Here is a 115,343-nt window from a genome sequence, read left to right as displayed (position 1 = left end):
CGAAAAAATAGCAAATCATAAGGGTATTTCTAATTATTGTGTAAGTGCAAATAAAAACTTATGTATACAGAATATAACTTCTATGCCTGGCTTTTTCGCAAACCTTATAGAAGAAGAAACAAAGGGCGGCTACAATCCAACCGAACAACAAAAATATTACGATAATGCAATGCACAATGCATTTCATTTTATTGGATGCAACGATAGTAGTTTAACTGAGTATTTTCGCACGAATGGGTTTGAGTTAATTGAAGGGCGGCATATTAATAATAAAGACAGGAAAAAAATAATAATTTCTGAATCCATAGCACAAGAGAATAATTTAAAAATAGGGGATACCGTATTGGCACAACTTAATGCTGCATTAATTCGGCCTGTGGAAAAACCTGATGAGATATTGAAAGAGTATAATTTAGATATAGTGGGCATATATCGCATAAATGCTAAACAAGGAATATCTTATTATACAATTGAAACCGACATAGCTGATAATTTTATATTTGTTGATTTAGAGACCTGTATGGATGCAAAGAATACTACGCCGGAGGATGTTGTCAGTTATAAGGAAGCAGTATTTTTTGTCGACGATCCGACAAGACTTGACACACTTATAGAGGATATAAAAGCTAATAAGGATATCAACTGGTATTACTATAAACTGACGGCAGATGATACGCTCTATAAAGCGGCCAACCAGTCGTTAAAGCTTATGGAGAAAATAACCTTTGTATTGCTTCTGTTTATTATCGTCATTTGTGTTATACTTCTGACTTTAATATGCACATCCAATATACGAGGGCGGCTTCGGGAGATCGGGATCTATCTCTCGGTTGGGATAAAGAAGGGAACCATCGTAAAGCAATTTATCCTGGAGGGTGTAATTCTGGGCATCATAGCGGTGACCTTGTCAGTTGGATGTTCGAAACTATTGATCAAGCCGATCAGCAATGCAGTGGTGAAAGCATATACTCCGGAGGAGGAAGAGCCGGAAGTGAAGTCAAAAGAAGAGCTGGAAAAGATGCTTCTGGAACAGAAATCCCTGGACATCAAGTCGGAGATAATACTGCCGTCCCAAATGCCGGACAAACTGGAGTGTACGATAAGTCTTAAAAGTATACTATATGTAAGTGTGATCGTTTTAGCGGCAATTATCGTATCAACATCGTTGGCTGTATGGCGTGAGGTCAGCTTTAACCCGAAAAATATACTAAACAATTCATGAGGTAGTAGAAAAACTATATTGATTATTACTATAGCAGTTTGAAAGACTTGTTGGCTCAACCGTAATAATGGGTCAATAGGTCTTACTTTCTATGAGCACATATTAGGTATATTGCTATTACATAGAGGAGCTGTCTGTTAGTTATGCTTGGGCTTCTAAAAATAGAAGTGATTACTAGTCTGATTCTAAAAGTGGTATATATAATAAGAAATATTGCCTGTAACAGGACAAATAATTAGAAATTTCTATAACTTTTTTTGAAAAATCAGAGATGTCTCAAGAATTGGGGAATAAAGTCTAATTAAAGAGAAAAATAATTAGTAGGAGGGAAGCTTATGGACTACATATTTAAGTGCTTTAAGACCCCAGGGGCCTGTTATGTGTATGATCGGCATACGAATTCCGTTTTCTCCGTGCAGGAGCAAGAGTACACGGAATTCTGTGAGATAGAAAAGGGAAAAGTTAACCCTGAGAAAAGCGAGATATTTTTAAAATATCACCGTCAGGGACTGCTTCAAAAGAATGTAGTAGAAAAAATCGAGCACCCGGCTACTGATTTTCTTGACTATCTTTCTAATAACAGAATGGAACAACTGATCCTACAGGTAACGCAGCAGTGTAATCTCCGATGTGCCTACTGTGTATACTCCGGTTTGTATGATAACCGAACCCATTCCAACAAAGAAATGACATTTGAAACCGCTAAGAAGGCAATTGATTTTTTCCTCGCTCGTACAAGAGAAATGAATCACGTTAATATCTCATTTTATGGCGGAGAACCATTGCTGGAGTTTGACCTGATTAAAAAATGTGTAGCGTATGTTAATTCCATTGTAGAAGGGAAGGAAGTTCGATTCGGGACCACCACCAATGGTACCTTATTGAAAGACGAGGTCGTTGACTTTTTGTACAATAACGATTTTCATTTTTCCATTAGTCTGGACGGTTCAAAGAAAGAACACGATGCAAGCAGAAAATTCCCTTCAGGAGCAGGCTCATTTGATCTGGTTATGAAGAATGTAAAAAGAATTAAGGAGAGATATCCGGAATATGCGGCAAACAACATTTCCTTTATGACCACAATCAACCCAAATATGAATCTGGATTGCGTAATGGAATTCTTTTCTACTGACGAGGTGATGTCCGACAGTCATATCATATTTAATACTATGGCGGATAACGGACTAAAGGGTGAATTGAAATTTGAAGAAGGCTTCCGTTTAAGACGTAAATATGAATACCTAAAACTATTGCTGATGTATGTGGGCAAATTAAATGAAGAGGCAATCAGTCCGATGGTTATTACATCAAAAGAACAGAGTGCCAGGACATTACGGGAATTGAGGAAGCACAGACCCTTACTCTCAACGATGCATCACAATGGACCATGTCTTCCAGGCATTAAGAGACTGTTTGTCACTGCTGATGGAAAATGCTATCCCTGCGAACGGGTAAGTGAAAACCACGACTATTTCTGCATAGGGTCAATTGATGAGGGATTGCAAATATCAAAGATGGAGAAGCTCATTAATAATGGAAAGGTGATTGCAGAAAAATGTAAAAACTGCTGGAATCTCAGACAATGCCTGTTATGTTCTTCTTTGCTTGAAATTGATGATGAGATAAATGAGATAGATAAGAATTCCTATAAAGAGCAATGCAGAAAGCAGAAACATATTACGATGAGTTCACTATATGAATTATGCGCTCTGAAAGAATTTGGCTGTGACTTGACAGAGGGAGGGGTGTAATATGAAAAACTTATGTGTGTTTCCGCTGAGCAGCGATACAGAAACTTTACTTCGGTATCGGGATGCACTGGATGGTTATGATATTACCTCTGTTGTATCCTTCAACGAAGATAAACAACTATTTGATTCTGTTCGGGAACAGACAGGTCTGGTATGTACATCAGACTGGAAGGAAGGCATAGAACCTGCTGACACATTACTGTTAATGGACAATGTCAACGGCTATAAAACGGCAAAATACTTGGAAGGTATGGAGCTGGCCGAAAAAACAAACCGAAGGATTTTAAGCAGCCGAACTTTAAAAGAAGAATTGAAAATACATTCGAATTCGTTTACAAGCTTGCACGGTATCCGTGAGCTTAGGATGGAAACCAGTTTACCAAAGCACAGGCAAAAGCGGGAGATCCCAGTCCCGATCATTGCTGTAATGGGACAGGGAGAAAATTGCAGTAAGTTTGAGCTGCAGGTAATCGTCAGAAAGCAATTTATGAAGAATGGTTATAAGGTGACCTCGGTTTGTTCCAATGAGTTAGGTGCTTTATTTGGGATGTATAGTCTGCCATTGTTTCTATTTGGCAACATTTTGTCCTTTGAAGAAAAAGTAATCTGCTTTAATCACTACATATATAATCTTTATGAGAAGGAACGGCCGGATGTAATTGTCTTGGGGGTGCCGGGAGGAATCATGCCGCTTGGCGAGGATCAGTACAGCCATTTTTCTGAGCTTCCACTTATTATAACAAGCGCGGTTACTATTGATACAGGTGTCCTTACTTACTTTGCGGCGCAATATAAACATAATGATTTTCTGGGATATTTGGGCAGATACTGCCTGTTGAAATATAATACGCCCGTCGAGATATTCTGCCCTGCAAGGGTAAAGCTGGACTATGATGCAGAGAAACAACAGTTTGTCTTCCTACACCTGGATGAAAAGACAATAAAACAGACATTTTTAAAATACAACGATCCAAGCGTAATGGACCTAACAGATAAAAATAGTGTAACAGAGCACGTCGATCAATTGATTCAGGTATTGCAGAACAATCTGGCCGCTTTATAAAAGGCTTTTCTATAACGCGGATTTATCCTGAAAGAAATGGAGGTATAAATGCAGTCACTGGATGAACAAACGGTAAAAAAGGAAATTATACAAACGGTAGAACGTATATCTGGAGTAACACCATTGGATATAAATGAAAATTTACTGAGTGACAGAATGAAGATATCATTTCCTGATTTTCTCTATATTTTTGATAAATTGGATAGAGAATTCAATATTCCTGTCCATAACATTTTAATCCAGGACGATTATTCGCTACTTACAGTAGAAGGATTATGGAAAGAGATCGAACAAGGGGCTTCTGCCCCAAATTAAAAGGCTAATAATGTTTAGGCTGTGTGTCACCATTGGAGTTGTACAAAGGAGTGTTAATATGACAAAATTAAACAAAAGATTTACAATGTTAACAAACAGCGTTAATCAGTATGCTTGTAACTGCTATACTGAGTGCCCGTGTGCTTCTGATGATTCACAATATGACAGTCAGGGTACCTATCAAGGTCGTTTATCTGGTTCTATGTCAGCAGCAGGAATTTCTGAAGAAGAGTAAGCTTAAATTTACTTCTAAATTAGTTAAGTAAATTCGACACACAGTCTAAACATTATCTTTATGAGGTTAAGTAAATGAGTACAATAAAGCGAATTAGATTATATCTTATCAGAAAGAAGTGGAAAAATATACGTTTAATCATTTGTATATTCTTCCTGGCATACATCTTATTTCTATGTTTTGCCATTCAAAAGAGTTCACGAAATACTCTAGATGACCTTAGACAACGTTTGGGTGGTAAGATTCTAATGGAATTAAATATTGATATCAATGGCCTAACTATTGATCAAAGGTATGAAATTCGAAGCCAATTCAACCGCGAGTTAATCGAAAGTATAGCCGATACAGAGGGGATCGTGAATTATAATGCAGAAGGTCACACTGCCATCTATACCCCTGAACTAGTTCTTGTTCCGGGAAATGCTTTTAATATTTTAAGTACTTCTAGTGATAAAGTAAAAATGGGAATGGGAGAAAGTATTGTTTTAAACTTAGAAATATCACAAAGTAAACCTAATGTTTTTGGAGAAATGGATACAGGAATGGTTGAATATTTTGTAAATGGAGCATTTTCCTTAATAAAGGGGCGTCATATACAAAAAGACGATCACGGAAAAATACTGATTTCTGAAACAATGGCAAAAAATAATAATCTAAATATTGGAGATTATGTCTACTTTGAGGTTAATGAGTTTATAACTAGAGAAAATGGTAAATTAGACAATATACTCGAGTCTGACAAGATGGAAATTATCGGAATTTTTAAAGTAAATGCCGAACAGGCCATCAATTTTTATACGCCGGAATATGATATCGCAAAAAATTATATTTATATGGATATGGAAAGTTATGAGCCCTTGGCATATGCTAAAACAAATGGAAGTGGTAATGGTATTCTTAAAGCAACATTCGCTGTAAATAATTCGGAAAAAATAGATGAAATAATAAAAGATATAAAAAATCGGGAAGATATCGATATCCGGAACTATAAGTTTGGGGTAGATGATTCTGTTTACCAATCATCTGCAAACCCTTTATTGATGATAAATAAAATATTGGGATTAATAGTAGGTGTAATTATAATAAGTAGTCTAATATTTTTAATCATAATACTTAAATTTTGGTTATCAAACCGAAGTAGGGAAATTGGTGTTTATATGTCTATGGGCGTAGAGAAAAAAGGAATTGCATCAGAATTCTTAGCAGAGGCAGGTATTATGATTTTAATTGCTTGTTGCCTTGCCTGTATTGCAACCGTTGCTACAAGTAAACCAATCAGCAACTGGATTATTCAGACGGCAACTCCAAAACAGAAGCTACCGGAAGAAAAATCTCAGAAAGAACTGGAAGCAGAAACGTTGGAAGGAAAATTTGATTTTGCAGGTGAAATTATTGTACCAACACAGCTTCCAGAAGAGTTTAACAGTATGCCTACAGCAAGAGATTTTGTTCTGATTTTAGGTATTTTCATGGTAGTAACTGTAGGGGCATTAGGTACGACTTTTTATCTGTTTTTTAATACGACACCAAAAGATATTTTAAATAAAATGAGTTAATTAAGTATATAGCCACTGATGTAAAAAGGTTACATTCAAAATTTGAAAGTTACTTACTGTAGACGGATTATGGAATGAGATATAACGGAGGGCTTATCCTCAAACTAAAAGGTTAATAAGGTTTAGGCTGTGTGTCACCATTGGAGTTATACAAAGGAGTGTTAATATGACAAAATTAAACAAAAGATTTGCAATGTTAACAAACAGCGTTAATCAGTATGCTTGTAATTGCTATACTGAGTGTCCGTGTGCTTCTTACAACACACAAGGTACTAGTCAGGGAGGATATCAGAGCCAATTAATGGGCGCAATGTCGGCAGCAGGAATGTCCGAAGAAGAGTAGACTTTACCAATTCTAATATTGTAGCTAAGTAAATAGACGCACAGCTTAAACATTATATATGAGGGTATGAAATGCACATATTAAAACGTACTTGCCTTTTTTTGGTTAATAAGAAGTGGAAAAATATACTATTGATTATATGTATCTTTTTCTTGGCATTTGTTTTGTTTCTCTGTTTTTCTATTAAAAGAAGTACAGACCGAACGCTGTCAGACCTTAGGCAGACACTTGGTGGGAATATTTTGATGGAAATGAATGTTGATATGGAAGGGCTATCTACAAATCAAATATTTGAAATAAATAGTCGTTTCAACCATCAGTTAATTAATAAAGTTGCGAAAACAGAGGGTATTATTAATTACAATGCTGAAGGTTATGCGGCCGTCTATGCACCGGAATTAATTTTGACCCCGGGGGGTTCATATAATATGTTAAATATGTACAGTGATAAGCAGAAAGAAAAAATGGATCAAAGATTATTGCTTGTCATGGATATTATGCAAAAAAGACCTTATATTTATGGGGAAATTAATACAGAGATGGTGGAGTATTTTGTAAATGGAGCGTTTAGCTTAACAGAAGGTAGACATATACAAGAAGGAGACCAAGGGAAAATTTTGATATCCGATTCGCTTGCTCGAAATAATAATCTTAAAATTGGGGATTACGTTGATTTAGAAATTAATGAGTTTATAGTAACAAATTATGGTGATTTGGATAATGTCTATGAACATTATAGTTTAGAAATAGTAGGTATTTTTCAAGTTAATGCAGATCAGGAAATAAATTTTTATACGCCGGAATATGATATAGCTGAAAATTACATATATACAGATCAAGAAACTTTTAGTTCTATGTCTTATTTAATGTCAGAAGGCCGTGCGATAGGTATTGATAAGGCTATATTTGCAGTGGAGAACCCGGAAGATATTAATAATATTATTTCTAAAATAAGAGCAAGAAGAGATATTGATGTTCGAAACTATAAATTTGGAGTGGATGATTCAGTTTATCAATCGTCTGCAAAGCCTTTGAAGATGATTAGTAATATATTAAATGCCATAACGGTGGTTATTATAATAAGCTGTCTCTTATTTTTGATTATCATAATGAAAATGTGGTTATCCAGCCGAAGTAGAGAAATTGGTATTTTAATGTCTATGGGGGTAGAAAAGAAAGGAATTGCAGCTGAGTTTCTGACTGAAGCAGGTATTATGATTCTGATTGCCTGTTGTATTGCCTGTTTAATGGCTGTAGTTACAAGTAAACCAATCAGCAACTGGATAATACAGACTGCTACGCCTGAACAGGAAGTTTCAGAAGAAAAATCACAAACAGAATTAGAAGCAGAAATGATGGAAGGTAACTTTGATCACGCGGGCGAGATAATAATACCGACACAACTCCCGGAAGAATTTAACAGTATGCCAACAGCAAGCGATTTTATTATGATTTTAGGTATATTTCTGGTAATTACTGTTGGAGCATTAGGAACCACATTTTATTTATTCTTTAACATGACCCCAAAAGATATACTAAACAAAATGAGTTAACAAGAATATTGATATACGCTTACTTAAACATGTTACATTTAAAATACAATATTAATTAAACCATATAGCAAGATACGTTTGTGCCTAGTATATTTAATGAACAGTTATTTATGCTGGGCACAAATGTATATACGGCTATTTTAAATCTGACCTTCGTTAAAAGAAGTAAATTAATATAACTAAAATACCCACAAGGAGGACCCCATATGAACCTATTTCACCGAGCCCTGTTCTATATAACCCGAAAGAAGAACAAGAGTATTCTCCTGTTCTTCATCCTCCTGTTCATGTCCGTCTTTGTCCTCACCGGCCTCGGCATCCAGAATGCCTCCCGGGATACCGCCGCAGCCCTGCGGGAGCGCCTCGGCGGCTACTTCCGCCTCCGGGCCAACAACGGTACGCCCTGGATCGACGATGCCCTCATAGAGCGGATCATGACCATCGAGGGAATCAAGGACTATAACGCAATGAACGTGTTCTACCTGCATACGGAGCTGACTCTCACACCGGGCCGGTTCGCAGGGGAAATTGATCCTCAGTTCGACAACCAGAAGAATGAACCCCGTTTCCTTGGAAATACCAGCTCGGAGCGGTATGAGTATTTCCTTACCAATGCCTGTGAACTGGTGGAGGGGGAGCATCTGACAGGGGAAGATAGAGGAAAAGTACTGATCTCGGAGCGGCTGGCAGAGGATAACCAGCTGTCCATCGGTTCCTCCTTTACCGCCGATATCACAGAGGACTTACAGGTATCGGAAGGGATGGAGAAGAACATCGGGAAGGAATATACCCTGGAAGTAGCGGGTATCTACCGGATCAACAGCAAGAAGGATTCCAGCGCCTTTACCCCGGAGTGTGACATCGTGGAAAACTACATCTTCATTGACTCGGAGACCGGTAAGGAGATCGTCAATGACTTAAGAGGGAGAGGGACAGACCGGTACCAGTACGGGGCGGACTTCTTTGTGAAGGACCCGAAGGAGCTGGATACGATCATCAAACAGGCGGAAGAACTGGATGAGGAGAGGGAGAATCATTTCATCACCGTCAATGATGTGGTCTATCAGACTTCAGCTGCCCCCCTGGAGAAGCTGGGGGCCATTATGACCGTATTGATCATGGTGGTACTGGTAGTATGCGTAATCCTGCTGTCCCTGATTCTGACCATGTGGATCAAGGAGAGGATTCATGAGATCGGGATCTATCTGTCCATCGGAATCAAGAAGGGTGGGGTAGTAGGACAGTTCCTGACGGAGTGTATCGGGGTATTTCTGATTGCCTTTGTGCTGGCGGCGATCCTGTCGGCGGGGATAGGGAGCCGTCTGGGAAGCTATATCACCCAGTCAGCAGTAGGGACGGAGCAGGAAGAGGAAGAAGAGAATGGCGATAAGAAGCAGGATGAGGATGCGATCATCGGTGACTATGTGAAGAACACCATTGAGTTAAAGATCGCAATCGGATGGAGAGAGCTGGCAGGAGTGGCAGCGGCGGGAGTTGCGACCATCATCCTGTCGGTTGGAATCGCGTCGGTAACGGTATTCCGGTTAAAGCCGAAGAGTATCTTAAGTTCGATGAGTTAAAGGAGGAGAAGACAGATGAGCGTGATGGAGACGAAAGACGTAAAGTATTACTATACAGAGAGAAACCCGGTATTAAAGGGAGTAAACATAAAGCTGGAGAGAGGGAAGATGTATGTCATCCTGGGGCCGTCAGGATGCGGGAAGTCCACGCTGCTGGCGCTTCTTGGAGGGCTGGATGTGCCGAAGGACGGGAAAGTGCTGTTTGAAGGAAAAGACATCAATGAGATCGGCCTGGCGATGCACCGGAGAAAGAATGTAGCGTTTGTATTCCAGACGTACAACCTGATCGACTACATGACACCGGCGGAGAATGTGGAGCTGACATCGAAGAAGGACCCGCTGCCGATCTTAGAGCAGGTGGGGCTGACGAAGGAAGAGGCGAAGAGGAATGTGCTGAAGCTGTCGGGAGGGCAGCAGCAGAGGGTGGCGATCGCGAGAGCCTTGGGATCGGAGGCGCCGGTGATCCTTGCGGATGAGCCGACGGGAAACCTGGATGAGGATACGGCCCAGGAGATCACGAGGCTGTTAAAAGAGGAGGCACACAAGTTAAACAAGAGTGTGCTGATCGTGAGCCATTCGATGGAGGTGGCGAGGCAGGCAGATGTGGTGCTGAGGCTGAGTCATGGACTGTTGGAAGAAGTGAAGCTGGATGAAGAAAACAATGAGGAAACAGAACAGGACACAGTACCTGAGGCATAACAAATGAGGGCGGTTCATTTGCCTTATAAATGACTGCCCTTATGTAAACTACAATGTGGAATGGTGATTAGCATGAAACATGAAGATAAACAGCTTCTTAAAAGAACCTTAAAACAGCTGGCTCCCCATAAAAAGAAGATTGTGCTGGTGGTATCCTGCTTCCTTCTCCTGACGGTCCTGACCTTTTTCCGGCCTATGGTGATCAAGAGCATAACCGATGACGGTATGATTAACCAGAATATGACCCTGATTCTCCTGCTGTCAGGTATACTCTTTCTGCTATCCCTTGTAGAGCAGTCGGTGGAGCTGGGACAGACAAAGCTGTTCTTAACCTTGCAGAATGATGTTCAGTTTAGTCTGTATAAGGAATCCTTTCAGAAACTGCTGCATTTGAAAATGAGCTACTATACAGACAAAAATAACACGGGTATTATTAACAGCCTGTCTACGGATATCAACAAGGTAGGACTCATTGCGGACCGGGGAATTATGTTCCTGTTCAACTATATTTTCCGGATCATCAGCGGCCTGCTGGGCCTGTTCATTATCAGCTGGAAGCTGGCTCTGCTGGTTCTGCTTGCGGTGCCTATAAAGTACATATTTGTCCGTCTCCTTTCTGATAAAAAGAGAGACCTGATGGTGCGGGCGCTGAAAAATGCAAGAGACTTCTCTTCCTGGTTTGGAGAAAATATAAACGGAATCCGGGAAATTAAGCTGTGGAATCTTTACAATCAAAAATTCGGACAGTTCCAGGACAAGCATAAAAAGGTGATTGCGGATAACAAAAATTCAGGGATGCTGGATGCCTGGAATTCCACCTACGAGCTGCTGTTGTCAGCATTTATGACAAGCCTTCTCTATATTGTGGGCGGCCTGCTGATCTGCAGAGGCGAACTGTCGGTGGGTGATGTCATTGCCTTCTTATCTTACAGCAGTTATGTCCTGAGCCCGATCTCTGCCATCATGAATATGAAAATGATTCTGGCGGCTGTATTTCCATCTGCAAAACGGCTCTTTGGCTTCCTGGACCAGGAAGAATCGGAGAGCGGAGGGGAGGAACCGTGTGGAAATTCCTTTAAGGGGATCTGTTTTGACCATGTCAGGTTCTCCTATGGCGACAAAGAATTGTTGCAGGATATCAATATGCTGATTCCATGCGGAGCGAAGGCGGCCATTATCGGGCAGAACGGAAGCGGGAAGACAACGCTGATCAATCTGCTTCTGCGTTTGATCCAGCCGGATGAAGGCCGGATTATAATGGATGGGAAAGATATTTCAGAATATGATCTGAACAGTTACCGGGAGCTGTTCAGCGTGGTGAGTCAGGACCCATTTCTGTTCCAGGACACAGTGCGTAATAATATTGACCTGCGACAAAGGGATAAAAAAGATGAGATCGAAACAGTGTGCGCCCAGAGCGGAGTAGAAGGATTTCTGGACAAACTTCCGAATGGGCTGGACAGCAAGCTGGGAAGGAACGGGACGAACCTGTCCGGCGGAGAGAAACAAAAGCTGGCTGTGGCGCGGGCGCTGATCAAGGATGCCCCGGTGGTCATACTGGACGAGGCGACCTCGAACTTTGACGTGGATTCGGATGCTTTTCTCCATGATGTTATCATGGAATTTAAGGACAAGACCATTATTATGATTACCCATAAATACGAAAACCTGAAAGGCTTTGACCTGATTTACCGGATTGAGAACGGATATCTGATACCAGTGGAAAGAGGGCAGGAATATGGTAACTGTCGCGATTATTGATGATGCATTGAATGAAATGTATCTGACCCATACCAATATAATACAGAGATATTCACTCCTGAGCGGACATCCGGAGAAGACAGAGCATTTTGAGGGGAAAGGCTACACACACTCAACTATGTGCGCCAGAGTTCTGGAGGAATACGGGACCGGCTATCAGGTGATCAATATTCAGATCATGGAAAATCATGGGACGCCGTGCTCCGTACAAAATCTGGCCGCGGCGTTACAGCTCTGCAGTGAGCTGCCGGTGGATATTGTACATATGAGTGTGGGGACGCCGGTTCTGTCGGAGTCCCGCATACTGGATGAACCGGTCGGCAACCTGGCAAGACGGAATGTTCTAATGACCGCGGCACTTGACAACAGAGGGCTGGTAACCCTTCCTGCTGCATATCCTCAGGTGATCGGTGTGCGATGTGACCGGAACGGAGTACTTGTACCGGGCAGTTATGTCTGCCATACGAATGACCCCTGGGGGATTCAGGTCACGGCAAACTATGAATTCGACACGGAGCAATTTCCGGCACTGGCGCCGAGCAATAGCCTGGCAGTCCCTATGATAGCGGCAAAGCTATGCAAGTACCGTAACCAGGGAATAAAAAAGCTGGGCAGAATATTGAAGGCGCTGGAAAAAGAAAGTGCCGGCGCGGTCCCGGAGGGACTGATATCAGACGATGAAGATAAAGAACCGGAACTGCCTGTGGTAGCGGTTGTACATAAAGAAGCGAAAGATCAGGAACGGGAAGACCCGAAACCAATATGGTATGGATCAGAACTCATGGATGCGTTCCACAGGATCAAAGGCTATGAAGCGGCAGGACTTCAGTTAAAGCCCTACTCCCACGATATACGGATTCTGACCAATAAGAACACGGAAGGGAACGGAATCCGAAAAAGTATCTTATTTATCGAGCGACATACAACAGCCGATGTAGTATTCCTGTTTCTTGAGGGAAATGAGCTGCAAAAAGTACTGGGCCAGGTCGTACCGGATATGGTAATTCACATGGAATATGGGGAGGCGGCAATAGAAAAAAACGGGCAGGATGATTTCAGAATCCGCATGGACAAAAAAGAGGGGACTTGCCAGCTCTGCGCGGAAATAGAAAAGAGATTAACCTAAGAGAACCGGGCAACCGGTTCTTTTTGTTGCTTAGGAAAGTATTTCAAACGTTCCTAAGCAATAAAATAGCCACCCTGGCGATACGTCCACCTTATTCTTAAAAGGGATTTGGAGCAATATCTAATGGATTTCGCCGTGATATTCATACATAAGTAAGCCTCTGCCATATTTTCGACTTATTTCGACATTACACTATAAAATAAATAGAATATTTGATATAATAAAACAAAGAAATCTGATTAAATAAAGGGAAAAATGATATAAATAGAAATCATGTGGAGGATAGCATATGAAGTAAAAAGAATTAGAACCGTGTACCGTGATTGGGGCAATCTATATGGGAACATGGAGAAGGGCCCGGTTATTTCTAACCAGAAAAAAAGGAAAGACCATTCTGATGGTGTGTATCTTTTTTTTGCTGGCAGCAATGATGATGCTAAGTTTTTCAATCAAGAGAAGTGCGGAAAGTACACTGAAAGAACTGAGAGAGACCCTGGGAGGAAGCATCTCTCTTCAATTAAATGTGGTCTCTACAGCATTTTCAAAAGAAGAATTCAAGGAAGTCTGTGGCCGTTTTAATAAGGAACTGGTGAAAAATATAGCGGCAACAGAGGGGATTGAACGATATAATACGGAGCTGGAATTGTTCTTATATACCCCAGACCTGACATTAATACGGGGAGGGGCATACAACAATGAAAAAATGTGTGAAGAACGACAACTTGATATAGAGGAAAAATATATAATCATGGGTGAAGTTCTGGAAAAATGGCCGTCTGTTATTGGAGAAACACATACAGAGGATGTGGAACATTTTAGAAACGGGGCTTTTACTCTCGCTGAGGGCAGACATCTGCAGGAGGGCGACCAGGGAAAGGCCATGATTTCAGATGAGTTGGCAAAGCTGAATGGACTTTCCGTAGGAGATGAAATATACATAGAAATAAATTCATACATAGTCAGAGAGGGAGGCACCCTGGATGATGTATGGGGTGGGTACGATATGGAGATTGTAGGAATTTTTCACAGAGAAGCGCCTCAGGCCATTAATTTTTATACTCCCGAAAGCGGCATTGCGAATAACTTCATATATGTGGATATAACCACTGCGGAAGAAATGTGCCGGATATTTCTGGAAAGTGAGTATGCACACTATTCCAAGGCTACTTTTTTTGTAGAGGACCCTACTCATATCGATGAGATTTTAAGTGAAATTAGAAGCAGATACGGCAGTAAGCTGGGTTACTTTAAACTACAAATTGATGACTCCGTCTACCATTCGTCGGCAGATCCTTTAAAATTCATCAGCGGTATCTTTACCTTTTTCATGCTGCTGATCCTTGTGACAGGCGTTGTAACGTTGTGTATAGTCGTGAAAATGTGGGTGCAAAACCGTAGTCATGAAAGCGGCATATTACTATCTGTGGGAATCGAGAAAAAAGAAATTGTCGGTCAGTATTTGATCGAAGCACTATTTGCAGTTATGGTGGGATGTATTCTTGCGGTGGGGGCTGCCGGACTGCTGAGCGCTCCGATCAGCAACCGGGTTCTGGAAATGGCACGGCCTGAAGTTGTCATGCCGGAAGAGAAGTCTCAGCAGGAATTAGAGGCGGAAATAATGGAAGGCACATTTGATCAGGCGGGGGAAATTATTATACCGGCAAAATTGCCAGAAAAGTTTGACAGCCGTGTTACGGGGAAGGATTTTCTGCTGATTACTGTACTTATTGTATTTACTGCCGGGGCAGCAGTATGCCTGACATTCTATCTTTACTTTGGAACGAATACGAAAGATCTGTTACGGAAATTGAGCTAGAAGATTTACAGCACAGATATACCAAAATATCTATAACAGACAGGTAAGGAGATGTGGAATGAATACGCTGAAGAGAACAGGATTATTCCTGACTAGGAAAAGGGTGAAAAATATACTTTTAATTTTATGTATATTCTTCTTGGCGTTTATTCTATTTCTGTGTTTTTCTATTAAAAGAAGCGCAAATGAGACGCTTACGGATCTAAGGCAAACGCTTGGTGGAAATATTTTGATGGAACTGAATGTGGATACAAATGGATTATCCATTGACCAGAAGTTCGAGATAAATAGCCGTTTTAATCGCGATCTCATTAAACAAATAGCTGATACGGAAGGAATTATAAATTATAATGCAGAAGGTTGTACAGGGATTTATACACCAAAATTAGTTTTGGCTCCAGGCAGTAACTATAATATGTTAGCTGATTCTAATAGTAAAACAGAAAAAGAATTAATTAAAAGCTTAGAGGTTTCACTAAGGAAGCCCAAAGTTTATGGAGAAATAGATACACATATGGTAGAACATTTCTTAAACGGTACGTTTACTTTGACAGAAGGTCGACATATACAAAAGGAAGATGTTAGAAAGGTTCTTATTTCGGAAACACTGGCGAAAAATAATAATCTCAAAATCGGAGATTTTATATATTTCGAAGTCAATGAGTATATTACAAGAGAAAATGGGAAATTGGATAATATACTCGCGTCTGACAACATGGAAATAGTTGGAGTATTTAGAGTTAATGCGAAACAGGTCGTAAATTATTATACCACAGAGCTGGAGATCGCAAAAATTATATTTATATGGATATGAAAAGTTACCAACCATTGGCATAGGCTAAAGTAAATGGTGCGGGAAATGGAATTATTAAAGCTACTTTTTCACTGGAGGATGCTGAAGACATTGAAATTATTATAAATAATATAAAAGCAAGAAAAGATATAGATGTCCGCAATTATAAATTTGATGTGGACGATTCGGTTTATCAGTCTTCAGCAAAGCCTTTGAAGATGATTAGTAATATATTAAATGTCATAACGGCGGTTATTATAATAAGCTGTCTCTTATTTTTAATAATCATAATGAAAATGTGGTTATCCAGCCGAAGTAAGGAAATTGGTATTTTAATGTCTATGGGAGTCGATAAAAAAGGAATCGCTACTGAATTTCTAGCAGAAGTTGGACTCATGATTCTAATTGCCAGTTGTATGGCCTGCCTAACAGCGGCAATTTCAAGTAAGCCAATCAGCAACTGGATTATTCAGACTGCAACTCCAAAATAGGAGCTTCAAGAAGAAAAATTACAAAAAGAGTTGGAAGCAGAAATGTTGGAAGGTAAATTTGATATAGCAGGGGAAATAATAGTACCAACACAGTTGCCGGAAGAATTTAACAGCATGCCGACAGTACAAGATTTTATCCTGATTTTAGGTATACTTCTGATCATTGCAGCAGGGGCCTTAGGCACTATCTTCTACCTGTTCTTTCATATGACACCAAAAGATATTCTAAATAAAATGAGTTAGTCTTTTAAGGGGGGATTATCTATGAACCTATTTAAGCGAGCCCTGTTCTACATAACCCGAAAGAAGAACAAGAGTATTCTCCTGTTCTTCATCCTCCTGTTCATGTCCGTCTTTGTCCTCACCGGCCTCGGCATCCAGAATGCCTCCCGGGATACCGCCGCAGCCCTGCGGGAGCGCCTCGGCGGATACTTCCGCCTCCGGGCCAACAACGGCACCCCCTGGATCGACGACGCCCTTATAGAGAGGATCATGACTATCGAGGGAATCAAGGATTATAACGCCATGAACGTGTTCTACCTGCATACGGAGCTGACCCTCACACCGGGCCGGTTCGCAGGGGAAATTGATCCTCAGTTCGACAACCAGAAGAATGAACCCCGTTTCCTGGGGAATACCAGCTCGGAGCGGTATGAGTATTTCCTGACCAATGCCTGTGAGCTGGTGGAGGGAGAGCATCTGACGGGGGAAGACCGGGGAAAGGTACTGATCTCAGAACGGCTGGCAGAGGATAACCAGCTGTCCATCGGTTCCACCTTCACCGCCGATATCACAGAGGACTTACAGGTATCGGAAGGGATGGAGAAGAACATTGGGAAGGAATATACCCTGGAAGTAGCAGGTATTTACCGGATCAACAGCAAAAAGGATTCCAGCGCCTTCACCCCGGAGTGTGACATCGTGGAAAACTACATCTTCATTGACTCGGAGACCGGGAAGGAGATCGTCAACGACTTAAGAGGGAGAGGGACAGACCGGTACCAGTACGGGGCGGATTTCTTTGTGAAGGACCCGAAGGAGCTGGATACGATCATTAAACAGGCGGAAGAACTGGATGAGGAGAAGGAGAACCATTTCATCACCGTCAATGACGTGGTCTATCAGACTTCAGCGGCCCCCCTGGAGAAGCTGGGGGCAATCATGACCGTATTGATCATGGTGGTACTTGTGGTATGTGTAATCCTGCTGTCCCTGATTCTGACCATGTGGATCAAGGAGAGGATTCATGAGATCGGGATCTATCTGTCCATCGGAATCAAGAAGGGCGGGGTAGTAGGACAGTTCCTGACGGAGTGTATCGGGGTATTCCTGATTGCCTTTGTGCTGGCGGCAATCCTGTCGGCAGGGATCGGGAGCCGTCTGGGAAGCTATATCACCCAGTCAGCGGTAGGGACGGAGCAGGAAGAGGAAGAGGAGAACGGCGATAAGAAGCAGGATGAGGATGCGATCATCGGTGACTATGTGAAGAACACCATTGAGTTAAAGATCGCAATCGGATGGAGAGAGCTGGCAGGAGTGGCAGCGGCGGGAGTTGCGACCATCATCCTGTCGGTAGGAATCGCGTCGGTAACGGTATTCCGGTTAAAGCCGAAGAGTATCTTAAGTTCGATGAGTTAAAGGAGGAGAAGACAGATGAGCGTGATGGAGACGAAAGACGTAAAGTATTACTATACAGAGAGAAACCCGGTATTAAAGGGAGTAAACATAAAGCTGGAGAGAGGGAAGATGTATGTCATCCTGGGGCCGTCAGGATGCGGGAAATCCACGCTGCTGGCACTTCTTGGAGGGCTGGATGTGCCGAAGGACGGGAAAGTGCTGTTTGAAGGAAAAGACATCAACGAGATCGGCCTGGCGATGCACCGGAGAAAGAATGTGGCGTTTGTATTCCAGACGTACAACCTGATCGACTACATGACACCGGCGGAGAATGTGGAGCTGACATCGAAGAAGGACCCGCTGCCGATCCTGGAACAGGTGGGGCTGACGAAGGAAGAGGCGAAGAGGAATGTACTGAAGCTGTCGGGAGGACAGCAGCAGAGGGTGGCGATCGCGAGAGCCTTGGGATCGGAGGCGCCGGTGATCCTGGCGGACGAACCGACGGGAAACCTGGATGAGGATACGGCCCAGGAGATCACGAGGCTGTTAAAGGAGGAAGCCCATAAGCTAAACAAGAGTGTGCTGATCGTGAGCCATTCGATGGAGGTGGCGAGGCAGGCAGATGTGGTGTTGAGGCTGAGTCATGGGCTGCTGGAAGAAGTGAAGCTGGATGAAGAAGCAGAGACGGTGAAAGAAACGGAGTAAATTATTTCAGAGGCCTAAATACCTTGAATGTATGCATACCTTAAAAGTTATTGAAGATTACTTGTGTTAATTATATTTATGTTGGGGCCAGAAGGGCATGCAAATAAAAGGGGTGTGATAAATGAATATACTAAAACGCGCCAGTTTATTCTTGATCAGGAAAAGGCGGAAGAACCTGCTTTTATTTCTATGTATCTTCCTTTTGGCCCTCGCTCTCTTCCTGTGTTTTGCAATTCATAGGAGTGCAAAAGAAACACTAAGTGAGTTGCGCTTAAGCCTTGGCGGCAATATTTCAATGAAATTGAATGTCGATGTAAGTGGATTATCCGTAAATGAGAAATATGCAATACGAAGTCGTTTTAATCGTGATTTGATAAGACAAGTGGCTGAAACTGACGGTATAAAGAATTATAATGGAGAAGGATATAATATATTATATGCACCAAATCTAGAGTTTACACTAGGGAATGGTTATAATGCTTTGAATTCTATAAGTAGTAAGGTAAGAAAAGAGATGGGAAGGGAGGCCGTTCTTACTCTCGAAATAATGCAACACAGGCCAAAGATTTTTGGTGTAATAGATAGTTCTATGGTCGATTATTTTATGAATGGAGCGTTTTCATTAATAGAAGGCCGACACATTCAGAAAAATGATAGAGGTAAAGTTTTGATAACGGAATCTGTAGCACAAAAGAATAACTTAAAAATAGGCGATTCTGTTTATATAGAGACAAATGAGTTTATTGTAACAAATCAAGGAAGTCTCGATAATATTTATGAAAGTTATAACTTAGAGATTGTTGGAATTTTTCGTATAAATGCTATGCAAGCTATTAATTTCTATACGTTCGAATTTGAAATTGCTGAAAATTATATGTTTACCGATCTGGAAACCAATAAATCTATGTCCGTTATTATGTCTAGTGGAAGTGATGCCGGTGTTGATAAAGCAACCTTTGCTGTTGAAAACCCCGAGGAAGCAAACGATATAATAGATAAAATTAAAGCACGAAAAGATATTGATGTACGAAATTACAAATTTGAAATAGATGATTCCGTTTATCAATCTTCTGCACAACCACTTAAGATGATTAGTAAAGTAATAAGTATTGCGATAACGATTATTCTAATAGACTGCCTTCTATTATTAATAATAATTTTGAAAATGTGGCTGACAAGCCGAAATATGGAGATCGGTATTCTAATGTCTATTGGGGCGGAAAAGAGAAAAATAGCACTCGAATTTTTTATTGAAACAATGGTGATAATAGCAATCGCTTGTTGTGCTGCCTTTTTGGCAGCATCGATAATAAGTAAGCCAATTAGTAATTGGGTAATAAAAGCGGTTACTCCAGAACAAGTGCTTCCTGCAGAAAAGTCACAAAAGGAACTGGAAGCAGATATGCTGGAGGGCAACTTTGATATAGCCGGAGAAATAATAATACCAGTGCAGCTGCCGGACGAATTTAACAGCAGGCCAACTGCAATTGACTTGGTCATTATTCTAAGTATTTTTCTATTAATTACAACAGGGGCCCTAGGTACAACGTTCTATCTGTATTTTGGCATGACCCCTAAGAATATCCTGAACAAAATGAGTGGCTAATAACTGAAGATATCAGTCTCATTCTTCTTATGCTTTTGTGGATTGCCCTGAGCAGTAAAAAGAAGTATCTTACAATAATTACGGCTTTTCTTTTGGGTGCAGTCATGATCAATTATTTAATTCTTTATACACCTGTGACCTATAAAATAAAGAACGAGGAAATGTTTGAAGAGTATAAGGATCGAATAGAAATAACCTTTCGGACAGGAACTTTGGAAATAGAACTGAACGACAAACAGATTGAAGAATTTATTGATCTGATGGATCAGATTGAACTTCGGCATAAATTAAGCCAATCTATAGTACGATACGAAGAAGATAAAAGAATAGACGTAAGAATATTTGGAAGCCAAGCTCTGGTCTATCATTTTTATGATGTGTACCTATGGTATTCAGGCGAAGAACCATCATTTTATAGAGAGGGAGAAGGAAAGTATATCATTAAAAACCCCGAAATCCTGTTAGATTGGTTAAAGGATAACTTTAGCTACTTGTTTAAAAATGAGTAATCCGGAAAGACCTTCCATTCATATATACCGCAAGGGGTGATCCTATGATGAGTTTTCTGCTGACCTGGGGTTGGCCGTTTATCCTATATTTTTCATTTATTGCAATTGGCATTCTATTCTTCTTTGTAATAACACGATGGTTTATGCGCCGCTTAAATGGAAGAATACTGAGACGTTCCATATTATTACTTTTTCTATTGCTGATCCCAATAATAATTAATTTAGTAGGTTTTAGGGTTTCGCATCCGAAAATCAGATTGGAGTATCAGCAGGCTATAGATTGTGTTAATTATTCTACAGACCGTTGGGAAGATTTGGATCAACAGGATATGGAGGATGTTGTGGAACTGTTTCACACACTGCGAATAAGCCTTGTGATGAATCCCAGGCCACAAATTATGGGAGGCAGCCGAACGCTTGTCTTTTTAATACATAGCGGAAATTGGGGACATATGCGAATCATGTTGTATCTTGACCGGGATAACGATTTATTTGTTAGCTTTATGGACAGGAGATATTACAAGATTAAAAATCAAGATGAGATTATTGAATGGGGCGAGCGATGGCTGGCTGACAGATAAGGAATGGGCCATTGCCACATTATTTATATTGACAATGACCCTTACGGTACTTTGATATCTCGAAGTCACGGTATTATTTCCCATGCTAACTGTGCTGCGTCTACAAAATCCTCGGAGTCTGAGCTGAAATAAATGGTGCTATAACGCTCCCAGGTTAATCCCTTTTCATTTGTCAGAATATATTGGCGGTTCTTTACGGGTGAGTTAGGAAAGCTGCCCTCAAAAACATTCAGGTACCGGTAGACAGACTTTTCAGAGGTTTCCCGGCAGAAATAAAAGTAATAGGAACCGTCAAAAATGAGGTCAAACGTGTATTGGCTGGATTCAGGATTGCCGGGATATGGACCATATATAGTAATTAAGCGTAGCTTGCCGGGGATGCCTTTAGCGGAAGATTCCATAAATTCATCCAGTTTTTTTCTGTTATAGAGTTTACTTTCATCCTTAATCACACAGCCGTCGCTTTCTGCCTGTTCTTTTGTATAGCCATCCGGCAGGGATGCAAAACCCAGGTAATCTCCGGAAGGACCGATATATTCTTCCCCATCATAGATTAGGCTGTTTAAATCAGGCAGGGGTAGCATTGACTCTTTCTTCTGACTCTCCTCCATGAAAGCGGTGAACCAGGAGGTTACCCTTTCGGGATTATCAATAGAAATAGAGTATTCTGATGTAGAGGTATATTTAATCAGCTGTCCGGCTGATGTTTCACGCAGCTTAACAGCAATTCGGTATTCCCCTACCACGGGGACTGCATATTGACTGAGGTCGATGATCGAATAAATGATTTCTCCGGGATTTAAATCCTGCGGATAGGGAAGAAACATGGCCGGTTCCAGATCACCTGACCGGCGGGGAACACGCTGCCATACACCATCATGTAAAATTTCCAGGTTTATGCTATATTCAAAGGAAACCGTTTTCTCGCCGGCATTCTCCAACTGAACAGGCAAAAATATCGTTTCAGCAGAAAGCGCGGTATCTGAGATAGAAATTTGAAGCCTGCCTTTCTTTTCCGGATAAGAATCGTAGGAGATGGTTTCCAGAGGTTCTTCTTCATCCAATGAGTGAACGGTAAGATATGGACCCCAGAGATGCTGTTCATCGTGATAGGATATGCGGGAATCAGAACAAATCGTATCCTTTATCCAGTTTTCAGCTTCCAGAGTGTAAGGGGATATAAACACATATTGACTATCGTACTCGGGCATATAGGGACCAAAGCCCTTTAGGGCGACCACATCGCATACCGGTGAATCAGGCCGGACAAGCAATATTGTATTTTCACAGGTTATGAAAACCTGTTCCGGGTGTTCTGATGAGTACGCATGCAAGCTATCCCAAAATTGGGCTAAGGGCTCGCCTTCAAATTCTTCAGAACAGGACAGAGCAATGTGCTGTATTTCTTCCTCTGGCAGTACAACAAGATCAACAGAAGAATCGGAGAAAATATGTTTACGAAACCAGGAAGCAGTACCGTCATTTCCGCCATATATCCAAATTTGCTGCCGTCCGGACCCCTCGTCATACACAATATCAGTAAAGCGGAATGACGGATCGGCCACACAGTAATAAAATGGTTTAGATACAAAGGGATTTCGCTGGTTGTACCGGCTGGAAAGAGATAAATTTAACGGATGTTCCAGACGGTAGCTGTCCAGGGCCTCTGTTAGCTGTGCCTGCAGATGTTCTGTTTTCTGTGACGTCCGGGACATAGAGAAAATCAGGACATAACCCAGAAGCAATACAGAAAGAAAAGCCAGACAGGCGAAACATAAAACTGCTTTTTTATTCTTCATATATTCCTCCACTGCTTTCTGAAACAAAAGGAGCTGATGAACCGGAACTGTGAAATTTATTTCATCTATTAATCTAATTGTAATAGGATCTGCCGAGAAAAGAAAGAACAAATGAGAAAGGAAGGTAAAGCGATGGAATTAAGGAACTGGATTTGTCTTTTGCTGATCGTGGCGATCAACATAGCCGTATTTATTGCCTTACATTTGAAGGGGCAAAAGGGAAAGGAACTGATCGGAAAGATTATCCCGGTCTTACTGGTGGCTGTTGCTATTCTTCTGTTCCAATACCGGTCATTTTCACTGGATTTGTACAGGGAAACTATCACCTATCTGTTTGCGGACCTGTTCCTGATTGCCAATTATCTCTTCTTGTTCTATCAAACACAGAAAGTCCGGGCGGAGACCGGATGGAAAAAGGGGCTGGGATTTTTCCTGTATGTTGGGGTATTTGTTGTAATCGTTTTCCGGGGAAATAGGACCATACAAGCCCTGTATGACAAGATTTTGTATATCATCATATTCGTTGTGATTGCTTCCCGGATGATTAAAAAATTTCTTTCCGGTGAGTAACGATATATTAGTGCGAAAATGTAAAAATCTCTGTCACAAAATGTGTGGAGCTCCATGTAAGAAAGCACAATATTTTGGGGAATCGGGAGAGAAATGCAGAATTTGAATCTACAACTGTAGAAAAAACGCGCGTTGGACGCCGCCGAAAATTTGGTGCAAGGTGGAAAAAACTGGGTTTTTGTCGAACAATTACCGTTGACAGAATCAAAATACTGTGATAGGATATACCCATATTCTAAGTGTATCGACCATGCTCACATTTCTTTGTAAGTTATTGTCCCTGATAGCTTATAGAGAAATGTGAGCATTTTCTTTCGCCCTATCTCGTAATAGACTCATTGCCTTAGGCATGTTATCTAATACGGCGGACAGTTTAGCTGTATGCATGCGAAACAAAAACTGAGATTCAGTTCGGGAAGTATACCGGAATATGACTTAGCTGCAGGCTTATGGAGCGTGCAGACTACATTATTTTAAGGAGGTACCAACATGAATAACGGTACAGTAAAGTGGTTTAACTCAGAAAAAGGCTATGGTTTTATTACAAATGATAACGGTGGAGAAGATGTATTCGTACATTTCTCAGCTATCATGAGCGATGGTTTCAAGACTCTTGCAGAAGGCCAGAAGGTTACTTTTGACATCGAGCAGGACCCGAAGAACAGCAGCAAATTAAGAGCAGTTAACGTTTGCGCTTGCTAATTAAAGAATAAACCAGGAACCGCCGGATCATCAGATCCGGCGGTTTTTTATTACATAGGAAAGTTATTCAAACTTCCCTATGTAATAAAAAACCATCCTATGCGCATTCGCGTAAAAGGAGAAAGTCAGCGAGGCTGACTACGCTCGGCGCGCAAAGCGTGCAAGCCCCTCATGAGTGAGGGGAAGGAGTAACTGAAGTGGGCTGCCCACTTTTTTGTTGCTCTTATTGCACGTGCTTCTTTGACTATGCTATACTTATCTTATCTTCCGCATGTCCGCCGATGAGCCGGATGGCAGAACGATTTTACGGCAAAATGAGAGGAAATCCCCGGATGGAGCGGGGAATCATGAATACTAGGCTATATCACATAATGTGGTATAAAACTGACGGAAAGGAATGGTACAAGATATGAAGCTTACACAGGAAGCGCTGAATCAGAAAGAATGGTGGGAGGAGCACGGCTACTCGCTGCCGAAGTTTGACCGGCAGGCAATGATCAGCCGGACGGTGAAGGACCCGGAATGGGTACATTTTGGAACCGGCAATATTTTCAAGGCTTTTATTGCGAATATGTGGCAGGGCGTGTTAAACGAGGGGAAAGCGGATAAGGGCATTATCGCCGCGGAAGGATTTGACTATGAGATCGTGGAGAAGGTAAGTATTCCTCACGACAATCTGGCGCTGGCGGTAACGCTGAAGGCAGACGGCAGCATTGATAAAACGGTGGTTGGCAGTATAGCCGAGTCTATTGAGATGGATACGGACCAGGAAGCAGCGTGGGAGAGATTAAAGGAGATTTTCAGAAACCCAAGCCTTAAGATGGCCAGCTTTACGATTACGGAGAAGGGCTATAACCTGACCGACGTGAAGGGAAATTACCTTCCGGTGGTGGAGGCGGATTTCTATAATGGGCCGGGAGCACCGTCCAGCTACATCGGCAAGGTGACGGCGCTGTGCTACGAGCGTTATAAAGCGGGCAGATATCCGATCGCCATGGTGAGTATGGACAACTGTTCCCACAATGGGACAAAGCTCTTTGAGGCGGTAAGCGCATATGCGGCCAACTGGGTGAACAATGGGTTTGCGGAGAAGGAATTTGCAGAGTATATTGTCAATCCCAGAACCGTAGGTTTTCCATGGAGCATGATTGATAAAATCACACCCCGTCCGGATGACAGCGTGAAAGAAATGTTAAATAAGGACGGCTTTGAAGACACTGAGGCCATCATTACATCCAAGAAGACCTTTGTGGCGCCTTTTGTAAATGCGGAGGAACCGCAGTATCTGGTTATTGAGGACATTTTCCCTAACGGCAGACCTGCCATGGAAGCGGGCGGCGTTATTTTCACGGACAGAGAAACCGTTGATAAAGTAGAAAAGATGAAGGTCTGCACCTGCTTGAATCCTCTTCATACATCCCTTGCAGTATTTGGCTGCCTGCTGGGTCATACCCTGATCTCAGCGGAGATGAAGGATGCGCAGTTAAAGAAGATGGTGGAGATCATCGGCTACAAAGAGGGACTTCCGGTTGTGGTAGATCCCGGAATCATCAGCCCGAAGGCATTTATCGACGAGGTTATAAACACAAGATTCCCGAATCCATTTATGCCGGATACCCCCCAGCGTATTGCCACCGATACATCACAGAAGCTGGCGATCCGTTTCGGAGAGACGATCAAAGCCTATGCGGCAAGCCCTGATTTAAATGTGAATGACTTAAAGCTGATCCCTCTGGTTCTGGCCGGATGGTGCCGTTACCTGATGGGTATTAATGATGAGGGAAATACCTTCGAGATCAGTCCGGACCCGCTTCTGGACAGCGTTTGCCCCTATGTGGCAGATATCCGTCTGGGAGATGCCGGACCGTTCCACGGCAAGCTACAGCCGATTCTTTCCAATGAGAAGATTTTCGGTCTGAATCTGTACGACGCAGGGATTGGAGAAAAGGTAGAGAATTATTTTGCAGAGCTGGTTGCAGGACCGGGCGCGGTCCGCGGGACTCTGAAAAAATATACGGCCTGATATGGCCTGATAAGGAGGCGCAGGAATGGGGAAGCGTAATTTTGTAGCGGGGACGGATTTCGGAAGTGATTCGGTCCGCGTTGTGATCGTCGATGCGCAGAATGGGGAGACAATCAGCGAGGGCGTATGCAACTATCCCCGCTGGGCGAAGAAGCTCTACTGCGAACCGGAAAAGAGCCAGTTCCGCCAGCATCCGCTGGACTATATAGAAGCATTTACCAAAGCATTTCAGGAAGCATTGTCAAATGCGGGGGAAGAAGGACGGGAGAACTTAAGGGCCATTGGTTTTGACGCTACCGGCTCCACTCCCTGCCCGGTAGACGAGCATGGAACCCCGCTGGCTCTGCTGGATGAATTTAAGGACAACCCCAACGCGATGTTCCATCTCTGGAAGGATCACACGGCCACGGCGGAGGCGGAGGAAATCAACCGGGTTCTGTCAGGTGGGCCGGTAGACTATACCAAATTCCAGGGCGTGTATCAGTCAGAGTGGTTCTGGGCCAAGGTGCTCCACACCACCAGGCTGGACACCGCCGTGAGGGAGAAAGCCTATACCTGGGTCGAGCACTGTGACTGGATGCCGGCGCTGCTGTGCGGCGGAACCGATCCGGATACCATGTATCACTGTACCTGTGCCGCTGGGCATAAGGTGCTCTGGCACAGTGAATTCGGCGGCATGCCGGCCAGGGATGTACTGGTTTCCATGGACCCTTATCTGGGAAATGTCTATGACCGCTACACGGAGGAAGGGCCGAAGACGGCTGACACCCTGGTGGGAACCATCAGCAAGGAGTGGGCGAAGCGTCTGGGAGTAAATGATGACGTGCTGATCGGCGGAAGCTCCCTGGATGCCCATGCAGGCGGCGTAGGCGCCGGAGTAGGACTGCACACCCTGGTTAAAGTGGTAGGTACCTCTGCGGTTGACATGACCGTAGAGAATGCGGATAAATTTCAGGGGAAAAACCTGAAAACCGTGCTGGGACTGGCGGAGAATTCCATCATTCCGGGCTACATTGGCGTGGAAGCGGGGCAGGCTGCTTTCGGTGACGTCTATGCCTGGCTGCGGGAAACACTGCTCTGGCCGGTAAAATATGTGCTGAAGGATGAAGAACTAGAACAGAAATTAAGAGATAGCCTGTTATATGAAATGGAGAAAGCCATCCGGGACGATGACTTGAATGAAGATCTGGTTGCCATCGACTGGCTGAACGGCAGGCGCTATCCGGTGTTAAATGAGCGGACGAAGGGTGCGGTTGCGGGCATAACCATGGGAACCTCCGTGCCGGATCTGTACCGCAGCCTGATTCTTTCTACCCTGTTCGGGGCGAAGAGGATGTTCGACGGCTATGTGGACGGCGGGGTTGAGGTAGAACGGATTATTCTGGTTGGCGGTATCGCCAAGAAATCCTCCTATATCATGCAGCTCATGGCCGATCTGTTAGACCGCCCCATTATGGTGGCGAAAGAAACCCAGATGTGCGCCAAGGGCGCGGCGATCTACGCGGCAGTGGCAGCGGGTTATTATCCGGATATTCCGGCAGCCCAGAAGGTATTCTGTGAAGAGTACCAGGCTAATTATTTCCCGAATCCGGACAATGCCAAACGGTATGAGAAGCTTTACGAAAAGTATCTCAGACTGGGCGGCTTTATCGACCAGGAATACCGGTAAACCGCGGCTGGTCAAATATTAACTGAATAATCTGGAAAAAGGGAGGGATTTTTTATGAAACAGATACGGCTGGGTTCGTCTGAATTCATGGTTCCGCCTATCGCGGTTGGCTGTATGCGCATCAACAGCCTGGGCGAGGCTGAGGCAGAACGGTTTGTGGAGAAGGCACTGGAACTGGGGGCAAATTTTTTCGATCATTCCGATGTGTATGGCATGGGACGCTGTGAGGAAATCTTTGCGAAAGCGGTGCATATGACACCATCGGTCCGGGAGAAGCTGATATTGCAGTCTAAGTGCGGGATATTGAAAAATCCTGCCCGCTATGATTTTTCCAAAAAACACATTCTGGAGGCGGTGGACGGTATTTTGTCCAGGCTGGAAACAGAATATCTGGACATCCTGCTTTTGCACCGGCCGGATGCACTGATGGAACCGGAGGAAGTGGCGGAGGCATTTGATATTCTGCATTCTACCGGAAAAGTACGTCATTTTGGCGTTTCCAACCAGAATCCCATGCAGATGCAGCTTCTGCAGAAATATCTGCACCAGAAAATTCTGGTCAATCAGCTTCAGTTCAGCATCATGCATCCTTATATGGCATCGGCTGGGATTAATGTGAACATGGTAAATGATTCCGCCGTGAACCGGGATGGAAGCGTGCTGGATTACTGCAGGCTCAACGATATAACGATTCAGGCCTGGTCGCCGTTCCAGTACGGTTTCTTCGAGGGAGTCTTCATAGGCAATGAGAAGTTCCCGGAGCTGAATAAAAAACTGGATGAGATCGCGGAAAAATATGGCGTTACCAGTACAACCATTGCGGTTGCGTGGATTCTGCGCCATCCGGCTCATATGCAGGCCATCTCCGGTACCATGAAGCCGGGCCGCCTGGAGGAAATCTGCAAGGCGGCGGATATCACCCTCACCAGGGAAGAGTGGTATGAGATCTATACCGCGGCAGGCAATGTGATTCCGTAACACTATTTCTGGCGTCGATCCAGGTAGGAGAGAGCGGCAAATATAACCGACAGTAATGTCAATACTTCCATGGTACTCATGACAGAACTCCTTTCGCATTGATTCAAATGTATCATCCGCAGGATTCTTCCGGCGGAGGGACAAGCATATCTTGTCGTTCTGTATATATGGTATCATTGGGGAAGATGATATTCAACTTATGATAGGAAAATCGACTGGCAATACGTGAAAAACAGAGGCAGATTGGTGACAATCTGCCTCTGTTTTATAGTCGGAAATCATTCTATAAGCGGATAGAAAACAATCGGTAAATGGAATTGGGCCAGGAAAAGAAATAGGAATATTCGGTAAATGTAATATCCTTTTCGGTCAGATCTGACCGGGTGGATAAATAGTATTTACCACCGCGTTCCCCGGCTTCTCATCCAAATAAAAGAGCAGCCGGAACTCTGTTTCCCGCTCCCTGGGAGAACGGAACAGATTCCGGTACAGCTCCCGGAATGTAAAGTCAGACAGGGAGTCTGTAAGAACAAAGTAAACCTTTGTCCCGTCAGGAGCGGCAATCTTTGAGAGAGACCGGAATGTATGCTTCACGGAGCGGTTCTTCTGACCGGTCTCAAGTGTAAAGGTGCTGCCGTCGAAAGTGAGATTCTTGATGATATAGCCATCGGCGCCCGGTTCATACCGGGAGGCTATCGTTATCTTGTCCGCGTTTCCCGCGGAAACAGAGTCCTGGAAGCCTTGCCAGAGCTCATTCCCCGAACGGAGCTGATGATCTTCCCATACCAGACAATTCCTGCGCAGGGCCTTTGCTTCGGAGCAGACATCGTCAAATTCATTCAGGTAGGTGGTTTGGTATTCATAAGGTCTGTTATGAAGCATCAGACTGAGGGCAATAATAAAAGTGAACAGCAGAACTAATACCAGGATAAAGTTCTTTTTCGTCAAATGAAACATATATTTCCCCCTTTAGTTCTCTGCAGTTATGGATAAGAATAGATACTTTCATTGTACCGGACATCTGTACCAAAGGCCAGGTCCATTCTGTTTTTTAACCCTTTTCTTTCCTAATTTCATTATCTGCGAAAAAATGCGCCTCGACTGCATTAAAATAGTCAAGGGGATCTGCTATAAACTTGAGGCAGACCGATGAAAAAGTTAAAAACATCCTTTGGCGTCAGTAAAAACGGAATTATTTATCACCATCTTGTTGAGTCGACCGGCAGCCCTGTGAGAAAATAAAGAACGGCATAACAATAAGCCGGTCCGTCAGCAGATTGCCTTTCTGCTTCCGAACCGGCTTGTTCACAGTATCGGGCAGGCCCACAGGCCCGCCCGAAAATCCCTGTTATACTTTAATCACATACCTTCTCCAGTGTCTCCCAGATGCCATTCAGATAAGCGGCACCCAGAGCCCGGTCATACAGGCCGTAGCCCGGTCTTCCGGTCTCTCCCCAGATCATTCTTCCATGATCCGGACGGATATAGCCATCAAAACCATTCTTATAGAGCGCTTTCATAATTCCCACCATATCCATACTGCCGCAGGCGGAAAAATGAGCGGCTTCCTCAAATCCATTGTCCAGAATCTTTACATTTCTCATATGCATGAAATGAATCCGGCCCATCTTGGAATATTTGTCAGCCAGGTGTACCATATCATTCTTGCAGGAACATCCCAGGGAGCCTACACACAGTGTCAGTCCATTATAAGGGCTGTCCACCAGCTTTAACATCCTGTCCAGATTCTCCTCACAGGTGATGATTCTGGGCAGTCCGAAGATATCCCATGGCGGATCATCCTGATGGATCGCCATCTTGACATCATATTCTTCACATACCGGAATAACGGCCTTCAGGAAATACTCCAGATTGTTCCACAGATCCTCTGAGGTAATATTGGCATAGTCTGCAAATACCTGCGCCAGCGATTCTTTGGTATAGCTGGAATCCCAGCCCGGCAGTGACAATTCACCGGTGAGAGGGTCCATCTTCTCCAACTGCTCCTGATAGTACACCAGGGCGTTGGAACCATCCGGCAGCTCCTTGTCCAGCTGTGTTCTGGTCCAGTCGAATACCGGCATAAAGTTGTAGCAGATAACCTTGATTCCTGCTTTTCCTAATCTGCGGATATTTTCTTTATAATTCTCAATATAACGGTCCCGGCTTGGCTTGCCAAGCTTGATGTCCTCGTGAACCGGCACGCTCTCGATGACGTCAAAGTCCAGACCGGCGTCCTCAACCATTTTTTTCAGTTCGGCGATGCTCTCTTCACTCCAGACCTCGCCGACCGGTACGTCATAGACTGCGGTCACGATTGCTTTCATATTTGGAATCTGGCGGATTTTCTCCAGTGTAACCGCATCGTCCGCGCCGTACCAGCGAAATGACATTTTCATGGTGTTCATCTCCTTTTTCTCTTTTTTATTTATACCCGTTCTGACGTTGGGCGTATGGCTTAAGTATAGAAAAAAACCGGTGCTTTGTCAATGAAAGCCAGGTTACGGCTGCGGGAGCCTTTCTGTCTTCTGCCGCAAAGAGACTGTGCGTAAATTCGGCCGGGACTCGCATTTCCCGGCTATCTATGCTATACTTTTCATAGACTTAGAACCCTTTATACTCCGGCATGAGACCAGGAGTCAAGGGTATGTATAGCGAGGGAGGGCGTTCCATGGCAGAGATTAAAATGATAGCGCTGGATTTGGACGGTACATTGTATACCGATGATAAAAAGATCAGTGACAGAAATCTGGCGGCCTTAAAGAGGGCGGTGGAGAAGGGAATCTATGTAGTGCCCACCACAGGGAGGGTTTACAGAAGGCTTTCGAAGGAACTGTACCGGATTGAGGGCCTGAAATATGTGGTGATGACCAACGGAGCATCCATCATGGATATGGACACCAGGGAATATATTTACCGGGATCTGATGCCTATGACGAAGGTGAGGCAGCTTTTGAAGGAGTTTGAACAGTTCGATCTGATGCCGGAGGCCAATGTAGATGGATACGTGATCGTGGAGGATCAGTTTTATTCCAGGGAGAAGCTGCTGGAATACGGGATTCCGGAGGGATATCTGGAGGCGGTTATGGAGAGCAATGTGCCCACATCCAGCCTGAAGGAATATTTTAAGGACAAGGACTATAAGGTGGAGAAGATCAACGTGATGTTCCGGACTTTGGAGGAACGGCAGCGGGCCAAGGACTATTTTGACCGTGACCCGGATCTGAAGGTAACTTCTTCCCTGAAATATAATCTGGAAATTAATATGAAAACGGCGACCAAGGCATCCGGCCTGGAGCATCTGGCGCAGCTTCTGGGTTTTACCAGAGAAAATGTTATGGCCTGCGGGGACGGGCTGAATGATGTAGATATGATTCAGTACGCCGGGCTGGGCGTGGCCATGGCCAACGCGCTGGATGTTGTGAAGGAAAATGCCGATTATATCACGCTGACCAACATGGAGGACGGTGTCGCGGCGGCGGTGGAGAAGTTCTGTTTGTAACGGCCTGAGAAATAGCATTGACCGCGGCGGAGAATTGCAGATTCTCGGTGCGTTCCTTAGAAAAAACATTTCGGAATGGAGGAAGACAATGGGCGAATATATTATGGCACTGGATCAGGGAACAACCAGTTCCCGCTGTATTATTTTCAACAAGAAGGGTGAAATTATCATCACGACCCAGAAGGAATTTACCCAGATTTATCCGGAAAACGGCTGGGTGGAGCATGACCCCAATGAAATCTGGTCATCCCAGCTGAGTGTGCTGACGGAGGCGAAAGCGCAGATGGGGATAGACCCGGATCAGATCGCGGCAATCGGGATAACCAACCAGCGTGAAACCACAATCGTGTGGGACCGCCGGACTGGTGAGCCGATCTATAACGCTATTGTATGGCAGTGCCGCCGCACGGCTCCGGTGGTAGATAAGCTTGTGGCCGATGGGTACGGCGACATGATCAAGGAGAAAACCGGGCTGATCGCCGACGCTTATTTCTCCGCCACGAAGATCGGCTGGATTCTGGACAATGTAGAGGGGGCCAGGGAGGAAGCGGAGAAGGGGAACCTGATGTTCGGAACCGTGGATACCTGGCTGATGTATAAGCTCTCCGGCGGAGAAATCTTTGCTACCGATTATACCAACGCATCCAGAACCATGCTCTATAATATCCACGAGCTGAAATGGGATGAGGAACTTCTGAAACTATTCCGTGTCCCGGCCAGTATGCTTCCTGAGGTAAAGTCCTCCAGCGGGCTGTTTGGCTATACCTCCATGGCAAATATCGGCGCCAGAATCCCCATCGCCGGGGTGGCGGGGGATCAGCAGGCCGCCCTGTTCGGCCAGTGCTGTTTTAAGCCTGGGGATGTGAAGAATACATATGGAACCGGCTGTTTCCTTCTCATGAATACCGGGGATAAGGCGGTGAATTCCAAGAACGGCCTGCTCACCACCATAGCGGTGGGCATTGACGGGAAAGTAGAGTACGCCCTGGAGGGAAGTATCTTCGTGGCGGGAGCGGTAGTTCAGTGGCTGCGGGATGAGATGAGAATGATCCGGACGGCGGCGGAGACAGAGAAACTGGCCCTGTCTGTGGAGGACAGCAACGGTGTCTATATTGTACCTGCCTTTACTGGCCTTGGAGCGCCTTACTGGGACGCCTATGCCAGAGGCTCGGTGTTTGGCCTTTCCAGAGGCACCAAGAAGGAGCATTTTGTACGGGCTGCCCTGGAATCCCTGGCCTATCAGACCTGGGACGTGATCCAGGCTATGTCGGAAGATTCCGGCATTAAGCTATCTTCCCTGAAGGTGGACGGCGGTGCCAGCGCCAATAATTTTCTCATGCAGTTTCAGGCTGATATTTTAAATACCATCGTGGAGCGGCCGGTTGTGATCGAGACGACGGCTCTGGGAGCGGCATATCTGGCGGGTATTGCCGTGGGCTACTATAAGAACAGGGATGAGGTCAGGAGAAACTGGAATGTAGGCGGGACCTTTGTGCCAAGCATGTTCAGTGAGAAGAGAGAGAAGCTTCTGAATGGCTGGAAGGATGCCGTGGGCAGAAGCGCGGGATGGATGAAAGGGCAGTGAAGAAGGAAGAGGGATGAATGAAGAATGAGTGAAAACCGCAGCGCAAGCTGCGGGTGAAAGGTTCCTTCGGAAGTGAAAATGGGCCAAAGCATAAATGCTTGTGCCCAGTGAAAAAGGACGGAGTGAACATTGCGGCAGGACCGCAAGTGAAAAAGTTCGTCAGAAGATAAATGAAGATGATTTTTCGTTTGGCTTATTAGTGTTTTAGCGTGTTCACCTGAAGAGGACGGAGGAAGATAGCGGATGAGATGGGCAAAAGTTATGCTGACTTCAGTTCTCTGCGTCTGTTTACTGTCGGGATGCTCTAATCATGATTATGGCCAGTTGGTAGCAGAGCCAGAGCAGCATTCCAATGATGTGGGCCAGAGTCTAAAGGAAAAAGCGGCCATGCATAAAGGCCAAATAGAAATTTTATTTGAGCTCGAGGATGAGATGGAACGTGGCTATGCTGTGCAATATGATATTTACAAATGCCCTGTAGATGCATTTGAAGGAGAGATTACACAAGTTTCGGATATCATACGAAAGCAGTATGAAAATCATGTTGAATGGTCCAGTACATCACCTGATTATTGGGCGAAAGACTTTGAATCAGTAGCTGCCCTGCGGAAGTATTTAGGCTGTGAACTTATGTTTTTTCCAGAGTGGGATATCGCAGAAATGAGTACTAAGCTTACAATTTATGGAAAGAGAGAAGGCAGTTTGGAACGGCTGCATACAGAAATATGGTATCAAACGGATAACATAACTATGCAGGCAGTATCTTCCGTTTATACAGAAGACGATTCCCAGGATAATGTGTTTTATCGTATAGGGGATAAAAATCAAACCTATGAGGTAAGTGAATACATGGCGGAGTGCGGACAGCAATGTACCATAGTAACAAACAGTGCTAATTTGAGAGGTTATCTTGGCAAGGATGGTTACATGATTAAAGATGGTGTATTGTATAATCTCCATATGGCGTATCAGGAAGAGTACGAAGCAGAAGCACAAAATAGAATGAAGCAATGGTATGATTTATACTAGGGAACATAACGGAGGGATGCAGTCTTATCCCATATTTGAAAATAACATGAAATAAAAGGCATACACATCAGCAGTTTTGCTGAAGGTGTATGCCTTTTTATTTTAGCTTTTTATGAAAATAACTGTTCTTTGTATTTTTCCAGAGCGAAGAGAAGCAGCATACCCAGCACGCCGCAGGATATGATTTCTCCCATTCCAACGGTGGCCATCAGGTAGGGATAAGCATCCGGGACACCGTAGCTTGCCCGCAGCACCCAGGGGACGATGAGCGTATTGGCGATGATCGGCGGCAGCGGGACCAGCCATCTGATTTTCCGCAGCAGGTAGGAGCCCACGGCACCAAGCAGTGTTGCGGCAGTCCCGAAGATGATATCAAGCAGGGAACAGCCAGTCAGAATGTTGCTGAGCAGGCAGCCTGCGGTGACTCCGGGTATCGCCGCTGGTGTAAAGTACGGCAGTATGGTCAGGGCTTCTGACAGTCTCACCTGGATCACTCCGTTCGCCAGGCCAAATGCATTGGCTATGTAGGTCAGGACGACATAGACGGCCGCGATCATGGCGGCCCTGGTTAAAAATGCAGCTTTTTTGTTTCTCATATTCAATTCTCCTTTAGTTTTGTTTTACGTCAGGAAGGTCTCGAACTGACGAATTCTGTGTGCGGAAAGCCTTACGATCCTTGGTTTTCCAGCTTTTCTATATTATCACAGGGGATGGGGAAATGCAACGGATACTCCGGCTGAATTTAGTTTACAAGGGGCCTGACCCAAACAGCATTAAGGTAAATATAAAAGGCCCATTAAAAATTTCTTAATGGGCCTTTCGTGAATGCATTTAAAAACTAATACGATTGAAATAGAATTAACATTCGCCAGCTTGTTCTAAAACTATTTTCTTCAATTGTACACTGATGTAAAATCCATTGTTCTGCATATTTTCAATAATTGGAGCAAGTTCAGTAATATATCCTTCACGTTTTGCCTTCAATAAAACACCTATAGTTCCTGTAACTGTTAATCCTAAAAACTTTGCTGTTTTTTTCGCAGCGTTGTCGTCAATAATTACTAAATCGGCTTTCTTTTTTTCCTGAGCCAGAATCATGACCTCTACTTCGCCATCATGAAGCTTTGCTTTATACATTTTCCTATCTGAATCGTTATGAACTTTTTCGACATGAATCCAATCCAGGGACTCCTTCAATAACTGACAGGCAGAGTCAGGCTTTTCAGTAACTTCGTCAAATACAGCTTGGGGAATATAGATCTCTTTATATAATTTCCTTAGTAAATCCAGCTTGCCAACACTACAAAGGACTATCAATGGAGTTGAATTAACCATCACTCTACGCATTATTTAATTCCTCTATAAATTCATCTCCATCAAACTGAAAAATACTTACACCATTTGTTCCCAGATATTTAATAAAATCTTCCTCTGTCATTCCCGCTATCTGCGCACAATAACCAATAGATACGTTATTCTGCGTATAGTATCCAAGAGCCACAACTCGTTGTGCAAATGCGGTGGCTTCTTCCTGATTCATATGGGTATCATATAAAACGGCATCAGGTATTTTAATTGATATTTGACACATAAGTTCTGCCTCCTTCCATAGAAATAATTCTTAATTACAATATATCATGATTCCAACTGACATTCAATATGATTCTATTGGCTTAATGCCTGATAAATAAAGGGACACAGGCGGATAAAAGCGAATTTTAGAACCTGCCGTGTTACCTTTACTCCATGTGCATCTTTGCACGTGTCATTCCTTTGTCTATCGACATTATCTCGCGGCTGGCAGGCATCTCCCATCATCGACCTCTCAAAGTGTGTGTGATAAATAGGTTCTGCCACCTAAAGTTGAAACCCTTTTCTGAAATATTTGCAAATTTGCATTTATTTGTGCATTTCAAAAGATTTTTCTCTTGCATTTCCTTGATCAAAAGTAAAAATATCCGCATGGTTGGTGGATTTTCGGCATAATCAAACTATTTCTCGATATGTTAAAAAATAATTGACAATTTTATACCGGGGGGGGTATAATGGGATAAAATAAATGATAAGCCTGCTGTTTTCGTATCTTGGTTAGAAAGTTTCGAGATTGACTAAGAATTATCAGATCTAAGATAAGAGTTATTTCTTAATAACCATGCTCTGACTTAAAAAATCTATTCAGCAGTTACAGCTCCGGTTCCGGGAAACACCGCAGATACACAGGAGTACCGGAAGGAAACTAAGACTGCACATATATATCATCATAAAACCGTTATAACGGAGGTGTAATAGTGGCGAATGAAAATGTATTAGTAATGTCAAACATTGACAAAAGGTTTGCCGGTGTACATGCCCTGGACCATGTAACCTTTGAACTGCGTAAAGGAGAAGTACATATTCTTATGGGTGAAAACGGCGCAGGCAAATCTACGTTGATGAAGATTCTGGACGGCCTGTATACGGCAGACTCCGGAACGATCGAGATCAGCGGCCAGGTCGTGGAGATTGATTCTCCCTTAAAAGCGAGGGAGCTGGGGGTATCCATGATTCACCAAGAATTGTCCATGTGTGAGAACATGACAATCGCGGAGAATATTTTCCGAGGTGAGGAAACCGGAAAATACGGTGTGGTCAATTTCAAAAAAATGTATGAGGAAGCGCAGCAGATTCTGGATGATATGAACCTGAATCTGAATGCTCATACGAGGGTCAGGGATTTATCCATTGCTCAGCAGCAGATGGTAGAGATCGCCGGAGCGGTTTCCCACAACGCCAAGATCGTGATCATGGACGAACCGACGTCGTCCCTGACAGAGGTTGAGATTGCGGAGCTGTTTAAGATCGTGGCGGATCTGAAGGCGAAGGATACGGGAATCATCTATATATCCCATCGTATGAATGAGACGTTTGATATCGGAGACAGAGTAACTGTCATGCGTGACGGTACCTATGTGGGCACCATTAATGTGGCCGATACCAACGAGGATGAAATCATAGAGATGATGGTTGGACGTACCATTACGGAAATTTATGAAGGTGAGCGTGCGGAGGGCGGAGAGGTCATTCTGGATGTGGAGCACTTCACGAACGAACGGCTTAAGGACTGTTCCTTCCAGCTCAGGAAGGGTGAAATTCTCGGGTTTTCCGGTCTGGTTGGCGCAGGGCGGACCGAACTGATGAGAGCAGTCTTTGCTCTTGACAAGATCGAATCCGGAACAATGACTCTCTTTGGCAAACAGGTCCGGTTTAAAACGACACAGGATGCTATTGACGCAGGAATCGGAATGGTTCCGGAGGACCGGCGCGGATGCGGCCTTGTACTGGGACACAGCGTGGGGACAAACCTGACAATTGCGGTGCTCAGCCGGTTTATCAAAGGATTCAAGGTGGATAAGAAGAAGGAGTGGGAGATTATCGATGAGTACAGACAGAAACTTTCGATAAAAACCACCGGGCCGGATCAGGCCTGCGGAGACTTATCCGGCGGCAATCAGCAGAAAGTAGTTATCTCCAAGTGGCTTGCCTCGGAACCCAAGATCCTGATTCTGGATGAGCCTACCCGTGGTATTGATGTGGGTGCCAAGCACGAAATTTATCAGCTGATGCGAAAACTCGCCAGTGAAGGAGTTTCTATTATATTTATTTCCAGCGATCTTCCTGAAATCATCAATATGTCCAGCCGTGTTGTCATAATGCACGAAGGAAAGATAGCCGCTGTTATAGATGGGGCGAAGGAAGAATTTACTCAAACCAAAATAATGCGCTATGCAACAGGAGGAAAGTAAGATGGCAAAATCGAAAAAAACTACGTCAAAATCATTTTTGAACAGGATAAAACAGTATTCAGGCGCTCTTATCATTCTGGCTGTGCTGGTGGTTTTCCTGGCATTTACTACAAACACCTTCATGAGGGTAAATAACCTTCTTTCCGTGTTAAGTAATATTTGTGTAAATGGTCTTCTTGCGGCAGGTATTACCTGCGTTATCATCATCGGATGTATCGACTTGTCCATTGGTTCCACCGTTGCTGCGACCGGCGTTGTTGCAGTTGTTCTGAATACTACATATGGCTGGAATGTTTGGGTATCCATTATAATCGCTGTCTTTGCAGGCGGTATTGTAGGTGCAATTAACGGGACGATTCGCGCGAAGACGATGCTGCCTCCATTTATTATCACTTTGGCCATGCAGCAGACAATCCGCGGTGTCGCTTATGTATTTACAGGAGGTTCACCGGTTATTTCCATTGATAAAACCTTCAATGAAATCGGTAAGGCCAGCTGGCCGGTAATTACCGGATCTGACGGCACAGTACTCTTCGGAGGACTCCCGGTAATCTTCTATATTATGCTTGTAGCTTTGATCATTGTTAGCCTTATCCTGGGACGAACCCGCCTTGGGCGGCATATGTACGCGGTCGGCGGCAACATGGAAGCGGCTAAACATTCCGGTATTTCTTATACCAAGGTTTCACTCGCCGCATATACCATCATGGGTTTCATGGCCGGACTTGCCGGCGTCATCATGGCATCCCGTCTCTACTCCGGGCAGCCGACGATCGGTACGGATTACGGTACAGACGCCATTGCGTCCGCGGTACTGGGCGGTACGGCATTCGGAGGTGGTTACGGTACCATTACCGGTTCCTTTATCGGCGCCTGTATCATCGGCGTACTGAACTCCGGTATGACCCATCTTAAGATCGACAGCTACTGGCAGATGGTTGTGAAAGGAATCCTGATTCTGATTGCGGTTTACTTCGACTCCATCAAAGACAAGATTAAATACAAAAAGAAGAAAGTAACAGGTGCTGTAGCGTAAAGGCTGGCATATGCCGGTGAAAGCCCGGCGGAAAATTTATTTGAAGTATATTATGTGATCATATAGAAAAATGAAAATGATATCTATCAGGGAGGAGAAAAATGAAAAAATCTAGATTACTTGCTCTTTTACTTGTAATGATACTTATTGTCTCTACACTAACCGGCTGTGCGAAAAAGGGGGATGATGCTGCTGATCCTTCTACAAGTACAACACCGCCGGCAACAACCGATGATAAGGATAAGGACACAGAAGATAAAGCGGACGATACCAAGGATGCCGTTGCTACCACGCTTGCCGATATGAAAGAGGACGCAATGATCGGTCTGGTAGTTAAGGATTTAACCGCTCTGTTCTACACCTCTATTGCAAATGGTGCGAAACAGGCCGTGGAAGAAATTAACAAAGAATCCGGAAGAAACCACGAGCTGGTTATCTGCGATGACAAGGGTGAGCTTGCCAACGAGCTTGCCAATGTACAGGATCTGATCAACATGGGATGTGATGTCATGATCTTTGTGGCAATGGACCCTTCCAGTTCCGTACCTGCATATGAGTTATGTCTCGAGCAGGAAGACATGATTACCGTTATCGTTGATGCTCCTTGCGATGGCAGTGAGAAATGTGACGCTGTTATCGTTTCTGATAACTACGAAGCAGGCCGTCTTGAGATGGAAAAGCTTTGTGATAAGATCGGCGGAGAAGGCAATGTTGTTCTGATTTCCGATTCTACCAACCCGAATGCGGCGATCCGTGAGAGCGGTGCAAAGGATGAACTTAAGAACTGGCCGAAGGTAAAGGTTCTGGAAACCCGTGATATTAAATCTTCTGTTGAGAATGCGCTTACAGCAATGCAGGATCTTCTGAATGTATACGTGGATGATGGAATTGACGGTGTATGGTGCTTCTCCGATACACCTGCACAGGGCGCTGTTTCAGCAGTTCAGTCCCAGGGCTACGGCGACAAGATTGTTGTAACCGGTATTGATGGAAATGCTACGGCAAAACAGTTGATCCAGGATGGCCAGATGTATGGTTCCGCAGCACAGTTCCCGAACATGCTGGGATATAACGGCGTTTATGTCGGACTGAACATCATGATTGGCAATAAGCCGAAAGATCAGACAACTTATGTCGGAGTTGAATGGATTGATAAAGACAATGTAGCTGACTACATTGACGAAGATCAGTAAGAACGTTTTACATAATAAAATGTGAACCGAACGATACGAAACTAAAATAAAAAATTCTATATGATCATACTTTATAAATTCCTGCCCGTATTATGCGGGCAGGAAGTACTGTAACAATAATGTTGTATATAAATAAAAGAAAATTAAGGAAAGCAAGGAGAGTTAAAACATGAATAAAATTGGCCTCCATAATGGATTTTGGCGCGGCACAGAAGCTCAGGATGCCGGATTATACAAACTGTTGGAACTGACGAATAAGACGACTTGTGAAGTAATTGAAATCGGACCGGATTTACTGCTTGGGATGACACCAGCAGAGCGGCTTGACTTTAAAAAGGCTCTTGCGGATATGGGTATGGAACTTTCAATCAACGGCGGCTTTACCAATCAGAATGACATTGCCGCTGACGATCCTGCTATCCGGCGTATCGGTATCGAGTGGGCTAAGAATGTGCTTCAGGCTATGTATGAAGTAGGCTGTGACCGCTGGAGCGGCATCAACTACTCTGAATGGCTCCGCCGTCCGGCAGTACCGGATCTTACTCCTGAATATAAGGATCATGTCCGCGGTCTCAGTATTGACAGCATGCGTGAAATTATTAAGACTGCTGAGGATTGCGGCGTGAATTATTGCTTTGAAATCGTAAACCGTTTTGAACAGTTTATTATGAATACTTCGGCAGAGGGAGTCAGCTTCTGTGAAGATGTGGGATCTCCCAATGCGAAGCTGCTGTTAGATACCTTCCATATGAATATAGAGGAAGACAACATTGCGGATGCAATCAGATATGCACAGGAAAAGGGCCGTCTCGGACATATCCATGTCGGCGAATCAAACCGCCGTATTCCTGGATTTGACGGCAAGACACATATGGACTGGGATACAATTATGGGCGCTATGAAAGACAGCGGCTACCAGGGCTATGTCGTAATGGAACCATTTATGAAAATGGGTATGACAACAATCTGCTGCTGGCGTGATTTAAGTCACGGCGCAGATCTTGCAACAATGACGGATTATGCGAAGAAGGGTGCCCAGTTCCTGCGCAGCAAGCTTGCATAGTACATATTACAATTCAATTCAGTTTTCATGTGCTCCTCAATCTTTATAAAAAGGTCAAAAGGCCACACAGCGTAACTGCTGTGCGGCCTTTTGGTTTTTTGCAGGAATGCGGCGCTTGACAAGCTGCTGTATGTAAGATACGTTTAAGAAAGACAGCAGCAAGTACGCCGAGGCGTACTCAAAATCAGGGAGCGGAAGATGAGACAGATAAATTTACTAATAAAACCGGTGTCCGGAAGCTGTAATTTAAACTGTGCCTACTGTTTTTATAAGGACGAGATGTCAAACAGGGAACAGCCGGATTACGGGATTATGTCGGAGCAGGTACTGGAGGAAATTATTCAAAAAGCCCTGCAGAAGGATACCAGGGCCTGCACAATCGGTTTTCAGGGCGGGGAGCCTCTTCTGGCAGGACTTCCCTTTTTCCGCCGGGCGGCTGAATTGGCCCGCCGGTACCAGGGAAATACCCGGGTGGAATTTACCGTACAGACGAACGGAAGCCTGATCGACGACCAATGGGCTGATTTCTTTGCAGAGCATCATTTTCTGGTTGGAATTTCTCTTGGCGGACTTCCAGAGATCAATGACAGGTGGAGGGGACAGGGAACATACAAGAAGACCATGGATGCGGTTAAGATTCTTCGGGAGAAACAGGTGGACTTTAATATCCTCACGGTGGTCACGGAGGATATTGCCCGTAATGCCGGAAAAATCTATAAGACTTATAAACAAAACGGTTTTTATTACATGCAGTTTATTCCCTGTCTGGACCCGCTGGGTGAGTGGGGAAAGCAGAAGTACTCGCTGAAACCGGAATCCTACGGCGCCTTTCTGAAGGAACTGTTTGACTGCTGGTATGCGGATCTGGCCAGGGGAGAACTGCTCTATATCCGGTACTTTGAGAACCTGGTGGGAATGCTGCTTAAAAATGTGCCTGAAAGCTGCAATATGCGCGGCATCTGCGGGATGCAGAATATTATAGAAGCGGACGGCAGCGTATACCCCTGTGATTTTTACGTGCTGGATGAGTATAAGCTGGGGAATATAAAGGAAGATTCTTTTGAAATTCTCGGTGAGCGGTTTCAGAAAAGCAGCCTTCTGGCGGAGTCGCTGGAAAAGAGCCCTGCCTGCAAAGAATGTGATTGGAAGTATCTGTGCAGGGGAGGCTGCCGGAGGAACAGAGATCAGGAGACGAACAGGGATATATTCTGCGAGTCATATAAGATGTTCTTCCCCTATGCATACCGCCGCCTGGTTCAAATTGCAAGGAGCTGCATGTGACGAAGCAAGATGGGAAAGGAGAGAAGATGGATAGAAAACCCAATGTAATATATATACTGGCGGATGATATGGGATACGGGGATGTATCTGCGTTTAATGAAAATGCCGGTTTTCAGACGCCGAATCTGGATGAGATGCGTGAGGAAGGGATTGCCTTTACGGATGCCCATGCGTCCTCTGCGGTATGTACGCCGTCCAGGTACAGCATCTTAACAGGCCGGTATAACTGGAGGTCGAGGTTAAAGTGCGGTGTTATGAGCGGATATTCCAGCCCGCTGATCGAGGAAGGCCGTATGACGGCCGGACATTTGTTCCAGGAGAACGGCTATGTGACGGCGGCCATCGGGAAGTGGCATCTGGGTATGGAATTTAAAAAAGACGATACTTTTGTGGAAAATGAGGAATACGAGGTCTGCCCCGGGGTGGATTATGCGGGTAAAATTGAAAAATCCCCGATCACGAATGGATTTAACTATTTTTACGGGATCAGCGCATCCCTGGATATGCCTCCCTATATTTACATAGAGAATGACAGATTTACGCATATGCCGGATCATGAGACAGAAAATACCGGCAAGCAGTTCTGGAGAAAGGGGCCGGCAGCGCCTGACTTCGTACATGAGGATGTGTTGCCCCATTTGACGGAGAAGGTGCTGGACAAAATTGAGGAATATAAAGACAGGCCGTTTTTTATTTATTTTCCCATGCCCGCGCCGCACACGCCGATCCTGCCGTCCGCAGAATTTTTGGGAAAGTCCGGTACGAACGAGTACGGGGATTTTGTGTTAATGTGTGATGCTGTGGCAGGTAAAATATCAGACAAGTTAAAAGAGCTCGGATTATATGAAAATACGATAGTCATCTATGCATCGGATAATGGCTGTGCCCCCATGGCCGATTTTAAGGAGCTGCTGGCTGCGGGGCATAACCCCAGCTATGTCTTCCGGGGACACAAAGCGGATATTTATGAGGGAGGCCACCGGGTACCGCTGATCGTCCGCTGGCCCGATCTGATTCCGGGCGGGCAAAGGTGCGATAAGCTGGTCTGCCTTTCTGACTTTTTCGCCACAATGGCCGATTATTTGGGAGCGGAGATTCCGGAGGACGCAGCGGTTGACAGTGTAAGCAATCTGCCTCTGTGGAAGGATGCCGATACCCCTTCTGTCAGAGAGGATGTGATTCATCAGAGCATGAACGGTTCCCTCTCCATACGAAAAGGGAAATATAAGCTGGAGATGTGTCCTGGCTCCGGCGGCTGGTCATACCCCGCGCCGGGAGAAGAGACAGATGAGATGCCTCAGTTCCAGCTGTACAATCTGGAAACGGATATCGGGGAAAAGCATAATGTTATCGCGGAGCATCCTGCTGTTGCGGAGTATTTAAAAGGAATTCTGTTAAATGATATTCGACGGGGCCGCAGCACACCTGGACCCGATCAGAAAAATGACGGAGCCGAAATCTGGGATGCGGTGAAATGGATGGAGAGTGAACAGGCAGGCGTTGCTAATAAGGTGTAAGTAAACAATATAAAAACAGAACCGGGCTATATTTTATTTATAGTCCGGTTCTGTGTTCTCTATAGCACAAAAAATAAGTAATCACAAGGGTCAAGAAGATCAGTCACCTAACCAGCCGTTGTCAAAGATCAGATAGATACCGGCCAGACCTACTAGAGAATAGATGATACGGGAGATGACAGACATCTGACCGAAGATCCAGGCAACCAGGTCGAAACGGAATGCTCCTACTAATAACCAGTTAATTGCTCCTATGATAACTAAAATATAGGAAATAATACGCACTGCTTTCATAACAATGACTCCTTTCCAAAATCCATTTGCCAATAGTATCGGAAAGTTCAGTAAGAGATATACTGGAAAATATTGGATTAAGCAGCAGGAATATGTTACAGTGGATAAAAGAAGGTAATCGTGTGAAACTATATTTGATACTTATTTTTAAATGATAAGCGGCAGCTGGCTAAAATGCTTCGGTATGGAGGAAATTATGGCGGCAAAGACCAAAAACGGGACGAGAGAACTGTTGAAAATGATAATGGCAGGAGATAACAAAGTAAGTCCGATTCTGCCCTACACACCGCAGAAAATGCGTTTTGACAAAGAGGCAGATCCGGGTGAGCCGCTGCCCAGAAGTACACCGGAATCACAGGGCATTTCTTCCTTCTTGCTGCGCCGTTTCCTCACCAGCCTGATGAACGACAGAGAAGTTAACGCTCACGGTATTATGGTCCTGAAAAATGGAAACGTAATTTGTGAAACCTCTTTTGCGCCTTACGAACAAAACACATGGCATGTTATGTATTCCCTAAGCAAAAGTATTACAGGTCTGGCAGTCGGACTGCTGATTGACGAGGGAAAACTTTCTCCGGATGAGAAGGTGCTGGATATATTAAATTATAAGGTATCTCCTTTTGCCCTGCTGCGCCATAAAAATCTCACGGTACGTCATCTGCTTATGATGAGCAGCGGTACCGTTTTTAATGAGGGCGGCTCAGTGACGGAGGAAGACTGGGTGACAGGATACCTGGAGGCTGCGGTAAAGTTCGAGCCGGGAGAGAGATTCTACTATAATAGTATGAATTCCTATCTGCTCTCCGCGGTAGTTAAGATCAGAAGCGGGCAGGGGCTGATGGAATATCTGGGGCCCAGGCTCTGGGAACCTTTGGATATCAGAAAGGCATACTGGGAGACCTGCCCCCGGGGAATTGAGAAAGGGGGTTGGGGGCTTTATCTGAGGCTTGAGGATATGGCCAAGATCGGTCAGCTGTATCTGCAAAGGGGAAACTGGAAGGGAAGGCAGCTGGTCTCAGAACAATGGATTAAAGAATCTACCCGCAGACAGATAAAGACCAGGGAAGAAGATCTGTGTGACTATGGATATCAGATCTGGACAATGAGAGACGACAAAGGTTTTATTTTTAATGGCATGCTGGGCCAGAATATCATAGTCTATCCGGAGAAAGATATGGTGGTTGCCACCACTGCCGGAAATGATGAAATGTTTATGGACAGCAATATGATCCGAATTATCCTGGAGTTCTTTGGCGGAGATTTTAAACCGCAGGACAAGCTGCCTGAAAATACAGCGGAGTATTCCCGGCTGATCAGCCTGGAACAAAAACTATCCGGCCATGCTTCGGTGGCGGAGTTTAGCCGGAAACGGGGAGGCTGGCCGGGGAAAAAGGTAAGGCAGGCAGGCCCGAGCAAAAACTGCTTTGCAGAGCAGCTGCGCTGGCTGGATGGGAAGCGTTATCAGATGGAGGATACACGGGCGTCCTTCCTGCCTCTGATGATGCAGGTGGTACACAACAATTATTCCGAGGGGATTCATACGCTTTCCTTTGAAAGAAAAGGAAAGTGCCTGCTGTGCACCATAGCGGAGGAAAATGCGGATTATCCGGTGCTGCTGGGGATCGGCAGGGCTGAATATCAGGAGATAAGGATCAAGAAAGATGTTTACCGGATCGCAGCACGGGGAGATTTTGCCAGGGATGAAGAAGGAAGAATCGTTCTGAAGATTAAAATAGATTTTCTGGAAGCGCCGAATACCCGGCTGATCCGGATTCACTTTGAAGCCGGTAGAATTCTGACCAAATGGGACGAAATACCCGGTACGCCGCTGATTGTAAAGGCATTGCCGGCTCTTGGGGGCCCCGGGCAGAAAAAACAGCAGCTACAGAAGCTTCTTATCGAACGGCTGGGTTCGGATTATCTGCTCTATCGGACCAGACAGATCATGGAGATTAAAGTGAACGGCAGATTAATATCCGCGGACCTATATGAAGTTTTAAACGAATAATTGCAGTATTGCAGGCTGGCCTGCTAAACTGCGGGAATATATAATATAGTCAAAAGACAGGCGGGCAGAGACCAGAAGGTCCTGCCCGCCTGCGGTATGAATGACGCGCATCCTGGAAATGGATGGTGCCATCAGAAAAAGAAAATAACCAATTTTAGCCGCGGTTTAATGCAGCACGCGGAGTACTGTTCATAAAATCCAGAACATGCTGCTCACTTTTTACGGTGAGATGGGCCCCGATTCCCAGAGCGTTCAGCGCGCCCACGCCGCAGGCAAAGTCCGCACATTCCCGGAGGGATTTGCCGCGGATCAGGCAGTGAGTAAAGCCTGCCACAAAGTTATCGCCGCAGCCGGTGGTATCCACGGGCTCAATCTGAAAAGGATCTGTATAAAAACGTTCCTGTGCATTTTTTACGAAGCAGCCGTCCCCTCCTAATTTTAATACGACATTTTTAACCCCCGCAGCCAGAAACCAGTCTGCAATCTTATCCGGGTCGGTTTCACCGGTTACATAGGTTGCTTCCTCCAGGCTCGGCATCATAAAGTCGGTGTAGGGGTACACATCGGAAATCGCCTCCGGACCGATTTTCTTTAAATCCGCGGTCATATCGGCGATGGTAATCGTACCGTACTTCCGGGCTTCCTTGAAAATTGCGGTAATACCGCCGTGATCCAGGCGTTCCAGACTGAACAGGCTTCCTACTGTGATTGCCCGGGCCTTCTGTACCAGTGAGAGATCCACATCTTCCAGCGTCAGGAAATAATCCTTTCCCATACCCAGAAGGAAAGAGCGGTTCCCATCCGGCTGGATCACACAGATGGCCAGGGGCATCCTGGCCCTGTCATCCCGGATAATAAGGGATAGATCCAGGGGTTCCTCGCTCAGACCGTCATAGATCGTATTTCCTACGGTGTCCGTACCGATCTTTACCAACAGGGCCGCCTTATCCCCCAGTCTCGCCAGAGTAACAGCCTCATTGTTGGCATCTCCGCCGGAGGAGAAGATAACCTGATCCGCTGTGCTGGCATCCCGCTCCAGGGCATCCTTAGGGATATTGGTCATCAGAATATCCTGTGCGATAAATCCGATGCTGATTACATCATATTGTCTTTCCACAGTCATTCCTCCTTTTAACGAATCGAGAATTTCCATACTGTTTTAAAATTCTGCGGGGAATCCTTTGTCACAACACAGGATGGAAAGGCGGGCTGATTGATGGAATCCGGGTAAAGCTGGGTTTCCAGGCAGAGCCCGCTGCGCCGCGGATGATAATATCCGTTTTTGCCTTTTGCCGTGCCATTCAGGAAATTACCGGAATAGAACTGAACGCCGGGGCTGGTCGTGGTTACGCTCCACTGGATACCGGTAACAGGAGAATACACGACTGCGGCAGGTTCTTCGTTCTGGTTCAGTACATAGTTATGATCGAATCCGCCCGCCATCTGTATCTGTGGGTAGGGATCATCAATATCCTTGCCCACTTCTTTTTCCGAAGTAAAGTCCAGCGGAGTCCCTGCTACAGGCAGCAGCGTGCCGGTGGGGATAAATTCACTGTCCACCTCGGTGATAGCGTCCGCGTTGATCTTCATGATATGATTGCAGATCGTATCGGAACCCGCGCCATTTAGATTAAAGTAGCTGTGATTGGTCAGATTGCAGATCGTCTCGTTCGTTGTCTCTGTGTGGTAATCCAGAACCAGTTCATTCTCCTCGGTCAGTGTATAGGAAACGGTTGCGGTCAGGTCTCCCGGATAGCCGCTGTCGCCGTCCGGGCTGAACAGGCGGAATACCACGCCGTCCTCTTTTTCCTCCACACAGTCCCAGTAACGGTACGCGTAACCGTTGGAACCGCCGTGCAAATGGTTGCTGCCGTCATTTTTTTCCAGAGAAATTGTATTACCGTTCCACTGGAATTCTCCCCGGTGAATACGATTTCCGTACCGGCCCACTACCACACCAAAACAGGTTGGGCTGTGAACATATTCATCGGCGGTGTCAAACCCCAGAGCCACATCCTGAATAATGCCGTCTTTATCGGGAACCAGAATGGAAACTACCGCACAGCCGATGTTGCACAGTGTAACGGTCATCTGATGATTGTTGGTAATAGTATAAAGGTAAACCTGTTTTCCTTCGGCAGTTTTGCCGAAAGGTTCTTTTTTAAACTGCATGATTTCCTCCCTTTCTATCGCTTTGTCAAGGAAAGCCACCTGTATAAGGTGGCTTTCCTGTAAATTACCAGCTCAAATCTTATCTTAACATAGCCTGAACTTCTTCTTCTGTCGGTTCAGCCATATCCGGAGTCAGAGCCGGAATGTACTTACATGCTTCATAGACGATCGGAGCAATGGAAGCGTGTACACCAGCCACATGATGGATATACGGTCCGGTTACAACCTTATGCTCCAGTTTCGGCCAGTCCTTAAATTCGATCCAGCCATAGGTTCCCTTGGTAGCAGGCCCCGGAACAGTCTTTCCTTCCGCAACCAGAAGAGAATATTTATCATCGGAACAGTCAAAACGTACTACAGTTACAGCGCTGTCCTCAATGAGGAAATTGCCTACTGCAGGACGGTTTTCATCGAAGTTGCAGCCAATCTGCGGTTTCTTTTTGCTGCTTGCCGTAGATCTCGGGAATACGCCGCAGTGCCAGAACAGCTCTGCATTGTCATTTTCCGGATGACGGATGGTGATATCGGCAAAGAAGGAAGCTTTCGTCCATCTGGTAGCGGCCTGAGCAATAACGGAAGTAATAGCTCCGTGGATATCACATTCGCAGATAACCGGCAGATGCTCGTCGGTCAGTTCCGAGAAGGTAAAGCAGGAAGCAATACCCGTCATGGACCTCATGGCATCCCAGCAGCTGGAAGCGATGGCCGATACCTGCATTTCCTCAGCCCAGCTCTTGATGGCGCATTTCAGAGCAGCTACACGGTAAAGATATTCCTCACCGACCTGAACATCAAAATCATCCCTGTAGTGCTGAACAACCGGTTCCAGTTCTTCTTTTCTGTTATTCAGATAATCATCGAAACGCTGCTGCATCTCAATCATGGTAATCGGGACAACTTCAATCCCGAACTGTTCCAGAAGCTGAAGCTCATTGCATTTAACAGACCAGAACGGTTCCGGTCTTGTACCGATCTGGCCGATGCGCAGATTGGTCATTGCCCTGACAACAGAAACAGCGCCCAGGAACGTATTCATTGTACGTTCGAAAGTCGGGTCATCAAAGGTACAGTTGGTCATATATGTATAGGGAACTCCGAACTGACGGAGAATCTTGCCGGTTGCCATCAGACCGCACTGGCTGTCTGTACAGCGATTGCCGTATTCATCGGGAGAAGGATCTCTTGGCGCCCAGAGAAGCAGAGGTTTGCCTACCAGTTTGCCGACCTTTGCGATAGCATCCTCAGTTCCGAAATTAACATGAGGAGCAAAAATTGCATCCACATTATTTGCCAGCATATAGTCGGCAACCTTCTGTGCGTCCAGACCACTGTAAATCAGGCCCTCATCATTCAGAAAATCAATATTTACAAAATCAATCCCCATTTCACGCAACTTCGCTTCTGTATCTTTTTTGCCCTTTTGTGCCACATCCAGATTACAGAAAAACTCACCGGAAAGATTCCTTCTTGTGGGAACAACGCCCAACTTGATTGCATTTCTCTTATCCATTTACTTACCCATTCCTTTCCTGAAGCAGACCTGCATTAAGGCGGTCTGAAATGCAGAGAATACCCTGCAGCTTCTAATTGTTCCGTGACGAAATGGTAAAAACCCATTCCATATATGATAACTGCAATGCCGCATAAAGATGCTGACATCTACGCCAGAGCAGACTGACAGTGAATCCAAATATACGTGCGAGGATTGATACGGACACTTACTTCCAGGACCCCACTGTCCGGGAAATAACTGCTGTCGGTCTGCGTCTGGCTGCAGTTGTCTGCGAATGAAATAGCCAGACGATCTTACGCCAGGACAGCCTCCCTGGATTCTGCTTTCTGCTGCCGGCCGCCATATTCCAGTGCCCGTGCCAGAAAATTATCCAGCATCAGATCAAAGGAATAGAAGGCCGCGCCCAGAGAGGGAGCCGAGCCGTCTAACTTGGAATAGAGGAGCTTTGTTGTAGAGTGCGGATATTTTTCATTCTGAAACGTCTCTTCCAGGATGTCCTGAAACACTTCTCTGTGGTTAATCAGATCACCATACAGAATAATTGCTTCTGGTTCCAGGATGGAGGCCAGAGAAGCAAAAGCCCTTCCCATCAATTCACCGGCCTGGAGAAATAATCTGCGGCACAGAGGATCACCCTGTTCCGCGCTGAGACGGATCGATTCATAATTCATGTCAAAGGTACTCTGGGTAAAATTAGATGCTTCACCCCTGTTCAGAGCTTCTGCATACTGCTGGACGATACCGTGCTTAGATACGTACATCTCCAGGCAGCCGCGTTTGCCGCAGTTACACAAAGTGCCGCCGGGGACAGCGGTTGTATGGCCAAGCTCGCCGCTGTTATTGCCGCGGCTGGTGAAAATCTTTGAATTTATCATCGTTGACATACCTGCTCCGCCATCCAGATATACTGCACAAGCATTCTTATACCTTTCCTGAAAAATTATTCCAAAATATTTCTCGGCCATAATGATACAATCCGGATCGTGGAACATAAAGGTGGGTATCTGAAACCGGGATTCCAGCGCGCTTACAATTTCCAGATTCTTCCAGCTTGGCTGATATACCAGATATTTCAGAATTCCCCGTTCACTGTCGATATTGCCCGGGGCCGAAAAACCGATTAACAATATATTTTTAATATGAATATAGGAAGCGAGGAGGGAATCGACAACAGTAATCAGCTGATGGATGACAGCCTCCGGCTTTAAAATAGCGGCAATACGGGATTCCAGAACTTCTCCTTTCAGGTTGAACAGAAGGGCCTTAACCATAGAAGTGTGAAGATCAATACCAACAAGATAGTTATCATCGGTATTGATATCCACCGTATAAGGAATCTTCCCCACATGGCCTGTGGGATTCGAGTTCTGTACCAAAATACCGGAACGGATAAGCATGCTGGTAGACTGGGATACAGCTCCCCAGCTTAAATTCGTATGTTCCTGGATCTGCTTTCGTTCAATCGGTCCGTATTTCTGAATTGTCCGGAATACCTTCCTGGCAGTCTGAACTTTAATGGAATTCTTATTCACCGTATTCGCTTTATCTTCAATTGCAAGAGTTATATTCATAGGTCGTGTTCCTTTCCTGAAGGTGATTCCTATATTTTATCACGAGAAACCATAAAAATAAAATAGGCAGGAATAAAACAGTAATAATGAAAGGACGGAATACGATGCCCCCCAAAAGCGGCAGACATAAACATATGGAAGGGGGTTCCCTGAATAAACTTCTCCGGTTAGGAGGCTTTACAGCCATTTTGCGGTGATAGCCGGCTTATGAAATCCGCCCGTCGGCGACATCTTTCAACCTGTGAAGATATCTTATTAGCCTGACTATATCACGGCATGATATAAAAAGCAAGAAGAGAATAAAAAAATATAAGAAAAAGAAAATGTTAAATATTTATCGTTAAATTAACCATGTAATAATGTCTGAATATAGTGCATAAATTAGAGAGTAGTAGCTATAAACAAAGAATGATACCGCAAAGAATGAAATGATGTGGGTTTAAATGAAAATTTCTGTCAAAAAATATTGACATGTATTGTGCAGGGAAGTATAATTAAGACACATAATATATCGTGACGTGATAAAAAGGATTGATAACTATAGCGGAATAGGTGAAGGACCGTAATATTCTGCGCTACCCCACGCTCATTCAGAACCTGTTTTAATGGGATATTTTTTTAAGTGGAGAAGAATATGAAATAAGAACAGGGACTGAAAAAACCTTTCAATAAGATTAGGAGGACGTAACATGAAGAAAAAAACAAAAAAGATCTTAAGCTTGCTGCTGGTACTATGTATGATGCTGTCATTAGTTGCCTGTGCCAAGGACGATGCTCCTGTTAGCACGGACGGTGACAAACAGGGCACAGAAGATAAGGCCGACAAGACCGACGAGGGAAACAAGGCAGATACCGGTAAGAAATTAAAATTTGGCGTGCTGATCCGTACATTCAGTGATACATATACCACAACCGTACGTACCAATATGGAGAAGTACATGAAAGAAGCCGGCATTGATTATGAGATCATGGATGCCAACGATTCCCAGGCTACTCAGAATGAACAGCTGGAATCCCTTCTTTCCAAGGGTGTTGACTGCCTGATTGTTCAGACTGTTAATGTGTCCGCTTCCGAGGGTATCCTGAATTCAGCGGTGGAAGCCGGCATCCCGGTTGTATTCTTCAACCATGAGCCGGATAAGCTGGAACTGCTGGAGAAGGAAGACACCACCGTATTTGTAGGAACCAACTCACCAGAAGCCGGCTATATGCAGGCTGATTTGTTCGAACAGTTCTGGGGCAAGGACGGCAACGGCTTTGACCGCAACAAAGATGGCGTAGCTCAGTGTGTTGTATTCCAGGGTTCCCCGGAATCTCAGGAAGCACTGGACCGTTCCCAGTATTGTATTGAAGGTGCTGAGGATAAGGGCTATAAATTTGAAAAATTAGCTGATAACTATCTGTGTAACTGGGATGCTACCCTGGCACAGGAAGCTATGACTGCTTTCCTTGGAACACATGAAGATGAAATCGAAGTTGTTTTCTGTAACAACGATTCCATGGCTGAGGGCGTTGTAGCTGCTCTGAACGCAATTGGCTATAACACCGGCAAAGAAGGAGATCCTTCGGTTCTCGTATTTGGTGTTGATGCAACTGACGCAGGAGTTCAGCTGATCGACGACGGCAAGATGCAGGGTACTGTTAAGCAGGACGGCGATGCAATGGCTAAGACAAATGTAGAGCTGGCAATTCGCTTTGCAAACGGTATGACTAAGAAAGAAGCAGTTGCAGATTACGGTTTAACTATATTTGACGGTGATAATGCTTCCGTACGTATCAATTATGCTGCATATACAAAACAGTAAATATTAGATGTCAGCCAATCTGTGGAAGGTGTCTTGCTTTGCATGGCGGGGCACCTTCCGCTTATATAAGAATGCGATGAAAGCGATGTGTTGGTATGAGTGAAGAAAAATATCTTTTGGAAATGGATGGCATTGAAAAGGCTTTTCCCGGTGTTAAGGCACTCGACCATGTTAGTCTCAAACTGAGAAAAGGCACGGTTCACGCGCTGATGGGAGAAAATGGGGCCGGAAAAAGTACTCTGATGAAATGCCTTTTTGGACTATATAAAAAGGATGCCGGAACGATCCTGATAGAAGGAAATGAAACCGAGTATTCAGACCCCAAGGATGCTCTGGTGCATGGAGTATCCATGGTGCATCAGGAGCTGAATCAGGTACTGCGAAGAAATGTCATGGAAAACATCTGGCTGGGACGCTTTCCGTTAAAGGCGGGCCTTATCAATCATAAAAAAATGTATGATGATACGAAAGCGTTAATGGATCAGCTGAGTATGGATGTAGATCCCAAACAGGAACTATCGACAATTTCGGTTTCCAGGCGGCAGATGATTGAGATTGCGAAAGCAGTTTCCTATAATGTAAAGATTTTAGTTTTGGACGAACCTACCTCTTCCCTGTCCACGGAGGAAACAGATAAACTGTTTGAAATCATCCGGATGCTGCGGGACCAGGGAGTCGGAATTATCTATATTTCCCATAAAATAGACGAGATTTTAAAAATATCAGATGAAGTTACCATCATGAGAGACGGCAGAAATGTCGTTACAGAGACGACGGAGAATCTGACTACAGACTTAATTATCAAGAATATGGTCGGACGTGATTTTTCCAACCGGTATCCTCCCAGAACCAATGTGGTGTCCGAGGAGGTTATGCTGGAGGTGAGGAATCTGACCGGCATGTATCCGCCGAATTGCCAGGATGTATCCTTTGAGCTTCATAAAGGAGAGATTCTGGGAATTTCAGGACTGGTCGGTTCCAGAAGAACGGAACTGCTGGAGACGATTTTTGGTGTGGCTCATCACAGCAGCGGTGAACTGATCAAAGAAGGAAAGCCGATTGTCAATCACAGCAGCCAGTCTGCATTGAAAAATGGTTTTGCCTATCTGACGGAAGAGCGGCGTGCAACCGGAATTTTTCCTCAGGCGGATATTACGTTTAACACAGTAATTGCCAATATCAGAAGCTATAAAAAAGGCGGTCTGCTTTCCTCCAAGAAGATGCAGGAAGACACCCAGCAGATGATCGAGGCGTTAAGCACCAAAACCCCGAGTCAGAAGGCAAAGATCCAGAACCTTTCCGGCGGTAACCAACAGAAGGTTATTATTGCCAGATGGCTTCTGATCAGCCCGGATATCCTTTTGCTGGATGAACCTACACGAGGCATTGATGTAGGTGCCAAGTATGAGATCTATGAATTGATTATTGATTTGGCCAAACAGGGCAAATCAGTTATATTCGTTTCTTCAGAAATGCCGGAGCTGCTGGGCGTATGCAACAGGATAGCAGTTATGAGTAATGGCCGGCTGGCCGGTATCGTAGAAGGGGAAGACATGAACGAAGAAGAAATCATGCGACTTTCCGTTAAGTATATTTGATAAGGAGGGAAAGAATAGTATGAGTAAAGCAGCTGCCAGTACTAAAACAAAAACGCCGGTTAAAGAGATATTGCTGAATAATTCGCTATATCTTATCCTGGTTGCTATATTAATTGTTACTATTGTATTAGAACCAAAATTTGTTTCTGCAAGAAATATTACTAATATCCTGACGATGGCTTCTACCCGTTCCATCATTGCAATGGGTATCGGCGGATTGATTATCATTAATGGTACCGACCTTTCGGCCGGCCGTGTTGTTGGATGTTGTTGTGCGGTATCAGCCGCATTGCTTCAGTCCCAGGATTATGCTTCTAAAATGTTCCCCAGTCTTGGCAAGGTTCCATTGGTAGCCGGCTGGGCGGCAAGTGTCTGTGTCGCAGTTATCTTTGCGGCAATCATTGGCTTCTGTGTGGCTTTCCTGAATATGCATGCGTTTATCGCTTCTCTTGGTATTCAGCTGGCGGCATACGGCCTGCTCTGTTTATTCATGGATATGGGCGGCAATAACGGCCAGCCTATCTCCAGCCTGGACCCGAGATACGATACCTTTGTAAAGGGTTCCTTTAACATATTCGGGGTGAAGATACCATATTTGATTTTGTATATGATTATTGTTGCTGTCATTATGTATATAGTCTGGAATAAAACGGTTCTGGGCAAGAACATGTTCGCTATCGGCGGCAATATGGAAGCGGCAACCGTTTCCGGTATTAATATCAAGCTGTACATAATGTTAATTTTTATCCTTTCCGGCATCTGTGTCGGCACCGGCTCCTTCCTGGAGGCTTCTCGTATCGGTACGGTAACGGCGACAACCGGACAGCAATATGAATTCGATGCCATTTCAGGCTGTGTTATCGGCGGCGTATCCTTCGCCGGAGGCGTTGGTACGATCCCCGGAGTAATATTAGGTGTTATCATTCTGCAGACAATCAACTACTGTCTGTACTTCCTGGGTGTAAGCTCCTATTATCAGTATATAGCCCGTGGCCTCATTATCATTATTGCAGTTGCTATCGATGTTCGTAAATATGTGAAGAAGAAATAACAGAGCACGTTATACGGAGAGATTCCTGTACAGATTAGGGTGCTTTTGACAACCTAATCCATGAAGGAATATCTCAGATCAGGAAAGGCAGTGGTGACCATATGACATTACAGGAAAAAGCAGCATTGGTAAGCGACCGGGACGTGATGCCTGTGACGGCAGAAGAGGTTCCGGAACAGATCATCGAAGAGGAGCGGGCGCCGGAGAGGGTAAGCAAATCGCCGGGACTGGATGCCGCGAAGGAACGGCTCTATAGTAAGATTCCGCTTTCGGTCAGAGCACTGAATATCATTATTGGTGTTTGCTTCGTTGCCCTGGCGGTAGTTGTCATTTTGGGAATGCAGTCCTGATTCATAAAGATGTAAGCATGATCAGCCAGACAGCCCGCAGAGAGGGCTGTCTGGCTAAACTTTTTTGGAAAGGAACGTGAAACTATGGGCTTTTTTACAGGAGATCTCTTTTCACATGCACTCAAACTGAACACACAGGTAAACGTGATTTTTCCGGACGAATCCAGCGAGTCCGCGCATTTGATTACAGGGGAACCCTCAGTACTTTATCTGCTCCATGGACTCTCCGACAATGCTTCGGCCTGGACGCGCTTTACAAAACTGGAATACTATGCCAAGAAGTATAATTTTATCGTGGTTATGCCGGAAGCCGGACGCAGCTTCTATACGGATATGAGGCTGGGACAGCCCTATTTTACATACATCGCGGATGAACTGCCGGAACTGCTGGGAAGATGGCTCAGGCTTCCGGATACAAGGGAAAAGACTTTTATAGCCGGGCAGTCCATGGGTGGGTACGGGGCAGTAAAAGCAGGCCTTTCCCGCCCGGAACGGTTCGGCGGAATCGGCTGTCTGTCGGGTGCGCTGGATGTGGGCGGGCTGCTGGAAGCGGATAAAGGCGTTTCCCTGGAGGAGGCACTGTTCTTTCCCGGAGAAAAATATGCCGTGTTCGGCGCGGATCTGAATATATTGTCTTCAGAAAAGCCGATAGAATTAATCCGCGGGGCATCTGCCCTGGAAAGAAAGCCAAAACTGATTCAGGTATGCGGTACAGAAGATTTCCTTCTGAAAGCCAACCGGGATTTCAAGGCGGCCTGCGATCGGATCGGCTATCCGGTGAAATATATGGAGTGGCAGGGGGCGCATACCTGGCTGTTCTGGGACGGCGCAATCCAGAGGGTTATGCAGTTCTTCTGCGGGCTGGACCCGGATACACAGCCTCTTGACTAAACCTGTACGGGACTGACGGAGTGTGCTATACTTTAAGAAAAAAGAAACGGGGGCTTGTTTATGAAAATGGATCTTCAGGGAAAACGGGCGGTAATCACCGGAGCCGGCGGCGGGATCGGTAAGAGCATCGCGCTTAATCTGGCGGCGGCCGGAGTCAATATGGTAATCTGCGGAAGGAATGAGAAGAAGCTTAAAGATACGGCCGAGACCGGCAGGGCGTTTGGCGTGAAAGTTATCGTCTGCGCGGGGGATCTGCTGGAGGAAACATATATATCGTCTGTGATACAGACGGCAAAGAACGAGCTGGGCGGAATAGATTTCCTGATTAATAACGCGGGGCTTGCACAGAGCAATCCGTTCCAGGAAATCTCTACCGAATTATTTGATACCATTTTGGGGACAAATGTGCGTGCACCGTTCTTAATGTGCAAACATGCGTTGGATGAACTGAAAGCATCCGGGCTTGGAACAATCATTAACGTATGTTCTGTTGTAGCACACAAGGGTTATCCATACCAGGCTGCTTATGCAGCGTCCAAGCATGCGCTGTATGGACTGTCCAAAACCATTGCCAATGAGCTGTACAAAGACAACGTCCGCGTTCATGTGATCTGTCCGGGCGGTGTTTATACAGAGATGGTAAAGGAGACAAGACCGGATCTGGACGCTTCCGGGCTTATGGTGCCGGAGGATATCGCGGATGTGGTGCTTTATTTCCTGGAGCACCGGAATACTAACGGTGTGGTGGATGAAATCAATATTCACAGGCCGGGAAAAGAGCCATTTGCATAACAGAAAATGGAACGCGCAATAGAATCAAAAAAGCCTGGGGGAAATAACCGCAGGCTTTTTTATTCGTATAGGGGAAGGCTCAGAGAGATGCTTACCCGCTTTGTATTTTGAAAGCTGGAATCAACCTCCGGCATCGTACCAGGCTAATGTCCCCTTGCCCATATTCTTTGCCGCATAGAGTGCCTTATCAGCACTCTGGAACAGATCTTCATAGGTGGGTGTGGCACTGCTTTTCCTGGAGATTCCAACTGAATAACTGGTGATTTTGCTGTCCACAAGCGGCTCTGCTTCGGACATATATTCCTGACGGACTGCTTCCAGGCGTTTTTCACAAGTTTTCCGGTCACAGCTGCCGGTTTCGAAGATGACAAATTCATCCCCGCCGATCCGTCCCACGATACAATTCCGCTGAAACTGTTTCTGGAGGATACGTGCCAGGAGCTTCAACAGAGAATCCCCCGCGCGGTGCCCGTACGTGTCATTGATTTGCTTGAAATTGTCCAGATCCAGAATATAAAGGCAGCATTCCGAGTTTTCATGAAACAGGTTTTGGGCCTGCAAGCGGAACGACTCATGGTTGTAAATGCCTGTCATCAGATCCAGTTCAGAACGTTTTTTAAACAGCTCCACCAGTTCCAGAGCTTCCCGCACTTTGGTGGACAGCGCCTTCGGATAATACTCATTCTGCTCCTGGTCAAAATACGGCATGGAGTGATGAAGATGTTCCAGCTTCCAACAGCCATCGCTGTCCTTTGCGTAGAGTAAACTGAACCGTGTATCCATTTCGATCAGGCTTCCGCCCGAAGTTTCCGAACGCTCTCTGACCCAGATTCCGCCGATTACCAGCCCCACATCGTCCCGAATCATCTGAGTTTCATACCACTCATCCATCAGCTCAAAACGGATATGTGCTGCTTCCTGTTGGTTTCTGCCAAGATAGCCTGCTATTTCTTCCATGGTACGGTAAATTTCGTGCCTGCCGGTACCTATCATAGTGATATCTTCACAACAAATTGTAAGCAGATTTTCATAACTTTCTGCAGTAGGGTCCAGTAAATAGGTATGCCATAGCTGTTTTGTTATTTCCTGTAAATGTTGTTCTATTTTCATTCTAATATCCATTTCCTCGTGAACAATAGATTTTCCTAATGGCTGTTCTGAAATAAGCGACATTGCTTTTGTCAACTAATATCTGATCTGGACAAGCTAAAACACAACAATAAAACATCAAAAATTTCTGCTAATTGGTTTTTTCCTGTTCGATCATATTTTTATTATAACTGATCTGTGAAGCTGCCGCAATTAATTACGATTGATAGGAAGAGATTTGATCAAAAAAAGATAAAAGACAGTGTCTAAACCACAATTTATCTCGTTGAATCACGAAATTGAGAAAAAAACCGCAAAAGCTGTTGACATGAGAACGGATGGTTGATATTGTGATATTGAGAAGAAATATCTCAAATAATTGATCTCAAAAGGAGGGGCACAAATGAAGAAGGATTTGACGAAAAGTAAAAACAAACAAGACATACTAGACATGGTGGATCATCTGATTGAACAGAATGGGGAGGTTATGTCGGTCCCCATGATCCGGATAAACCAGAATGACCGGAGAAAACTTTATACCTGTAAACTGACAACCTGCTTTCTGCAGGCCCTGATCTGCCGGCTGCCCCGCAATCTGGAAAATCCGGAAGGTATTCAACGCGCTCTGGTTACCAAAAAGGTATCCGAAATACAGGAGCACCTGATGCAGGGCAATTATGGATTTCCCAACGCCATTGTCGTTACCCTTAAATGCAATGAAAGCTCATTTTTGAATCTTTCCCCTCTGGAGAGCGCCAATAACGGTGAGGAAGCCGTAGCCGTTCTTACTATAAGTTTAAGGAAATTTCGCACTTTTCTGACCTCCTGTGAGACGGATGAGGACGGTTATCTGCTCTCTCCGGAAAAGGTGCTGCTGGGATATATGATCGATGGCCATCACCGCACGGAAGGAGCCTATGTAGCTGAACAGATGGATTATCCCTTCCCGGCCAGCGTGTATCTTGATCTGGATCTGCGCAAGATGGCGGAGGCTTTTGCGGGAATAAACTGTTATCAGGAAAAGCCCTCGGCGATACATACCAACGCAATGCGTAACCTTTCCGGCCTGATGACGGAAGAGGAAAATACGGCGTTCAGCCTGATGAATGACTTAAACAGCAATTCGGGGGCTTTTTATGAGCGGATCAAAATGTTTGATGGGCCAAGAAATAAATCGTTGCCCCGGGCTTATGTCAGCGCCAGCAAAATGCAGAGCCTGCTGGAAAAATGGCTCCGGGCCAATGTGGAAAACGGCTTTAATTACAGCACCTTTTCCCAGAAAGCAGAGGCCATTCAGATCTATTTCAACGCCTGGAAAATGTGCTATCCGGAAGCATGGGACAGCTCCCGGCATGTGCTGACCAAGACAATGGGGATTGATATTTTGTTTGACCTGTATGGGATATTGTGTGAGTTCCTCCGGTCGGTGGTGCTGGAAAGAAATGTATTGCCGGATGAGAAGGATTTTGCGGAGGCCATTCACCGGTGCTTTTTTACCGTGGCCGATGAAGAAGGCAGCGCGGTTTACCAGCCCAAGAGTATTCTTCTGGACACCCAGTCAGGGGAGTCGATTCCGCTGAACTGGGAAAGCGCGACATTTGGAGCGCTTTCCAGCGGCAAGGGGATTAATTTTCTGAAAACACAGCTGCACAAGATGATCGGTATCACACGCCACGAGTGCCTGTCGGAGTGAGCACCGGTTCTATCAGTTATCAAAGACGGCAGCGGAAAAATGAGCGGCTTTTTTCTTATTTTTAAGAAGAATTCATCCCCCTTTCGCATGAGAATAATCTGTAATCCACGTTCTTTTTTGTATATCATAAAACATGAATTTAGAATATCATAAAGCTGCAGCGGTATCATTTGGTTTGACTTCTATTCAGACGGAATTTAGAATAAAAGAAAACAGGTAAACACCCGATTTAACGTATAAGACGTACCCGGAACAGGGATAAAGGAGAAGCATTATGAGTCAGTTGAATACACCAATATCAGTAGGTACAACAGAAATAAGCAATCGGCTGGTGATGCCGCCGATGGCAACAGCACTGTCAGCGGAGGACGGGCTGGTGACGGATAAATTGTGTGACTACTACGATGAGAAATCCTGCAGCGGCTATATCGGTCTTATCATTACGGAGCACAGCTATATTCGCCCGGACGGGAAAGCAAGCCCGGGACAGCTTTCCATTGCGGACGATAGTGCCGGGGAAGGATTGAAAAGACTGGTTTCGGTCATGCATAATAACGGAAGCAAAGTCTTTGCACAGCTTAATCACGCGGGCGGCTCCACATCAAAAGAAATCTCAGGGTACCCGATCATCAGCGCCAGTTCAGTGCCCGCGCCTAGGGGAAAGGCGCCGGATGAGGTGCCGCATTCTATGACGGTGGAGGAGATAGAAGAAGTGATCACGGCGTTCGCGGCCGCGGCGATGCGGGCCAAAAAGGCCGGATTTGACGGAGTCGAGATCCACTCTGCGCACGGCTATCTGCTCAATCAATTTTATTCGCCGCTTACGAACAAACGAACAGATGAATACTCAGGATGTACGATAGAGGGAAGAATTAAGTTTCATTTACAGGTGATTAAAGCAGTAAGAGAAGCTGTGGGAAATGACTATCCGGTTGCGCTTCGGCTTGGGGCCTGCGACTACAGAGACGGAGGCAGCACAATTGAAGATAGTGTGAAAGCTGCCGAGGCTTTTGAGAAAGCGGGAATTGATCTGATCGACATTTCCGGCGGTCATTGCGGCTATATCCGGCCGGATACCAGCGAACCGGGATATTTCAGTGAGATAACGGAAGCAATCAAGGATAAGATCTCGATTCCGGTAATCCTTACAGGCGGAATCGTGGAAGCGGAGAGCGCGGAACAGATGCTTCGGGAGAATAAAGCAGATATGATCGGTGTGTGCCGGGCAATCCTGAAGGATTCCGCCTGGGCCGAAACGGCGATTAAGCGGTTGGGCTGACCGGTTATAGTGTGATAAATGCCCCCGGGTTTTATGAGAGCTTCGGGGGCTGGATGGATAAGCCTACTTTCTAAATACATTTATCTGATCCGGATTCTGTTCCAGGTAATCTTCAATTGACTGTCCATCCGGAATTACTAATGCCAAATATTTTGAGTATTCTTTATTTCTTTTTCTGGGTTCAATCATATCGAATATGACAGAGGTAAACTGTCGTTCAAGTTTCCATAATAGCGAAGTATACTTCTTATAATCCTCTTTAGACGCAAGCTGATAAAAATATAATAGGAACTCTAGATTGATATGACGGTATCCCTGATAGGCCGATGGCTTATACATGCCGAAATTATCATTTTTTATAACATTAGGGAAATAAAAGCGACCCACCTCGGTTAATGACGATAAACTGGATAGCAGTTCTTTTCTCTGAAGTATAAATTCGGGACGGGAAAAATTATTGTCCTGGGGGAAATGAATTAGTTGAATCATAACATCTGCAACCGATGTATACCAATTCAGGAGTTCTTTTCTATAGTTTTCAGTCAGCTCATATTTCTTTGTATTCGTAATTATGGCATAGATTCCCCCAACGATGGCAATAACAATTGTTGCAGCTAATCCTAGAATTGCTATTATTGTATCAGCTGAAAATCCTGATATAGTTATCATATGTACCTCCTGTTTAACCAAGCTAACCTGGAAGAATAATAAGATGCTATGAGTATGAGCCGGACAGCGGCAATGTTCCAAAGTCTTCATTTTCACTATCGGCACATTTATAGTACAGACACATTCCAAGAGGAAGGCCGTTCCTCATAACAATGAGATAAGTTATCCATTGAAATTCACCTTTGTATTCTTTAATTTCAGATATCCAGTCGTCAATCGTAATCCCGCAATCTGGTATTTCATACCATCTTTTCACATGTTCCTTTTTCAGCCAAATTTCAATTAACGGTATATCGCTATCCTCTAGTAATCTGAATTCCAACATAGACTTATCTCCTTCTTGTTTGGTGCTTTTTCCTGTTAAACGATGCCGAGAACAGTTTATTTATTATATCACGCTTGAAGGGACCTGTCACAGGAGGACAGAAACAAATTCGTTATCCGGCAATCGAGGTGTTATGAGATGGCACAGATTGTTTATACTAATAGAAAAGGAGATAGATACGGAACAATCCTGTATCGGGAATGAATAAATATGAAAAATGAAATTTATCTGGCCGGAGGATGTTTTTGGGGTATAGAGAAATATATATCCCTCATTCCAGGCGTACTGAGTACAGAAGCCGGATACGCTAACGGAAAGATGGAGCATCCCACATATGAACAGGTATGTTATAACAATACCGGGCATGCAGAAACGGTAAAAGTGGTATACAATGCAGAAAAGATTACATTGGAAGAATTGCTGTCGCGGTTTTTCGAGGTGATTGATCCAACTGCGGTGAACCGGCAGGGAGCCGATATCGGAACCCAGTACCGTACCGGTATTTACTATACCAGAGAGGAAGATAAAAAGCCGATTCTGACAGCGCTGGTTAAGCTTCAGGAAAGAACACAAAAGCCGATTGCCGTTGAGGCTGTGCCTCTGATGCAGTATGCTCCGGCAGAAGACTATCACCAGAGCTATCTGGACAAGAATCCGGGCGGATACTGCCATATACCAAAGGAAGCTTTTGAGAGAGCTAAAAAGCCGTTATCAACAGGAAAATATGACAAACAGATTCAGAAGCTGACAGATATCCAGTATCATGTAACACAGGAAAATGGGACAGAACCGCCCTTTTACAATGATTACTTTAATGAGTTCCGCGAAGGAATCTATGTGGATATTGTATCCGGTGAACCGCTGTTTATATCAGCGGATAAATTCGAATCCGACTGCGGCTGGCCCAGTTTTTCAAAGCCCATCCGGAGCGATGCAGTCAGGGAAACTGGTGACACCAGCCACGGTATGTACCGGACAGAAGTGCGCGGCGGGTTAAGTGATTCTCATCTGGGACATGTATTTGACGACGGCCCTGCGGATAGGGGAGGATTGCGCTACTGCATCAACAGCGCCTCTCTCCGGTTTATTCCCAAGGAGAAGATGGCGGCGGAGGGATATGAAAACTTTCTGCCCCTTCTTTCATAGGCTGCCTTTGGCCGGTATGGTTAGAGAATAGTTATTTTCTCAATCTCATACCGGCCCTCTTTTATTTTCATTACACACATAGTGATATCCAGATTGAAGCGACGCCTGCCGCAACTGCCAGGATTGATCCAGAGCACGCCGTCGATCCATTCTTCTGTGTACTTATGAGAATGTCCATAGATGATTACATCCACACCGGACAGATTATCCGGCACATCTTTTCGGTTATGAACCAGAAAAAAGCGGATTCCATCAATCATGAAGGTAAGATTTTGCGGAAGTCCCTCCGCCCATTCTTTATCATTATTGCCCCGGACAAAGAAGGCCTCACCGCACCCGCAGATGTCCTGTAAGAGGGCTGGTGTGTCGGCATCCCCTGCATGAATAATATAATCTGACTGTATTAACTGCTCCTTCACCTCATCCCGAAGCAATCCGTGGGTATCAGATATAACAGCAATTCGTTTCATATCGTGCCTCCTTCTGCAACTATGTTACATAATATGTAAGGCGCATTATACCGCGGCTTTCATTATCTTATATTCTAACAGCAGCGGGAGATCATATACAGACTTTTCATCACAGAATTGACTATCTTTCATATGTTCAAGATCAACTTCCAGGGGTAAAATACCAATAGCAGCAAAACCTCGGTTTTCGATTTAATATGTATGGAGAGTTATATGAAGAAATTATTTATTATTGGAAATGGATTCGATCTATTTCACGGCCTCCCCACCCGATACACCGATTTCATGGACTTTATGAAACAGCACCATCCGGAGGTCGTGGAAGGCTATATAGAGGGTATACGCCTGTATTCCCTGCTATACTGGAATAAGGTGGACCATATAAAGGAAGAGATCTTGTGGAACGATATGGAAAATATCTTCGGTTCCTATGAAATGATGGAAATGATGGAGGAACACAGGGATTGGAATTCTCCCTATGACTACAGGGGAGAGGCCGATAAACGGCTGCTGCGTATTTTAGATATGCCGCTTCATATCAATGCCTACCTCCAGGAGTGGCTTGAGGATATCGCTCCCCATATCAAACATTTACAGCCTAACAGGAAGCTTAACCGCTTATTATCCGGACCGGCGAACCTGGCAGTTAATTTTAATTACACAACCGTTCTGGAGGATGTTTACCATATACCTGACGTTGTACATATTCATGGAAAGAAAGGCGGCCGGCTCATTATGGGGCACGGTGAAAAATTGGGCCGGTACTATTTTGACGACACAGAGTACGGAATTAACGCGGTCAATGAAAAGTATGTGATCACATATTACCGGAACTCCTACAAGAACTGTGCGAAGATTATGAAGGGATTCCCGGAGCTTTTCGAGGGCGATTTATTAAATTCTGTATCTGAGGTTTATATTATGGGACATTCGTTAAATGCCATTGATATGCCTTACATACGAAGGATTAGACGTAAGCTTCCTAATGAAACACGCTGGTTTGTGTTTACTTTGCATGGTGAGGAGCAATACAAGGATATCATGCGCAGTGTGCCGGTGGCAAAGAAGAATCTTACTTATTTGAGGTGGGAGGATTATAGGGAGTGAGGGGAGAGATTACAAATACCCCCAAGTTCATCGTTTTCAATTGTGCACGATTACTATTGGGGGTATGTATGAAAATACATTCTTATTTACTATAGAAGATAGCAAAGCTAGTTTATTTAATCGTTTGTTTAAATATAGGCATTTTATTTTGAAGATCATATATATTTAGCTGCAAATAACCGTATTCATCTAAGCGGACTTTAATCCCATTGCTGGTGTATTCCTGGAGAGGAATCATAGTCTGAGGTAAGGCCAGAGTCAATTTTCTGCCAGGATTGGCAAAGCCATCAAAGTCTGGTGTTGTATCTTCAATTTTAACCTGATTGCCATCTCTGCGGATGCTTACATTCGCAAAGGTGCTTTTTATTGTGTCAAGGTCCATCCATTCGTCTAGTTCGTCACTTTCACCTTCGGTTATTTTTACATCGAAACTTATGCTGCCAGTATCACTGAACGACATGTCCAGACCACTTCCCTGCGTTATATAAACGGTAATTGTTGCGACGCCTGTGGTAAGAGGTGTTAGATAAATAGGTAGCGTATCACCATCCCAGTCCCCTAATTTGGCCTTAACCACTTCACTGCCTGCTGTGGAGATCATAATACCTTCTCCATCTTTGTCGTTTTTGAATGTTAAATAAACTACTTCGAAATCATCAGTTGTACATTCTACATAATCACGATCTAATGACAGACGTGGTTTCACTCTGATTTTACAGGTTAACTTGGTAACTTTACCGTTTGATCCAATAAGAGCAGTGACAGTAGCAGATCCCGGATTTTTTGCTGTTACTTTTCCCTTGGAAGAAACAGTAACAATTTTTTTGTTACTGGATTTCCAGCTTACATGCTTTGTAGTGCCGGTGACTTTTAGTTTATAAGATGACCCGACATACATAGTTTTTGCTTTCTTGTTAATTTTCACTGCTGCCTCTGCCGTTTTCTCGAAAAGCGTACCGGTTACCGGCAACAATGTTGACAGCATGAAAGCCATCATAAAAATGGATAAACATTTTACAATTCGCTTAGATAATTTCATAATACTCCCTCCTTATACTTATAACAAAGTATACTACGACGCAGGTATTATGTCATCCCTCATACTTAAAACAGAACAATAATTTCGTCCAACAATTATTTTTTACCGTTGTATCGACGATCCGTATGAATCCAGACATAACAACAGGCCGCCGACTTTCGTCGACGGCCTGTTCAACCATCGGAGTGACAGGATTCGAACCTGCGGCCCCTTGACCCCCAGTCAAGTGCACTAACCAAACTGTGCCACACCCCGGTGACAACTATTATGTATAAAATTGGAGCAAAAGTCAAGACAAACATTAGTTCGACAATGATTGAAATAATGAAGCCAGTATGGTAAGATGGAAAAAGATTTTGAAATTTAGTTTCCGGACAGTGCTGATTACAGCTTTGCTGGCTATGCCAGGTTCGGAAAATTACAGGATATAGGAAATAATGGGAGACATTACTATGAAATTCATTCACGCAGGGGATTTTCATCTGGGGATGGAACCGGACAAGGACAAGCCCTATGGAGAAGAGAGAAGAGAAGAGCTCTGGGAGGGGTTTTTCCGCCTGATTGATATCTGCCAGGAAGAAAAACCCGATTTGCTACTGATTGCGGGTGACTTGTTTCACCGCCAGCCGCTGGTGCGGGATCTGCAGCAGGTTAACTATGGCTTTGCCAACCTGCCCGCAACCCAGGTTGTCATGATTGCAGGAAATCACGATTATCTGACCCCGCGCTCCAACTATAGAAATTTTAAGTGGGCGGAAAATGTCCATCTGTTTCTGGATGATAAATGGGATCGGATTTATCTGCCCTCCTGCCATACATACCTGTATGGTTTCAGCTATCATCAGCGTAAGGCTCCTGGTATGCGCCTTTCTGATATCCGTCCTGGGCAGGAAGAGGGATACCATATCCTGCTGGCCCATGGAGGGGAGGAAGGACGGCTTCCTATCCGCAGTGACTGGCTTGCTATGATGAAGTTTGACTATGCCGCGTTTGGTCACATTCATAAACAGCAGTGGCTCAGGAAGAACGCGGCCTTCTGCGGTTCGTTCGAGCCGCTGGATATCAATGAGACAGGGGCCCATGGATATATTTTGGGAGAATTATCAGAAGAGGAAAGAAGTTTCCGTTTCATACCTGCTGCCAAAAGAGAATACAGGCAGGTAAGGGTCGAAGTGATCCCTGGAATGACAGACTGGGAGGTAAGGCACCGGATTCAGGAAGAAATTGAGGCGGGCGGCAGAGAGCACATGTATCGTTTCCTCTTGACCGGGCTGCGGGACCGTCATGTGATATTTCCGGTGGAAGAAATGCAGAAGCTGGGACGGATCAATCAGATTATAGATGAGACTGTGCCGGACTATGATTTTGAAGGACTGGAGCGGGAAAATAAAAACAATGTAATCGGTATGTATATCGAGGCGGTCAGAAAGAGCGGAGCGCCGGATGAAATCTGCGACAGAGCCCTTTTTCTGGGAATGGAAGTCCTGACAGGGACAGAATAATTTGTGGACAGGGCGGAGGAACGAATGAAGATACAAGTGCTGTATTTAACGCATTTTGGAAAATTTAATAATAAAGTGATCCGGTTTTCGCCGGGCCTGAATGTCCTGTATGGTGAAAATGAGGCCGGGAAGACCACGATCCATACATTTATAAAGGCAATGCTATTTGGAATGGATCGGGCGGAAACAGCAAAATACCGGCCATGGGGAAATCCGGAGGGCTATCAGGGCGCTATGGATTTTACCATGGAAGGCCGGGACTACCGGATTCACCGGAATTTTTCCAGAGAGGGAAAAAGTATTCTGGTCACGGAGCAGGAGACGGGCAGGCAGTGGGATACGGAGGAGGATTGGGAATCCTTAAGGGGAAACCTAACCAAATCAGCCTGGATGGATGCGGGCTATATACCCCAGGGAAGCGCAAAAGTAGATAAAGGCTTTGGGAAGAATATGTCCAGTTATCTGGCAAATATGAGCCTTGCCGGTACCAAGGAGGTGGATGTGACACGGGCCCTGGACAGGCTGGACAAGAAGAAAAAAACGATTCTTGCGGCTAAGTCGGAGGAAAAACTGAAACATCTGATGCAGCAGCTGGCCGAAGAACAGCGCCTGGAAGAGCGTATGGAGGAAATACTGACGCAGATGGAACAGGCGGAGGAGGAACAGAAGAATACGCGGCCGGTAGAAAATATCCTGGAGCAGCAGAACCGGATATTGGAGCAATATTATCAATTTACAATGGATAAGACGGGAAAAGAGATCAAATTCTCCCCTCTGGCTGGTGCCTTCATGGGGGCCGGACTTTTAATTACGATACTTTTGTTTATCTGGAATCTGGCCGCGGGTATTGCGGCGGCAGCGGTGACAGCCGCAGGTTCACTCTGGTATATGCTGCGGTGGAACGGAAAGAAGGGGCAGCTCAATGATCTGCATCTGCAAAGAGAGGCAGATATTTTACAAATTGTTAATCGGTATTATAAGGAAGAAAGCCTGGATGAAGAATTTCCTCAGCGGCTGAAAGCACATATGCAGCAGATCAAAACCAGGGTTCAAAAGGAAAATGAGGCTGCAGGGGAACTGAAGCTGCGGACTGAGAAAATGGGCTGGGAGCTGGAACAGCTGGAGGAACGGCTGAGAAATCACGAGTGGCATCTGGAACAGGTCCGCCAGTTGGAGGAGCAGATTAAGGATGAGCATAGAGAGCTTGAAGCAATCAGCCTGACAAGGGAGACAATTCTAAAGGTATCTGAGACGATAAGGCGGTTTTTTGGAAATAATTTCAGGCGGAGAGCAGGTGAGCTGTTTCATGAAATTGCCGGAGAGAACCATAAGCAGCTTCTCTTTGACGAAAATATGGAAGTGAAGCTGTCGGAGGGACCCTGGTATCCCAGGATTGAGGATGTGAGCACGGGGACAGCGGAACAGGTGTATTTTGCCATGAGAATGGCAGTGGGGGAAATCTTGTATGAGGATTCTCTGCCCCTTATACTGGATGACTGCTTTGCTTTTTATGATGACAGGCGCTTGGAGGGGGCTCTGAATATCTTAAGAAAACTTTCCTCCGAGCATCAGATTTTATTATTTACCTGCCAGAGGAGGGAATGTGATATTTTATCCGGGAAGGGCAATGTTGAGATAACGAAATTAGATGAATTGAAAAGCGAATAGAAACGAAGAAAAGGTACAGAAATATAAGAAGAGCCTTCACAACCTGATGAAAACCAGCTGTGAAGGCTCTTATCATATTGGAAACTGCGTTCCCGATAAAACCCTCCGGAGGATCGCACTTGCGCGAAGTGGAAGCTGACGCTAAAGCGACCGCGCTCGGCGTGAGAATATGCCTCGTTAAAATCTTTATTAACATATGCAACTTGTATAGTAACTATATCTGTCCGTATTTCTCCAGAATTCTCTGAATACGCTTGATCGGCGTGAGGAATTCTGTAATGGAAGCATCGTGATTTAATGCATCAATCAGCAGAGCAATATATTTACTCATATCTACACTGATATAGTATGGTTTGGTCAGCAGCTCCTCTGTCTGATAAACCAGATTGGTAGTCAGGACATAGTCGATCAGCCCTTCTTCATAGGCAGCATCGAACTTGTCAAGCCCATTGGTAAACAGACCGAATGTGGAACAGATGAAAATACGTCCCGCTTTTCTGCGCTTCAATTCCTTGGCCACATCCAGCATACTGTCGCCGGATGAAATCATATCATCAATGATCAGCATGTCCTTGCCTTCGATATCGGTTCCCAGGAATTCATGAGCAACGATAGGATTACGTCCGTTCACGATCGTGGTGTAATCTCTTCTCTTATAGAACATACCCATATCCACACCCAGAACATTGGCAAAGAATACGGCACGGTTCATACCGCCTTCATCGGGGCTGATCACCATCATATGTTCCGCATTCATATGGATATCCGGAACATGCTGCAAAAGCGCTTTGATAAACTGATAGGTGGGCTGAACATTTTCGAAGCTCTTTAAAGGAATCGCATTCTGAACACGGGGATCGTGGGCATCAAAGGTAATAATGCTCTCCACACCCATATTTGTCAGCTCCTGCAGAGCCAGCGCACAATCCAGGGACTCTCTGCCGCTGCGTTTGTGCTGTCTGCTTTCATATAAGAATGGCATAATCACGGTGATACGGCGCGCCTTGCCGCCGATGGAGGAGATCATTCTCTTTAAATCCTGATAATGATCGTCCGGAGACATGTGGTTAACATGTCCGCATACAGAATAAGTAAGGCTGTAATTGCAGACATCCACAAGCAGATAGATGTCATCCCCACGAACAGATTCTTTGATGATACCTTTGGCTTCGCCGGTTCCGAATCTGGGGCACTCCGCATCGATCAGATAAGAATCGCGCTGATACCCGCTGAATGCAATGTTGGAAAAATGTTCATGATCTCTGTCATTTCTCCATTCGACAATGTAATCGTTGATCTTCTGACCGAGATTTTTGCTGCTTTCCAGGGCCAGTATTCCCAGAGAACCTACAGGAATGGTTTCAACTAAAATTTTCTGCTGCGGCATTTTATCTTCCTCCATAATTGTGTGATCAATATGTATTTTTAAAATGGTGGTACCATTACTTGACTGATAAATTCTGCCTCATAGATAGAGTGGCAGCACCGCTTCCGGCGTGTTCCGGAGGACACGGTACAGTTGATTAGAAAGACAAAAAAATGAAATGTAAGGGGCGTACTGTCCGTATCAGACAAACACCCGCGGATAAACTATAGCATACGCGAATTTGATTCGTCAATAAGAGTATTAAATAAAAGACATTTCGTATCCGGGTTTACCGGGCAATTCCCTTTTTCAACCGGATATCATCCCCGGTTATCTTTAGAATCGTAAATTCACTTGTGATTCTGGAGAAGATCCTCTCGCTGTAATTGGCAGTCAGATCATTCCAGGAAAGATTGGTGGAAATCACAGTGGAACGCTGGTTTAAGTGGCGTTCATTTATACACTGATAGAGCTGGGAAGAGACAAAGCTGTTATTTAATTCCGTTCCCAGATCATCTATAATCAAAAGATCGCAATTATAAATGTAATAATACTGTTCCTCAGACAGAGCCTCTTCATAGCTTCTGCCGAACGTGCTCCTGCTGAGAATCTCAAAGAATCGGGGCGCTGTAAAATAAAGTACCGAATGAGCGGAATCCAGAAGCTCTTTGGCGATACAGTTCAGCAGGAAGGTCTTGCCTACCCCGGTATTTCCATAAATAAACAGATTCTGATAGGAGGTATCAAACTCTTCGATAAAGCTGCGGCAGCTCTTGACGATTCGGTGAATGTTTCCGCAGGGGGTCAGACCGGTGCTCTCTTCCACATAGTCGTCGGAATAATAATCATAGGAAAAATGAGAAAAATTCTCTCTTTCCGTAATAGCCTTGATATTGGACTGCGCATACACCAGATCTACGATTGCCTGTTTGAAACAATGACACTTTTTGCCGTTGACATAACCGGTATCCTGACAGTCAGGGCAGGAGTATACCGGTTCCAGATAATCCGCCGGATAACCATGCTTTGTGAGAAGCTGCTTTTTACGAAGGGCAAGCGATTCATTATGAGCCTGCAGTTCCTCCAGGCTGTCGCTGTTGTTATAAATTAATTCCCTGGCATAGGCCATGGATGCAGATACGATTGCATTATCTATTTCAGTCAGTTCCGGTATTGCGGCATATATTTCCTCCCTGCGAAGATCCATATTATGCTTATTCTCAAACCTTCGGCGGTCATAATCCCGGCTTATCCTGTTGTACTGATCATTTCTTAAAGCCATGTGGCTTGCCTCCTAGTCTTTCTGAAGCAGCCGCTTTTCCATCTCGGCCAGCTCCTCTGCGGAATAATTACGCTGCGGGAAATTAAGAAATTTGTTTTTGGATGCATGGGCCGTCCCCTTGGCGGGAGATGACGTTACGTTTCGCTCAGCCTTCCGGGCCATATAAGAATCATCCAGCACCTTCACATCCTTGAGGGTACGCACCTTATTTTTATGCCAGCCGGACAGAATGGAATCGGCATAGGAAAAATCCGGTTTCTGTATCCTCATCAGGGTACGGCTGCACGCCTCATTGACGATAGAATCAGAAAATCCATACTCACGAAACCATTTTTTTATGTACTGTCTCTCGATCTGACCTGGAGTACGGTTCAGGCCGAAGGCCTTATTCACCACCTGGAAACCGTGATCATAAAGCGCTACCTCCGCCTTAGCCGCTTCTATAGTATCCACCTTGTCCTCTTTCCAGCCAAGAGCAACTTTTTCAATATAAGAGGGATTCTTTTTATTCTTTGTCACGCAGTAGGCATACAGATAGTCTATCAGATCATGGGAAAAGTTAAGATCCTCCAGCAGAAATGTCAGCAGCTGGGTATCGGTTGCCGTCAGAGGCCGTTCCAGATACATAGCAACAATATCCATCAGATCTCTGGTCTCCTCATTATCCGGCAGTGCCTTCATGCTGGCTGCAGTAAAGGTGGCGGCGATTTCCCTTGCCGCCGGCGTTTCAGATGCCGCCTGCTTTACCGGCGCGCTGGGCAGTTGGTTTACAGGTTCAGAAGCCGGGACGGGCTGCTCACGCCGGGCCAGACGGTCCGGATCTTCTACGATGATAGACGTGATATGGCCGGAGCCATCCCGGGTCACGGTCAGAAGACGCTGTTTTTCCCAGTAACAGATTGCATGATTGATATCCGCCTCCGTATCTCCCAGACGACCTGCCAGATAAGAAAGAGAGAAACACTTGCCCTGAGCATCTGTGCCGCAGCTCATCAGGCAGCGGAGAAGATAGAGATATATCTTTACATAGGCGCCGCTGGCCGCCGGCATATAATTGTCAATAAAAGCGCAGGAAACCTCTATTTTAGAAGTATCCTGAGCCTGCGTCAAAATAAATTGCTCCGATTCCGTCGTCATATTCAAACCCCATTTATGTACCTGGACCGCCGGATGCACCCGGAAAAACCTGTTTTATTCCTTGTCAAAACAGTGCAGATGGCCGTCCAAAAGCGAAAAAGAGAGAATGAAAATGAGGAAAACAGGTTCACTTTCATTCTTAATGGTTACTCTTTTTCTTATGTTTTTGATCTTATAATCCTGTGAATTAGTATAACATACATTTCTTTAATTGAAAATAGGACTCCAATCCCCAACAGCTTCTAAAAACTGGGTGTGGATAATGTGGATAGTACAATGGCGAAATCTGTCAGATTGTGGCGAAAGCCTTTAAAAGGGTTAATAAAATTCAAATTATTCTATAATTGTAGATTCATAAAAAATATCCACAATCAAATCATCGACAAAATGTTGATAAGATTGTGGATAATGTGGATAACTACATTCCGAGAAGCGCTTCTCCAATGTTTACAACGTCTCCCGCACCCATAGTTATCAACAGGTCGCCCTGTGTACAATTTTCTAATAAAAAATTTTCTATTTCATCAAAGGATGGAAAATACCATACATTTTTCCCTGCTGTTTCCAGTTCCCTTTTCAGATCCCTGGAGGAGATATCTCCGGGGTTTTTCTCTCTTGCTGCGTAGATATCTGCCAGAATCACATTATCTGCCAGTGAAAGTGCGTCAACAAAATCCTGAAACAGAGCCTTGGTACGGGAATAAGTATGGGGCTGGAATACACACCATACCCGGTTGAAGTCCATATTGGAAACAGCGGATAAAGTTGCCTTTATTTCCGTTGGATGGTGGGCGTAGTCATCAATAACGGTTACCCCTCCGATTTCCCCTTTATATTCAAAACGCCGGTCTGTACCTGTAAAAGAAGTCAGGCCGTTTTGGATGATGTCCAGGGGAAGCCCCAGATGCAGCGCAAGCGCGATGGCAGGAAGGGAATTGGATACATTATGTATCCCTACTACATTCAAATTGATTCTTCCCAGCAGGCTGCCATGCCGGATAAGGTCATAGGAAGCCCGGCCCAGCCGGTCAAAAGTGATATTGTCCGCGGAATAATCGTATTCTCCGTCTCCCAGACCGTAGGTAATAACCTTACAGGAAAGATCGGAATAGAAATACCCGGCATCCGGGATTTCCCCATTTATAATAAGAAGTCCGTCGTCAGGAAGAAGGTCCGCAAATGTTTTAAAAGAATGGCGGATATCCTCTATATCCTTGAAGAAATCCAGATGATCGGCCTCCACATTGAGGATGATGCTCATGCGGGGACGAAAGTGCAGGAAGCTATTGGTATATTCACAGGCTTCCGTGAGGAAATATTCGGACTTACCGATGCGCAGATTGCCATCTATGGCTTTTAACATTCCTCCGACTGAGATGGTCGGGTCCAGATCGGCTGCGAGAAGGATATGGGCAATCATGGAGGTTGTGGTAGTCTTGCCGTGAGTTCCGGAGACAGCAATGGATTTCTCGTAGTTTTCCATCACCTGTCCAACCATTTCCGCTCTGCCCAGCATGGGAAGACCTGCTGCCTTAGCAGCTGCAAATTCCGGATTATCCGGATGAATTGCCGCGGTATAAACAACAAAATCTATATTTTCAGTAATATTTGAGGCACGTTGTCCGTATAATATAGAGATGCCCTGTGATGCCATTTCTTCCGTGAGCGGCGTTTTTTTACCGTCGGACCCGCTTACGGTGAATCCTTCGGAGTGAAGAAGCATGGCAAAGCAGCTCATGCTGATTCCGCCGATTCCAATAAAATGTGCATGGACAGGGTGCTCAAAGTCAATTTTATACATAATTATCCTACCTTTTTGGAAAATAAAGTCTGTCTTATATGCCCGTAACGGGCACTCTTATGTAAACATTCTATTCTACATTATAACCGAAAGCGATAAAAAAACAACGTATTTTCTAACCCGGACTTTACAAGGGGTCGAATTGTATGAAAAAAGAAAAGTTATTTGTGCATGTTGTATAATTTCTTGACGTATAGAGAAAAAAATTAGTGATAAAGTTCAAAAAAGCATATACTTTTTCAGATTAAGATGGTATAATAGGCTCATATAAGAGACAAGGAGTGATCATATGATTAAAAAAGAGATGATTGCCATGCTTCTTGCCGGAGGACAAGGCTCGCGGCTTGGAACATTGACAGCAAAAATTGCCAAGCCAGCAGTTGCATTCGGAGGAAAATACCGTATCATTGATTTCCCCTTAAGTAACTGTATAAACTCGGGTGTCGATACAGTTGGTGTATTGACTCAGTACCAGCCATTGAGATTAAATACCCATATCGGAATAGGAATTCCGTGGGATCTGGACCGTAATGTGGGGGGTGTTTCGATTCTTCCTCCATATGAGAGGACCGACAACAGTGAGTGGTATACGGGAACGGCTAACGCGATTTACCAGAACATGGAATATATGGAATATTATAATCCAGAGTACGTACTTATCTTAGGTGGTGACCACATTTATAAGATGGACTACCAGCTTATGCTGGACTTCCACAAGGCAAATAATGCGGACATCACATTGGCTACCATTCCGGTTCCGATGGATGAGGCCAGCCGGTTCGGTGTTGTGATTACGGACGACGAAAAGCGGATATTGGAATTTGAGGAGAAGCCGCCGAAGCCCAGAAGTAATCTGGCGTCTATGGGTATCTACATATTTAAATGGTCCATCCTGAAGGAAGTGCTGATTACCTTGAAGGACCAGCCGGGATGTGACTTTGGCAAGCATGTTATCCCTTACTGTCACGAAAGAGGGGACAGGGTTTTTGCCTATGAGTACAACGGATACTGGAAGGATGTGGGAACTCTTGCATCTTACTGGGAAGCCAATATGGAACTGATTGATCTGGTTCCTGTATTTAATCTGTATGAGGAATACTGGAAAATATATACGAAGACTGAGGCACTGCCGCCCCAGTACATTGCTCCGACCGCATCGGTGAAGGGAACCATTGTGGGTGACGGCTGTGAGATTGCAGGCGAGGTATATGATTCTGTCATTGGCTCCGGTGTGGAGATCGGAGAGGGCGCTGTAATCCGTGATTCTATTATTATGAATTATGCGAAGATCGGTGCCGGCGCGAAGATCTATAAGGGTATTATATCGGAGAATGTGGAGATTGGTGACAATGTAGAGATGGGTATCGGTGACAGCACTCCGAATGTTCTGCGGCCGGATATTTATAATAATGATCTGGTTACAGTCGGTGAGCGGTCCATCATCCCTTCTGACGTTATAATCGGTAAGAATACCGTGATTTCCGGTGAGACGACCCTGGAAGATTATCCGGGCAAAATGCTGGAAAGCGGAGCCGCATTGATGAAAGAAGGTGACAGATAATATGAGAGCATTAGGTGTAATTTTAGCTGGAGGAACCAGTACCAAGATGGGAGAACTGGCAACGAGGAGAGCGACAGCAGCCATGCCGGTAGCCGGCGGCTACCGTGCGATTGATTTTGCACTCAGCAGTATGTCTAATTCTCATGTAAATAAAGTTGCCGTATTTACCCAGTTCAATGCAAGATCACTGAATGAGCATCTGAACTCATCCAAATGGTGGGATTTCGGTAGAAAGCAGGGCGGTCTTTTCGTTATGAACCCGACGATTACAACCCAGAACAGCAACTGGTATCGGGGTACGTCGGATGCGATGATGCAGAACATCGGTTTTCTGAAGAAAAGCCATGAACCCTACGTGATTATTGCTTCCGGCGACGGAATTTATAAGCTGGATTACAATAAGGTACTGGAGTACCATATTGAGAAGAAGGCGGATATTACGATCGTAACCAAGGATCTTCCCAACTGGGAGGATGCAAGCCGTTTCGGAGTGGTTAAGACCGATGATGACGGCCGTATTGTATCCTTTGAAGAGAAGCCGGTTGTGGCACAGACGAACCTGATTTCCACCGGTATTTATGTCATCCGAAGAAGGCTGCTGATTCAGCTTCTGGAGGAGACCACCAGCGAGGGGCGGTATGATTTCGTTCAGGATATCCTGGTGCGTTACCGCAGCGTGAAGCGGATTTATTCCTATCCGATGGCAACCTACTGGAGCAATGTTGGAACTGTAGACGCGTACTATCAGACGAATATGGACTTTTTGAAGAAGGACGTCAGGGACTATTTCTTTAAGGAGTATCCGAATGTATATTCAAAGGCGGATGATTTGCCTCCTGCCAAGTTCAATCATGGAGCGAAAGTGGAAAACAGCTTGGTTGCCACAGGATGTATTGTAAATGGAGAAGTTTATAACTCTGTTCTCTTCAAGAAGGTTTATGTGGGCAATAACTGTATTATACGGAATTCAATTATTATGGATGATGTTTATATAGGAGATAACACCTGGATTGAAAACTGTATTATAGAAAGCAGGGATACACTTCGCAGCAACTCCGCTTACCGCGGTGAAAACGGAATCCGGGTTGTGCTGGAAAAGAACGAAAGATATGTTTTATAAAAACTATTGTATCCGGCAGTGTGTCTGATGTCATAGAAGCACTTCCCGATCAGGGGCAATGCGGATGAGGGGTTTTATGAATGTAGCGAGGAGGATGTAATTCTATGCAGATTACAGATGTGAGAGTACGAAAGGTAAATAAAGAGGGCAAGATGAAAGCGGTAGTATCCATTACTCTGGATAATGAATTTGTCGTTCATGATATCAGAGTAATTGAAGGGGAAAAGGGATTATTTATCGCGATGCCCAGCAGAAAGACCAGCGATGGCGAATACAGAGACATTACACATCCCATCAATTCCGAGACTAGAAACCGTATTCAGGCGATTATACTGGAGAAATACCAGGAGGCCTGTGACGAAGTGGAAGAAGAGATAGTGGAAGCCGCTTATGCCGCTGTGTAAATAAATGAAGTGAAAGAATAAGGGTGCTGCAAAGCTGATAAAACTTTGCGGCACCTTCTTTGTTTTATATAAGGCTTGCATTTAAAGCAGCTTATTTTTTCCTGGCCTGTCTGGCCTGTTCCTTTTTCTGCTTTAATTTTTCATTCTTCTTGTTCAGAAGCATATCGTACCGGTCTCTCAGCGCCTGTGCTTCCTTCTCCGTGACAAGCCGGGTGGTCTTGATCACAAAATAGTTACCCTGAGGTGTTCTTTTAACATGGGCTTTTCCCTCAAAAAGTCCATGTTTTTTGCAGCAGGCCAGACTGTAGTAATTTTTCGTGTTGGTACCAAACCAGCGGATCAGTTTCCCGCAGCGCATATTACAGATCGGACAGTACAACGAGTAAACCCGTCTTGTTTTCAGCGCATCCTCTCTTTTGTGAAATTCCCTGGAAATAAACTGAGTATAATTATCAAATACCAGATTGATCTCTTCCGCCCGGGTCTTTGGATGGCGGTAATAGTCCACAGAATAGTTGCGGTGGACCAGGGATAAATCCATATTCTGAAAGACAGAAGCTGTGTATCTGGCATCTTCCAGCGCACTGTGGAAGGGGGCGTTTTTGGGAAGCCCCATATAATCGGTGGCATATTCCAGCGACTTCGGCATAGGATCTTCCATTATAATGGAGAAAATATGCTGCAGATCATAGTAGAGAATCGGCTTGGTAAACGCATCCTGGATCTGGTAATAGGCCAGGTTGCGCTGCAGCTCTGTCAGATCCATGGAGCCCCAGGTGCAGAATCGGTAACCGGTACCGCACCAGGAAAAGAAGCGGCGTATTACAACATCAAAGGGATCGGCCCTCGTGAGATCAGACAGATGCAGATGGAGCATTTCTTTTATTTTATAGTGCAGGTCCTCGAAGACCTGAGGTTTGACATATTCGGAAAATTCGGATGTCACTTCCAACCGGGAATTCAGCTTAACTGCTCCGATCTCAATAATCTCAAACGGAAAATCAGATTTGCTTTTTCCTGCACCTTCTGGATGACCGGTCCATTCCAGATCCAGAACGATATAATTTGTTTCTAATTCGGGCATGGATTTTCACCTCAAAATATTTTCACTCTATTTACAATTATTATAACATACCCTATAATACAAGAGAAGTCAGCATAATAATAATCATCATGTATTCAGACATCACGGTGCCTGATTTCTTGTCTGCGCGAGCCTGGTAAGCCTGCGGCAGACATGGGCTTTTTGCTTATTCAGAAAGCTCTGTCGGATAAATATTTCATACCTATCGTTCCCCATATTTCATGAATTAACATAAAAAAGCAGGAACTGATTTCGTCAGAGGATGTTCCGGATATGACTGGTAAATGTTCCCTGCGGCAGACAGCGCTGCCTGCGGGTTCCTTTTTATTCGAACTACCATGCGGACAGGCGCCTGAATGGCAGAGATTTTTGCACCGGTATCATAAACCGGCAATGTTTGGAGAACAGTAATACAAAAAGGATGCGGGAAGCTTGAACGTTTCTGTCAAACTACTGATTCATGCAGGATCGCGGGCAATGCTGCGATATGCAGGGGTATAAGGATATTATTTAGTGAGGAGAACAATATGTTAAACAAATTTGATCAGATTAATAAGGATGACTTCAAACAGGATATTTCTAATTATATGAAAGTCCTGTACCGGAAGTCAATTGATGAGGCCAGCCCCCAGCAGATGTACCAGGCTGTATCCTATGCAGTGAAGGATATTATTGTGGATCACTGGATGGCTACACATAAGGAATATGAACGGGAAGACGTGAAGAAGGTTTACTACCTGTCCATGGAGTTTCTGATGGGCCGTGCCCTTGGAAATATTATCATTAACTTAAAGGCCAGCGAACCGATCCGTCAGGCGCTGGATGAACTTGGTCTGAACCTGGAGGAAATTGAAGACCAGGAGCCGGACCCGGCGCTGGGCAACGGAGGTCTGGGAAGACTGGCTGCCTGTTTTCTGGATTCTCTTTCCACATTAGGCTACCCGGCTTATGGATGTGGTATCCGCTATAAATATGGAATGTTCAAACAGAAAATAGTGGATGGGTTTCAGGTGGAGGCGCCGGATAACTGGCTTAAGGACGGTTATCCGTTCGAGATAAAGAGATCTGAATATGCCGAAGAAGTGAAGTTCGGCGGCTATATCCGTATGATGAAGGACGAGAACGGCAGGGAGAAATTTGTTCAGGAGAATTATCAGTGTGTTCTGGCAATTCCCTATGATCTTCCGATTGTGGGATATGGTAATAATGTGGTAAATACTCTGCGTATCTGGGACGCAGAAGCAGTTGATACCTTTAATCTGGACTCCTTTGACAAGGGAGATTATCACAAAGCGGTGGAACAGGAAAATCTTGCAAGGACGATCTGTGAGGTGCTTTACCCCAATGATAATCACTACGCGGGAAAGGAACTGCGTCTGAAACAGCAGTATTTCTTTGTATCTGCCAGCGTGCAGCTTGCGGTTCAGAAATATATGGAAAACCATGATGATATTCATGGCCTTCATGAAAAGGTCTGTTTCCAGATGAATGATACCCATCCATCAGTTACCGTGGCAGAACTGATGCGTATTTTGATGGATGATTACAACCTGGGCTGGGAAGATGCCTGGAATATTACGACGAAAACCTGTGCGTATACCAACCATACGATCATGTCTGAGGCACTGGAGAAATGGCCGCTGGAGCTGTTTTCCAGGCTGCTGCCCCGTATTTATCAGATCGTGGAGGAGATCAACCGGCGTTTCCTGATTGATGTGCGCCGCCAGTTCCCGGGCGATCAGAAGAGGGTTGAACGCATGGCGATCATCTATGACGGCCAGGTCCGTATGGCACATCTGGCTATTGTAGGCAGCTTCTCTGTAAACGGTGTGGCCAGACTGCACACGGAGATATTAAAGAATCAGGAGTTAAAGGACTTTTATGAGATGGCTCCGGATAAATTTAATAATAAGACGAACGGTATTACCCAGAGACGTTTCCTGCTCCACGGCAATCCATTGCTGGCAAACTGGATTACCAACCGGATCGGGGATGACTGGATCACGAATCTTCCGCACATTAAGGAGCTGGAAGTCTATGCCAATGATGAATTAAGCCGCAAGGAATTCATGAATATTAAGTATCAGAATAAGGTTCGGCTGGCCGAGTATATCAAGGAGCATAATGGGATTGAGGTTGACCCCAGATCTATTTTTGACATCCAGGTAAAGAGGCTTCACGAGTATAAACGGCAGCTGTTAAACATCCTGCATGTGATGTACCTTTACAATGAACTGAAGATGAAGCCGGATATGGAGATGTATCCCCGTACCTTTATCTTCGGGGCAAAAGCGTCGGCCGCATATCAGACAGCCAAGTCCGTAATTAAGCTGATTAACAGTGTGGCGGATGTGGTTAATAATGACAGGACCATCAACAATAAAATTAAGGTTGTCTTTATAGAGAATTACCGGGTTTCCAATGCGGAGCTTATTTTTGCAGCGGCGGATGTATCTGAACAGATTTCCACGGCCAGCAAGGAGGCTTCCGGAACCAGCAATATGAAGTTCATGTTAAACGGAGCGATTACACTCGGTACGATGGACGGAGCTAATGTGGAGATCGTGGAAGAAGTCGGCGAAGAGAACGCAGTAATCTTTGGCATGTCGGCGGATGAAGTAATCAACTATGAGAAGAACGGCGGTTACAATCCGAGGGATATTTACAATTCGGATATGGAGATTCGAACCGTTTTGACACAGCTGATCAACGGCCAGTACTCTCCGGAGAATCCGGAACTGTTCCGCAATATTTACAATTCGCTTCTCAATGATAATGGCCATGACAAGGCGGACCGTTATTTCATACTGAAGGATTTCCGTGCTTATGCAGAAGCGCAGAAGAAGATTGAGGCGAAATATCTGGATCAGGAAGGCTGGGCGAGATCTGCTATCCTGAATGTGGCGAATGTGGGTAAATTCAGCTCTGACCGTACCATCGAAGAGTATGCCCATGAAATATGGCATCTGGATAAGGTTCATGTGGACCTGAATAAATAACATTTTATGAGGATGCTGCGGATTTCTTTTCGCAGCATCCGTTTAAGTGAAAGAGATATGGAAGAACAAAGGGGACAAGTGACATCATGATCAGCATATTAAAAATGGGTATCATCTTTCTTATCTGTCTGGTGGGAGAAATTATTTCTTATCTTCTGCCGTTTACCTTTCCAAGCAGTGTCATCAGCATGATACTGTTATTTATTTTGCTTGTAACCGGCGTATTAAAGCCCAGGGTCATCCGGGAAGAAGCAAATTTTCTGCTTCAAAACATGGCATTTTTCTATATTCCTGCCGGTGTGGCCATGATCAAGTATCTGGATATCATCCGGGAGAATATTCTGATTCTTCTGCTGATCTGCCTGGTCAGTATGGTTCTGACTTTTGCGGCAGCGGCCTATACGGTTACGCTGATCATGAAGTTTCAGGAGAAGTGGAGGGCTAAGAGACAGTGATGGAATTAACAGCAAACCCTCTGTTTGGACTGGTAATCAGTATATTTATATTTGAATTCTTTAAAATAGTGCAGAAGAAGACCCGCATGGTGATTTTGAATCCGCTGATTCTGACTATGGCAGCAATTATCGTGATTCTTCTGACCTTTCATATCCCATTGGAAAACTATGATCAGGGCGGAGTGATGCTAAAGCTCTTTATCACGCCAGCTACCTGTGCCCTGGCACTCTCAATTTATAATAATTATGAGATCCTGAAAGAGCATCTTCTCCCCATACTGGGCGGCTGTTTCGTGGGATCGCTGACCGCGGTCTTAAGTTCCTACTTTCTCTGCCGTCTATTCGGCCTCAGTGAGCAGTTAACCATGTCGGTTGTGCCGAAATCAGTTACTACGCCCATCGCGCTGGCCCTGTCCGAAAGCCTGGGAGGTATCGACTCCATCACCCTGGCCTGTGTGACCATTGCGGGAATCGGGGGGTGTATCTTTGCCCCGGCGCTTGTGAAAATCTTTCATATTAAGAACCCGGTTGCGGCAGGGATCGGAATCGGAAGCTGCTCCCACGCTTTGGGGACGACAAAGGCCATTGAGATGGGGGAAGTGGAAGGAGCTATGAGCGGAATTGCTATCGGTATTTCCGGTATTATGACCGTGTTGATTGTGCTGCTGCTCTAAAGGCTGAGAAAATATTGAATATATAAATAGCAAAACGGAATGAGATATCGTCTCATTCCGTTTCTTTATCGTACCCTATAAAATTTGGGGTGTCAAAACAGCACTTTTGCTACCCTAAATGTATGAATAAATGGAATCACATCGGTTTCAGGTTTTTATTCAGACGTTCAACCATCCACGACAGACGCTTTGCACGGCCCGCATCTGTCTTTGCATCCAGATACGCCCGGGTATATGTCTTGCGGACGGAGGGAGACATGGCAAGAAAATTGCTGTATGCGGGTTCGTATTCCTTTAATACAGCAGACAATGCAGCAATCTGTTCCTCGGTAATTGCCGGTGACTTCGGGGCGTCCCATTGGCCGTTTTTACGGGCCTCCTGGATTTTATTTCTCCCATAATCAGTCATCATCCCCTGCTTTTCCAATTTTTCAACGAGCGCTTTATTCTTCTCGGACCATTTACTGTTGTCTCTGCGCAGCGAAAAATACTTTTTGTAGGTTTTATCATCAATACGCTGCATCTGACCGTCAATCCAGCCAAAACAAAGGGCCTCTTCCAGAGCTTCCGCCGCTTTTAACGTATCGGGGCCGCCCGGCTTGCCGAATAACAGCCAGACACCATCACTTGACAGACAATTATCACACAGCCAATTCCTGAATTGTTCCCGGCTGGAAAAAACCATTGGTTCATTCATCCGTTATTCTCCTTTATCGTTCTTTTTCCTGGACGTAGGTAAAACCTTCGACTTTTCGTTTATCCTGGAATTCTTCCTTTTTCATTCTTCCATCTTCCTTATCATATGATCATCATTGCTCCCACCAGACAGAGCATGCTTAAGGGAATGGACAGAGAAAGCATGAAACTGGAGAGAGCTCCGTCCCCTTTGCAGTATTCCGTATAAACGGGGGAAAGGGACGACATCGGCGCAAAAATAACCAATACCAGTACCTGCCTGATAAGCAGGGGAAAAGGCAGACAGAAATAAAATACGGCCGCTGCGGCCCCGGCGAAGACATAGCGGAGAGCCAGCAGGCTAAAAGCAGATTTAAAATAGTTTTTCTCCCACTTTATATCAAACATCAGGCCGATGGAAAACATAGCCAGAAAGCCGTTGGCGGAACCGATGGCGGTAGCTGTGGATGTAACGACAGCGGGCAGAGAGATATGTACCGCACGGATCAGGATCATGATTAAGGCACTCATGAACGGTGCGGAATGCAATAGCTTTCTGACCAGGTCCTTTAGAACATCACTGATTTTCTGTCTGGATTTTAGAAGAGAGGACACCAGACAAAGATTCGCACCGGTACACATGATACTGTTTCCGAAGTCGAATAGCATACAGGCGACCACTGCCGCCGGAGTATTTAAGAACGCCTGCACAAAGGGAAGTGAAAACCCTCCGATATTGTAGCCGGAGAGATTGAGCATATAAAGCGCTTTTTTCTCTGTATTCTTTCGCTTTGTAAGTAAATAGCCCGCACCAATCAAAATCAGGTTGCAGAGTATGGCGAAGCCGATCAATATAAGAAGGGACGGAGTTAAAGTCAGCGAGGCAAAGCTATTAATCACAACGGCCGGAATCGTAACATTTACCATGAGCCGAAAGAGGACCTTATAGTCCTCTTTCTTTAAGAAACCAATCCGTTTTAGAAAGTATGCCAGAAATATTGTAAACACATAGGAAAATGCCTTCGTCAGAATCTCACTCATTTTTATACCTCTGCATATCGCAGGCCAGCCTGTGATATTGCACCAATTAGTAGTTTGAACGTTCTTTTCAGATCTTGATTCCTCCGCTTATTTAACCTTAACTGTACAGGTGGCTTTCAGTCCATTGGACGTCTTGACCGTAATAACGGCTGTCCCTTTCTTCTTGCCGGTGACCTTACCGGTTTTGCTTACCGAGGCTACAGCGGGTTTGGAACTGGTAAAGCTTAAAGCCCTGCCGCTTTTACCGCCGGTAAAATAGACCTTTAAGGTAAAAGATTTCCCCTTCTTCAATGTATAGGAGGAATAGTCCAGGTCAATGGCGGTTGGAGCATCTATCTTGGCGGTCACGACCTTCACGGTTCCATTCCCGTCGAAATCTTCCGCATAAATGGTATATTTACCGGAGACGGAAACCTGAAAAGATCCCTTGCCGTTTTCATTCAGAGATACGGATTTTCCCTTCTCCGTATTTTTGAAATAAGAAATGTCCTTTGAACCTTTCACGTAGCGTATTTCATTTATTGCATCATGATTATCGGTCACAGTAACTGTAATTTTCTGCTTATAGGAATCTTTGACGCCGGTTACCTTGGCAGATATCTCCGGGGCAGTGGTGTCAGGAGCGAATGCACTCTGGTCATAGGCAGACATTACACTATACATGCTTACCATGCCGCCCGTTGCAACCATTCCTTTTAATTCAGGCATTACCCGTGTATTGTCCAGCAGCAGTTCACCCACCTGCAAAGGGGTAATGCCGTCATAATAAGAGTAAGCCAGCGCCGCCACGCCGGTAACAAAGGGGGCAGCCATGGAAGTCCCGGACATATAGTCATAGCGGTTCCCTGCCACTGTACTATAAATATACGTTCCGGGAGCCGCCAGATCCACCGACTTTTTGCCAAAGTTGGAAGAATACAGAAGATTTCCGTCAAACTGCAGGTTGGCAACAGCTATGATATTGGGCATAGTGAAGGCTGAGGGATAGTTGGGCGTATAATCTGTATCAATACCTTCGTTTCCGGCAGCCGCGATAAACAACATATCGGAGTTTTTCATCGTCTGTTCCAGCAGAGAATCGTATTTATAAGTACCAAAGCTCATATTGCAGATTACTGCGCCGTTCTTTTCTGCATATTTGATGGCTTTTATGATACCATCTGTGGTACCGCTGTCATCCGTATCCAGCACCTTCAGGGACATCAGCTTCAAATTTGACTGGGATGCTATCCCGGCGATTCCCATATTGTTGTTGGTCGTTGCGCCGATGATGCCCGCACAGTGGGTCGCATGATCATTGGCCGATGACGCAGGTGCGGAAAGGGGTTTGTTTTTTACAAAGTCCCAGCCGTATATATCGTCGATATATCCATTTTTATCGGTATCTTTTCCGTTGCTTGTTTCATTTTTATTTTTCCAGATCTGTCCCTTCAGATCTTCATGAGTATAATCAAATTCGGAATCAATAATGGCAACGACGGTTTCCCTGCCGCCCGCAGGCAGTAAATCCAGGGTCTCCGGAAAAGCGATATCAATACCTTTGATGGATTTTATTATCGTAGTAGAACGATCCCAGACCGTCAGCCGGAGAGACTGGGTACCCGCATTCGTAAGCCCCCACTGCTTGGAATAATAAGGATCGTTTACCCCGTAGGCAGTGTATATATAATTAGGCTGAATCGCCTTAATCTCATTATTCTGAATCATTTCCGTCAATGCCGCCTCCGGGTCGGCTGCATCTTCCAGTGAGAGCAGGTAAATATCTTCTGTTACCGGCTGAGCTTCAATGTCGGAGCCGGTCAGGGCCAGGCGGTCCTGATCCTGGCCCAGAGTGACCAGTACCTCGTTCTCTGTCTGAATTTCTTCTGCGGGGAGCTCGGCAGCTTCGCCTGTATAAAGAGGAAGAAAGGGGACACTCAGGCAAAATACCAGGCTGAGCGTAAGAAGTCTCTTCCAATAAATTTTGTATCTATTTGAACGTGTTATCTTATTTGCTTCCAAACGTAAACCTCCTTGATGTCTTAACATTGTCAGTTGCAAATTAGGGATAAAGAAAGCTTATGTGGATTAGTATAGCACAATTAAACAAAGTTTGGTATAATATCCGTAAATGCAGGGCCAAAAGAAACGAAGGGTTTGAGATGGCCTGGCAGGTCCGTGCTCAGACACAAGAGTGACGGAAAACCGGCTGTTTATGCGGCAGGAAGCCGGTGGAAGGGGTACCCGCAGGGAGAAGATTTATAAGACTAGCCAGGAGGATACGAGCTTTAAATGGAAGATATTGTAATCAGGGAACAGCATTCTAAGGTAGTTAAGACAATCGTAATGGGTTTTATGATGATGGCTGCAAGTGTGGGGATTTTACTTGTGGGTCTGAATGAACAGGTGATCATTTATACGCTGATCGGAATTCTGGGCGCCGTATTTTTTGGTGTTTGTTTTGTCATCTGGATTATCCGCGCAGGCCGTCCGAAACCACTGCTGATTATCAAAGCAGATGGAATAGTGGATTCATCTTCCGCCGTATCGGCAGGTTTTCTTCCTTTTGACCAGATCGAACGATTCAGTATTATCGCATCTATGGGTCAGAAGTTTATTGGCGTGCATATGAAAGATTCCGCCGGGTATCTGGAACAGCTTGTTTCGACCAGAAGAAAAGCGGCAGAATCCAATATTAAGCTGGGATTTCCGCCTGTGTGCATACGGATGGATACACTGGACGGCTGGACGCTGGAGGAAGTGTATCAGATATTGAAGGAACGGCTGGAGAAGAGACAGTAGAAATTGAAGTATTTGGGCCTGTTCCCGTTTTGAAAGAAACTCAAAACGGGAAAGGCAGGGGTATAAATATGATAGAAGAATTTGAAAAAGGCCGTTTTTATACGGCCTATGAATATTTTGGGGGACATGAAGTGCCTGGAGGAAATGGCACGGAATATGTCTTTCGCGTTTATGCGCCGGGGGCGGTCAGGGTAGAGCTGATCAGCGAGAGCAATGGCTGGGACGGACGTGGGTTTGAAATGAAGCCTGTGGGTAAGAACGGGATTTTTGAACTGTACTGTGCAGGAGTGGAGCCCGGATCTATGTACAAGTATAAGCTGTTCGGGCAGGATGGAAGGCAGGAGGATCATGCGGACCCGTTCGGCTTTGCCTGTGAACCGGCGCCGGGAACTGCCTCCGTTTTTCACATATTTCAGGATGATGTCTGGTCGGATAATGCGTGGATGACAGCCAGAAACAACGGGGCGAATGCCCCGGTTAATATTTATGAGATGCATTTGGGCTCCTGGAGGCGCGGAAGGAACGGGGAAGCCTATTCTTACAGGGAACTGGCGGAGATTCTCATACCATATCTCTTAGAATATGGATTTACTCATGTAGAATTTATGCCGCTGACGGAATACCGGGACGAGGACAGCAAGGGCTATGCCCCTACGGATTTCTTTGCGCCGGCATCCAGATACGGAAAACCGGAGGAATTGATGTTCTTGATAAACCGGTGCCATGAGAACGGGATCGGTGTTCTGATGGATTTGGTTTTAGACGAGTTTGGGGTCAGACCGGATGGGCTTGCCCATTTTGGGGACAGCCTGGTCTATGAGAAGGAAGAGGGATCTGACAAATTGAAATTTGATCTGTCTAAAACTTTTGTGCAGAGCTTCTTAAAATCGGCGGCCCATTTCTGGCTCGGTAGATATCATGTGGACGGGCTTCACTTCATTCATGGAGACCAGATACAGCGTACCGGAGAAGGAAGCAGTTTTCTAAGGGAACTGGCGGGACGGCTGCACGAAGACTTCCCCGGAATTATGCTGATCGGAGAAGGAAAGGACGGAAACGAGGAACAGACAGGGACGGAAAGTCCGGCTGTGTACGATTACATATGGGATACGGATTGGCGGGAAGAGGTCCTGGACTATTTTTCCATGGCGCCCTGGGACCGGCAGGAGAGGCAGTCGGTACTCACAAGGTATGGCAGGCCGGCAGAGGGTATGTATTCTATTCTTCCTGTTTCCCATGAAGGGGCGGCGCGGGGCGGCCATATGGTAGTGAATAATCTCTGGGGAACCTATGAGGAAAAGTACGCGCAGGCCAGAGCTCTGTATTCCTATTTATATACGTTTCCGGGCAAGAAACTGAATTTTATGGGAAATGAGACAGCTCAGTTCAGGGAATGGGATGTAGCCAAAGAACTGGACTGGATGGTTCTTCTGGAGGAAGAGCACAAGGAGTTTGCCTGGTTCTTCCGGAAGCTGGCAGGTATCTATAGAGATCATCCTGCTCTTTATGCACAGGAGGGCTGTAGGGAAAGTTTTACCGTTCTTTCTTCCACGGAGGAAAACAGTAACCGCATTGCCTTTGAGAGAAAAGGAGGCGGCGAAGAACTTCTGGTTGTTCTGAATCTGGAGGGGGAGGACTGTGAGGAATGGAAACTGGGCTATCCGGATATGGCAGTGATAAAGGAGATATTTAACAGCGATCTGCCGGAATTCGGGGGAGACGGGCTTGTCAATCCTGGAGAGATCCGGGCTATGAAAAAAGCAGTCGGCGGATTTCCATATCATTTTATTCTGAAAAGTCCGGCGTATAGCTGCTGTATATTCCGTGTGGAGCGGGAAAAAATAGAATAGATCAGGGATACGGGCCGTGCGGGATACCTGCATGGCCCATGATTTTGTTATTTCTATGGTAGTTATAAGGCATAAAAAATAATACTTGACAAGATTGATATATGTGTTATAGTTGTAATAGAACAAACAATGTAATGAAAAGAAACTCTGATAAGGAGGTATCCTATGAATATAAATAAGTTTACGCAAAAATCTGTGCAGGCGGTGCAAAACTGTGAAAAAACAGCCTATGACTATGGACATCAGGAGATTGATCAGGAACATTTACTCTACTGCCTGTTGACACTGGAAGACAGCTTGATATATAAACTGATTCAAAAAATGAACGGCAATGCGGACGGCCTGCTGGCCGATACAGAAAAATTGCTTGCCGCACGGCCAAAGGTATCCGGCGGTCAGCTGCACATCAGCAATGATTTGAATAAGGTGTTGATTTATGCGGAGGATGAGGCAAAGCGGATGGGCGATGAATATGTCTCCGTGGAGCACCTGTTTCTCAGCATGCTGAGTCAGCCGGGCCGTGATATAAAGCAGCTGTTCCGGAATCATGGAATTACCAGGGAAGCATTTTTGCAGGCTCTTTCCACTGTCCGGGGCGGCCAGAAAGTTACCTCTGATAATCCTGAGGCAACTTATGACACGCTGGAGAAATACGGGTATGACCTGGTGGAGCGTGCCAAAGATCAGAAACTTGATCCGGTTATCGGCCGGGATGCGGAGATTCGTAATATTATCCGTATCCTCTCCAGAAAGACCAAGAATAATCCGGTGCTGATCGGTGAGCCCGGCGTGGGTAAGACCGCCGTAGTGGAAGGGCTGGCCCAGCGTATTGTGCGGGGCGACGTACCCGAGATGTTAAAGGATAAGAAGGTCTTTGCCCTGGATATGGGGGCACTGGTAGCGGGAGCCAAGTACCGCGGTGAATTTGAAGAGCGTTTGAAGGCAGTTCTGGAGGAAGTGAAGAAGAGTGAAGGCCAGATCATTCTCTTTATCGACGAGCTGCACACCATTGTGGGGGCGGGCAAGACGGAAGGCGCTATGGACGCCGGAAATATGTTAAAGCCGATGCTGGCCCGGGGCGAGCTCCACTGTATTGGTGCCACGACGCTGAATGAATACCGCATGTATATCGAGAAGGATGCAGCGCTGGAGCGTCGGTTCCAGCCGGTGATGGTGGATGAACCCACGGTGGAAGATACAATTTCCATATTAAGAGGGCTCAAGGAACGGTATGAAGTGTTCCATGGTGTTAAGATCACCGACGGTGCCTTAGTCTGTGCTGCAGTTCTTTCCGACCGGTATATTTCCGACCGGTTCCTGCCGGATAAGGCAATTGATCTGGTGGATGAGGGATGCGCTCTGATTAAGACAGAACTGGATTCTCTTCCCACCGAATTAGATGACGTACAGAGAAAGATTATGCAGCTGGAAATCGAGGAAGCTGCTCTGAAAAAAGAAGAAGACCGCCTGAGCAAAGACCGTCTGGAGATTCTTCAGAAAGAGCTGGCGGAGTTAAAGGAACAGTTTGCCGGTGAAAAGGCAAAATGGGACAATGAAAAGGCTTCAGTAGAGAAGGTGCAGAAGCTGAGAGAAGAGCTGGAGCAGATCCGCAAGGATATCCAGGCTGCCCAGCAGAAGTATGACCTGGAAAAGGCGGCGGAGTTACAGTACGGTAAGTTGCCGGCTGTCTCCAAAGAACTGGAACAGGAAGAAGAGCGGATCAAAGCGGAAGGCAGAGACCTGGTTCATGAAAGTGTAACGGAGGAAGAAATTGCAAAGATCGTATCCCGCTGGACGGGTATCCCGGTTGCCAAGCTGACAGAAAGTGAGCGGGCCAAGACGCTTCATCTGGATAAAGAGCTTCACAAGAGGGTGATTGGCCAGGATGAAGGCGTGACCAAGGTGTCCGAAGCTATTTTACGATCCAAGGCCGGTATTAAGGACCCCACCAAGCCCATCGGTTCCTTCCTGTTCTTAGGGCCTACCGGGGTTGGTAAGACAGAGCTTGCCAAGGCGCTTGCACAGAGCCTGTTTGACAATGAACAGAATATGGTTCGGATAGATATGAGTGAATATATGGAGAAATACTCCGTATCACGGCTGATCGGAGCACCTCCGGGATATGTGGGATATGAGGAAGGCGGCCAGCTGACGGAAGCTGTGAGAAGAAAACCATATTCTGTCGTGCTGTTTGATGAAATAGAAAAAGCGCATCCGGATGTATTTAATGTCCTGCTCCAGGTGCTGGACGATGGACGTATCACGGATTCCCAGGGCCGCACCGTGGATTTTAAAAATACCATTCTGATTATGACCTCCAACATTGGGTCCTCGTATCTGCTGGAACAGATTGAAGAAAATGGAGATATCAGCGAGGAATGTGAGAACCTGGTTATGAACGACCTGAGAAATCATTTCAGACCTGAATTCTTGAACCGTTTGGATGAGATTATTCTCTTTAAGCCGCTGACCAGGGAGAATATTTCCAAAATTCTGGATCTGCAGATTGCGGATTTGAATAAACGGCTTGCGGATCGGGAATTGAGCGTTTCCCTGACGGAGCGGGCAAAAGAATATATTGCGGAAAATGCGTATGATCCGATGTACGGCGCAAGGCCTCTGAAGAGATATCTGCAGAAAAATGTAGAGACTTTATCGGCACGCTTGATCCTGGAAGGTAATGCAGGGGCGGGGAGCACAATCCTGATCGATGTTAAGGATAACCGTCTGGATGCGGAGATCAAGGAACAATAAATTCATTGACAAAGTGTTGATATGCCCCTATACTGTTAAGGTAAAGATTCTGAAATAGCACTCGATACGAGTGCTATTTCTTTGTTAACAAATAAAGGCGTTTGTTTTGGAGTGGAAGCCTATGCTGATAATAGGAAACGGGAAGGTGACACGTCTGACCGGAAAACCGGGGATGAGCCTGCTCAGCCAGCTCAGAGAGGCGGGAATTTCCATTGCTGCCGACTGCGGCGGAAATGGAACCTGCGGGAAATGCAGAGTTACCGTGAGCGGCAAAGGCGAAGTATTGGCTTGTGCCTATTTTCCGGAAGGGAATGAAACCATTCTTCTGCCGGCTTCCGGAGAGGAACAGATGAAGATTCTGACCTCTGTGCCGATTTCAGGGGAGTTCTGTGCGGATGAAACCCGTGAAGACTTTCTTGCGGCAGTGGATTTGGGGACTACCACGGTGGCGCTGGAACTGCTGGGCATTAAGACAGGCAAGATCTACGCGTCTCATGCCTTTGTGAATCCCCAGAGGGCCTATGGGGCAGATGTCATCTCCAGAATACGGGCTGCCTGTGAAGGAAAGGCGGAGCGGTTAAAAGATCTGATCCGCAGAGAACTAAGACAGGGGCTTAACAAACTGGCAGCAGATACCGGTATAAATCCGGAACGGATTATAAAGGTTGCGGTTGCAGGGAATACTGTGATGGAGCATATCTTTTTGGGACTTTCCTGCGATGGGCTGGGACAGTATCCCTTCACACCGGTGACCCTTAACGAGTGCAATCTGGAAGAGGATGAGGTCCGCCGGGATTTTGGCCTGACGGCAGAGATGGTCACTCTTCCCGGATTTTCGGCCTTTGTTGGGGGCGATATTGCGGCGGGTTTATTGACCTGCGGATTTCTGGATAGCGAAAAACCTTCTTTGTTTCTGGATCTGGGGACAAATGGAGAGATGGCGCTGGGAGATAGGAACACCCTTCTTCTGACTTCAGCCGCCGCAGGCCCGGCTTTTGAGGGCGGGAATATCAGTTGCGGGACCGGAAGCATACCAGGAGCAATCTGTGGGGTGGATATCAAAGATGGCATAGCGGTTTGTGCTACCATTGGAGATAAAACTGCCTGCGGACTTTGCGGAACCGGCCTTGTAGAGGCGGTTTCGGAACTGAGGAAAAACAGAATCTTAGATGAAACAGGACTTCTCAAATCCGAGTATTTTGATATGGGGTATCCACTGGCCCGGGGACCGGGAGGCGGCATACGGCTGCTTCAGCAGGATATACGGGAATTTCAGATGGCTAAGGCCGCTGTGAGAGCCGGGATGGAAGTGCTGTTAAAAAAATATGGCTGTAAATGGGATGATCTGGGTCATATTTATGTTGCGGGAGGCTTCGGCTTCTATTTGAATATGGAAAAGGCGGCAGGAACCGGTCTGTTTCCGGAGGAAGCAGTATCAAAGATCCGGGTAATGGGTAACAGTGCGTTGACTGGGGCTGCCCTGTATGGATGTAAGGATTTGAAGGAGAGAATTGATAAAAAGAAGCGAATTGCCAAAGAAGTTGTGCTGGCGAATGAAAATGATTTTCAGACTCTGTATTTGGAATCCATGTATCTGTAGGGAGAAAATGGCGGATGCCGATTTTTCCATGTAGATTGGTACCGCGGCGGGATGGCGCAGGCTGTCAGCTGACGGTGAGAAAGGTTTAAGGAGAACATGAGCAGAGTTTTTGAAGAAGAAACACAAATTGACAGCAGGATTGTAAGAGCAGTAGAGGATATGGGATTTGAAACGATGAGTCCCATCCAGGAGAAAGCGATACCGGTTATGCTGACCGGACAGGATATGATCGGCCAGGCACAGACAGGGACCGGAAAGACGGCGGCATTTGGTATTCCGCTTTTACAGAAGGTGGATGAGAGTGACCGCTGTGTGCAAGAGATCGTCCTGTGCCCCACCAGGGAGCTGGCGATGCAGGTGGCGGACGAGATCCGCAGACTGGCCAAATTCATGAACGGGATTAAAGTACTCCCGATTTACGGAGGCCAGGATATTGTAAGACAGATCCACGCGCTAAAGGGCGGTGTGCAGATTATTATCGGTACGCCGGGACGGGTGATGGATCATATGAGAAGAAGAACCCTGCGGATGGATCATGTACACACCATCGTGCTGGATGAAGCGGATGAGATGCTGAACATGGGATTCCGGGAGGATATTGAGACAATTCTGAAAGACATGCCGGAAGAACATCAGACTGTTTTATTTTCAGCTACTATGCCGAAGCCGATTCTGGACATTGCCAGAACTTATCAGAAAAATGCGGAAGTGATCCGGGTGGTAAAACAGGAATTAACCGTTCCTGTGATTGAGCAGTATTATTATGAAGTAAAACAGAGAAATAAAGTAGCTGTTCTGGCCAGACTTCTGGATGTGCATCAGCCGAAGCTCTCCCTTGTCTTCTGCAATACGAAGAAACAGGTGGATGATCTGACGGAAAGCCTGAAAGAAATGGGCTATAACGCAGAGGGGCTCCACGGAGATTTGAAACAGATGCAGAGAGACCGGGTTATGGACAGTTTCCGTAAGGGCTGGGCTAATATTCTGGTGGCTACCGATGTGGCGGCAAGAGGAATCGACGTAGACGATGTGGAGGCAGTGTTCAATTACGATCTGCCCCAGGATGATGAGTATTATGTACATCGGATCGGGCGGACCGGCCGGGCCGGAAGAAGCGGAAAATCGTTTACCCTCGTTGTGGGAAAGGAAATCCGTAAGCTGCATGATATCGAGCATTACTGCAAGACCAAAATACAGCTGCAGAAGGTTCCGACTCTGGACGATGTCAGAAAGGTAAGGACGCAGAAGATTCTGGTGCAGGCGCAGCAGACCATTCAGGCGGAAGACCTGGAAGCAATCAAGGATACGCTGGATCTTTATCTGAGCGAGATGGAGATCTCTTCCCTTACGCTGGCAGCAGCTCTCATGAAAAATGCGCTGGGAGAGGAAGCCGGTGAGGAGCAGATTCTGGATGCTTCTACGGAACAATACCGAGGGAAAGGCTCCGATAAAGATAAAGTGCGTCTGTTCTTAAATATCGGCAAGAAGAGCCATGTGAAACCTGGCGATATCTTAGGCGCTATTGCCGGCGAGACCGGAATGCCGGGCAGAATGATCGGCAGCATTGATATGTTTGATAAATTCACCTTTGTGGATGTGCCGGAGAAATATGCAAAGTCCATTATTAAAAAAATGAAGAAGGCCAAGATCAAAGGCAAAAAGGTCAATATTGAGATTGCAAAAGCCTGATCCGGGATAAAAAGAATAAGAAGCTGCAATTTTGCGGGGGATAAATAGTTAATCTATTTATCCCCCGTTTTTTGTCGTGTTTTCTTAAAAAGTTGTCGTAAAGTAAGATACTTTACGCAAATGTACCGAAAATCAGGTGAAAAAGCTCCATTTGTTAATGCTTTTTATTATAAATCGATTGGAAACTGGAATAAATAGAACGTTGAGACAGGCATCGGCCAAGGAGAGGGGCAGATGGTTGTCTTAGGCTGTTGTCTGGGAAAGAAGGGAGAGAAGGTATGGAGAAAAAGGAACTGGCGAGGATCACATTCCGGACGGGACTGATGGGCTACCGGAAAGAAGAAGTGATGGACTTTCTGTACGACCTTCTGGAACAGATGGAGGAAGAGAAAAAGGAGCATGAGAGAGAACTGAGGAAGAAAGAGGAAGTGCTTCTATTATATAAGGAAGGAAAAGAAAGCGCGGAGAAGATCTATGAGATGTTCCTGGAACAGATGAAGAGGAATGAAAGCCTGTACGGGGAAACGAGGGAGCTAAAGAAAGAAGCGGAGATGCTGAGGGAGAGAAAGAATGAACTGGAAGCAGAGCTGTCCGGATACCGGGAGAGGGAAGCGGAGCGAAGGACAGGAAGGGAAATGCCTGTATCTGTAGGCCGGGGAATGAGGCTGGAAGAGTTCGAGAGCCGGAGCGGAAGGCTTCTTGGAGAGGTATTTGAAGAAGCCAGGAGGGAAGCGGAAGAAATCCGGAGAGAAGGAAGAGAAGAGGCAGGGCGGATCAAACGGCAGGCGGAGGAAGAGAGAGAGGAACTGAAGAGACTGGTAAGGAGAAGCCGGGAGGAACTGAACCGAAGCGCAGAAGCATACGAGAGGCTGTTGAGTGAGATAGAGGAGAAGGAAAGACAGGTAAGATGAGAGAAAACCGGATAACAAGTGTATCGGTAGAGAGACTGAAAAAGCTGGTAGAAGAAGAGCGAAGAGACCTGTGGAGGAGACACAGAAGAAATCAAATTCTGGGGGCGGCAGCAGCGACGTGTATGGTTGTCTTGTTGATCGTGCTGTTCCGGGAAGTAATCGGGATGCGGATGGTATGGGGAGAATCCATGTATCCATCCTATCAGGCGGGAGATATGATCGTGTACCGCCGTACCAGGGAAAAGATCCGGATAGGAGATGTAGTAGTGATAGAGACCGATGAAGGGGAGCTGCTAAAGAGAATAGCGGGGCTGCCCGGAGATATCGTGGAAATAGAAGAGGGAAGCGGGCGGGTGAGACGGAATGAAATCACCCAGGAGGAACTGTATGCGATAAGAAAAGAGAAGAGCGAGAGCAGTATTGAATACCCATATGAAGTGGGAGAAGGGGAAATCTTTGTGCTGGGGGATAACAGAGAGTATTCGATGGACAGCCGGAATAAGGAGATGGGGAACATCCGGCTGGAACAGGTGAAAGGGAAAGTAATCCTGGTGCTCAGAAAGATAAGAGATAGTAGATAAGAAAAAGAATTAATAACATAGGAGAGTTTGACGGGGCAGGAAGGGCAGCCTGAAAACAGGACAAAGACGGAAACGAAGATGGAAAAGGTGAGGGACAGATGAGAGAGATAAGAATCCGGAAGAGAGCAGACCGAAGATGGAGCTGGGTGGCAGGAGTCGTGGTTATGATAGCAGCCAGCGTACTGTTAATCAGCGGGGTGGGGCATGTTCTGGCGCTGCGGGAGAGTGGAAGAGAAATCGGAAGTATCGGAGAGCTGGAGAGATACTTAAGCATAGAGAGTGAAGAGTATGAACCAGGGGGGAAGTATGTCCTGACGGCAGATCTGGACCTGACAGGAAAAGAGATCACGATAGGGGATAACGTGGAGCCGTTCGTGGGAGAGTTAGACGGAGCAGGCCATGAGATAAAAGGATTGAGCAGGCCGCTGTTCGGGAAAGTAGGGCAGGGAGCAAAGATAGAGAACCTGGTAGTAGAAGGGACGATAAGAGAAGGAGAGCTGTACGGAGCGGGAGAGGGATACATAGAAGGGTATGGACTGTTAGCGGCGCATATAGAGGGAGCGGAGATACGGAATGTAGGAGCGGTAGGAGAGATCGAGATAGGGGATAGAGCCGAGAGAGAAGTGAGGGTAAGGAAGGGCAATGAAGAAGGAACAGATATTAATGAAGAAGGAAAAGGGAATAAGGAAGAATCGGGTAAACCAGAGACGGAAGGGAACGGGGAGGGTATAAAGAAGGAAGAGCCGAACATACCACAAGAGCCAGAGGCAACAGATTCGGCAAATCCGGAGACCGGGAGTAACGGAGAAGGAACGAATAAAAAGGAAGAAGGAATAACGAATAAGGAAGAACTGAGTAAGCCGGAGCCGGAGGGAAATCAACCGGAGCAGGGAAGCAACAGGGAAGAGTTAAGTAAGCCGGAAGGGACTGGAGAAGCTGATAAACCGGAGGAACCGGCAGTGGGTGAGCCGGAACCAGTTGTGGACCCGGTTGCGAAGTTATTTGGGCCGGTGAAGGCGATGGCAGCGGAAGCGGATATCGTAAGTCCGGAGGAAGATACGACTGGAACCGGGGAGGGGACCAATGTACCGGATACCACACCTACAACGCCGGATACCGGAGATACCGGAGCAGTACCCCAGCCGGGAGAGCCTGCGGAGGGAGAAGGGACAGGAACCCCAACCGACCCGGAGGTACCGACGGAGCCGGAAGCACCGGTTGATCCGGCGCCGGATCAGAAGGAAGATATCACCCAGCCGGAGGATACGGCAGGGGATGAATACATAAGAACGACGGCAGAAGAGGTCTATGCGGGCGGCCTGATCGGAGTGAGTGAGGGAGAGAGCCTGATCCAGAACTGCTATGCGTTCGTGAAGATCACGAAGAAGGGAAATGAGACCGCGGCGTCAGCCGGCGGTTTTATTGGCGTGTTAAAAGAAGGAGGCCGGATCGAGAACAGCTATGCGACGGGAAGTGTGGAAGGAGCGGCTGTACTGGGCGGTTTTGCGGGAATCAATGAAGGGGGAATCGGAGTCTGCTATGTATCGAATACGTTAGGGGCAGGAGAAGAAAGAGGAGCCTTTGCCGGAAGATACGGAGAGAGAGCAAGTGCAAAGGAATGTGCGTATGACTACCGGATGAGCTGCGGGGAGGATAAGGAGGCGCAGAGGAAGGGAACGGAAGAGCTGACGGGAATCCAGGACAGCCTATCCGGAGAGTGGCACTATACGGAGGGAGCGTATCCGCAGCTGCCATATTTTGCGTTAAACGAGAAGATAGAAATACAGAAGAAATCGAAGGCGAGCGCGATTGCGCTGCAGCTGGGAAGCGGAACGATAGAGGGAGTAGAAGGAGAGATCGAATTAGTCCGGGAGATCGAGGGAGAAGCGGTTGAATGGAGTGCAAGCGGGGATATCAGCCTGACAGAAGAGGGAAAGGCAGTTTTAAAAAGCAGCGCAGAAGAAGAGGGGACAAGTGCGCCCGAAGAAGGGATTGTTTATAGTGGAGTATTGCGTGCTGTGCTGGGGATGGAGGAGAAAACATTTGTTATTGCCACTGCGCAAAAGACAATTGTGAAAGAGGAAGAAAATAGTATAAAAATCTATAGTGTGGATGACTGGAAATACTATTTTACGGACATTTCCTCTACAACCATGTTAAATCAGGATATCGAGATTATGGCCGATTTGAACTTCAGCACAGTCAAAACTTCTGCTGCCACGGAGAGCGGATATCCATTTACCGGGACAGTAAAGGGAAACGGACACTCTATAACCGACATGAGTGCACCGTTGTTTGGATATATGGAGGACGTTGTTGTTGAAGATATTAGTTTGAGGGGTAATATATCGGAAAGCGGAACTGAGAGTTTAGGGTTGTTAGCCAGAAATATAGAGAGTAAACAAAAGAAAGTAACGATCAGTAATGTTAAAATTTATGGTTCGGTCACCTATACGGGAAAAAATACCGGGGTAAGGACTGGGGGACTTGCAGGGCAGATAACTGGAACTTCAGATAATATGATTTCGATTCTTAACTGTTATTCTGCGGCATCGGTAAAGGGATATTGGTATACAGGGGGAATAATAGGACGGGGATTTTATGTGAATGTTGTGTCATGCAATAATTCAGGAAGTTTAAGTAATGCTGTCCCGGCCTCTGGTTCCCAGGTATGGTATCTGGGGGAGATTTGCGGATCTCTGAGCTATGGAGCAATCACGGATTGTTCTGCTTATGGGTACATAAATTCAAATGGATCTTATAATGGAAAAGTCGTCGGAATAATTGACAATGCAGAAATCAGAAATTGTACTTCCACAGGATCGTTATATACAAAAAGCGGCGGCGGAGGAATTGTCGGATGGGCAGAAAATAATTGTGTTATAACCGATTGCGTTAGTTCAGATATCACAATAAATGGTGCTCGTTACAATGGTGGAATCCTCGGTTATGGAAAGCAGGTTAAAATAGAAAACTGTACTGCAGAGAATATTACATTTCAAAATATAGATCAGTATACCGGAGGGATTGCCGGCATTTTTAGCGAAGGGTCTGTAAAGGACTGTATTGCCGTAGGTATTAATGTGAAATCGTATTCGGATTCGATCGGAAATAAAATAGGGGGCCTGATCGGTGAGATAAATAAAGGTGGAAAAGAATTTTGTGAGATAGAAATAAGCAATTGTTCTGTTAATGGCTTGGTTCAGGGCAGATCTCAAGTGGGAGGTCTTGTTGGGTTTATTGATGGCGCTGATGGTGTAATTGAAAATTGTGTCAGTACCTGTGCGGTTTCCTCAGAAGTATTAAACGATGCAGGAGGAATTTCTGCCACAATTCGTACAATAAATGGGCTTGCCATTAAAAATTACGTTTTTAGTGGAACGCTGGATTCATTGGATAATAATGACAATGGATTTTATGAATCACTCAATGGTAACGTAACGTTCACAAATTGTTACTACAACAAAGAATTAGCCGGAATCCTCAACGAAAATGGAATGGGTATTTCAAATGAAGAAATGCTTCAGGGAACTCCTCTATCCGGGCTTGAAGAAGGTTCTGTATGGAAATGGGAACAGGGGAAATATCCCCACCTGACTCATTTTGCTGATTCAGAAGAAGAAACGATTAGAAATTGGGTAGCTGCTGTATCTACTCCTATCTTTTTAGCAGACGGAGATGCCGCTAATAAGGTATCAAAAGAAATAAAAATAGACAAAAATGCACCGGGCAGCTGGTCCATTGATCCATCTGCCAAATTTGACAAAACTCCCGACGGATTTGCTGTTAAAACAGATGGGGCGATGGGCACGGTAACGCTGACATATAATTGGCAGGGATATACCAAATTCTATAAGATGAAAACCTTAACTCCTATCCTGATAACTTCTCTGGAGGACTGGGAGAAATATTTAGGCAATGAAGCAACAGAAGCTGACTTAGCTAAGGCATATAAACTGGAATTTGCGGATGGAACATGTGATTTTAGCGCCTTAAAGGTCAGTGCGGCTTCTTTGGATAGTTATTTTACCGGCACGTTATATGGAAATAACCAGACGATTACAGGATTAAATAAACCTCTGTTTCAGAAGGGACGTCTGATGGAGGTCTATGACCTGACAATAGAAGGAAAGATAGAAGGAAAGTATACCAGCACCGCATTACTTGCTGCAAGCCTGACAGAAGCTGCAAGCACGTCAAACCGTACAAACCTAATTAAGAACTGTCACGCAAAAGGAAGTGTGACGAATGGAGAAAACTCAACAAGTTCAAGTACGGGAGGATTGGTAGGTTCCGTATCCGGCAGGGTTCAGTTAATAGACTGTTCTTCCGCTGTGGATATAGAGGGGAGTTCTGGTGTCGGAGGTCTGGTTGGATCTGTCAGTTCTGGATCTTACAACTATAGCGGTCCCAGAATAGTGATTAAGAATTGCTACATAGCAGGAAATATTAAAGGAACGGATAACGTTGGAGGAATTGCAGGCAATCTGTTAGGAAATGTAAATACCCTGGATGGGAAAGTCGAGAAATGTCTTTCTATGGCAGTGGTACGCGGGAATACAAATGTAGGCGGTTTAATCGGGAATCTGAAAATTGCCAGTATGAGTAACTGTTACTTTGGGGGAACCGTGGATGGGGTTGATTCCGTTGGAGGAATAAGCGGTCGGACCCATATTAGAAGTAAACGCTATAATAATATATTGAACTGTTTGTCTGCCGGGAGAGTGAATGGAGTTACGAATACGGGGGCTATAACCGGGCAGGCCACATTCGAAAGCGATGGAGATTCCTCTTGCTATCAGAACTGTTACTATGATACGCAGGCGGCGGGTACCGTTAAGGTAGGAAACGAGGCCGATGCAGGTGAATTTACAGGAATTATTGGGAAGAAAACAGCGGAACTAACGGGCGATGCAGCAAAATCGCTGCCAGGAATAGGGGAATCCGGTGACTGGACGTTTGAGACCATGAAGTATCCAATTCTAACAATTCCAGACGTTTCAGCGGCACGACTGGCATCTACAGCTATCTTGCTGGGGGAAGGCGATACTTATGAGCAGCTAAGCCAGAACTTTACGATAGATCCGGATGCGGGGACTTGGTCTGTAACCCCCAAGGGGGTTCTCAACATTAATGGGGGCAGCGTTGAACTAAATGAGCTGAGCGGCGGAAATCTGACCTTAATCTGCCAAAGCGGCGCATACGCAAAGTCCTTTGTCTTAAGTGCAGGCGAGGGAAAAGTGATAGTCATCGATTCTCTTGAAGCATGGGAACAAAACCTTGGCCGGGATGCAACGCCGGAATCGATGACAGCAAACTACCGTTTGGCAGACCGGAAGGGAGAGGTCTACGATTTTTCTGATTTATCTGCAAGTACCGGGAATACCTTCATGTCTTTTAAGGGTACTTTGGACGGAAATGGTCAGACTATCGTAAATCTTAATGTTCCTCTGTTTGGCATTGCGGAAGGTGTAACGATTCAAAACCTGACCGTACAGGGAAATATTGAGACGAAAAAGGCAGAACCTCAGGGGATGTTAGTCTGTGAGATAAAGGGAGAGAAGGCTTCTCATATTGCCAACTGTCATACCTCCGGCAGTATTTATGGAGGTACCTATATCGGCGGGTTGATTGGCAAAGTGACAGGAAATTCGGAACGGATTACAGAAATTACCGACTGTTCTTCAACTGCGGATGTAAACAAAGGCCGTACGGCATCGTATGCGGCCGGTGGATTGATTGGAAGGGCAGACTATATATTAATGAATACCTGTTTTGCGACAGGAAATGTTGTAGGAAGTCATTATGCTGCAGGCCTGATTGGAATGGGAGTCAGCAGCACGATAGATCAGTGCTTTTCAATCGGACCGGTAAAGTGTATAGATGATAGAGCAGGGGGATTTATTGGTTACGCTGAAAGCGGTAAGATTTCTAACTGTTATGCAGCGGGCCCTGTGGAAGGTATGCGTGCCGGTGGCTTTGCAGGATCTACCAATTCTACTGCTGCGATAGAAAATTGTTATGCCAGCGGAAGGGCAAAGAGTGAAAACTCTTATGCAGGATTCGCAGCTGGTGTTTCTAACTATACGCTGCAAAACTGTTATTATGACGCAAAATCAAGTGGCCTCTACGCTGATATTATAGGTATTACCCCTCTGACAACAACAGAGATGACAGGGACAGCTGCGATACCGGGGATAACAACTAACTCTGAGGTATGGACGAGAACAGCCGGTTATTATCCAGAATTGAATGTGTTTCACAATAACAGCGCCACGGCTGCGCTTTCTCAGCTTTCCGCCACTGCTATATTCTTTGAAGACAGTTCTGCGGATGCGACTGGTGTGACCGGATCTATAAGGCTGTCTTATGGAGATATAAGCGGATGGAGTCTGCTTCCGTCAGATATTATGGTGCTGAACACGGATGCCAGGACATTAACACCAAATTATAACGGCACTACATTATTAAATTATACACAAGGGGGCTATACCAAGACTTTCATTCTGGAAAGTATCGGTCAGTCACGTGTGATACGAAATCCGGAAGATTGGAATTATTATCTGGGCGCAGGTGCAAACAAGGCTTCACTTGGCGGAACTTATCAGCTGGATGTGTCCGGTGATTTTGACTTTTCGACGATACTGGACAGTGCAGGTGAGAAACTGGAATGTTCTTTTACAGGTGTGTTAGATGGAAATGGACAGCAGATCTATAATCTTACCGTTCCTCTGTTCGATGTTCTGTCCGGCGCGGCCATTAAGAATCTGAACATAAAAGGCAGCATAAACACCAGCAAAGAACGGACCGGTTTATTGGCAAACCAGATTGTCCTGAGTACGAATAAGAGCCAAATTGAAAATTGTCATGTATCAGGCAGTATACATAATTCACGGGAAGAATCTTATACAGGGGGAATGGTGGGTTACAGCGATACGGCGGTATTTGATGGCTGTAAGACTGATGTTGAAGTAACGACTCCTCTGTCTGTTTCCGCGGCTTCTTATACCGGCGGGCTGATCGGCAAAAGTAATAATGATTCAATTATTCGCTGTGAGGCGTTAGGAAAAGTTCAGGGTGTTTACTATACCGGCGGGCTGATTGGCTATTCTGAGAAATCAACAATTGAAGAATGTTACAGCGCAAGCATAGTTTCTGGAAAGAATTTTACAGGAGGAATGGTCGGTTACGGACTTAATTCAACCGGAGATAAACTTGTCATAGACAGCAGTGTGCAGGGAGAAACTTATACAGGTGGATTTACTGGATATTGGTATGGCAAAACGATTATGAACTGCTTTGTGTCCGGCAATGTACAGGGAATAGAATATGCGGGCGGACTTGGCGGTTATGTAGACATAATGAGCTGTTCCAATATAGTATGTACAGCTGCCGTTAAAAGAGCTGCGGCATGCGGCGGACTGGCCGGAAAATATAGGTCAGTAACATTTACAAACTGCTATTATGACAGGCAAATGTCGGGAGTTGAAAATGGAATCGGAGAAAACGCAAACATTTCCGGTATAACAGGTGCATTGACGAAAGATCTGATTGGAGTAACGTCATTGACCGGTATCAATGGAAACAGCCTATGGACACAGACAGAAGGCCTGTATCCGCAGCTTACAAATCTAACAGGAAATGCAGACTGCAAACTGGCGGCGGTTCCTTTAGTGCTATACGTGAACCCTGAGGATGAGACACAATATGATACGTTAAATAATGTGACTCAAAGCAGTGTATCACTTTTACAATCGGCAGGAGATAACGCATTGACCTGGACTGTCAGTGATCCGATTAATATGACAATCAGCGGTCATGAGGTGTCGTTTCTTAACGGGGGCGGATTTACTCTGACAGCTCATATGCCTGGAGCCAATCAGACAAAACAATTCAAACTGGATGTTTTTTCTTCGGCCATTGCCATTCGCAGCTTGAACGACTGGGAGAACTATCTGGGTGAAGGGGCCGACGCGAAGTTCCTTGATAAAGAATATTATCTGGATTTTGCGGATGGCGGCTGCGACTTTTCCGGTTTGACTCAGAGTGCCGGTTATAAAAATGCCTTTACCGGCGTCCTGGATGGCAGAAATCAGAAAATTACCGGGCTGAAAAAACCCTTATTACAAAAAGTGGAAGGAGCTGTGATAAAGAACATTGTTGTAGAAGGCGATATAGAAGTGGAAGATGGTTATTATACTGGACTGCTGGCTGGAACTATCGGCAGCAGTGCTGCTACCCTGATAGAAAACTGCCATAGCTCCGGCAGAATTTTTCAGCCTGAAGATATGTATATCGGCGGTTTGATTGGAGATATAAGAGGAAATGCAACAGTAAGGCACCGGATCGAAAACTGTTCATCCATGACCGATATAACGGCTTCTGCTTATGTTGGAAATTTGATCGGCTATGCGACCTATACGGATATTTCGAACTGCTTTGCATCCGGTACGGTGAAACATAAGCAAACGAATGTGGGCGGTTTTGCTGGATTTCTAAAAAATACGACAGTAGATAACTGTTATGCAACAGGCAGGATAACGAATAACGGACAACCGTTTGTCGGAGGATTTACAGGCTGTCTCTGGGGCGGATCAATTTCAAATAGCTTTAGTGCGGTTCAGATTACCAGTACAAAGACGTCTAAAACAGGTGCATTTATAGGAAATTTAAAGAGCACGGGATGCGCTCTTTCCAATTGCTATTTTGACAGGCAGCTTTCGGGTATGCTGGATGCCGTACCGGTGAATACCAGCAATATTGTACCCAGCCAGATCGATAATTATGTTGTCGGACTGAAAACAACAGAATGTCTCGGGCCAAATGTCCCCTTGAAAGATCTGGATGCCTGGCTATCGGTGGAGAATCGTTATCCGCAGCTGAAATTTTTTGCTCAAAATGCGGATACTGGGCTGAGTACCGCGTCTGCGGTATCCGCCATTCCTATTATTTTGGCGGAGGCAGAAAGTCCTTTTGCAGTCACCTCAGATATTACCTGGTTTACGGATATGGGGACCATTGAAACTAGCCCTGGAGGTATTCTGGAGGTTCAGGGCAACAAGATAAAAATTGGTGCAGGAGCAGCCGGGCAGCAACAGGAAGCGGTCATCAAGATTTCATCAGATGGTTATAAAAAAGAATTTGGAGTCAATATCATTGGAGATCCGATCAGGATAACCAGCCTTGCGGATTGGGAAACCTATCTGGGTAAAGATGCCACCGGGGAGACATTAAAGGGAGTCTACATTCTGGATTTTCCGGGAGGGGAAGCCGACTTCGGAGGCCTGTCTCCGGTAAAAAGTAATAGTTATTTGCAATTCAACGCTTTTATGGGTGTGCTGGATGGAAATAACAGTAAGATCTTCAATTTAAGCAGAACCTTGTTTTCCGATTTGTGCGGCGCAAAAATCAGCAACCTGATCGTGGAGGGAGATGTTGTTCCGGTAAGGAATAACTATGGCCTGTTGGCAGCGGACGCCGGAGATGCTTATGATACATTTCTGGAAAATTGTCATGCTATGGGGCGGATCAGAACGGAAGAAAATAAAAATTACTACTTAGGGGGACTGGTGGGAAAAGCATCCTCTGATGCGATTTATTTGAATCAATGTTCTGCAACGATTGAAATACAGGGAAAGGGCTATTATCTGGGAGGGCTGGTTGGATTTTCCAAGACATTGTGTATAGATTCTTCATTTGCCAATATTTATGCGGAGCATGATGAATCCGGCCGATATAACAATTATGCCGGAGGCCTTGCAGGGCAAAGCGATGTATTAAAAGCTGCAAATAGCTATGCCTGCGGAGTTATTAACGATGGAGATGTTATTGGAGGCCTGGTGGGATATGCAGATACATTGGAACTTAAGAACTGCTATGCATCGGATACGATAGCAGGGAAGAGTTATATTGGCAGCCTGATTGGTGTGGAGAATGCTGTCTGGATAGAAAACAGTTACTACGACAGCCAGATGACCGGTGCAAAGCCTACCTATGATTATTTCTATGAATATGGCAGGACAACAGAGGAACTGACAGCAGGTTCCCTGCCGGGATTTAATGACAGTAATATATGGTCGCAGGAGACCGGGACCTATCCTCAGCTTTATTTTATGAAGAATCACTTGAGCAAGGAGATCCGGGATGCTTCCCGGGTGTCTGTAGCGGCTTTGCAGCTGGCGGAAGATGACACGGTTAATGCCATGCGGGAAATTAAGAATTATTCCAGCTTTAATGGCTCCTGGAGTTCACAGCCGGACGATGCTGTAGCATTTCAAAATGGTACCGCATCCATTTTAAAGAGCGGAAAAGCAGTTATTCTATGTGAGCGGGACGGATACGAAAGAAGATTTTCTGTTTATATCAGAACGGACAGCGCTGCCGTGACTATACATAACCTGGCTGAATGGGAAACATATCTGGGCAAAAATGCGACGCCAGATGATCTGAGCAACATATATAAACTGGAATTTGAGAATGGAACCTGTGATTTCTCTGATCTTCAGGACAGCGCAGGAAGTATAAGCGGCAAACCCTTCACCGGTAAATTGTATGGTAATAATCAGACCATAACCGGCCTTGACAAGCCTTTGTTTAAGGAGATGAAGGGAGCATTTATCTCATCTTTAACCCTGCAGGGGACGATTGAGACAGCTCAGAGGATCGATTTAGGTCTACTGGCAGCTAAAGTAGTAAAGGGCGCCAGAACAGAAATCATAGATTGTCATGGAAGAGGAGAACTTAAGACAACCACAACCTCCACTTCGTCTTCGGGAATGGGCAACATTGGCGGTCTGGTCGGAACGATGGAAGGCCAGAACGGCATACTTCATTTGGTTCAGAACTGCAGTACGGACGTTGTAATTTCGGGCTATGCACTGCATGGCGGAATGATCGGAACGGGGCAGTATGTAACAATTGAGAACTGCAGCAGCAGCGTAAACTTGTCCAATGATAGAAACTATACTGCGGGTGGAATTATCGGTTCCGGTGAAGCATGTGTTATCAGGGACTCACGGACAGAAGGGATCATTGATGGATATAGCGCAGGCGGAATAGCTGGTTCTATCAAAAATAGCGGTACGATCACAGGCTGCAGCTTTTCAGGAACGATACAACAGGGGCGGAATGCAGGCGGAATAGCCGGTGTCGGTACCGATACTGTAATTAGCAACTGTTATTCTGAAGCAGAAATTAAGTCTGATTTTTATGCTGGGGGGATTGTAGGCGTTGCTACAAATGTTGAGATAGAAAATTGTTTTAGCAATGGTAGCTGCGTGACCTCGGGAACGAGTGGTACGGGCGGCCTGGTTGGCTATGCAAAGGGACTTAAAATGAGGAATAGCTATGCCGTAGGCTATGTATTATGTCTATTCAAAACAGGTGAAGGAGACTGTGGGGGTCTGATTGGTTCAACGGTTGGAGAATTGTCGTTAACGAACTGTTACTTTGCAGGACTTGCCGAGCAGTTGGGATGTCCGCCGGAGGATCGGCAGGCTGGGGGCCTGATTGGAAGATCAAACAGTGCGGCGACGAGTACCTTTATACAAAACAGTACGTTCGACAGTACCCTCTCCGGGTTGACGCAGGCGGTAGGCTCTGCAAATGCCGAGGATACATCCGGCTATGGGAAAACTACACAGGAAATGACAACCGGTGTGCTGGATGGATTTACAGCCGATCAGGGCTGGACCCATCAGGCGGGCGCCTACCCGGAACTAGAGATATTTCACAATAGTGGCAATGCAAAAGACGCATTAGCATCACGCATATCTTCAATAGCTGTGTATCTTACAAATGATATGAAAGGAAATGATTTCAGCGGTCCCTTTACTTTTGATTCGGGTTTGACCGGAACGTGGACAGATGAAAAAGAGTTCTTCGAATTCGGCAGCGGAACAGCAGCGATAAAGCCGGAAAAGGAAAAGAGAGCTGAAGTTGTTTCTGTTTATTACACAGAGGGAGAGAGTAAAAAGCCATTTGCGTTCCAACTTCATCAAAACAAAACGACAACGATAACATCGCTTCAGGATTGGGAAAATTACCTGGGAGCGCAGGCAACACCTCAGACGCTGGCACATAATTATAAGCTTGCGTTTCCAGATGGTTCCTGTGATTTCAGCCAGCTTAAGATGACAGAACTCTCTACGTTCTATGGCAGCCTGGATGGAAATAATCAGAGAATCTACGGACTAAAGATACCTCTGTTTGGAGATCGTGAGATTGTGAATGGAAGTATTTCCAATCTTAAGCTGGAAGGTGCGGTGTCGGGTCCGGGAATGCTTACAAGAAAAATTGCCGGGACGACGGTAACGAACTGCCACGTTAAGGGCGCGGTAGAGTGCAAAGAGTATTATTATATTGTTGGCGGTTTAGTTGGCTGGTCAGACCAAAGCACGGTATCCGAATGTACCGCTATGGTTAATGTAACAGGCTGGGGCATAGCGAGTGCAAATAGCTATGTTGGCGGTATCACAGGTAATACAACGAACAGTACGTTCACAAACTGTTTTGCGGTTGGAAAGATGGTAGGAGGGGCAAGAGTAGGCGGTTTTGTTGGCGATGCAGGCAGCAACTCCACGTTTAATCAATGTTATGCGTCTGCAACAATTATGAGTTCCTACGGAGGCGTGTATGCAGGAGGTTTTGCCGGAGTTATGTCTGGTTCAGGAGGAAGCAATTGTTATTCTGCCAGCATGATTTTGGTACCAAAAAATGGACAGGTAGGAGGCTTTACAGGCATTGGCAATGCTGTAAGCAGCTTTTATTCTGATGGCAGACTTGCCGGGGTAGGTTATTCGGGGAACTCATCAGGCAATAGTATAGCAACGGAAAATCTTACCGGTTCCGTTACCTTGCCGGGCTTTGCAGATAATAGCAGCTGGACCTTGTCAAAGGATGCTGATCTATATCCTCAGCTTACTGTTTTTGCTGAAAGTACGGATGATTATCTGAAACAATTATCAGAGATATCCGCAGTACCTGTATTTCTGAAATCCGATAGTTCAGGGCAGAATGTCCGGAGCGAACTGCATTATGATCCGTTACTGCCGGGCGCGTGGACGGTAACGCCGGAAGACGGAGTTAACTGGGATCAGAACGCGGGAACAATATCACCAAAAACGGCGAAGGAGGTCAGCATAAAATACTCAATCGGCGATAATCTGGAAAAAGTCTTTTATCTTAAATTTTTGGGAACAGATGAGGTTACCGTGATCCATAACCTGGAAGAATGGGAAACTTATCTTGGATACGGAGCTGATTATTCTACAACAAGTGGAAATTATCGGCTGGAATTCCCGGAAAATAAATGCGATTTTTCTTCTCTGAGTGGTTCGGCAGGTTCTCTGGATGTGATGGGGTTCCGAGGAACTCTGGATGGAAATAATCAAAAAATAACCGGATTAAAACACCCTCTTTTTGAACTGGTATCGGGCAACATTAAAGATATCACAGTGGAGGGAACGATTCATTCGGACGACGAGTTCAGTAAGGGCCTGCTTGCCAACAAACTTCTGGGCAAAAATGAGAATATCTCGATAGAAAACTGCCATGCTTCAGGATCAGTTGTTACCAGCCGGCGAGGAGAAAAACTAGGTACCGGGGGATTGATTGGCGAGGTAAGCGGAGGAGATTATGAAATAGCTATCGTCAATTCCTCTGCAGATGTTCATCTGGAAGGATATGGAGCTGTCGGCGGTCTGATTGGTTTGACAAACTCTTCCTATAAACTGGGAGTCCGGATGGAAGGCTGCTCCTCCAGAGGGACGATTACGTCCTTAGTTGGGGAAGGGTATTTTTACGGCGGTCTGGTCGGTTCGCTTAATAGAACAAATATGAAAAATTGCAGCGCGGCGTGTAACATTGAGGTTTACAACGGTACTGCGGGCGGTCTTATAGGAAAATCGGGTTCCTATTCGGAAATAGACAGTTGTTTTGCAATGAGTAATCTTAAGGTCACAAAGGGCAGTGCAGGTGGATTCATCGGATATGTCAGTGATTCGGGAGGAACCATAAGAAGTAGTTATGCATCTGGAAATATTGACACAGTCGAAGCTACTGCCGGCGGCTTTGTAGGGAGCATTGGGTATTGGGATATTAACACATATTATTTTAGCAATTGTTTTTTAACCGGTCAGGTATCCTCTGAAAATGGAATAAGGGGCAGTTTTGTCGGCAGTATTTCTCCAGTCTTTAGTAATAATGGAGAAATGCTGCAAAGGCACTTCGCGTCATGTACATACGATTCCTTAAAAACAGGCAGCAACATCAGCTGGTGTGGTAAATCAAATCTGGCTGAAAATTCAGTTTTTGTAAAGGGAATGAAAACGGATCAGATGACAGACGGTACAGGCTTTCCAGGTGTCGGTGGCAGCGAATGGATACTTGAACCAGGATTTTATCCGAGACCAAAATACTTTGGCGATCGGCCGGAGGCCGTACTCAGCTCTGTCACGGTATGGCCCTATAAGGAAGAAGGGACAAATGGACGCTACGATGCGTTAAACGGAATCACCAATGAATTTACAGTACCTCTGTCAGGAGCAGAAGGAGTACCGGTCAGCTGGTCCAGTTCTGACCCTGAGATTGTGTTCTTAAATGACTCCGGTGAATCGGTATTTAAGGGAAAAAAAGGTCGGGTTAAATTAACGGCAGCCTGTGGAGGAATCACGAAAGAATTTAACTTGAACGTAATACTCTCAATGAAATCAATGGATGAATTCAATGTAACGCTGCCCATTGTAGATTCTGCTGCCGCAGGAGAAGAGCCGGTCTGGAGTAAGGTGCTTTTGAACAATACCGAAGGAAAAGAGATGACGGAAAGCAGCATCCTGTCAACGGATGGGGAATTTAAAAATGGGGAGCCCTATGCCCTCGCCGATCCAGCCGCCATCACCGCCAACTACAGCACCTACGGTACCGTAAACGCCAACGCAAAGCTGGGCTTTGCCCTGGAGACGTCCTCAGGCACAGAGGTTGACCTGTCCCAGGCCGTTACCACGCCGATCACCGGTGTGACGGGCATCAAGCTCTACAATGCAGCGGCCTACAACTGTGCGGAAGACCAGTATTTCCGAATTATCCTGGAGGTGCCGGATGACCGGTCGGTGGCCATCAACGTGACCATACCGGGAATAACGAGCAAAAAGTTAGATATCACCGTACCCACCCCGACGCAGATCAGCCTGCAGCCGGGTATCCGGAGTAAGTCCTATACGGACGAGTGGGAGATAAAAAATGATACGGCGTATCCACTGGCTGTGACGCTGGCGTCTGTAGTACCGGGGAGCGTGCCGGGCGAAGAAGGCACACTTGGCCTAGTCGATCCGAGCATACCGATCCGTCCGGGAGAGGAACTGATTACCCAGGGAGTGAAGCTGGGCCTTGCCTACACGGAGGAGGACGAGGGAGAAAGCGTCGAGAAAGGGATCTATTATAATCCTGCAGAGGGAGCAGAGCAACCGGTACTGGGCCTGGGAGCGGGAAGAATCCAGAAGTTTAAGTACTTCCTGGAATACAGCCCCTACTATACAGGAACCCAGAGAACCTTCAACTATCAGTTAAAGTATGAGACGAAGATACCGGAATACGACATAGTACCGGGGAATCTGGCAGTAAAAGATGCGTCGGCGGGAACAGAGACCCCGCCGGCGGAGTAAGGGGGAAGAAGGTTGAGCAGAACGAAGAAGCACCTTCTTGCCGCCGGAATCCTGGGAGGCCTGCTCCTGATACTGGGAGCGGGAATCCTCCTGGGCTTAATAAAGCTTCCGAAAAGCCTGCAGGCCAGTCTTGACATGAGAAAAGAGACGGATGCGGTAAAGGGAAGCATAAAAGAAGAGAGCAGGGGAAAAGAAAACTTCCGGATTATCTTAAACCAGGTCCCCACGATCCGGGAGGGAGAGAAGGAATGCAGCCTGGAGTATGAAAATCCGGAGGGAAATGCCTATCAGGCAAGGGTAAGCCTGTACGATGAAGAGGGAAACCTGGTAGGGAACACAGGGATACTGAAACCTGGGGAGCAGGTAGAAAAGGTAAAGCTGAAGAAGAAGTATAAGGCCGGAGAATGGCCGGTCACAGCGCAGATCGACCTGTTTGAGGAAGACAATACAAACGCAGGGAAACTGACGGTGGGAATCACCCTAAGGGTACTGGAAGAGAAGGAGGAAGGGGAACAGAGATGAGAAGAAGAGGGAAAAAGCTGGCTCTGTTTGGCCTGGGAATCCTGACCGCGTTTGTGAGTATGGCGGGAGCGAAAGCATCGGAGGGGACGACAAGCCTGGAGATAACGATCGAGCCGATGCTGTTAAGCGTGACCCTGCCGGCAGAGGTGCCCTTTGTGCTGGATACGAATAAGACGGTGGATGTGACGGACGGGCAGACCCAGGCGATCAGCCCGTCCGAGGCAAAGATCATCAATGATTCCGCCCTGCCGGTAAAACTGAGCGTGACGGGAGTAAAGATAATAGACGGGCCGGAAGGATTTTACCTGGAGAAG

87 protein-coding genes and 1 tRNA gene (1 of these 88 running past the window's edge) are annotated in these 115,343 nt (G+C 45.6%); 63 read left to right on the top strand and 25 right to left on the bottom strand.

Annotation, left to right across the window (positions count from 1 at the left end):
* The 20 genes from ABCW47_RS11895 to ABCW47_RS11805 form a co-directional block, all read left to right on the top strand.
* On the top strand, positions 1-1,222 hold the 3' portion of the coding sequence (locus ABCW47_RS11895; RefSeq protein ID WP_343210153.1) for an ABC transporter permease. 110 nt of this gene lie to the left of the window's left edge; only the last 1,222 of its 1,332 coding nucleotides appear in the window; the start codon falls outside the window, past its left edge; it ends in the stop codon at positions 1,220-1,222.
* 335 nt (positions 1,223-1,557) lie between these two features.
* Positions 1,558-2,973, top strand: coding sequence for a Cys-rich peptide radical SAM maturase CcpM (gene ccpM / locus ABCW47_RS11890; RefSeq protein WP_343210152.1), 1,416 nt, complete (start codon positions 1,558-1,560; stop codon positions 2,971-2,973).
* Position 2,974: 1 nt separating this feature from the next.
* Positions 2,975-4,036 (top strand): TIGR04066 family peptide maturation system protein, encoded by a 1,062-nt coding sequence (locus tag ABCW47_RS11885; RefSeq protein WP_343210151.1) that lies wholly within the window; start codon positions 2,975-2,977, stop codon positions 4,034-4,036.
* A 48-nt stretch (positions 4,037-4,084) separates the two neighbouring features.
* Positions 4,085-4,351: a hypothetical protein gene (locus ABCW47_RS11880; RefSeq protein ID WP_343210150.1), complete on the top strand. Its 267-nt coding sequence runs from the start codon at positions 4,085-4,087 to the stop codon at positions 4,349-4,351.
* A 58-nt stretch (positions 4,352-4,409) separates the two neighbouring features.
* Positions 4,410-4,586 (top strand): CLI_3235 family bacteriocin precursor, encoded by a 177-nt coding sequence (locus tag ABCW47_RS11875; protein ID WP_343210149.1) that lies wholly within the window; start codon positions 4,410-4,412, stop codon positions 4,584-4,586.
* A 248-nt stretch (positions 4,587-4,834) separates the two neighbouring features.
* Positions 4,835-6,142 carry an ABC transporter permease gene (locus tag ABCW47_RS11870; protein ID WP_343210148.1) on the top strand — a complete coding sequence of 436 codons (1,308 nt, stop codon included), beginning with the start codon at positions 4,835-4,837 and terminating at the stop codon, positions 6,140-6,142.
* A 588-nt stretch (positions 6,143-6,730) separates the two neighbouring features.
* The gene (locus tag ABCW47_RS11865; RefSeq protein ID WP_343210244.1) at positions 6,731-8,038 is read left to right on the top strand and encodes an ABC transporter permease; all 1,308 of its coding nucleotides are present in this window, start codon (positions 6,731-6,733) and stop codon (positions 8,036-8,038) included.
* A 206-nt stretch (positions 8,039-8,244) separates the two neighbouring features.
* On the top strand, positions 8,245-9,618 hold the full coding sequence (locus tag ABCW47_RS11860; RefSeq protein ID WP_343210147.1) for an ABC transporter permease: 1,374 nt from the start codon (positions 8,245-8,247) through the stop codon (positions 9,616-9,618).
* Between the two features lie 15 nt (positions 9,619-9,633).
* Positions 9,634-10,317: an ABC transporter ATP-binding protein gene (locus tag ABCW47_RS11855; RefSeq protein WP_343210146.1), complete on the top strand. Its 684-nt coding sequence runs from the start codon at positions 9,634-9,636 to the stop codon at positions 10,315-10,317.
* A gap of 72 nt (positions 10,318-10,389) precedes the next feature.
* A complete protein-coding gene (locus ABCW47_RS11850; protein ID WP_343210145.1) occupies positions 10,390-12,078 on the top strand; it encodes an ABC transporter ATP-binding protein in 1,689 nt (562 codons plus the stop codon).
* Positions 12,056-13,204 carry a S8/S53 family peptidase gene (locus ABCW47_RS11845; RefSeq protein ID WP_343210144.1) on the top strand — a complete coding sequence of 383 codons (1,149 nt, stop codon included), beginning with the start codon at positions 12,056-12,058 and terminating at the stop codon, positions 13,202-13,204. The genes ABCW47_RS11850 and ABCW47_RS11845 overlap by 23 nt, the downstream gene beginning before the upstream one ends.
* Positions 13,205-13,541: 337 nt before the next feature.
* Positions 13,542-15,020, top strand: coding sequence for an ABC transporter permease (locus ABCW47_RS11840; RefSeq protein WP_343210143.1), 1,479 nt, complete (start codon positions 13,542-13,544; stop codon positions 15,018-15,020).
* 58 nt (positions 15,021-15,078) lie between these two features.
* Complete coding sequence (locus ABCW47_RS11835; RefSeq protein WP_343210142.1) at positions 15,079-15,834, top strand: hypothetical protein; 756 nt, start codon at positions 15,079-15,081, stop codon at positions 15,832-15,834.
* Positions 15,835-16,031: 197 nt separating this feature from the next.
* Positions 16,032-16,304: an FtsX-like permease family protein gene (locus ABCW47_RS15140; protein WP_425516083.1), complete on the top strand. Its 273-nt coding sequence runs from the start codon at positions 16,032-16,034 to the stop codon at positions 16,302-16,304.
* A 42-nt stretch (positions 16,305-16,346) separates the two neighbouring features.
* Positions 16,347-16,547, top strand: a complete 201-nt coding sequence (locus ABCW47_RS11830) for a hypothetical protein (RefSeq protein WP_343210141.1) — start codon at positions 16,347-16,349, stop codon at positions 16,545-16,547.
* Between the two features lie 21 nt (positions 16,548-16,568).
* Positions 16,569-17,942, top strand: a complete 1,374-nt coding sequence (locus ABCW47_RS11825) for an ABC transporter permease (RefSeq protein ID WP_343210140.1) — start codon at positions 16,569-16,571, stop codon at positions 17,940-17,942.
* A 15-nt stretch (positions 17,943-17,957) separates the two neighbouring features.
* On the top strand, positions 17,958-18,626 hold the full coding sequence (locus ABCW47_RS11820) for an ABC transporter ATP-binding protein (RefSeq protein ID WP_343210139.1): 669 nt from the start codon (positions 17,958-17,960) through the stop codon (positions 18,624-18,626).
* A 121-nt stretch (positions 18,627-18,747) separates the two neighbouring features.
* The gene (locus ABCW47_RS11815) at positions 18,748-20,232 is read left to right on the top strand and encodes an ABC transporter permease (RefSeq protein WP_343210138.1); all 1,485 of its coding nucleotides are present in this window, start codon (positions 18,748-18,750) and stop codon (positions 20,230-20,232) included.
* Between the two features lie 104 nt (positions 20,233-20,336).
* Positions 20,337-20,741, top strand: coding sequence for a hypothetical protein (locus tag ABCW47_RS11810; RefSeq protein ID WP_343210137.1), 405 nt, complete (start codon positions 20,337-20,339; stop codon positions 20,739-20,741).
* 44 nt (positions 20,742-20,785) lie between these two features.
* Positions 20,786-21,322, top strand: coding sequence for a hypothetical protein (locus tag ABCW47_RS11805; RefSeq protein ID WP_343210136.1), 537 nt, complete (start codon positions 20,786-20,788; stop codon positions 21,320-21,322).
* A 65-nt stretch (positions 21,323-21,387) separates the two neighbouring features.
* On the opposite strand, the gene ABCW47_RS11800 is transcribed toward ABCW47_RS11805, so the two are convergent.
* The gene (locus ABCW47_RS11800; RefSeq protein WP_343210135.1) at positions 21,388-23,121 is read right to left on the bottom strand and encodes an immunoglobulin-like domain-containing protein; all 1,734 of its coding nucleotides are present in this window, start codon (positions 23,119-23,121) and stop codon (positions 21,388-21,390) included.
* A 132-nt stretch (positions 23,122-23,253) separates the two neighbouring features.
* Here ABCW47_RS11800 and ABCW47_RS11795 point away from each other — a divergent pair, with 132 nt between their 5' ends.
* From ABCW47_RS11795 to ABCW47_RS11775, 5 genes are all read left to right on the top strand, one after another.
* Positions 23,254-23,691, top strand: a complete 438-nt coding sequence (locus ABCW47_RS11795) for a hypothetical protein (RefSeq protein ID WP_343210134.1) — start codon at positions 23,254-23,256, stop codon at positions 23,689-23,691.
* Positions 23,692-24,180: 489 nt separating this feature from the next.
* Positions 24,181-24,393: a cold-shock protein gene (locus tag ABCW47_RS11790; protein WP_343210133.1), complete on the top strand. Its 213-nt coding sequence runs from the start codon at positions 24,181-24,183 to the stop codon at positions 24,391-24,393.
* 409 nt (positions 24,394-24,802) lie between these two features.
* Positions 24,803-26,416, top strand: a complete 1,614-nt coding sequence (locus ABCW47_RS11785) for a mannitol dehydrogenase family protein (RefSeq protein WP_343210132.1) — start codon at positions 24,803-24,805, stop codon at positions 26,414-26,416.
* A 25-nt stretch (positions 26,417-26,441) separates the two neighbouring features.
* Positions 26,442-28,085, top strand: a complete 1,644-nt coding sequence (locus tag ABCW47_RS11780; protein ID WP_343210131.1) for a ribulokinase — start codon at positions 26,442-26,444, stop codon at positions 28,083-28,085.
* Positions 28,086-28,139: 54 nt separating this feature from the next.
* Positions 28,140-29,063 carry an aldo/keto reductase gene (locus ABCW47_RS11775; protein ID WP_343210130.1) on the top strand — a complete coding sequence of 308 codons (924 nt, stop codon included), beginning with the start codon at positions 28,140-28,142 and terminating at the stop codon, positions 29,061-29,063.
* A gap of 369 nt (positions 29,064-29,432) precedes the next feature.
* Here ABCW47_RS11775 and ABCW47_RS11770 read toward each other — a convergent pair whose 3' ends face one another.
* Both ABCW47_RS11770 and uxuA read right to left on the bottom strand, forming a co-directional pair.
* Positions 29,433-30,020 (bottom strand): hypothetical protein, encoded by a 588-nt coding sequence (locus ABCW47_RS11770; RefSeq protein ID WP_343210129.1) that lies wholly within the window; start codon positions 30,018-30,020, stop codon positions 29,433-29,435.
* Positions 30,021-30,418: 398 nt separating this feature from the next.
* Positions 30,419-31,462 (bottom strand): mannonate dehydratase, encoded by a 1,044-nt coding sequence (uxuA, locus tag ABCW47_RS11765; protein WP_343210128.1) that lies wholly within the window; start codon positions 31,460-31,462, stop codon positions 30,419-30,421.
* Positions 31,463-31,734: 272 nt separating this feature from the next.
* Here uxuA and ABCW47_RS11760 point away from each other — a divergent pair, with 272 nt between their 5' ends.
* The 3 genes from ABCW47_RS11760 to ABCW47_RS11750 all read left to right on the top strand — a co-directional run bounded on the left by ABCW47_RS11760 (position 31,735) and on the right by ABCW47_RS11750 (position 35,179).
* Positions 31,735-32,565: a Cof-type HAD-IIB family hydrolase gene (locus ABCW47_RS11760; protein ID WP_343210127.1), complete on the top strand. Its 831-nt coding sequence runs from the start codon at positions 31,735-31,737 to the stop codon at positions 32,563-32,565.
* Positions 32,566-32,653: 88 nt separating this feature from the next.
* A complete protein-coding gene (gene glpK, locus ABCW47_RS11755) occupies positions 32,654-34,150 on the top strand; it encodes a glycerol kinase GlpK (RefSeq protein ID WP_343210126.1) in 1,497 nt (498 codons plus the stop codon).
* 243 nt (positions 34,151-34,393) lie between these two features.
* The gene (locus ABCW47_RS11750; protein WP_343210125.1) at positions 34,394-35,179 is read left to right on the top strand and encodes a hypothetical protein; all 786 of its coding nucleotides are present in this window, start codon (positions 34,394-34,396) and stop codon (positions 35,177-35,179) included.
* Between the two features lie 110 nt (positions 35,180-35,289).
* Here ABCW47_RS11750 and ABCW47_RS11745 read toward each other — a convergent pair whose 3' ends face one another.
* From ABCW47_RS11745 to ABCW47_RS11735, 3 genes are all read right to left on the bottom strand, one after another.
* Complete coding sequence (locus ABCW47_RS11745; RefSeq protein WP_343210124.1) at positions 35,290-35,775, bottom strand: QueT transporter family protein; 486 nt, start codon at positions 35,773-35,775, stop codon at positions 35,290-35,292.
* A 262-nt stretch (positions 35,776-36,037) separates the two neighbouring features.
* Positions 36,038-36,526: a PIN domain-containing protein gene (locus ABCW47_RS11740; protein WP_343210123.1), complete on the bottom strand. Its 489-nt coding sequence runs from the start codon at positions 36,524-36,526 to the stop codon at positions 36,038-36,040.
* Positions 36,519-36,770 (bottom strand): UPF0175 family protein, encoded by a 252-nt coding sequence (locus tag ABCW47_RS11735; protein WP_343210122.1) that lies wholly within the window; start codon positions 36,768-36,770, stop codon positions 36,519-36,521. Before ABCW47_RS11735 ends, ABCW47_RS11740 begins: the two co-directional genes overlap by 8 nt.
* A gap of 721 nt (positions 36,771-37,491) precedes the next feature.
* On the opposite strand from ABCW47_RS11735, the gene ABCW47_RS11730 reads away from it, so the two are divergent.
* The 6 genes from ABCW47_RS11730 to ABCW47_RS11705 all read left to right on the top strand — a co-directional run bounded on the left by ABCW47_RS11730 (position 37,492) and on the right by ABCW47_RS11705 (position 45,051).
* Positions 37,492-38,961, top strand: a complete 1,470-nt coding sequence (locus tag ABCW47_RS11730; protein WP_425516084.1) for a sugar ABC transporter ATP-binding protein — start codon at positions 37,492-37,494, stop codon at positions 38,959-38,961.
* A gap of 1 nt (position 38,962) precedes the next feature.
* Positions 38,963-39,997: an ABC transporter permease gene (locus ABCW47_RS11725; RefSeq protein WP_343210120.1), complete on the top strand. Its 1,035-nt coding sequence runs from the start codon at positions 38,963-38,965 to the stop codon at positions 39,995-39,997.
* Positions 39,998-40,098: 101 nt separating this feature from the next.
* A complete protein-coding gene (locus ABCW47_RS11720; RefSeq protein ID WP_343210119.1) occupies positions 40,099-41,190 on the top strand; it encodes a sugar ABC transporter substrate-binding protein in 1,092 nt (363 codons plus the stop codon).
* Between the two features lie 169 nt (positions 41,191-41,359).
* A complete protein-coding gene (locus ABCW47_RS11715; protein ID WP_343210118.1) occupies positions 41,360-42,253 on the top strand; it encodes a sugar phosphate isomerase/epimerase family protein in 894 nt (297 codons plus the stop codon).
* A gap of 198 nt (positions 42,254-42,451) precedes the next feature.
* Positions 42,452-43,534, top strand: a complete 1,083-nt coding sequence (locus ABCW47_RS11710) for an anaerobic sulfatase maturase (RefSeq protein ID WP_343210117.1) — start codon at positions 42,452-42,454, stop codon at positions 43,532-43,534.
* Positions 43,531-45,051: a sulfatase family protein gene (locus ABCW47_RS11705; protein ID WP_343210116.1), complete on the top strand. Its 1,521-nt coding sequence runs from the start codon at positions 43,531-43,533 to the stop codon at positions 45,049-45,051. The genes ABCW47_RS11710 and ABCW47_RS11705 overlap by 4 nt, the downstream gene beginning before the upstream one ends.
* A 99-nt stretch (positions 45,052-45,150) precedes the next feature.
* On the opposite strand, the gene ABCW47_RS11700 is transcribed toward ABCW47_RS11705, so the two are convergent.
* Entirely contained in the window at positions 45,151-45,345 is a 195-nt protein-coding gene (locus tag ABCW47_RS11700; protein ID WP_343210115.1) for a DUF378 domain-containing protein, read from the bottom strand.
* Positions 45,346-45,541: 196 nt separating this feature from the next.
* Between ABCW47_RS11700 and ABCW47_RS11695 the strand changes: the two genes are divergently transcribed.
* Positions 45,542-47,353, top strand: coding sequence for a serine hydrolase domain-containing protein (locus ABCW47_RS11695; protein WP_343210114.1), 1,812 nt, complete (start codon positions 45,542-45,544; stop codon positions 47,351-47,353).
* Positions 47,354-47,507: 154 nt separating this feature from the next.
* Here ABCW47_RS11695 and ABCW47_RS11690 read toward each other — a convergent pair whose 3' ends face one another.
* From ABCW47_RS11690 to ABCW47_RS11675, 4 genes are all read right to left on the bottom strand, one after another.
* Positions 47,508-48,470, bottom strand: a complete 963-nt coding sequence (locus tag ABCW47_RS11690) for a carbohydrate kinase family protein (RefSeq protein ID WP_343210113.1) — start codon at positions 48,468-48,470, stop codon at positions 47,508-47,510.
* Positions 48,471-48,484: 14 nt separating this feature from the next.
* Positions 48,485-49,525 (bottom strand): aldose epimerase family protein, encoded by a 1,041-nt coding sequence (locus ABCW47_RS11685; RefSeq protein WP_343210112.1) that lies wholly within the window; start codon positions 49,523-49,525, stop codon positions 48,485-48,487.
* Positions 49,526-49,604: 79 nt separating this feature from the next.
* On the bottom strand, positions 49,605-51,035 hold the full coding sequence (locus ABCW47_RS11680) for an L-fucose/L-arabinose isomerase family protein (protein WP_343210111.1): 1,431 nt from the start codon (positions 51,033-51,035) through the stop codon (positions 49,605-49,607).
* A 296-nt stretch (positions 51,036-51,331) separates the two neighbouring features.
* A complete protein-coding gene (locus ABCW47_RS11675) occupies positions 51,332-52,609 on the bottom strand; it encodes an ROK family protein (protein ID WP_343210110.1) in 1,278 nt (425 codons plus the stop codon).
* A 689-nt stretch (positions 52,610-53,298) separates the two neighbouring features.
* Between ABCW47_RS11675 and ABCW47_RS11670 the strand changes: the two genes are divergently transcribed.
* From ABCW47_RS11670 to ABCW47_RS11645, 6 genes are all read left to right on the top strand, one after another.
* On the top strand, positions 53,299-54,414 hold the full coding sequence (locus ABCW47_RS11670) for a galactose ABC transporter substrate-binding protein (protein ID WP_343210109.1): 1,116 nt from the start codon (positions 53,299-53,301) through the stop codon (positions 54,412-54,414).
* Positions 54,415-54,509: 95 nt separating this feature from the next.
* Positions 54,510-56,012, top strand: a complete 1,503-nt coding sequence (locus ABCW47_RS11665; RefSeq protein ID WP_343210108.1) for a sugar ABC transporter ATP-binding protein — start codon at positions 54,510-54,512, stop codon at positions 56,010-56,012.
* Positions 56,013-56,031: 19 nt separating this feature from the next.
* Positions 56,032-57,063, top strand: a complete 1,032-nt coding sequence (locus ABCW47_RS11660; RefSeq protein ID WP_343210107.1) for an ABC transporter permease subunit — start codon at positions 56,032-56,034, stop codon at positions 57,061-57,063.
* 101 nt (positions 57,064-57,164) lie between these two features.
* Positions 57,165-57,413 carry a hypothetical protein gene (locus ABCW47_RS11655; RefSeq protein ID WP_343210106.1) on the top strand — a complete coding sequence of 83 codons (249 nt, stop codon included), beginning with the start codon at positions 57,165-57,167 and terminating at the stop codon, positions 57,411-57,413.
* Positions 57,414-57,497: 84 nt separating this feature from the next.
* Positions 57,498-58,304 carry an alpha/beta hydrolase gene (locus ABCW47_RS11650; protein ID WP_343210105.1) on the top strand — a complete coding sequence of 269 codons (807 nt, stop codon included), beginning with the start codon at positions 57,498-57,500 and terminating at the stop codon, positions 58,302-58,304.
* A 60-nt stretch (positions 58,305-58,364) separates the two neighbouring features.
* Positions 58,365-59,096 (top strand): SDR family NAD(P)-dependent oxidoreductase, encoded by a 732-nt coding sequence (locus ABCW47_RS11645; protein WP_343210104.1) that lies wholly within the window; start codon positions 58,365-58,367, stop codon positions 59,094-59,096.
* 120 nt (positions 59,097-59,216) lie between these two features.
* Here the strand turns inward: ABCW47_RS11645 and ABCW47_RS11640 are convergent, their stop codons facing one another.
* Positions 59,217-60,206, bottom strand: coding sequence for a diguanylate cyclase (locus ABCW47_RS11640; protein WP_343210103.1), 990 nt, complete (start codon positions 60,204-60,206; stop codon positions 59,217-59,219).
* A gap of 382 nt (positions 60,207-60,588) precedes the next feature.
* On the opposite strand from ABCW47_RS11640, the gene ABCW47_RS11635 reads away from it, so the two are divergent.
* Entirely contained in the window at positions 60,589-61,878 is a 1,290-nt protein-coding gene (locus ABCW47_RS11635; RefSeq protein WP_343210102.1) for a DGQHR domain-containing protein, read from the top strand.
* Positions 61,879-62,152: 274 nt separating this feature from the next.
* Positions 62,153-63,157 carry an NADH:flavin oxidoreductase gene (locus ABCW47_RS11630; RefSeq protein WP_343210101.1) on the top strand — a complete coding sequence of 335 codons (1,005 nt, stop codon included), beginning with the start codon at positions 62,153-62,155 and terminating at the stop codon, positions 63,155-63,157.
* Positions 63,158-63,220: 63 nt separating this feature from the next.
* On the opposite strand, the gene ABCW47_RS11625 is transcribed toward ABCW47_RS11630, so the two are convergent.
* The gene (locus ABCW47_RS11625) at positions 63,221-63,826 is read right to left on the bottom strand and encodes a hypothetical protein (RefSeq protein WP_343210100.1); all 606 of its coding nucleotides are present in this window, start codon (positions 63,824-63,826) and stop codon (positions 63,221-63,223) included.
* A 46-nt stretch (positions 63,827-63,872) separates the two neighbouring features.
* Complete coding sequence (locus tag ABCW47_RS11620; RefSeq protein WP_343210099.1) at positions 63,873-64,151, bottom strand: hypothetical protein; 279 nt, start codon at positions 64,149-64,151, stop codon at positions 63,873-63,875.
* Positions 64,152-64,361: 210 nt separating this feature from the next.
* Here ABCW47_RS11620 and msrB point away from each other — a divergent pair, with 210 nt between their 5' ends.
* Entirely contained in the window at positions 64,362-65,297 is a 936-nt protein-coding gene (gene msrB, locus ABCW47_RS11615) for a peptide-methionine (R)-S-oxide reductase MsrB (protein ID WP_343210098.1), read from the top strand.
* Positions 65,298-65,317: 20 nt separating this feature from the next.
* Here the strand turns inward: msrB and ABCW47_RS11610 are convergent, their stop codons facing one another.
* A complete protein-coding gene (locus tag ABCW47_RS11610) occupies positions 65,318-65,767 on the bottom strand; it encodes a metallophosphoesterase family protein (RefSeq protein ID WP_343210097.1) in 450 nt (149 codons plus the stop codon).
* A gap of 213 nt (positions 65,768-65,980) precedes the next feature.
* Between ABCW47_RS11610 and ABCW47_RS11605 the strand changes: the two genes are divergently transcribed.
* Positions 65,981-66,874 carry an AbiH family protein gene (locus ABCW47_RS11605; RefSeq protein WP_343210096.1) on the top strand — a complete coding sequence of 298 codons (894 nt, stop codon included), beginning with the start codon at positions 65,981-65,983 and terminating at the stop codon, positions 66,872-66,874.
* A 112-nt stretch (positions 66,875-66,986) separates the two neighbouring features.
* Here the strand turns inward: ABCW47_RS11605 and ABCW47_RS11600 are convergent, their stop codons facing one another.
* Both ABCW47_RS11600 and ABCW47_RS11595 read right to left on the bottom strand, forming a co-directional pair.
* Positions 66,987-67,913 (bottom strand): Ig-like domain-containing protein, encoded by a 927-nt coding sequence (locus tag ABCW47_RS11600; protein WP_343210095.1) that lies wholly within the window; start codon positions 67,911-67,913, stop codon positions 66,987-66,989.
* Between the two features lie 180 nt (positions 67,914-68,093).
* Positions 68,094-68,168: transfer RNA gene (locus tag ABCW47_RS11595), tRNA-Pro, on the bottom strand.
* A 197-nt stretch (positions 68,169-68,365) separates the two neighbouring features.
* Between ABCW47_RS11595 and ABCW47_RS11590 the strand changes: the two genes are divergently transcribed.
* Both ABCW47_RS11590 and ABCW47_RS11585 read left to right on the top strand, forming a co-directional pair.
* Positions 68,366-69,415: a metallophosphoesterase family protein gene (locus tag ABCW47_RS11590; protein WP_343210094.1), complete on the top strand. Its 1,050-nt coding sequence runs from the start codon at positions 68,366-68,368 to the stop codon at positions 69,413-69,415.
* A gap of 24 nt (positions 69,416-69,439) precedes the next feature.
* Positions 69,440-71,083 (top strand): ATP-binding protein, encoded by a 1,644-nt coding sequence (locus tag ABCW47_RS11585; protein WP_343210093.1) that lies wholly within the window; start codon positions 69,440-69,442, stop codon positions 71,081-71,083.
* A gap of 214 nt (positions 71,084-71,297) precedes the next feature.
* Here ABCW47_RS11585 and ABCW47_RS11580 read toward each other — a convergent pair whose 3' ends face one another.
* From ABCW47_RS11580 to murC, 4 genes are all read right to left on the bottom strand, one after another.
* Positions 71,298-72,470 carry a ribose-phosphate pyrophosphokinase gene (locus ABCW47_RS11580; RefSeq protein WP_343210092.1) on the bottom strand — a complete coding sequence of 391 codons (1,173 nt, stop codon included), beginning with the start codon at positions 72,468-72,470 and terminating at the stop codon, positions 71,298-71,300.
* Between the two features lie 268 nt (positions 72,471-72,738).
* Complete coding sequence (locus tag ABCW47_RS11575) at positions 72,739-73,731, bottom strand: ATP-binding protein (RefSeq protein ID WP_343210091.1); 993 nt, start codon at positions 73,729-73,731, stop codon at positions 72,739-72,741.
* Positions 73,732-73,743: 12 nt separating this feature from the next.
* Positions 73,744-74,868: a DnaD domain protein gene (locus ABCW47_RS11570; protein ID WP_343210090.1), complete on the bottom strand. Its 1,125-nt coding sequence runs from the start codon at positions 74,866-74,868 to the stop codon at positions 73,744-73,746.
* Positions 74,869-75,286: 418 nt separating this feature from the next.
* A complete protein-coding gene (gene murC, locus ABCW47_RS11565) occupies positions 75,287-76,669 on the bottom strand; it encodes a UDP-N-acetylmuramate--L-alanine ligase (protein WP_343210089.1) in 1,383 nt (460 codons plus the stop codon).
* 289 nt (positions 76,670-76,958) lie between these two features.
* On the opposite strand from murC, the gene ABCW47_RS11560 reads away from it, so the two are divergent.
* The 3 genes from ABCW47_RS11560 (at position 76,959) to spoVG (ending at position 79,754) form a co-directional block, all read left to right on the top strand.
* Positions 76,959-78,230 carry a glucose-1-phosphate adenylyltransferase gene (locus tag ABCW47_RS11560; protein WP_343210088.1) on the top strand — a complete coding sequence of 424 codons (1,272 nt, stop codon included), beginning with the start codon at positions 76,959-76,961 and terminating at the stop codon, positions 78,228-78,230.
* A 1-nt stretch (position 78,231) separates the two neighbouring features.
* Positions 78,232-79,350 carry a glucose-1-phosphate adenylyltransferase subunit GlgD gene (gene glgD, locus ABCW47_RS11555; RefSeq protein WP_343210087.1) on the top strand — a complete coding sequence of 373 codons (1,119 nt, stop codon included), beginning with the start codon at positions 78,232-78,234 and terminating at the stop codon, positions 79,348-79,350.
* Between the two features lie 104 nt (positions 79,351-79,454).
* Entirely contained in the window at positions 79,455-79,754 is a 300-nt protein-coding gene (spoVG, locus tag ABCW47_RS11550) for a septation regulator SpoVG (RefSeq protein ID WP_343210086.1), read from the top strand.
* Positions 79,755-79,845: 91 nt separating this feature from the next.
* Here spoVG and ABCW47_RS11545 read toward each other — a convergent pair whose 3' ends face one another.
* Positions 79,846-80,838, bottom strand: a complete 993-nt coding sequence (locus tag ABCW47_RS11545; RefSeq protein ID WP_343210085.1) for a 3'-5' exonuclease — start codon at positions 80,836-80,838, stop codon at positions 79,846-79,848.
* Between the two features lie 527 nt (positions 80,839-81,365).
* Here ABCW47_RS11545 and ABCW47_RS11540 point away from each other — a divergent pair.
* The 3 genes from ABCW47_RS11540 to ABCW47_RS11530 all read left to right on the top strand — a co-directional run bounded on the left by ABCW47_RS11540 (position 81,366) and on the right by ABCW47_RS11530 (position 84,966).
* A complete protein-coding gene (locus tag ABCW47_RS11540) occupies positions 81,366-83,837 on the top strand; it encodes a glycogen/starch/alpha-glucan phosphorylase (RefSeq protein WP_343210084.1) in 2,472 nt (823 codons plus the stop codon).
* An 86-nt stretch (positions 83,838-83,923) separates the two neighbouring features.
* Entirely contained in the window at positions 83,924-84,292 is a 369-nt protein-coding gene (locus ABCW47_RS11535) for a CidA/LrgA family protein (RefSeq protein ID WP_343210083.1), read from the top strand.
* Positions 84,292-84,966 carry an LrgB family protein gene (locus ABCW47_RS11530; RefSeq protein ID WP_343210243.1) on the top strand — a complete coding sequence of 225 codons (675 nt, stop codon included), beginning with the start codon at positions 84,292-84,294 and terminating at the stop codon, positions 84,964-84,966. Before ABCW47_RS11535 ends, ABCW47_RS11530 begins: the two co-directional genes overlap by 1 nt.
* 136 nt (positions 84,967-85,102) lie before the next feature.
* Here ABCW47_RS11530 and ABCW47_RS11525 read toward each other — a convergent pair whose 3' ends face one another.
* From ABCW47_RS11525 to ABCW47_RS11515, 3 genes are all read right to left on the bottom strand, one after another.
* Positions 85,103-85,663, bottom strand: coding sequence for a YdeI/OmpD-associated family protein (locus tag ABCW47_RS11525; protein ID WP_343210082.1), 561 nt, complete (start codon positions 85,661-85,663; stop codon positions 85,103-85,105).
* A gap of 101 nt (positions 85,664-85,764) precedes the next feature.
* Entirely contained in the window at positions 85,765-86,682 is a 918-nt protein-coding gene (locus ABCW47_RS11520; RefSeq protein ID WP_343210081.1) for an AEC family transporter, read from the bottom strand.
* A gap of 87 nt (positions 86,683-86,769) precedes the next feature.
* Positions 86,770-88,683, bottom strand: coding sequence for a S8 family peptidase (locus tag ABCW47_RS11515; RefSeq protein ID WP_343210080.1), 1,914 nt, complete (start codon positions 88,681-88,683; stop codon positions 86,770-86,772).
* Positions 88,684-88,953: 270 nt separating this feature from the next.
* On the opposite strand from ABCW47_RS11515, the gene ABCW47_RS11510 reads away from it, so the two are divergent.
* From ABCW47_RS11510 to ABCW47_RS11465, 10 genes are all read left to right on the top strand, one after another.
* Entirely contained in the window at positions 88,954-89,463 is a 510-nt protein-coding gene (locus ABCW47_RS11510; RefSeq protein WP_343210079.1) for an STM3941 family protein, read from the top strand.
* Positions 89,464-89,531: 68 nt separating this feature from the next.
* Entirely contained in the window at positions 89,532-91,313 is a 1,782-nt protein-coding gene (locus ABCW47_RS11505; protein ID WP_343210078.1) for an alpha amylase C-terminal domain-containing protein, read from the top strand.
* Positions 91,314-91,478: 165 nt separating this feature from the next.
* Entirely contained in the window at positions 91,479-94,067 is a 2,589-nt protein-coding gene (gene clpB, locus ABCW47_RS11500; protein WP_343210077.1) for an ATP-dependent chaperone ClpB, read from the top strand.
* 121 nt (positions 94,068-94,188) lie between these two features.
* Positions 94,189-95,667, top strand: coding sequence for an ASKHA domain-containing protein (locus tag ABCW47_RS11495; RefSeq protein WP_343210076.1), 1,479 nt, complete (start codon positions 94,189-94,191; stop codon positions 95,665-95,667).
* 96 nt (positions 95,668-95,763) lie between these two features.
* Positions 95,764-97,356 carry a DEAD/DEAH box helicase gene (locus ABCW47_RS11490; RefSeq protein WP_343210075.1) on the top strand — a complete coding sequence of 531 codons (1,593 nt, stop codon included), beginning with the start codon at positions 95,764-95,766 and terminating at the stop codon, positions 97,354-97,356.
* A 278-nt stretch (positions 97,357-97,634) separates the two neighbouring features.
* On the top strand, positions 97,635-98,267 hold the full coding sequence (locus ABCW47_RS11485; protein WP_343210074.1) for a hypothetical protein: 633 nt from the start codon (positions 97,635-97,637) through the stop codon (positions 98,265-98,267).
* Positions 98,264-98,848 (top strand): signal peptidase I, encoded by a 585-nt coding sequence (lepB, locus tag ABCW47_RS11480; RefSeq protein ID WP_343210073.1) that lies wholly within the window; start codon positions 98,264-98,266, stop codon positions 98,846-98,848. The genes ABCW47_RS11485 and lepB overlap by 4 nt, the downstream gene beginning before the upstream one ends.
* 98 nt (positions 98,849-98,946) lie before the next feature.
* The gene (locus ABCW47_RS11475; RefSeq protein ID WP_343210072.1) at positions 98,947-114,507 is read left to right on the top strand and encodes a ZmpA/ZmpB/ZmpC family metallo-endopeptidase-related protein; all 15,561 of its coding nucleotides are present in this window, start codon (positions 98,947-98,949) and stop codon (positions 114,505-114,507) included.
* 12 nt (positions 114,508-114,519) lie between these two features.
* A complete protein-coding gene (locus tag ABCW47_RS11470; protein ID WP_343210071.1) occupies positions 114,520-115,029 on the top strand; it encodes a hypothetical protein in 510 nt (169 codons plus the stop codon).
* The coding region (locus ABCW47_RS11465) for a hypothetical protein (RefSeq protein WP_343210070.1) at positions 115,026-115,343 on the top strand (318 nt) is incomplete at its 3' end. The genes ABCW47_RS11470 and ABCW47_RS11465, both read left to right, overlap by 4 nt.

Source organism: Anaerolentibacter hominis, from assembly GCF_032380675.1.
Lineage (GTDB): Bacteria > Bacillota > Clostridia > Lachnospirales > Lachnospiraceae > Anaerolentibacter > Anaerolentibacter hominis.
Note: the sequence above shows the minus strand (reverse complement) of the source record. Positions and strands in the feature narration are given on the sequence as shown.

Bases quoted from the DNA above. Each gene is read 5' to 3' on its own strand.
- ccpM (WP_343210152.1), top strand. From the start codon at position 1,558: ATGGACTACATATTTAAGTGCTTTAAGACCCCAGGGGCCTGTTATGTG.
- ABCW47_RS11885 (WP_343210151.1), top strand. From the start codon at position 2,975: ATGAAAAACTTATGTGTGTTTCCGCTGAGCAGCGATACAGAAACTTTA.
- ABCW47_RS11880 (WP_343210150.1), top strand. From the start codon at position 4,085: ATGCAGTCACTGGATGAACAAACGGTAAAAAAGGAAATTATACAAACG.
- ABCW47_RS11875 (WP_343210149.1), top strand. From the start codon at position 4,410: ATGACAAAATTAAACAAAAGATTTACAATGTTAACAAACAGCGTTAAT.
- ABCW47_RS11870 (WP_343210148.1), top strand. From the start codon at position 4,835: ATGGAATTAAATATTGATATCAATGGCCTAACTATTGATCAAAGGTAT.
- ABCW47_RS11865 (WP_343210244.1), top strand. From the start codon at position 6,731: ATGGAAATGAATGTTGATATGGAAGGGCTATCTACAAATCAAATATTT.
- ABCW47_RS11860 (WP_343210147.1), top strand. From the start codon at position 8,245: ATGAACCTATTTCACCGAGCCCTGTTCTATATAACCCGAAAGAAGAAC.
- ABCW47_RS11855 (WP_343210146.1), top strand. From the start codon at position 9,634: ATGAGCGTGATGGAGACGAAAGACGTAAAGTATTACTATACAGAGAGA.
- ABCW47_RS11850 (WP_343210145.1), top strand. From the start codon at position 10,390: ATGAAACATGAAGATAAACAGCTTCTTAAAAGAACCTTAAAACAGCTG.
- ABCW47_RS11845 (WP_343210144.1), top strand. From the start codon at position 12,056: ATGGTAACTGTCGCGATTATTGATGATGCATTGAATGAAATGTATCTG.
- ABCW47_RS11840 (WP_343210143.1), top strand. From the start codon at position 13,542: ATGGGAACATGGAGAAGGGCCCGGTTATTTCTAACCAGAAAAAAAGGA.
- ABCW47_RS11835 (WP_343210142.1), top strand. From the start codon at position 15,079: ATGAATACGCTGAAGAGAACAGGATTATTCCTGACTAGGAAAAGGGTG.
- ABCW47_RS15140 (WP_425516083.1), top strand. From the start codon at position 16,032: ATGATTAGTAATATATTAAATGTCATAACGGCGGTTATTATAATAAGC.
- ABCW47_RS11830 (WP_343210141.1), top strand. From the start codon at position 16,347: ATGTTGGAAGGTAAATTTGATATAGCAGGGGAAATAATAGTACCAACA.
- ABCW47_RS11825 (WP_343210140.1), top strand. From the start codon at position 16,569: ATGAACCTATTTAAGCGAGCCCTGTTCTACATAACCCGAAAGAAGAAC.
- ABCW47_RS11820 (WP_343210139.1), top strand. From the start codon at position 17,958: ATGAGCGTGATGGAGACGAAAGACGTAAAGTATTACTATACAGAGAGA.
- ABCW47_RS11815 (WP_343210138.1), top strand. From the start codon at position 18,748: ATGAATATACTAAAACGCGCCAGTTTATTCTTGATCAGGAAAAGGCGG.
- ABCW47_RS11810 (WP_343210137.1), top strand. From the start codon at position 20,337: ATGATCAATTATTTAATTCTTTATACACCTGTGACCTATAAAATAAAG.
- ABCW47_RS11805 (WP_343210136.1), top strand. From the start codon at position 20,786: ATGATGAGTTTTCTGCTGACCTGGGGTTGGCCGTTTATCCTATATTTT.
- ABCW47_RS11800 (WP_343210135.1), bottom strand. From the start codon at position 23,121: ATGAAGAATAAAAAAGCAGTTTTATGTTTCGCCTGTCTGGCTTTTCTT.
- ABCW47_RS11795 (WP_343210134.1), top strand. From the start codon at position 23,254: ATGGAATTAAGGAACTGGATTTGTCTTTTGCTGATCGTGGCGATCAAC.
- ABCW47_RS11790 (WP_343210133.1), top strand. From the start codon at position 24,181: ATGAATAACGGTACAGTAAAGTGGTTTAACTCAGAAAAAGGCTATGGT.
- ABCW47_RS11785 (WP_343210132.1), top strand. From the start codon at position 24,803: ATGAAGCTTACACAGGAAGCGCTGAATCAGAAAGAATGGTGGGAGGAG.
- ABCW47_RS11780 (WP_343210131.1), top strand. From the start codon at position 26,442: ATGGGGAAGCGTAATTTTGTAGCGGGGACGGATTTCGGAAGTGATTCG.
- ABCW47_RS11775 (WP_343210130.1), top strand. From the start codon at position 28,140: ATGAAACAGATACGGCTGGGTTCGTCTGAATTCATGGTTCCGCCTATC.
- ABCW47_RS11770 (WP_343210129.1), bottom strand. From the start codon at position 30,020: ATGTTTCATTTGACGAAAAAGAACTTTATCCTGGTATTAGTTCTGCTG.
- uxuA (WP_343210128.1), bottom strand. From the start codon at position 31,462: ATGAAAATGTCATTTCGCTGGTACGGCGCGGACGATGCGGTTACACTG.
- ABCW47_RS11760 (WP_343210127.1), top strand. From the start codon at position 31,735: ATGGCAGAGATTAAAATGATAGCGCTGGATTTGGACGGTACATTGTAT.
- glpK (WP_343210126.1), top strand. From the start codon at position 32,654: ATGGGCGAATATATTATGGCACTGGATCAGGGAACAACCAGTTCCCGC.
- ABCW47_RS11750 (WP_343210125.1), top strand. From the start codon at position 34,394: ATGAGATGGGCAAAAGTTATGCTGACTTCAGTTCTCTGCGTCTGTTTA.
- ABCW47_RS11745 (WP_343210124.1), bottom strand. From the start codon at position 35,775: ATGAGAAACAAAAAAGCTGCATTTTTAACCAGGGCCGCCATGATCGCG.
- ABCW47_RS11740 (WP_343210123.1), bottom strand. From the start codon at position 36,526: ATGCGTAGAGTGATGGTTAATTCAACTCCATTGATAGTCCTTTGTAGT.
- ABCW47_RS11735 (WP_343210122.1), bottom strand. From the start codon at position 36,770: ATGTGTCAAATATCAATTAAAATACCTGATGCCGTTTTATATGATACC.
- ABCW47_RS11730 (WP_425516084.1), top strand. From the start codon at position 37,492: ATGTCAAACATTGACAAAAGGTTTGCCGGTGTACATGCCCTGGACCAT.
- ABCW47_RS11725 (WP_343210120.1), top strand. From the start codon at position 38,963: ATGGCAAAATCGAAAAAAACTACGTCAAAATCATTTTTGAACAGGATA.
- ABCW47_RS11720 (WP_343210119.1), top strand. From the start codon at position 40,099: ATGAAAAAATCTAGATTACTTGCTCTTTTACTTGTAATGATACTTATT.
- ABCW47_RS11715 (WP_343210118.1), top strand. From the start codon at position 41,360: ATGAATAAAATTGGCCTCCATAATGGATTTTGGCGCGGCACAGAAGCT.
- ABCW47_RS11710 (WP_343210117.1), top strand. From the start codon at position 42,452: ATGAGACAGATAAATTTACTAATAAAACCGGTGTCCGGAAGCTGTAAT.
- ABCW47_RS11700 (WP_343210115.1), bottom strand. From the start codon at position 45,345: ATGAAAGCAGTGCGTATTATTTCCTATATTTTAGTTATCATAGGAGCA.
- ABCW47_RS11695 (WP_343210114.1), top strand. From the start codon at position 45,542: ATGGCGGCAAAGACCAAAAACGGGACGAGAGAACTGTTGAAAATGATA.
- ABCW47_RS11685 (WP_343210112.1), bottom strand. From the start codon at position 49,525: ATGCAGTTTAAAAAAGAACCTTTCGGCAAAACTGCCGAAGGAAAACAG.
- ABCW47_RS11680 (WP_343210111.1), bottom strand. From the start codon at position 51,035: ATGGATAAGAGAAATGCAATCAAGTTGGGCGTTGTTCCCACAAGAAGG.
- ABCW47_RS11675 (WP_343210110.1), bottom strand. From the start codon at position 52,609: ATGAATATAACTCTTGCAATTGAAGATAAAGCGAATACGGTGAATAAG.
- ABCW47_RS11670 (WP_343210109.1), top strand. From the start codon at position 53,299: ATGAAGAAAAAAACAAAAAAGATCTTAAGCTTGCTGCTGGTACTATGT.
- ABCW47_RS11665 (WP_343210108.1), top strand. From the start codon at position 54,510: ATGAGTGAAGAAAAATATCTTTTGGAAATGGATGGCATTGAAAAGGCT.
- ABCW47_RS11660 (WP_343210107.1), top strand. From the start codon at position 56,032: ATGAGTAAAGCAGCTGCCAGTACTAAAACAAAAACGCCGGTTAAAGAG.
- ABCW47_RS11655 (WP_343210106.1), top strand. From the start codon at position 57,165: ATGACATTACAGGAAAAAGCAGCATTGGTAAGCGACCGGGACGTGATG.
- ABCW47_RS11650 (WP_343210105.1), top strand. From the start codon at position 57,498: ATGGGCTTTTTTACAGGAGATCTCTTTTCACATGCACTCAAACTGAAC.
- ABCW47_RS11645 (WP_343210104.1), top strand. From the start codon at position 58,365: ATGAAAATGGATCTTCAGGGAAAACGGGCGGTAATCACCGGAGCCGGC.
- ABCW47_RS11640 (WP_343210103.1), bottom strand. From the start codon at position 60,206: ATGAAAATAGAACAACATTTACAGGAAATAACAAAACAGCTATGGCAT.
- ABCW47_RS11635 (WP_343210102.1), top strand. From the start codon at position 60,589: ATGAAGAAGGATTTGACGAAAAGTAAAAACAAACAAGACATACTAGAC.
- ABCW47_RS11630 (WP_343210101.1), top strand. From the start codon at position 62,153: ATGAGTCAGTTGAATACACCAATATCAGTAGGTACAACAGAAATAAGC.
- ABCW47_RS11625 (WP_343210100.1), bottom strand. From the start codon at position 63,826: ATGATAACTATATCAGGATTTTCAGCTGATACAATAATAGCAATTCTA.
- ABCW47_RS11620 (WP_343210099.1), bottom strand. From the start codon at position 64,151: ATGTTGGAATTCAGATTACTAGAGGATAGCGATATACCGTTAATTGAA.
- msrB (WP_343210098.1), top strand. From the start codon at position 64,362: ATGAAAAATGAAATTTATCTGGCCGGAGGATGTTTTTGGGGTATAGAG.
- ABCW47_RS11610 (WP_343210097.1), bottom strand. From the start codon at position 65,767: ATGAAACGAATTGCTGTTATATCTGATACCCACGGATTGCTTCGGGAT.
- ABCW47_RS11605 (WP_343210096.1), top strand. From the start codon at position 65,981: ATGAAGAAATTATTTATTATTGGAAATGGATTCGATCTATTTCACGGC.
- ABCW47_RS11600 (WP_343210095.1), bottom strand. From the start codon at position 67,913: ATGAAATTATCTAAGCGAATTGTAAAATGTTTATCCATTTTTATGATG.
- ABCW47_RS11590 (WP_343210094.1), top strand. From the start codon at position 68,366: ATGAAATTCATTCACGCAGGGGATTTTCATCTGGGGATGGAACCGGAC.
- ABCW47_RS11585 (WP_343210093.1), top strand. From the start codon at position 69,440: ATGAAGATACAAGTGCTGTATTTAACGCATTTTGGAAAATTTAATAAT.
- ABCW47_RS11580 (WP_343210092.1), bottom strand. From the start codon at position 72,470: ATGCCGCAGCAGAAAATTTTAGTTGAAACCATTCCTGTAGGTTCTCTG.
- ABCW47_RS11575 (WP_343210091.1), bottom strand. From the start codon at position 73,731: ATGGCTTTAAGAAATGATCAGTACAACAGGATAAGCCGGGATTATGAC.
- ABCW47_RS11570 (WP_343210090.1), bottom strand. From the start codon at position 74,868: ATGACGACGGAATCGGAGCAATTTATTTTGACGCAGGCTCAGGATACT.
- murC (WP_343210089.1), bottom strand. From the start codon at position 76,669: ATGTATAAAATTGACTTTGAGCACCCTGTCCATGCACATTTTATTGGA.
- ABCW47_RS11560 (WP_343210088.1), top strand. From the start codon at position 76,959: ATGATTAAAAAAGAGATGATTGCCATGCTTCTTGCCGGAGGACAAGGC.
- glgD (WP_343210087.1), top strand. From the start codon at position 78,232: ATGAGAGCATTAGGTGTAATTTTAGCTGGAGGAACCAGTACCAAGATG.
- spoVG (WP_343210086.1), top strand. From the start codon at position 79,455: ATGCAGATTACAGATGTGAGAGTACGAAAGGTAAATAAAGAGGGCAAG.
- ABCW47_RS11545 (WP_343210085.1), bottom strand. From the start codon at position 80,838: ATGCCCGAATTAGAAACAAATTATATCGTTCTGGATCTGGAATGGACC.
- ABCW47_RS11540 (WP_343210084.1), top strand. From the start codon at position 81,366: ATGTTAAACAAATTTGATCAGATTAATAAGGATGACTTCAAACAGGAT.
- ABCW47_RS11535 (WP_343210083.1), top strand. From the start codon at position 83,924: ATGATCAGCATATTAAAAATGGGTATCATCTTTCTTATCTGTCTGGTG.
- ABCW47_RS11530 (WP_343210243.1), top strand. From the start codon at position 84,292: ATGGAATTAACAGCAAACCCTCTGTTTGGACTGGTAATCAGTATATTT.
- ABCW47_RS11525 (WP_343210082.1), bottom strand. From the start codon at position 85,663: ATGAATGAACCAATGGTTTTTTCCAGCCGGGAACAATTCAGGAATTGG.
- ABCW47_RS11520 (WP_343210081.1), bottom strand. From the start codon at position 86,682: ATGAGTGAGATTCTGACGAAGGCATTTTCCTATGTGTTTACAATATTT.
- ABCW47_RS11510 (WP_343210079.1), top strand. From the start codon at position 88,954: ATGGAAGATATTGTAATCAGGGAACAGCATTCTAAGGTAGTTAAGACA.
- ABCW47_RS11505 (WP_343210078.1), top strand. From the start codon at position 89,532: ATGATAGAAGAATTTGAAAAAGGCCGTTTTTATACGGCCTATGAATAT.
- clpB (WP_343210077.1), top strand. From the start codon at position 91,479: ATGAATATAAATAAGTTTACGCAAAAATCTGTGCAGGCGGTGCAAAAC.
- ABCW47_RS11495 (WP_343210076.1), top strand. From the start codon at position 94,189: ATGCTGATAATAGGAAACGGGAAGGTGACACGTCTGACCGGAAAACCG.
- ABCW47_RS11490 (WP_343210075.1), top strand. From the start codon at position 95,764: ATGAGCAGAGTTTTTGAAGAAGAAACACAAATTGACAGCAGGATTGTA.
- ABCW47_RS11485 (WP_343210074.1), top strand. From the start codon at position 97,635: ATGGAGAAAAAGGAACTGGCGAGGATCACATTCCGGACGGGACTGATG.
- lepB (WP_343210073.1), top strand. From the start codon at position 98,264: ATGAGAGAAAACCGGATAACAAGTGTATCGGTAGAGAGACTGAAAAAG.
- ABCW47_RS11475 (WP_343210072.1), top strand. From the start codon at position 98,947: ATGAGAGAGATAAGAATCCGGAAGAGAGCAGACCGAAGATGGAGCTGG.